Source organism: Promicromonospora sukumoe, assembly GCF_014137995.1.
GTDB lineage: Bacteria > Actinomycetota > Actinomycetes > Actinomycetales > Cellulomonadaceae > Promicromonospora > Promicromonospora sukumoe.
This window is the reverse complement of record NZ_JACGWV010000002.1, coordinates 1196734-1308134: the sequence shown is the minus strand read 5'-3', so window position 1 is coordinate 1308134 and position 111401 is coordinate 1196734. Positions and strand designations below refer to the sequence as shown.

The following is a 111401-nucleotide window of genomic DNA, read 5'->3' as shown; positions in this document are numbered from 1 at the left end:
AGGTCGCACCTACGACCCACAGGTCATCGCCGCGTGGCTGCACGGCTACGACACCGGCGAGGGCGTCGGCTGCGCCCTCGGGACCCGGGACGCTTGGAAGAAGGGCTACGACGCCGGGCACGCCGCCGGGATCGAGGATGCCCTACGGCAGATCGACGCCGAGGCCGAGGCGGCAGCCGAAGAGCACCACGAGCGCGTCGGAGCCGAGCTGCGCCGGCGCACGAACTCGCCCGCGTTCGACGAGCTGTGCGACCAGCGCGCCGCCACGGCCGACGAGCACGGCCATGCCGAGGCCGCCGCCGTCGAGCGTGCCCGGGCCGCCCGGCAGCGCTGGCTGCTGCGGGCCAACGGCGTCGTGCCCATCCACACCGCGACCGGGCACGTGTACCCCGCCAACTGGCCCGAGTCCGAGCGGTACTGCGCCCACGCCGTCACCGTCGCGACGGGCACGCCTGCACGTCCCGCTGTCACCGCTTCCCCTGCCGCCGCGGCGGCCTGACCACCGATCGAGGAGCACGCCATGACCGCTCGCACCGTCCCGCCGTCGCTGTCCGACCCGTACGAGGCCGCCGACTGGCTCCTGTCCCGGCACGACTGGCCCCGTCAGCTCGTGGCCCGTGTCGTGCTGCCGGGGGAGGACCGGCCGCACTGGCTGGACCAGCTCGCCGACGCCTACACCGACCTCGCCGCCCACACCACCGCGTGGGCACGCTACGAGGCCACCCACCGCCAGCCCGGCACCTACGCGACCGACGCCGACTGGGACGCCTGGCAGGCCGCCGGACCCACCCCGTCCGACGCCGCCCACGCCCTGGCCGTCATGTCCGGTGGGGAGCAGCGCATGTGCCGCCTGATCGCCACCCTGCACCCCACCGACCGCGCCCACGGCTGGCACCTTGCCGACCTCCAGTTCGACGAGCGCGGCGCTGCGTTCTTCCTCGACTGGACCCTCGTCGCCCTGACCGCCCTGGCCTGGGAGCCCACCGCCCGCACTGCCCTGCACACCCTGATGGAGGTCACCCGATGAGCAACCTGACCATGACCGACCTGTTCTGCGGCGCCGGCGGATCCTCCACCGGAGCTGTCACCGTCCCCGGAGTCACGGTGCGGCTGGCAGCGAACCACTGGGACAAGGCCGTCGCCACGCACAACGAGAACCACCCCACCACCGACCACCTCCAGGCCGACATCTCCAACACCGACCCCCGCTACGTCCCGACCACGGACCTGCTGTGGGCGTCCCCGGAGTGCACGAACCACTCCCGGGCCAAGGGCCGCAAGCTGCACACCCAGCCCGACCTCTTCGGCGACGTCCTGCCCGACGAGGCCACCCAGCGGTCCCGGGCGACGATGTGGGACGTCGTGCGGTTCACCGAGACCCACAACTACCGCGCCGTCATCGTCGAGAACGTCGTCGAGGTCGCCGACTGGTCCTCACCCACGGGCATCCGTGGCGGCCTGTTCGACGCCTGGCTCGCTGCCATGCACTCCATGGGCTACCGGCACCGGATCATCTCTCTGAACAGCATGCACGCCCAGGCCGGGGGACTGCCCGCCCCGCAGTCCCGCGACCGCGTCTACATCGCGTTCTGGCGGGCAGGGGAGCGCGCCCCGGACTTCGAGCACATGCTCCGCCCGGCCGCGTACTGCCCGACCTGTGACGAGGTGGTCCAGGCCCGGCAGTGGTGGAAGCGCGGCAACGGTGACCGCCCGGGCCGCTACCGGTCGCAGTACCTCTACCGCTGCCCCAACACGAGGTGCCGTAACGCCGTCGTCGAGCCCGCCTGGCTGCCCGCCGCGTCGGTCATCGACTGGACCCTCCCCGGGGTGCGGATCGGGGAGCGGGAGTCCCTGGGGCTCAAGCCGCTGGCCGACAAGACCCGGCGTCGGATCGCGGCCGGGATCGCCCGCTACTGGTCCCCGTTCCACCTGGAGGCCGGGGGCAACACGTACGACGCGGCCGACCCCAAGCACGTCTCCCACGGCGACCCGAACGCGTACTACCGCGCCTGGTCCACCGCCGACGTGCTCAAGACCCTGCACACCATCGAGTCCAAGGCCCTGGCCATCCCCGTCGAGGGCCGCGACGGCAAGCACGCCCAGACCATGGGGCAGCCGCTACGCACCCAGACCACGCGTCTCGAGACGGCCATGGTCGCCCCGTTCATCGCCGAGCTGCGCGGCGGCGGCTCCACCGCCCGGTCTGCCGGTGACCCGCTCGCGACGGTCACGGCGTCGGGCAACCACCACGGTCTGGTGACCCCGGCTGGCGGGACGTGGAACGACGACGCCCGCCCCACCACCGCGGCGCTGCGGACCTTGCACACCCGCGACGCGTACGCCCTGGTGATGCGGAACAACTCCGGGGGAGCGGAGATGACAACCCCGGCCGGGGAGCCGCTGCGGACCCTGACCGCCGCGGGGCACCAGTCGGTCATCACGCCGGGCGAGCTGGCCGCCGCCGAGGCCCGGGTGGATGACTGCACGTTCCGGATGCTGGAGCCGTCCGAGGTCAAGCAGGGCATGGCCTTCCCGGGCGACTACGTCATGGTCGGCAACCGCCGCGAACAGGTCCGCCTCGCCGGCAACGCCGTCACCCCGCCCGCCGCCCGCGACCTGATCGCCACGCTCGCCGCCGCGATCACTGGCGAGCACCACACGACCGAGCCCGTCTACGTCATGCCCACCGGCCTCGCGGCCTGACAGGAGGACACCAATGACCACCACCACGAGCCACGTACAGCCCGAGTTTCCTCACGGTGCCGCGCACGAGAGCGGGTCGGATCTGCTGGACCAGATCCGCGAGACCCTGGCCCGGTACGTGATCCTCCCCGACGAGCACGCCGCCGTGGGCGTGTCCCTCTGGATCGCTGCCACCCACGCCGCCCCGGCATGGACGTTCGCGACCCGCCTGGTCATCCGGGCCCCGGAGAAGCGCTGCGGCAAGTCCCGTCTGTTGCAGATCGTGGATGGCCTGTCGCACGCTCCCCTGAAGTCCGTGAACGCCTCGCCCTCGGCCGTGTACCGCTCGATCGGTGACCGGGCGTCTGACCCGCCCACGCTGCTGCTGGACGAGGCCGACACGATCTTTGGTGCCAAGGCGTCCGGCGACGAGGACTTGCGTGGTCTGCTCAACGCGGGGTTCGAGCGGGACAACCCCGCGCTGCGGTACAACGCCGGGCACAACAAGGTCGAGGAGCTGGGCACGTTCGCCATGGCCGCCCTCGCTGGCATCGGTGCGATGCCCGACACCATCGAGGACCGCGCCGTGGTCATCCGTATGCGTCGGCGGGCACCGGGGGAGAAGGTCGCCCCGTACCGCAAGCGGCGTGACGGTGAGCCCCTGGACAAGCTGCGTGCACGCCTCAACGGCTGGGTACGGGCCAACCTGCGAGACCTCGGCCTGGCCACCCCGTCGATGCCCGTCGAGGACCGCGCGGCGGACCTGTGGGAACCGCTCATCGCCGTGGCGGACCTCGCCGGGGGTGCCTGGCCCGAGGCTGCCCGGCAGGCTGCTGTCGTGCTCACGGGGGAGCGAGACGCGAACGTTCAGGCGTCCGCGCAGACCCGCCTGCTGGGCGACTGCCGTACCGCGTTCGGTGACGCGGACGCCCTGCCCTCGGCGGTGCTGCTGGAGCGGCTCAAGGCCATGGAGGAGTCTCCGTGGGCGACGTACGGGCCGAACGGACTAACGCCAATGCGGCTGGGTGCCCTGCTGCGCGAGTTCGACATCGCGTCGAAGAATCTCCGCCTGCCGACGGGGCAGGCCAAGGCGTACAGCCGGGCCGACTTCACCGATGCCTGGGATCGCTACTGCACCGACGACGACGGCGCCTCGGCAGGGGGTGAGCCGTCCCAGCCGTCCCAGCCGTCCCACACCATCGAAACCGCAGGTCAGAGCCCACTTTTCGGTGGGACGTCTTAGAAAAACAAGCCGTCCCAGAGCCGTCCCACTTTGGGCTGGGACGGCTCTGGGACGGCTTGGAAACCCCAAGCCGTCCCACCCAAAAACCCATCCTGACCAGCCAGAACACACCCGTGGGACGGCTGGGACGGCTGGGTCCCCTAACTGCTGCAAGCAAGGAGTGGCGATGAACGGGCTAATGACCACGGACGAGGCGGCCGACTACCTGGCTCTGAGCGCGCGGCATGTACGCCGTCTCGTAGCCGAGCGGCGGATCGCATTTCGCCGGTTTGGTACCCGCGTGCGGTTCTCCCTGGAAGACCTGAACGAGTACATCGAGGCGTCACGCGTCGTGCCGATCACGGCGTCTGGTGTCTGGCGCGACCTGCGAGAGGTGAGCTGAACATGGCGAACAAGACCGACCGCCGACGCTGGGGCACCGTGCGGAAGCTGCCCTCTGGCCGTTATCAGGCCCGTTACCCCGGGCCTGACGGACGGCTCCGCCCGGCACCGGAGACATGGGAGCGCAAGCGCGATGCAGAGCGCTATCTCACCCTCGCTGAGGCGGAGATGGTGCGGGGTGAGTGGATCGACCCTGAGCAGGTGGCAATCACGGTGCGTGACTACGCAGAGCGGTGGATTGAGGAGCGCCCCAACCTGCGGCCCCGGACACTCCAGCTCTACCGGTGGACTCTGGCCAAGCACGTCGTTCCGTACCTGGGCGACGTGACCATCGGGAAGGTGACGACGCCGATGATTCGTCGGTGGCGAGTCCAGCTCGCGAGCGACGGCGTGAGTTCGGGCATGGTCGCAAAGGCATACCGACTTCTGCGCGCGGTGTTCTGGACCGCTGTTCGGGAAGACGAGCTGCTGAGGAAGAACCCGTGCCGCATCCCGGGCGCGGATCAGGAGCACGCTGGGGAGCGCCCTCACCTCACGCTTGACCAGGTGCTCGCTCTGCGTGACCGCTTCGCTCCGCGCTACCAGATGTTGGTGCTCACGGCGGCTATGGCCTCGCTGCGGTTTGGTGAGGTGACGGCACTCCAGCGACGAGACATCGACGTGAGCGCCGGGACGATCCGAGTAGAGCGCCAGTTCCTGGAGGTCACCGGCCAGGGCCTCGTGACGGGGCCGGTCAAGAAGTCCGCTGCTGGCCCCCGAACCGTCGCCGTACCGCGTGAGTTCATTGCTCTGCTGGTCGAGCACATCGCCACGTACGTCAAGGGCGAGGAGAGTGAGGCGCTGCTGTTCACAACACCCTACGGCCGGCCGATCCGGCGCGGGGGCTTTCAGAAGCTCACCGGCTGGAAGCAGCGGGTGGAGGCAGCCGGTCACAAGGGTCTGCACTTCCACGACCTGCGGCACACTGGCAACATGCTGGCGGCCTCGTCGGGCGCGACGGTCAAGGATCTGATGGCGCGCATGGGCCATGAGTCGATGGCGGCAGCGATGATCTACCTGCACGTGAACAAGGAGGCTGACCGGAGGATTGCGGACCACCTCGGGGCAGCGATGCGGACGGCTCTGACGCCCAAGCCGGACGTCTCGACAGTCGAGACGGGCGAGGGTGGTGAGGCCCCGATCGGAGCCGCGTAACGCCATGTAGTGGCACGTCAATGGCACGGACGCCTCATTGAGGGGCAGGAAACGACTCCGCCCCAGGTCGAGAAACATCCTCTGACCTGGGGCGGAGCCTGTGGAGCGGGTGACGGGAATCGAACCCGCGCTATCAGCTTGGGAAGCTGAAGTTCTACCATTGAACTACACCCGCATCGTCCGGTTCTGACCGGGTATCTGCTGTTCCGGAATCCCGCTAGGGTTCCGCAACAGCGCCCCTGAACCTGGCGCGCGACCCGATCATACCCAAACTCGCCCGGATGCCCGAACCAGATCCGTGCGAGTGTCGCCGAGCAGCCGGAGCAGCAGTGAGCGAGCATCCCAGCGAGAAGCCGACCGAGCCGATCTACAAGGAGACGAAGCCCCTTCCTCCGCGGCCGCCGCAGCCCCCGCAGTCCGAGCGCGAGACCCGCGCCCTGCAGAAGCCCGGCGCCACGCCGAAGGCGGGCCCGGCCAACTACCAGCAGCAGTACGACTACGACCGGCCCACCCCGCCGACGGCGCACGTCCCGGGCCGCAAGTCCCGCATCACCGCGGGCCTGCTCGGCATCCTGCTGGGCGTGGTGGGCGCGCACCGGTTCTACCTGGGCTACAAGGGCCTGGGCTGGATCATGCTGCTCCTCACGGCGGTGTCCCTGGGGCAGGCGTGGTTCGTGCCGGCGATCTGGGGCGCGATCGAGGGCATCCTGTACCTCGTGATGCGCAAGGGCTACTGGTCGGTGGACGCGAAGCACCGTCCGCTGCAGTGGTGACCTCCGTCCGCTGACGGCGCGGCGCCGTCCGGCGAGGGCGGCGCCGTCCCCGAGCGGGGCGGCGCCCGCCCACGGCGGCAAGTACCGTATCCGGGTGCTCCTCTCCGACCGCGATATCCGTGCCGAGCTCGAGGCCGACCGGGTCGTCCTCGACCCGTACGACCCGTCGATGCTGCAGCCGTCGAGCATCGACGTGCGCCTCGACAAGTTCTTCCGGCTGTTCGACAACCACAAGTACCCCTTCATCGACCCCGCGACGGACCAGCCGGAGCTGACCCGTCTCGTGGAGGCCGACAACGGCGAGGCGTTCGTCCTGCACCCGGGCGAGTTCGTGCTCGGCAGCACCTTCGAGTCGGTCACGCTGCCCGACGACGTCGCGGCCCGTCTCGAGGGCAAGTCCTCCCTGGGCCGCCTCGGCCTGCTCACGCACTCGACGGCCGGCTTCATCGACCCGGGTTTCAGCGGCCACGTGACGCTGGAGCTGAGCAACGTCGCGACGCTGCCGATCAAGCTGTGGCCCGGGATGAAGATCGGCCAGCTCTGCTTCTTCCGGCTCTCGTCGGCGTCCGAGCACCCGTACGGGTCGGACCTGTACGGGTCCCGGTACCAGGGCCAGCGCGGCCCGACGGCGTCCCGCTCCTCGAAGAACTTCCACCGCACGACGGTGTGACGACGCTGTGACCACGGGGTCGCCCGGGAGCCGACGGCGACACGGGCGGGGGTCCAGCCGCAGGTAGGCTCCGGGTGCCCGGCGAGGACCGGGCACCCGGACCGAGAAGGGACCCCGATGGCCACTCCCCAGCTTCCGCTCCTGCCGCGCACGGTTGCGCAGGCGCACCAGGCACGGCACGTGCTGACCGTGCCCGGTGACGTGGAGCTGGACGAGATCGAGGTCCTCGCGCTCTCCCGGTTCTCCGCGACCCGCTGGGACGTGGTCCCCGCCGGCATCCTCCCGGGCAACGTGGCGGGCGCCCCGCAGGGCCGCCGCGCCCAGGGCCGCGAGCCGGGCGTGCTGCGGGTCTCGCGGCACGCGGTGATGAACGGGCCGTACCAGCCCGCGGGCGACGGCTTCGACCTCGGCGTCCCGCCGGGCGCGGAGATGGCCTTCGACATCGTCTGCCACCGGGAGCGCGGCGAGCCGCCGTTCCCCGCGGGTGACCGCGACGGCATCGGGCGGGCGTTCGCGGCGGGCATGCCCGAGCGCGAGGAGCGCCGCCTGGTCGAGTGGCTCGTCGCCGTCGCGCGGCGCCTGGGCGGTTCCCTCCGTCTCGACGTCGGCGGGCTGTGGGAGACCGCGGCGGACCCGGCGACGCGGCCGGGCGCCGGCGTCGTGCTCACCCCGGACGCCGGGGCGGCCATCGACATGACCGTGTACTCCGACGTCTGGCTCGACCCGCAGGCCGCGCACAGCATCCTGCAGAAGGTGCACCCGCGCGCCCGGCTGCACATGGACGGCAAGGAGTGGGGCGGGCCGCCCGAGGGCATCGCGGACAAGCCGCTGTACCGGGGCGAGAAGATGGACCCCGAGCTGCGCAAGAAGATCCACGCGGCCGCGGACGAGCACGACATCAAGGCGCTCACCGGCCCGCGGGTGCTGGACGGCTACGGCCTGGTCGTGGAGCTCGGCGTCGACGGCATCGTCTCGGTCGAGATCAGCGGCGAGGAGAAGCTGCCGCGGCTGCTGCGCGGCCTGCCCTGGGCCGAGCAGGGAGCGGTCTGCTACTGGGTGCACTGGGAGCCGCAGGACCTCGTGGAGTCGCAGCGGGAGGTCCCCAACATGGAGCTGCGGATCGCGCGCAAGCGCGCCGCCGAGCTGGTGGCCCGGCTCGCGAGCGCGCTCCACGACGCCGCCGGAGGCGAGGTCGCCGACGAGGACGGCTTTCTGGTAGACCCCGCCGACCTGTAGAAGCCCGGCGCTTTACCCGTTTTGTCGCTCTCCGGTCCGAGTCCGGGGCCCGGATCCGGAGAGCGACCCGGAGAGCGACGGCCTGGTCAGAGGTACTGGCCGGGGGTCCGGCGCTCGCCCTGCTCCTCCTCCGAGCCGCCGGGCAGCGTTGGTCCACCGGGGCCGGCCGGGCCGAATGCGCCGGTTCCGGGCGGCAGGGCGCGTCGCATCTGCGAGAGCTGCGCCTGGGCCGCCATCTGCTGCGCCACGAGCGCCGTCTGGATGCCGTGGAACAGCCCTTCCAGCCAGCCCACGAGCTGGGCCTGCGCCACGCGGAGCTCGGCGTCGGACGGCGCCGAGTCGTCCGTGAACGGCAGCGTGATGCGGTGCAGCTCGTCGACCAGGTCAGGGGAGAGGCCGTCCTCGAGCTCGTGGATCGAGCGCTCGTGGATCTCGGCGAGGCGGGACCGGGCGGCCTCGTCGAGCGGGGCGTCCCGCACCTCGTCGAGCAGCCGCTTGATCATGCCGCCGATGCGCATGACCTTGGCGGGCTCCTCGACCTGGCCCACGACGGACTCGGCCTCGTCGGCCTCGCGCTCGTCGGCGCTCTCGGGCTCGTGCTCCGGGGGTACGGCGGCGCCGTCGGGCGTCACCACCTGGGGGTGCACGGACGGCCCCTGGTCGTGGCGGTCGTCGGGCCGGTCGGCGGACTGGGGGTTGGCTCGCTCGTCGTTCATGGGTCCAGTCTTGCCCGAATCCCCGGTCACCGGCATTGCATTCTTGGATGGGGAACGAAATTGTCGGCCATGCCTATATATAGGCACGGGTTGATCAGGGGACCAGGAGCACTTTGCCGAAGACCTCTCCCGACTCGAGCAGGTCGTGTGCCGACTGTGCTTCCGAGAACGGGATTCGGGAGTGGATCACCGGGTGAACTTCACCTGAGGCGAACAGTGGCCAGAGGTGTTGTTCGGTGTCGGCGACGATGCGCGCCTTCTCCTCGGGAGGGCGCGACCGGAGCATCGTCCCGGAGATCGTGCCGAGCCGGGAGAGGAGCGCGCTGAGGTCCAGCTCGCCGCGCCGGCCCTGCTGCATCCCGATGACGACCAGGCGCCCGCCACGGGCCAGGACACGGACGTTGTCGCCCAGGGCGCCCCCGCCGAGCAGGTCGAGCACGACGTCGGCCCCGTTGCCCCCGGTCGCGTCCCGGACCTCCTCGACGAAGTCCTGCCGCCGGTGGTCGACGACGAGGTCCGCGCCGAGCCCGGCGCACCGCGCGGCGCGCTCCGGGCCGCCCGCCGTGGTGGCGACGTGTGCGCCCAGCGCCTTGGCGACCTGGATCGCGATGCTGCCGATGCCGCCGGACCCGCCGTGCACCAGGACCCACTCGCCGGGACGCAACCGGCCGACGTCCACGAGGTTGTTCCAGACCGTGCACGCGGCCTCGGGAAGGGCCGCCGCGTCGACCAGGTCCATGCCGTCGGGCACGGGCATCACCTGGGTCTCGCGGACCGCCACCTCCTCCGCGTAGCCGCCGCCCTCGAGCAGCGCGACGACGCGGTCACCGGCGCGCCAGCGCGACACGCCGTGTCCGACACGTTTCACAGTTCCTGATATCTCAAGACCTGGCCAGTCCGGGGCATTCGCCGGAGGGGGGTAGTATCCGGCCCGTTGGAGCAGGTCAGCACGGTTCACTCCGGCGGCAGCGACAGTGATCACCACGTCGCTTTGGCCAGCATTCGGGTGATTCAGGGATGAAATAGAGAGTTTCCCTGAAGGGCCCGGTCCGGATATCGTGACGGCTCGCACATCGATGAAGCCTACTTCCGTGTGGCCTCACGAGGGTCGCCACCGGAAACAGGGTGCCGGTAACTTGTACGCAGCACCGAGGGTGTTCGGCGGGCACCACGCACGCCACCCCTTCCGGATCAGTGATGGAGAGAGGTACGCATGTTCCGCAGGTTGGGAGTGCGCGGGAAAGTTCTTGCGACACTGGTCACGCCTGCCATCGTCCTGGTCATCGCGGCGGCATACATCATCGGCCTCTCCGTGGTCGACGCGATGCGCGCTCAGCAGACGAGCGATCTCGTCGCCGCGCTCGAGTACCAGGACGCGGCAGGAACGACCTTCGCGCAGGAGCGGTCGCTCAACATCGTCGCGATGATCGACGACGGCGACTACGGCACCGCTGCGCGCCGGGCCCTGCTCCAGGGCACGCCTGAGCTGGACGAAGCGGGCAAGCCGGTCATGGACGACGACGGCAACCCCGTGTGGGCCGCCCCGGCGGCCCAGGCGCAGACGATCACCGCCCTCGACCAGCGCGACGAGGCGCTCCTGGACATCGACATCTCGATGCTCGACCAGCGCGTCAAGGACGCCGTCGCGCAGACGATCGAGGACCGCGCCGCCATCACCGAGGTGCAGAAGAAGGTCGCCGCCGGCCGGCTCACCGAGCAGGTGGCCACCGAGGCCTACGGCACGTACATCGACGGCGCGCTCGAGGTGATGGACGCGATCGCCGACACCTCGGAGGACCGCGAGCTGGGTACCCGCCTCGAGGCGTACTTCCAGATGGACGAGCTGATGCTCACCAACACCTACGAGCGTCCGGTCGTCGCCATGACGCTCCGCATCGCGGCGACCCACCCGGACCCCGACGCCGCCCGCACGATGGCGCTGCGCTCCGCCGACCTGGTGAACCTGGCCGACCGCGAGTGGGACGCCACGCAGGACCTCTTCGACCGCATCCCCGGCGAGTACCAGGTGCCGGGCATGGACGGCGTCTACGGCACCGTCCGCGGCTACGTGGCGCGAGGCGACCTGAACTCCATCCAGCCGGCCCAGGCCGAGGTGTTCACGGACGAGTCCGCCGCCTGGGTCGAGGAGGGGCGCATCGTCCGCGACGCGGTCCGCATGGACTCCTCCGGGTACGCGCAGGAGCAGGCCGACATCGCGGCGAACCGCGCCTACCTCACCGGTGGCGTCGCGATCGCGGCCCTCGGCTTCTCGATCATCACCGCGCTCGTCATCGCCCGCCGTCTCGTCTCCCCGCTGCGCCGCCTCACCCAGGCCGCCGGCGTGGTCCGTGACCGCCTCCCCACGCTGGTGGAGCAGGTGTCCGTGCCGGGCCAGGGCCCGAGCATCGACCTCGACCCGATCAGCGTCGAGTCGTCGGACGAGATCGGCCAGCTGGCCGCAGCGTTCAACGACGTCAACAGAACCACGATCGACGTCGCCCGAGAACAGGCGGCCCTCCGTGGCTCGATCGCCGAGATGTTCGTCAACGTGGCCCGCCGCGACCAGGTGCTCCTGAACCGGCAGCTCGCGTTCCTCGACGACCTCGAGCGGTCCGAGGAGGACCCGTCGACGCTGTCGAACCTGTTCCGCCTCGACCACCTCGCGACCCGGATGCGCCGTAACGCCGAGTCCCTGCTCGTCCTCGCGGGCATCGACTCCGGTCGTCGCGTGCGTCAGCCGATGCCGGTCTCCGACGTCATCCGTACCGCGTCGTCCGAGATCGAGCTGTACGACCGGGTCCGCCTGAACCTCGTCGTCGACCCGATGATGCTGGGCCACAACGCGCTGAACGCCGCGCACCTGCTGGCCGAGCTCCTCGAGAACGCGACGATGTTCTCCGAGCCCCACACGCCGGTCGAGGTCACCACGGCCCGCGACGAGCAGTTCATCACCGTCGTCGTCCGCGACCACGGTCTCGGGATGAACCCCGAGGAGGTCGCGGAGGCGAACCGCAAGGTCGCCAGCCACGCCGCGTCCGACGCCGTCGGCGCCCAGCGCCTCGGCCTCTACGTGGTCGGCCGCCTGTCGGACCGCCTCGGCGCCCAGGTGGCGTTCGGCCCGGGCGAGGGTGGCACCGGCACCGAGGTGACGGTCCGCTTCCCGGCCGTGCTGTTCATGCCGGACAACGCGATGCCGCTGCCGATGCCGACGGACCCGCTGGAGGCCAACACGCAGGCGGCCGCCTCGCAGTTCAACGGCGGCGTGGCCACCGGCCCGGGCACCGGTGCGATGCGGAGCGCGGGTGCACCCACCAGCGGCTTCGGCGCACCGGCCGTGACGGCGGCCTCGCCGGCCACGACGTCCGTGCCGCAGCAGGGTGGCCTGCCGGTCCCGACCGGCACGTCGCAGATCGCCGCTGCCGCCTTCGCGGCGCAGCCGGCGCCCGTCGCCCAGCCGGTCGACCTCAACTCGCTCACGGACGGCACGACGGCGCTCGGCCTGGCCCGGCGTCGCAGCTCGACCGCCGCGCAGCCGGTGGCCGAGACGACGCCGACCGGCTCGATCGTGCTGCCGGAGATCCAGACGCCGTCGCTCCCGCAGGAGTACCAGGGTGACGACAACGCCTGGGCCCCGCCGTCGAACGTGTCCGAGGGCAGCTCGCTCCCGAGCCGTCAGCGCGCACCGCAGCCGCCCGAGCCGGTGGCCCCGGTGTTCGAGGACACCACGCCGGCCGCGGTCGACGTGGACCAGCGCAGCGCGCTGTTCTCGAGCTTCCGCTCCCTGAACACGATCGACCCCGTCGAGGGCAGCACGCAGTCGCTGCAGCTCGACCCGATCACCCAGGACCCGGCCGCACTCCCCGGCATGTCCGACACCGACGTGATGCGGTTCCCGGCGGCAGGTGGCGGCAGGCCGCCCGCTGCCCCGGCCCCGGCGCAGAGCTTCGGTACGCAGCCGGAGCAGTTCGGTGGCTACCAGGATGACAGCGCGCAGAGCCAGGGCTTCGGCTCGGAGCCCCCGGAGGGCCCCGACTCGTCGTTCGAGGCGCTGCCCGCGTTCGAGGAGCTCATGGCGGACCTTCCGAGCCGCCGTTCGACCGGCTCGGGCGCCCAGCCGAGCGGCAAGCCGGTCCAGAAGCGGGGCCTGTTCGGCCGCCGCCCGGGCCAGCCGGCCACCGGTGAGCTCCGGGCGTACCAGCCGCAGGAGCAGCGTCCGGCCTCGCGTCCGATCCAGACCGTCGCGAGCCCTGTGGCCGGTCCGCCGACCTTCGGCGCCCCGATCGTCCCCGCGCCGAACGTCGAGACGCAGGGCTTCCCCGCCCAGCCCTTCCAGGCCCAGCCCTTCCAGGCGCAGAGCCTCCCGACGCAGAACCTGCCGGTGCAGAACTTCCAGGCACCGAGCGGTCCGCCCCAGGGCAGCCCCGCCCCGCTGACGGGCGCCTTCCCGGCCCAGGCACCTGCCGCGCCCGCCGCGGACCCCACGTACGAGCGGGGTTACCAGGAGGGCTACCAGAAGGCGATCCAGGAGTCGCTGACGTCGGCGGTGCCGGCGGTCCCGAACGCCCCCGCGGGCGGCACGGTCCCCGTGCCCGTCGCACAGGTGTCGGCACCGGCCCCCGCTCCCGCCAGCAACCCGTTCGTGGACGCGGCGCCCCGTGCGGCCGCGGCACCGGCTCCGGCGGCTCCCGCCCCGGCTCCGGCCCGTGAGCGCGTACCCACCTCGTTCGCCTCGGCACCGGCCACCCAGGCCGTGCCCGTGGCGGACGTGCAGCAGGCCTTCGAGCCGCCCGTCCGCGAGTTCAGCGAGCCGTACCCGACGGGTGCCGTGTACGACCCGTCGTACGCCTCGCCGGCCCCGCTCGCCAAGCGAGCCGCCGGGACCGACGGCGACGGGAAGGACCCACTAGACCCCGAGTACGTGCGTGACTCGGTGGAGGCACGGTCGGAATGGACCGCCTCGGCAGTGCTCTACGAGGAGATGACGAGCCTTCTCCGTCGGGGGGCTTATCAGGAAGACGATGTGAAAGAGAACGACTCGTACCGTCCGGCAGCCGTCAGTACCGAGGTTGCCAATGGTGGGCTGACCCGCCGTACCCGTGGTGCCTCCGGCACCGGTGCGGACCCGGCCGTCGAGCGTCTCTCGGCTCGCATCGACCGTGATCCCGAGCAGCTTCGCTCGCGTCTCTCGGCGTTCCAGTCGGCCACCGCGCGTGGCCGGTCGGAGTCCGTGGACGAGGGCAATTCGGAGCACGAGAACGGCAAGAACGGCGGTGGGGACTCGACGTGGGCACCCTCGACCGTGAATCATGTCCCTGACTCAGCGCCGCAGTCGCGGTGACAAGCGCGTCTGTGGATTCTGACTAGGAGGAACAGAGTGACCCTCAGCACCGAAGCAACCAATTTCGGTTGGCTGCTCGACAACTTCGTGCGTACCGTTCCCGGCAGTCGGCACACGCTCGTCGTGTCGGCAGACGGCCTGCTCATGGCGATGTCCGACCAGCTCGACCGCACGAGCGGCGACCAGCTGGCGGCGATCGTCTCCGGTATGTCAAGCCTCACGCGTGGAGCTTCCCGGCAGCTCAACGGCGGTAACGTCCGTCAGGCGATCATCGAGATGGACAACGGCTTCCTCTTCCTGATGAACGTCTCGAACGGGTCCGTTCTCGGCGTCGTCGCGGAGGCCACGTGCGACATCGGCCTCATCGGCTACGAGATGGCCCTCCTGGTGTCCCGCACGGAGGCCACCCTCACGCCGCAGCTGATCTCGGAGATGCGGGGCAGCCTCCCGGTCGATGGGCAGACCCGAGCCGCCAGCGTGGGATGAGGACTCGACCATGACGTACGCACCTTTCGGTTCCCAGGGGCAGGGGGACGTCCGTGAGACGTCCACCGTGCGCCCCTACGCGGTCACCGGAGGCCGGGTGCGGTCGGAGCTGTCCGACCTGCCGCTCGAGGCCCTCGTGGAGGTTCTTCCCGGGGCAGTCAGCAGTTTCGGGCTGCCTCCGGAGAAGCGCGCGATCCTCCAGCACGCCGCGCACACGTACGTGTCGATCGCCGAGCTCTCGGCCCTTCTGCGGCTGCCCCTGGGTGTCGTCCGGATTCTTGTGGCGGACATGCAGGAGGAAGGGCACGTCACCGTGCACACCTCGACACCGGTTAACGTCCACACAGGCCACGGCAGCTCGAACTCGGGCCTGTCGCTGAGCGTCTTGGAGAGTGTTCTGAATGGCATTTCCGCCCTCTGACGGCGGGGCCCGCAGCGGTCCCAACTGGGCCCCGGTGTCGGGTAACGCCGGCACTGCGACCGCTTCCTCGAACGCGCCCGCGCGCCAGAGTGTGCTGGGTGGTGGCGGCGGTGCCTCGTCGCCCACCGCCCAGGCGTCCCGTCCGGCGCAGGCTCAGCCCGCGCCGCCGGTGATGCAGCAGGCTCCTGCGAGCAACGCCGGGGCGCAGTCCGCCCCGGGCGCGCAGCCCGCGGGCGAGCGCACCGCGCCGACCGTCGTCAAGATCGTCGTGGCCGGTGGCTTCGCGGTGGGCAAGACGACGTTCATCGGCTCGATCTCCGACGTCGAGCCGCTCAACACCGAGGCTGCCATGACGGAGCACTCGGTCGGCGTGGACGACGCCGGTGGCGTCACCGACCGCAAGACCACCACCACGGTGGCCATGGACTTCGGCCGCGTGGAGCTGCCGGGCAACCTGTGGCTGTACCTGTTCGGTACCCCGGGCCAGGACCGCTTCCTCTTCATGTGGGACGACCTGGTGCGCGGTGCGATCGGTGCCGTCGTGCTGGTCGACACGGACCGCTTGGAGCAGTGCTTCCCGGCGATCGACTACTTCGAGTCGCGCAACATCCCGTTCGTCGTGGGCGTCAACTGCTTCGACGGCGTGGCCAAGCACCGGCTCGAGGACGTGCGCGAGGCACTGCAGATCCCCTCGCACGTGCCGATGCTCTACACCGACGCACGCTCGCGTGCGGCGACCAAGCAGACGCTGATCGCGCTGGTCCAGCTCGCGATGCGCCAGCTTCGCTCCGGCGCGCAGGCGCAGGGCTGAGCCGCTCTCCAGCATCTCGCGGACGGCGGGCCACCCTGAGGGCGGCCCGCCGTCGCTGTTCCGCCGGACGCTAGACTGTGTGGCCGCGTCGTCGTGCCGCGCAGGGGCGTCGGGCGCGAGGAGGGCTGACAGAGCGGCCTAATGTGACGGTCTTGAAAACCGTTGTGCGGCAACGCACCGGGGGTTCGAATCCCTCGCCCTCCGCCGACGGACGACGGCCGGGACCCCCACGTGGGGTCCCGGCCGTCGCTCTGTTCCCGAGACGGGTGAGAACTAGCTGATCCCCACGATGGGCAGGCGGAGCGCCGCCGGGGCCGCCTCGGGCACGACCGGTGCCACGGGGCGTACGGCCCCGACCCGCCGGTAGGCCGACCCGAGCGCGGGCCGGGCGTCCTGCTCGCCGGCGTTGGGCCACAGCGCGCACGCCCGCTCGGCCTGCGCCGTGATGGTCAGCGACGGGTTCACCCCGAGGTTCGCGGTCACGGCGGAGCCGTCCATCACGTGCAGGCCCTCGTGCCCGTACATCCGCAGGTAGGGGTCGACGACGCCGTTCCCGGCGTCGGACCCGATGGCACAGCCCCCGAGGATGTGCGCGGTCAGCGGGATGTTGAAGGGGTCGCCGATGGTGCCCCCGGCGATCCCCTCGACGCCGTCGTCGCCCATCGTGTCGGCCATGCGGCGTACCGCCTCGTGGCCCTCGGGGATCCAGCTCGGGTTGGGCGCCCCGGTGCCCTGCCGGGACGTCATGTACCGGCCGAACGGCGAACGCCTCGTCAGCGTCGTCAGCGAGTTGTCGTGCGCCTGCATGACCAGGGCGATGACCGTCCGCTCGGACCAGCGGCGCCAGTCCATCAGCACCGGCAGCCACCTGAGGTTCTTGCGCATCTCGCCGAACCAGCGCAGGAACCGGCGCGGCCCGCCGTCGACGAGGATGTGCTGGAGCGCCGCCATGACGTTGGAGCCGTGGCCGTACCTCACCGGCTCGATGTGGGTGCTCTCATTCGGGTAGAACGACGACGTGATCGCGAGCCCGCGCGAGTAGTCCGTCGAGCCCACCTTGTGCGTCATCGCGCCGAGCAGCGCCTCGGAGTTGGTGCGGGTGAGGTGGCCGAGCCGGCCCGACAGCCCCGGCAGCGTTCCGGCGTCCTTCATCGCGTGCAGCAGGCGCTGCGTGCCGAGCGTGCCGGCCGCGAACACCACCTGCCGGGCCGTGAACGTGCGCCGGCCGGCCCACCTCCTGCCGGTGCGGTGTGCGCGGATCTCGTAGCCGCCGCCGCGCGCGTCGGGCAGCGGCCGCACGACGTCGGCCGTGGTGAGCGGGTGCACCACGGCACCCGCGCGCTCCGCGAGGTAGAGGTAGTTCTTGACCAGGGTGTTCTTGGCGCCGTGCCGGCAGCCGGTCATGCACTCGCCGCATTCGACGCAGCCCGTCCGCTCCGGCCCCGCCCCGCCGAAGAAGGGGTCCGCATCCGTCCGGCCCGGCGTCGGCGCCTCCGCGCCGCCCGGCCCGAAGTACACGCCCACCCGGGTGGGACGGAACGTGTCGCCGACGCCCATGTCGTCCGCGACGGACCGGATGACGTCGTCCGCGGGGGAGCGGCCGTGGTACCGGACGACGCCGAGCATGCGTTCCGCCTGGTCGTAGTACGGCGCCAGTTCGGACTTCCAGTCGGCGATGTGCGACCAGGCGGGGTCGGCGTAGAACGGGTCCAGGGGTCGGTAGAGGGTGTTCGCGTACACCAGCGAGCCGCCGCCGACGCCCGCGCCTGTCAGGCACAGGACGTTGCGCAGCAAGCGCACCCGCTGGATCCCGTAGCACCCCAGCGCCGGCGCCCAGAGGAACTGCCTCAGGTGCCACGAGTTCTTGGCGAACTCGTCGTCGGCGAACCGGCGGCCCGCCTCGAGGACGCCCACCCTGTAGCCCTTCTCCGTGAGCCGGAGGGCGGCCACGCTGCCGCCGAAGCCTGAGCCGATCACCAAGACGTCGTAGTCCATGGTCGCGAATGTACCTCTTATTGACGCTGTGTGAAATACGCTGCCCGGATGCCGCCGGCGGTGGCCGCGGGTGTCCCGGCCGGCTCCACGACCGTCCCTGGTGAGGGCGGAAAAACGGCGGAAAGACGGGGCTGGCGAGCGGTCCGGAGGCCCCGCTTTGCTCAGTTCGCCCTGGGCCAGGTAGCCTGGGCCGCGCGGCATCGCCCTGCCTGGGTAGAGCCTGTCGCGAGGAGACGTCGCATAGTCAGGTCTAGTGCGCCACCCTGCTAAGGTGGTAACGGGGCAACCCGTTCGAGGGTTCAAATCCCTCCGTCTCCGCCAGGAAGGTCCCGGCCGCGCGTGACGCCCGGGGCCTTTTCTGTGAGAGGCTTCGGCACACGGGTTCAGCGCGGGATCGAACCTTCGGCAGGGCTGTGACGGAGTTCTCTCCGGGAAGCGCGGATTTGAGTTTGGGCCCGCGCCGAACAGGCGGTAATGTTCTCGTCGGTCGGCCGTGTGAACGGCAGACGGACAACAGGTTGTACGGCAGGCGCCCGTAGCTCAACGGATAGAGCATCTGACTACGGATCAGAAGGTTGGGGGTTCGAATCCCTTCGGGCGCACAGCAGGAACGAGGCCCCGGTCAGCGGAAACGCTGACCGGGGCCTCGTCGTTTCCGGCGTTCGTCGCGTGCCGGAGCACATCGCGATCCGGTCACGGTTGAGACCGGTGCCACCGAACCATTGACCCGGCCTCCGGCACGTCGCTACCTTCACTCGCGGCACACCCGTTCGGAGAACGACCAGGGCCGCGGGCGCCGGGGCTCAACGGAGCGCTCCGTCGTCGGACCAGGGAAGGCCCGGGCGGGCGTGCTGCCAAAGGTGCGGCTTGCGGTCGCTGGGGTGGGTGCTGGTGCTGGTGCGGTCGACCGGATGCTCCGCCAGGATGCGACAGGGACGCGCTGACGGCACGAAGGGAACCCCGATGAGCGAGACCGTGCAGGACGCCGGCACCCGGTCGGGTGAGTTCGTGCAGTCCCTGGAGCGAGGGCTGGCGGTGATCCGGGCGTTCGGCCCGGACCGGGCCCGGATGGCCCTGAGCGAGGTCGCGCGCGAGGCCGGGCTGAGCCGCGCGTCGGCCCGACGCTTCCTGCACACCCTGGTCGAGCTCGGCTACGTCGTGACTGACGGACGCGTGTTCGCGCTGCGTCCCCAGGTGCTCGAGCTCGGGTATGCCTACCTGTCCAGCCTCTCGCTGCCGGAGGTGGCGCAGCCCCACCTGGAGCGGCTCGCCGAGGACGTCGGCGAGTCGTCGTCCGTCGCGGTGCTCGACGGCGCCGAGATCGTCTACGTGGCCCGGGTCGCGACGCACCGGATCATGTCGGCGGCGATCCAGGTGGGCACGCGGTTCCCGGCGTGGGCCACCTCGATGGGCCGCGCCGTCCTGGCCCACCTGCCCCACGGGGACCGCGACGACTTCCTGGGCGCCGTGGCCCTGGAGCCGCTCACCCCGCACACCATCGTCGACCGCGACCTGCTCCGTGCGGAGCTGGTCCGGGTGCAGGGCCAGGGCTGGGCGCTCGTCGACCAGGAGCTGGAGGAGGGCCTCCGTTCCCTCGCGGCACCCCTGCGCGACCGGACGGGTCGCGTCGTGGGCGCGGTCAACGTCTCCGCTCCGGTGCGCCGCGGGGCGGTCGACGACCTGGTGGCCGAGTTCCTCCCTGCGCTGCTGCGCGCGGCCGGCGACATCGAGGCGGACCTGGCCCGTACCCGCGCCTGAGCCCGGCTGTTACCGTGAGCGTACGCATACGGAACTTGTGTGCGCACTGCGAACGGGCAGAGGTGTGGATCGATGGGACAGGCATTCGTCTACGACGCCGTGCGAACACCGTTCGGACGCTACGGCGGCGCGCTCGCCGGGGTGCGGCCGGACGACCTGGCGGCCTTCGTCGTCGGTGAGCAGGTGCGTCGAGCGCCCGCGCTGGACCCGGCCCGGGTCGACGACGTGATCCTCGGCAACGCGAACGGCGCCGGCGAGGAGAACCGGAACGTGGCCCGGATGGCGGTGCTGCTGGCCGGCCTGCCGCTCTCCGTCCCGGGGGTGACGGTGAACCGGTTGTGCGGGTCGTCGCTGGACGCCGTCGTGCAGGCGGCCCGGGCGGTGGAGACCGGCGACGCCGACGTCGTCGTCGCGGGCGGCGTCGAGTCCATGAGCCGTGCGCCGTGGGTGCTGCCCAAGCCCGAGCGCGCCTACCCCGCGGGTGGCGCCGAGCTGGTCTCCACCACCCTGGGCTGGCGCCTGGTGAACAAGCGGATGCGGCCGGACTGGACGGTCTCCCTCGGCGAGGCGACCGAGCGGTTGCGCGAGAAGTACGGCGTCACGCGCGAACGCCAGGACGAGTTCGCGCTGCGCAGCCACCGGCTCGCCCACGAAGCGTGGGAGGCCGGCCGCTACGACGACCTGGTCACCGCGTACCCGGACGCCGACCTGTTCCGCGACGAGCCCGTGCGCCCCGACGGCACGCTGGACAAGCTGGCCGCGCTGAAGCCCTCGTTCCGGACGGACGGCGGCACCATCACCGCGGGCAACGCCTCCCCGCTGACGGACGGCGCCAGCGCCGCGCTGATCGGGTCGGAGTCCGCGGCGGACTTCACCGGCCTGGAGCCCCTCGCCCGGATCGCGGGCCGCGCGTCGGTCGCGAACGAGCCGCAGTACTTCGGCTACGCACCGGTCGAGGCCGTCGAGCGCGCGCTGGCGAAGAGCGGCATCGGCTGGTCCGACGTCGGCGCCGTCGAGCTCAACGAGGCGTTCGCGGCGCAGTCGCTCGTCTGTGTCGACGCGTGGGACGTCGACCCGGAGATCGTGAATGCGTGGGGCGGCGCGACGGCGCTCGGGCACCCGCTCGGCGCCTCGGGCACGCGCATCCTCGGCACGCTCGCCCGCCGGCTGGTCGCCGAGCGGCAGCGCTGGGGGGTGGCCGCGATCTGCATCGGCGTCGGTCAGGGTGTGGCCGTCGTCCTGGAGAACGTGCGGGCTGCCGCATGAGCGTCCAGGTCGCGCGGACCGCGCGGGAGGCGGTGGGCGACATCGCCGACGGCGCCACGGTGATGATCGGCGGCTTCGGTCCGGCGGGTCAGCCCGTCGAACTGATCGAGGCGCTCCTGGAGCAGGGCGCCGGCGACCTCGTCGTCGTCTCCAACAACGCGGGCAACGGCGAGGACGCGCTCGCCCGGCTGATCCTCGAACGCCGCGTACGGAAGATCGTGTGCTCGTTCCCCCGTCAGGTGGACTCGTGGCACTTCGACGCCGCGTACCGCGCGGGCGAGATCGAGCTCGAGCTGGTGCCGCAGGGCAACCTGGCCGAGCGCATCCGTGCCGCCGGGGCCGGCCTGGGCGGCTTCTTCACACCGACCGGCTTCGGCACACCCCTCGCCGAGGGCAAGGAGACCCGCGTGGTCGACGGCGTCCCGATGGTCCTGGAGTCGCCGCTGCGCGCCGACGTCGCCCTGGTCAAGGCCTTCCGGGCCGACGGCGCCGGCAACCTCGTCTATCGCAGGACTGCCCGGAACTTCGGCCCCGTGATGGCCACGGCGGCGCGCCGGACGGTGGCGCAGGTAAGTGAGGTCGTGCCGACCGGGTCGATCGATCCCGAGACCGTGGTCACCCCCGGTATATATGTCGACGCCGTCGTGGCGCTCGACAGCGTGACCACGTTGGCCGGAGCGCCGTCCGGAGCCCGGGGTGCGGACGCATGAGCGCCGAGACGATCCCGTCCGGGCCGCGGAGCGGGTCCCCCCTGTCCAAGGCGGAGCTCGCGGCGCGCGTTGCCGCCGACATCGAGCCGGGCTCCTACGTGAACCTGGGCATAGGTCTGCCGACGCTCGTGGCCGACCACCTGCCCGGTGACTCGGGCATCACGCTGCACACGGAGAACGGGCTGCTCGGGATGGGCCCGTCGCCCGAGCCGGCCGACGCCGACCCCGAGCTCATCAACGCGGGCAAGATCCCGGTGACCGAGCTGCCCGGTGCGTCGTACTTCCACCAGGCCGACTCGTTCGCCATGATGCGCGGCGGTCACATCGACGTCTGCGTGCTGGGGGCGTTCCAGGTGTCGACGGCGGGGGACCTGGCCAACTGGTCCACCGGCCGACCCGGAGCGGTGCCCGCGGTGGGCGGGGCGATGGACCTGGCGGTGGGCGCGCGGCGCAGCGTCGTCATGATGACGCTCCTGACCAAGGACGGCCGGCCCAAGCTGGTGCCCGAGTGCACACTGCCGCTCACCGGGGTGGGCTGCGTGTCCCGGATCTACAGCGACGTCGCGGTGATCGACGTCGGGCCCGGAGTGCCGGGCGGCGGGGACGCACGGGTCGTCGAGACGTACGGGATCACGCACGGGGAGCTCGAGGAACTGCTCGGGCTCCGCCTGGGCTAGGGGCCGGCGCCCGCGGATTCCCGCGGCGCGGCTCGGCCGCGCCGGGCGCCCCGCATCCTCCCGTGGGTGGATGGCGAAATCTGAACCAAAGATTACGTAGACATGGCTGACCGGGAGGGTTCTTGGTCTACGCCCGGGCTACGAGCCCCGGACGGGGGCCGCTGAGCCTGTCTGACATGGCTCCGGCGCGTGCGGACCTGATGCCCTCTTGGAAAAACACCCGGTGAACAGCGCTTCTGTGTCGGCCGTCACTCGCCGTGGCTTTGACGGGTCCTGCAGGCTGACGTAATGTTCTCGTTGTTCGCCCGACAGGGAGACACGGACAGGAAGCGCTTAGGGCGTGACTGGCCGGTCCCGGGGCGGAAACCACTCCAGATCTTGTAGGTGGCTTCGTGCGCTTCGGATCTGGGTGGGGCTTGCCGGACAGGCGCCCCGTTGCTTCGGTTCTGATCGTTTCTGACCAGGATGCTTGCGCCGGGGAGCGTGGTAGGGTAAGTTACAGAGGTTGCCTCCGAACGAGGATGACGCGGTTCGCACTGCGGTCCACTTCGGATGGTTCCCTTCCTCTGCAGATCATCAAGGTTTCTGACTTTGAATGGTCGGCGAAAAATGGGATCAGAATTCCTTCGGTTGCTCGAAGAATTCTCTCGGCCACTGCGGCCGGCGGGGATTTGGAAAAGTCCGAAAGGGCCTGGTAAGTTTAAGTCACTGCCCCGGACAGGGAAGCGAAACAGTAGGAATCGTGACTCTGACGGTGTGCGTCGGTTGTTTGAGAACTCAACAGTGTGCTTGATAGTCAATGCCAATCATTTGACTCTCAGCGTTTCAGGTCGCATCACCATTCGGTGATGGGCGGGGATGGTGGGGGTCGTTTTTTGGATCGGATTGAAACCAGTTTGGTTTTGGTCTGGCCAGTATCATTGTTCGCACCCACCTGGTGGGTGTGGATGTTTCTCTTTTACGGAGAGTTTGATCCTGGCTCAGGACGAACGCTGGTGGCGTGCTTAACACATGCAAGTCGAACGGTGAAGCCCAGCTTGCTGGGTGGATCAGTGGCGAACGGGTGAGTAACACGTGAGCAACCTGCCCTCCACTTCGGGATAAGCCTTGGAAACGAGGTCTAATACCGGATACGAGCACTTACCGCATGGTGGGTGTTGGAAAGTTTTTCGGTGGGGGATGGGCTCGCGGCCTATCAGCTTGTTGGTGGGGTAATGGCCTACCAAGGCGTCGACGGGTAGCCGGCCTGAGAGGGCGACCGGCCACACTGGGACTGAGACACGGCCCAGACTCCTACGGGAGGCAGCAGTGGGGAATATTGCACAATGGGCGAAAGCCTGATGCAGCGACGCCACGTGAGGGATGACGGCCTTCGGGTTGTAAACCTCTTTCAGCAGGGAAGAAGCGAGAGTGACGGTACCTGCAGAAGAAGCGCCGGCTAACTACGTGCCAGCAGCCGCGGTAATACGTAGGGCGCAAGCGTTGTCCGGAATTATTGGGCGTAAAGAGCTCGTAGGCGGTCTGTCGCGTCTGGTGTGAAATCCCATGGCTCAACCATGGGCTTGCATCGGGTACGGGCAGACTAGAGTGCTGTAGGGGAGACTGGAATTCCTGGTGTAGCGGTGGAATGCGCAGATATCAGGAGGAACACCGATGGCGAAGGCAGGTCTCTGGGCAGTTACTGACGCTGAGGAGCGAAAGCATGGGGAGCGAACAGGATTAGATACCCTGGTAGTCCATGCCGTAAACGTTGGGCACTAGGTGTGGGGCGGGTTCCACTCGTTCTGTGCCGCAGCTAACGCATTAAGTGCCCCGCCTGGGGAGTACGGCCGCAAGGCTAAAACTCAAAGGAATTGACGGGGGCCCGCACAAGCGGCGGAGCATGCGGATTAATTCGATGCAACGCGAAGAACCTTACCAAGGCTTGACATGTACGAGAAAGCCCCAGAGATGGGGTTCTCTTTGGACACTCGTACACAGGTGGTGCATGGTTGTCGTCAGCTCGTGTCGTGAGATGTTGGGTTAAGTCCCGCAACGAGCGCAACCCTTATCCTATGTTGCCAGCGGGTTATGCCGGGGACTCATGGGAGACTGCCGGGGTCAACTCGGAGGAAGGTGGGGATGACGTCAAATCATCATGCCCCTTATGTCTTGGGCTTCACGCATGCTACAATGGCCGGTACAGAGGGCTGCGATACCGTGAGGTGGAGCGAATCCCAAAAAGCCGGTCTCAGTTCGGATCGGGGTCTGCAACTCGACCCCGTGAAGTCGGAGTCGCTAGTAATCGCAGATCAGCAACGCTGCGGTGAATACGTTCCCGGGCCTTGTACACACCGCCCGTCAAGTCACGAAAGTTGGTAACACCCGAAGCTCACGGCCCAACCCCTTGTGGGAGGGAGTGGTCGAAGGTGGGACTGGCGATTGGGACTAAGTCGTAACAAGGTAGCCGTACCGGAAGGTGCGGCTGGATCACCTCCTTTCTAAGGAGCTCATCTCCACCAGGCCCCGGACACCGGGGACGCCTTGCCGCCCCTTGTGGGTGGTGGTGCTGGTGGCAGAGGCCATGCCCAGGCCGTACGCGTCTGGGGTGGTTGCTCATGGGTGGAACATTGACGAAGAGTCACCTGACTGGTGGCCGCTGCTAGTACGCCCTTCGGGGTTGGAACGTGGTGGTACGGGTCATGGGGGCTTGCCAAGCACACTGTTGGGTCCTGAGGCAACCGGCCGCCTCACACACTGTCTCCTTCGAGAGCGAGTGGGTGGGGGGTTGAGTGTTTCTGGAGGACACGGGTCACTGAGTGGCATACCAGACCAGCCGGCTAGCCGGTGTTGGTGGTTGCGGATTGCTCTGGTGGGTTCGTCCGTTGCTTGAGAACTGCATAGTGGACGCGAGCATCTTTGAATTTTTCCAAGACTGCTCCGCGATGATCGCCGGCCTGCGGGGTTTTGCCTCGTTGGGTGTGGCTGATGATCGGGAGCATGTGGTCTTGGTTTCTGTGATTGTAGGTTTGCTGAAGTTTTTAAGGGCACATTGGTGGATGCCTTGGCACTAGGAGCCGAAGAAGGACGTTGTAGCCTGCGATAATCCTCGGGGAGTTGGCAGACGAGCTGTGATCCGAGGGTCTCCGAATGGGGGAACCCAGCCGAAGTCATGTTCGGTTACCCGCGCCTGAATGTATAGGGCGTGTGGAGGGAACGTCGGGAAGTGAAACATCTCAGTACCGACAGGAAGAGATATTCCGTGAGTAGTGGCGAGCGAAAGCGGATGAGGCCAAACCGTATGCGTGTCAAGCTGTCAGGCGTTGCGTGTGCGGGGTTGTGGGACCTTCCGGGAGAATCTGACAGTTTTCCGGCCAGTAAGAAAGTCGTGTCATAGTCGAACCGGGTTGAATACCGGACCGTAGTGGGTGGGAGTCCCGTAGACGAAATGGTGCGGCCTGGTGGAGGGGATCCCAAGTAGCACGGGGCCCGTGAAATCTCGTGTGAATCTGGCAAGACCACTTGCTAAGCCTAAATACTACCTAGTGACCGATAGCGGACAAGTACCGTGAGGGAAAGGTGAAAAGTACCCCGGGAGGGGAGTGAAATAGTACCTGAAACCGTGTGCCTACAATCCGTCGGAGCCTCCTTGGTAGGGGTGACGGCGTGCCTTTTGAAGAATGAGCCTGCGAGTTAGTGCTCGGTGGCGAGGTTAACCCGTGTGGGGTATCCGTAGCGAAAGCGAGTCCGAATAGGGCGTCCATAGTCGCCGGGTCTAGACCCGAAGCGAAGTGATCTAGCCATGGGCAGGTTGAAGCGCCGGTAAGACGGCGTGGAGGACCGAACCCACCAGGGTTGAAAACCTGGGGGATGACCTGTGGTTAGGGGTGAAAGGCCAATCAAACTTCGTGATAGCTGGTTCTCCCCGAAATGCATTTAGGTGCAGCGTCGCGTGTTTCTTGCCGGAGGTAGAGCTACTGGATGGCTAATGGGCCTCACCAGGTTACTGACGTCAGCCAAACTCCGAATGCCGGTAAGTGCAAGCGCGGCAGTGAGACTGCGGGGGATAAGCTCCGTGGTCGAGAGGGAAACAGCCCAGATCACCGGCTAAGGCCCCTAAGCGTGTGCTCAGTGGGAAAGGATGTGGAGTTGCACAGACAACCAGGAGGTTGGCTTAGAAGCAGCCACCCTTGAAAGAGTGCGTAATAGCTCACTGGTCAAGTGATTCCGCGCCGACAATGTAGCGGGGCTCAAGCACACCGCCGAAGCCGTGGCACTCACATTGCGTTTGATCGCAAGCCCAGCATGCGCCCTTGTGGTGTGTGTTCAGGTGTGTGGGTGGGTAGGGGAGCGTCGTGTGGGCAGTGAAGTCGCAGGGTGACCTAGCGGTGGAGCCTACACGAGTGAGAATGCAGGCATGAGTAGCGAATGACGGGTGTGAATCCCGTCCGCCGAATGACCAAGGGTTCCAGGGCCAGGTTCATCCGCCCTGGGTAAGTCGGGACCTAAGGCGAGGCCGACAGGCGTAGTCGATGGACAAGGAGTTGATATTCTCCTACCGGCGAAGTACCGCCCATACCGAGCCCGGTGATACTAACCATCCCGAGCCCACACCGTCCTCTTCGGAGGGCATCGTGGGGGAGGCGTGGGACCTGATCCGGTAGTAGGTAAGCGTGTTAACAGGGGTGACGCAGGAAGGTAGCCAGGCGTGGCGATGGTTGTCCACGTCCAAGGTTGTAGCCCGACACCTAGGCAAATCCGGGTGTCATATGAGGGTGAGAGCTGATAGTGACCGTGTATGCGGGAATCTGGTGATCCTATGCTGCCTAGAAAAGCCTCGACGCGAGGGACTAGCCGCCCGTACCCTAAACCGACTCAGGTGGTCAGGTAGAGAATACTAAGGCGATCGAGAGAATCGTGGTTAAGGAACTCGGCAAAATGCCCCCGTAACTTCGGGAGAAGGGGGGCCTGAACCGTTAACCCACTTGCTGGGGGACGCGGGGAGGGCCGCAGAGACCAGGGAGAAGCGACTGTTTACTAAAAACACAGGTCCGTGCGAAGTCGCAAGACGATGTATACGGACTGACGCCTGCCCGGTGCTGGAAGGTTAAGAGGACGGGTTAGCTTCGGCGAAGCCCAGAATTTAAGCCCCAGTAAACGGCGGTGGTAACTATAACCATCCTAAGGTAGCGAAATTCCTTGTCGGGTAAGTTCCGACCTGCACGAATGGCGTAACGACTTCTCCGCTGTCTCAACCGCGAACTCGGCGAAATTGCACTACGAGTAAAGATGCTCGTTACGCGCAGCAGGACGGAAAGACCCCGGGACCTTTACTATAGCTTGGTATTGGTGTTCGGTGCGGTTTGTGTAGGATAGGTGGGAGACTGTGAAGCTCGGCCGCCAGGTCGGGTGGAGTCATTGTTGAAATACCACTCTGATCGCTTCGGATGTCTAACCTCGGTCCGTAATCCGGATCAGGGACAGTGCCTGGTGGGTAGTTTAACTGGGGCGGTTGCCTCCTAAAATGTAACGGAGGCGCTCAAAGGTTCCCTCAGCCTGGTTGGTAATCAGGTGTCGAGTGCAAGTGCACAAGGGAGCTTGACTGTGAGACCGACAGGTCGAGCAGGGACGAAAGTCGGAACTAGTGATCCGGCGGTGGCTTGTGGAAGCGCCGTCGCTCAACGGATAAAAGGTACCCCGGGGATAACAGGCTGATCTTGCCCAAGAGTCCATATCGACGGCATGGTTTGGCACCTCGATGTCGGCTCGTCGCATCCTGGGGCTGGAGTAGGTCCCAAGGGTTGGGCTGTTCGCCCATTAAAGCGGTACGCGAGCTGGGTTTAGAACGTCGTGAGACAGTTCGGTCCCTATCCGCTGCGCGCGCAGGAAACTTGAGAAGGGCTGTCCCTAGTACGAGAGGACCGGGACGGACGAACCTCTGGTGTGCCAGTTGTTCCGCCAGGAGCATGGCTGGTTGGCTACGTTCGGAAGGGATAACCGCTGAAAGCATCTAAGCGGGAAGCCTGCTTCGAGATGAGGTTTCCATACACCTTGTGTGTGAGAGGCACCCAGCAGACCACTGGGTTGATAGGCCGGATGTGGAAGCAGGGACTGAAGACCTGTGGAGCTGACCGGTACTAACCTGCCGATAACTTCATCACCACACTCACACGAGCTAAAAATTAAGTTCATTGCGTGTCGCGTCCACTATGCGGTTCCCGAGTCACGGGCACCAACCCCCTCAACCACTACTGGCTTCATCGCCGGCGGGTGGCTTGAGGCAGGGGTTGCCTGGTTCTCGATAGAGTTACGGTGGTCATAGCGTGGGGGAAACGCCCGGTCCCATTCCGAACCCGGAAGCTTAGCCCTACAGCGCCGATGGTACTGCCCTGGTGACGGGGTGGGAGAGTAGGACGCCGCCGGACAACCATTCCCAGCAGGGGGTGGGGTGCCCGACCAGAAATGGTCGGAGACACCCCACCCCCTTCTGCATACCCAAGAACGCTCTGCACGCCTGAAGACCCTGCATGCCCGAAAGCCCTGCGCCGCCCCGCCGGGTTCGCGGCCGCGACGTACCCCGTCCGGCCCTCAGGCAAGTTGCCGGCCGCACAGCGCCCGCGGCTATCGTGGCGGTGTGAACGCAGACACCACCCGCACTGCCGCGGGCTCCACCAGCACCCAGCCCGCAAGCAGCGCCGACGCGGCATGGCGTCGCGAACATTTCGTGTCGCTGCTGCGTTTCGCCGAGGCCTCGATTCGTACCGACGGCGCCGCCCAGTGGCTCGACGACGAGGGCCACCCGGACACCTCGCACCCGGTGGAGACCTGGATCACGGCGCGGATGGCGCACACCTTCGCCGTCGGGCACCTGCTCGGGGTGAGCGGAGCCGGGGAGTACGCCGAGCGCGCGATCACGGGGCTCCGCGAGGTGCTGGCCGACGCGGAGTTCGGCGGCTGGCTGGCCGCCCGGGGTGAGGGCGACGAGCTGGTGGGGACCAAGGAGGCTTACGCGCACGCGTTCGTGGTGCTCGCGAGCTCGACCGGCAAGGTGGCCGGGATCGCCGGCGCGGCCGAGCTGCTCACGGAGGCGCTCGACGTGCTCGACGCGCGTTTCTGGGAGCCGGAGCGGAACCTGCACCTCGACGAGCGGTCGCGCGACTGGTCGTCGACGTCGGACTACCGGGGCGTGAACGCGAACATGCACTCCGTCGAGGCACTGCTCGCCGCACACGCCGCGACCGGGGACCCGAAGTGGCTGGAGCGCGCCTCGGCGATCGGCGACCAGGTCGTGGCATGGGCCGAAGCCAACGAGTGGCGGATTCCCGAGCACTTCGACGCGAGCTGGGAGCCGCAGCTCGAGTACAACGCGGACCGCCCGCGCGACCAGTTCAAGCCGTACGGCGCCACGCCCGGCCACGGGCTGGAGTGGGCCCGGCTGCTGCTGCAGATCGACGCCGAGGCGGGTACGCCAGGTCAGCGGACCGCGGCTGCCGCCGCGCTCTTCGACAGCGCTGTCGCCGACGGCTGGGACACCGACGGCGGTGGCTTCGTCTACACGACGGACTGGTCCGGCACGCCGGTCGAACCCCGCCGGTTCCACTGGGTCGCCGCCGAGGGCGTGGCCACGGCCAACGTGCTGGCCCGTGCCACCGGGGACCTCCGCTACGTCGAGCTCGAGCGCGAGTGGTGGGCCTGGATCCGCGAGAACCTGGTCGACACCGAGCACGGCTCGTGGCACCACGAGCTCGACACCGAGAACCGCCCGTCCGGGGTCACCTGGGTCGGCAAGCCCGACGTCTACCACGCGGCACAGGCCGTGATCCTGCCGGAGCTCCCGCTCACGGGCTCGTTCGCGGCGTCGGCCCGGCACGTGGGGCAGATCCTGGCCTGACGGTGGGCCCGGCCCGCCGCCGCCACGAGGATCACGCCGGGTACAGGTCGACCTCGGTCGCCTTGACGGTGAACCACACCGGGTCACCCGGCGTGATCGCGAGGTCGGCGGCGGCCTGGGGCGTGATGTCCGCGCTCAGGCGGCCGGCCCGCACCCGGACGAGGTCGCCCTGGGGTTCGAGCGCCGTGACCGTCACCGGCCACGAGTTGCGCGGGGAGCCCGTGGCGCGCGCGGGGAACACCGAGACCGCCGACGGCCGGAACGCGGCGACCATCGGGGTCCCGGTCGTGGGCACCACGCGGTCGGCGCCCCCGCCGTCGTCGTGCAGGCGGCCGTGGACCAGGTCGCCTGCGGTGGTGCGGACGGCGTCGTCGTCGGCGGACCAGGTGCCCGACGCGATGTTCAGGCCCGCGATCCTGGCCGCGAAGGCGCTCCTGGGCCGGGACAGCACCTCGCGCGTCGGGCCCTGCTCGACGACGCGGCCGCCGTCGAGCACGACGACGCGGTCGGCGAGCAGGAGCGCGTCCAGCACGTCGTGCGTGGCGATGACGACGGTCCGCTCGGCGAGGACCTCGCGCAGCAGGTGCCGCAGGGCGGGCGTGACGTCGACGTCGAGCGCGGCCATGGGCTCGTCGAGCAGCAGCAGTCGCGGCTCCGCGGCGAGCGCGCGGGCGACCGCGACCCGCTGGGCCTGCCCGCCCGAGACGGCCGCGGGGCGACGCCCGCCGAGGTCGGGCAGGCCGATCCGGTCGAGCCAGCGGTCCGCCTCCGCGGCCGCCGTCCGCTGCGGGACGCCGCGGGAGCGAGGGCCGAACGCGATGTTGTGCCGCACCGAGAGGTGCGGGAAGAGCAGCGGGTCCTGCGCGAGCAGGGCCACCTGCCGGGCGTGCGGCGGCACCCAGGTCCGGGTCCTGCCCGCCTCGACGTGGGTGAGCGTGCGGTCGTCGAGGGTCACCCGGCCGTCGCGCGGGCGCAGCAGGCCCGCCGCGACGGCCAGCAGCGTGGACTTCCCGGCGCCGTTCGGGCCGAGCAGGGCGACCGTCTCGCCGTCGGCGACCTCCAGGTCGATCCGGACGTCGCGCTCGGGCAGGTGCGCGGAGAGGGAGAGGCTCACAGGGCGCTCCGGCTGCGTCGCGTCAGGCCGATCACGAGCACCGCCACCGCGACCAGCACGAACGACAGCGCGACGGCGGCGTCGGGGTCGGTCTCGCGCTGCAGGTAGATCTCCAGCGGCAGCGTGCGCGTGACGCCCTGCAGGCTCCCCGCGAACGTGATGGTCGCGCCGAACTCGCCCAGGCACCGGGCGAAGGACAGGACGGTGCCGGACAGCAGGCCCGGCCAGACCAGCGGCAGGGTCACCCGGAACAGGACCGTGGTGGGCCGGGCGCCGAGCGTCGCCGCGACAACGTCGTACCGGGTACCGGCCGTGCGGACGGCGCCCTCCAGGCTGATCACGAGGAACGGCAGGGCCACGAAGGTCTGCGCCAGCACGACGGCGGTGGTGGAGAAGGCGATCTGGATGCCGGCCACCTCGAGCGACTCGCCGAGGAGCCCGCGCCGGCCGAACGTGTACAGCAGCGCGATGCCGCCGACGACGGGCGGCAGGACCAGGGGGATCAGGACCAGCGACCGCAGCAGGTCGCGCCCCACGAAGCGGGCGCGCGCCAGCACGAGCGCCAGCGGCACGCCCAGCACCAGGCACAGCAGGGTGCTCACCGTGGAGGTCCGCAGGCTCAGGAGCAGGGCCGCGACCGACGACTCGCTCGTGATCAGGGTCCAGAAGTTGGCCCAGTCCACGCGGGCCGCCATCGCCGCGAGGGGGAGCACCACCAGGAGTGCGCCCACCGCCGCGACGACGGCGACCCAGCGGGGGATCACGGGGCCGCGAAGCCCGCGTCGGCCAGCACGGCCTGCCCGTCCGCGCCGAGCACGGCGTCGACGAACTCCTGCGCGAGCTCGGGGTGCTCGCTCTCGCCGAGGGAGGCGATGGGATACACGTTGACGGCGTCCTGCGACTCGGGGAACTCGATGCCCTCGACGTCGTCACCCGCACCGCGGACGTCGGTGACGTAGACCAGGCCCGCGTCCGCCTCGCCGGTGATCACCTTGTTCAGCACGTCGGTGACGCTCTGCTCCTCGCTCACGGGGGAGAAGCTGAGGTCGGCGGCCGTCTCGACGCGCTCGGTCGCCGCCCCGCACGGCACCTCGGGCGCGCAGACCACCAGGTTCAGGTCGCCGGCCAGGTCGGCGAGCGAGGCGACGCCCGCCGGGTTGCCCGGCGGGACCGCGATCATCAGGGTGTTCGACGCGAAGTCGGTCGGGGCGCCCGCGAGCAGGTCGTCCGTGACGAGCTTGTCCATGTTCGCCGTGTCGGCCGAGGCGAACACGTCCGCCGGGGCGCCCTGCTGGATCTGGGCGACCAGGTCGGAGGACCCGGCGAACGACAGTTCCACCTCGACCCCCTCGTGCGCCGCCTCGAAGTCCTCGGCGATCTGCTCGAACGTGCTGGTCAGCGACGCGGCGGCGAAGACGGTGAGCGTCTCCGGCGCGGCGTCCCCGTCCCCGGTCGCCTCCGACCCGGCCCCGGCCGAACCTCCGCACGCCGTCAGCGTGCCTGCCACGAGCAGCCCTGCGGCCACGGCCGGCACGAGAGTCCTCAGCCCTGTCTTCCTGTTCATGCGGAACCCCTCTGGTCCTCGGTCTCGATCACGACGTTCGTCGACTTGATCACTGCCACCGCCACCGACCCTGGCTCCAGCCCGAGGTCGCGCACGGCCTCGCTGCTCATCAGCGACACCACCCGGAACGGGCCGCACTGCAGCTCCACCTGCGACATCACGGCGTCGGACCGGATCTCGGTGACGAGGCCGACGAAGCGGTTGCGCGCCGAGCTGCGCAGCCCCGGCGGTAGCCGCGGCGGGGACGCGTGGTCCCGTGCCACCATCGCGACCTCGTAGCCGTCGACGACCTTGCGCCCGGACTCGTCCGTGCGGGCGCCGAGCAGCCCGCGGTCGATCCAGCGACGCACCGTGTCGTCGCTGACGCCGAGATAGGCGGCAGCGTCGCGAATCCTCATGTGCGGCACGGATGGGACGGTAGCACCGCTTTCACGACTTGATAAAGGCACATGACCCGAATCTGCGGAATCTTGGTGTCCGCATACGGCGCCCGGGAGAGAATGGACCCATGAGGATCTCCGCACGAGCCGACTACGCCGTCCGGGCAGCCGCCGAGCTGGCGGCTGCCGACCACGACGGACCTGTCCGCGCCGAGGCCCTGGCCCGGGCGCAGGACATCCCGCACCGCTTTCTCGAGGGCATCCTGAGCGACCTGCGTCGCGACGGCCTCGTCACCAGCCACCGCGGCGCCGGCGGCGGGTACCGCCTGGCGCGGCCCGCCGACTCGATCACCATCGCCGACGTGGTGCGCGCCGTGGACGGGCCGCTCGTCTTCGTGCGGGGCAACCGTCCGTCGGACCTGGAGTTCCAGGGTGTGGCCGCGCCCCTGCTGCACGTGTGGGTGGCGCTGCGCGCGAACGTGCGCGCGGTGCTGGAGGCGGTCTCCCTCGCCGACCTCGTGAGCGGGACGCTGCCGGACGAGGTGCGCGAGCTGACCGAAGGCGAGTCGGCCTGGTCCAACTCCTGATTTCACAGTGTGGTCGGGGAGCGGCCTAACTCCGAGCGGACCAAGGGCTTTCACCCCGCTTTCTCGTGCGTACTTATCCGACCTCTGAGATGATAGTTGTTTCCGACCGGGTTAGGTGGTTACCTTGACGCGGGCCTGATTTTGCATGGCCTCGCGTCGTATCCCCCCGGACCTGGAAGGTCACGACCATGAGAACCCTGATCCTGCTGGCGCTCGTAGGCCTCGGCGCCCAGCTGGTGGACGGAAGTCTGGGCATGGCCTATGGCGTCACCTCCACCACGCTGCTGCTGGCCATCGGCACCAACCCGGCCGCCGCGTCGGCCACCGTGCACCTCGCCGAGATCGGCACCACCCTCGCCTCCGGCGCCTCCCACTGGCGCTTCGGCAACGTCGACTGGAAGGTCGTCGCCAAGATCGGCATCCCGGGTGCCATCGGCGCCTTCGCCGGCGCCACGTTCCTCTCGTCGCTGTCGACGGAGATCGCGGGACCGGTCATGTCGATCATCCTGCTCGTGCTCGGCCTCTACGTGCTGCTGCGCTTCACGGTGCAGGGCCTGCCCACTCGCTCGGACAAGCCGCTGCGCAAGCGGTTCCTCGCCCCGCTCGGCCTCGTGGCCGGCTTCTTCGACGCCACCGGTGGCGGCGGCTGGGGCCCGGTCGGCACGCCCGCGATCCTCGCGAGCGGCCGCCTGGAGCCGCGCAAGGTGATCGGCTCGATCGACACCAGCGAGTTCCTGGTGGCCGTCGCCGCCAGCATCGGCTTCTTCGTCGGCCTGTCCGGCGAGGGCATCGACTACACCTGGGTGCTCGCCCTGCTCATCGGTGGTCTGATCGCGGCGCCGATCGCGGCCTGGCTGGTTCGCCTGGTGCCTCCGCGCATCCTGGGCTCGCTCGTGGGTGGCGTCATCGTGCTCACCAACTCGCGCACGCTGCTCAACAGCGACTGGATCGCGGCCTCCGACGCCGTGAAGACGCCGATCTACGTGTTCATCTGGCTCGCGTGGGCTGGCGCCGTCTTCTGGTCCGTGCGGGCGCACCGCAAGGCCAAGGCCGAGGAGGACGCCGTGAGCGAGAAGCCGGAGGCCGATAGCGTGTCGGCATGACGTCCGACCAGGTAGCGGTGATCACCGTCTCCGACCGCTGTGCCCGTGGCGAGGCCGAGGACCGGTCCGGTCCCACGGCGGCGCGGATCCTCCGGCAGGCGGGGTTCACCGACCTGGTCACCCATCTGGTACCCGACGGCGTCGAGCCGGTCCGTGACGTGCTGCGGACCGCGCTCGACGCCGGCGCTCGTCTGGTGCTCACCACGGGCGGCACGGGCATCACGCCCCGGGACCTGACGCCCGAGGGCACGCGCGAGGTGCTGGACTACGAGGTCCCGGGCGTCGCCGACGCCGTTCGCCAGCGCGGCACCGCCGCGGGGATCCCGACCGCCGCGCTCTCGCGCGGGCTGGTGGGCGTGGCCCGCGGCGCCGACGGGACACGCGCGCTCGTGGTGAACCTGCCCGGCTCGTCCGGGGGCGTGAAGGACGGACTCGACGTCGTGCTCGGCCTCTGGCCGCACGTCCGGTCGCAGCTCGACGGCGGCGACCACCCCGCCCCGGCGCCGGCTTAGCCCGGCGCCGGCCTGGCCCGGCCGGACGCGTCAGCCGCGCGGGTCAGCCCTGCGGGTCAGCCGCCCGCGAAGGGCGGGAGCACGTCGACCGTGACGCCGTCCGGGACGGGCGTCTCGTCCGCCGTCGTGCGGGCGCCCGCGACGAGCAGGGCGCACTTCGGCAGCACCGCTTCCAGGGCCGGGTGGGCCGCGGTGAGGGCACCGCGGAGGGCGCCGACCGACGTCGGGCCGTCGAGCTGTTCGGTGGCGCGGCCTGCCGCCTCCCGGGCGCCCGCGAAGTAGCGGACCGTGATCACTCGGCACGCACCCAGTCGCCCGACTTGCCGCCGGTCTTGCGCTCCAGGCGCACGTCCGCGAGCGAGACGGACTTGTCGAGCCCCTTGACCATGTCGATGACGGCGAGGCCGGCGACCGCGACGGCCGTCAGCGCCTCCATCTCGACGCCCGTGCGGTCGGCGGTGCGGACGGTCGCGGTGACGGCGACGCCGTCGTCGGTCACCTCGAGGTCCACCGCCGCGCCGTGCACGCCGATCACGTGCGCCAGCGGCAGGAGGTCCGGCGTCTTCTTGGCGCCTGCGATGCCCGCGATGCGCGCCACGGCGAGCACGTCCCCCTTGGGGACGGCGCCGTCGCGCAGCGCCCGGACGACGTCGGGGCCGCACCGGACCAGGCCGGAGGCCGTCGCGGAGCGGATGGTCGGCTGCTTGGCGGTGACGTCGACCATCCGGGCCTGGCCGCGGTCATCGAGGTGCGTGAAGCTCACGGCACCAGGGTGTCACGTCCGGTCACCGGGCAGCACGAGCACAGGGCAGCACGAGCACCGGGCGGCACGGCCGCCCGGTAGGTTCTCGTCTCAGACAGCGGTGCGGCGCGCGGCGATCCGCAGGGCCGCACGGTGCGCACCCTTTGCGGCGATCCGCTTGGCGAACACCGCGGTTCCGGCCGCGACGGCCGCGAACACGGTCGCCTGCAGCAGGTCCAGCTCCGGGTCGTCCGGCTTGTTGGGCGCGTCGTTTCCGGTCACGCCCTTCCAGATCATGCTGACAGCCTTCTGGGCGACCCAGCCGGCCGCGATCGTCAGAGCGAGGGTGCCGACCTTCTCGCCGAGTGTCTGTTCCGTCTCAATCTGGGCCATCTCCACACCGTAGTCCTCGACGGCCGACTAGGCTGCATGGAAACGACAGGGGAGCGCCCCGACGGCGCTGAGAGTGCGGATCACCGCAGACCCTTGAACCTGATCCGGTTGACACCGGCGGAGGAAGTCGGAGGCACGATGTTGCGTCTTTCCGGTGCCCACGGGGGCACCATCCCTACTGCTGCGGCCGCGCTGTCCGTGGCCCTGCTGCTCGCCGGGTGCTCCGGCGGGTCCGGCTCGGGCGACGACTCGTCCGCCGCGGGCGACACCGTCACCCTGGTGACCCACGACTCCTGGGCGCTCGACGAGAAGCTGATCGACCAGTTCGAGCAGGAGTCCGGCACCACGGTCGAGGTCAGCGCCGCCGGCGACGCCGGGACCCTGGTGAACCAGCTCGTGCTGACCAAGGACGCCCCGCTCGGCGACGCCGTCTTCGGCATCGACAACACCTTCGCGTCCCGGGCGCTGGAGGCCGGCGTGGTCGAGGAGTACACCCCCGCCGACCTGCCCGAGGGCGCTGAGCAGCTCGGCGGCGCGCTCACGCCCGTCGACCAGGGCGACGTCTGCGTCAACGCCGACGAGGCGTGGTTCGAGGAGTCCGGCCTGGAGGTGCCGACGACCCTGGAGGACCTCGCCGACCCGCAGTACAAGGACCTGCTCGTGGTGTCCAACCCGGCGACGTCGTCCCCGGGGCTCGCGTTCCTGCTGGCGACGATCGGGGCGTTCGGCGAGGACGGGTTCGAGGACTACTGGACTTCGCTCGTGGACAACGGCGTCAAGGTCGCGGACTCCTGGGAGGACGCCTACTACGTGGACTTCTCGGGTGCGGGCGAGGGCGGCGAGCGTCCGCTCGCGCTGTCGTACGCGACGTCGCCGGCGTTCACGGTGACGGAGGACGGGTCGGCGTCGACCACGAGCGCGCTGCTGGAGACCTGCTTCCGGCAGGTCGAGTACGCGGGCGTGCTCGCCGGGTCCGACAACCCCGAGGGCGCCAAGGCGCTGGTCGACTTCCTGCTCACGAACGACGTGCAGGCCGCGCTGCCCGAGTCGATGTACATGTACCCGGCCGACCCGGCCGTGGAGCTGCCCGCCGACTGGCAGCAGTTCGCGCCGCAGGCGGAGGCCCCGTTCCAGGTGGACCCCGCGGACGTGAGCGAGCACCGCGACGAGTGGATCGAACGGTGGACCGAGACGGTCGTGGGCTGAGCCGGAGGCGTAGCGCAGGGTGGGGGCCGAGGAACGAGGCACCCGCCCGGAGCGGAGCCGCAGGCTCAGCCCACCAAAGGCAGAGCTTGAGCCTTCTGAGGCACGGGCTGCGGCCGGCGCCCCTCCTGTGGGGGGTGGCGGTCGCGGTCCCGCTCGGCTTCCTCGCCGTCTTCTTCGCGTGGCCGGTGGCCGCGCTCGTGGTCCGCGGCTTCGTGCCCGACGGCGCGCTCGACCTCACCGGCTTCGCCGAGGTGCTGTCGCGTCCGCGCACGTGGCGCCTCGTAGGCCTCACGCTCACGCAGGCCGTGCTCGGCACCGCGTTCTCGGTGCTGCTCGGCCTGCCGCTCGCGTACCTGCTGTACCGGCGGTCGTTCCCCGGGCGCAGCCTGGCGCGCGGGCTCGTGACCGTGCCGTTCGTCCTGCCCGCCGTGGTGGTGGGCGTCGCGTTCCGGGCCCTCTTCGCGCCGGGCGGCACGCTCGGGTTCCTCGGGCTGGAGGAGTCGCTCGCCGGGATCGTCGTCGCGCTCGTGTTCTTCAACGTGTCCGTGGTGGTGCGTACCGTCGGCGGGCTGTGGGAACGGCTCGACCCCCGCGCGGAGGAGGCCGCGGCCTCGCTGGGCGCGGCGCCGGCCCGGGTGTTCCGGACCGTCACGCTGCCGTCGCTCGCGCCCGCGATCACCTCGGCGGCGTCCGTTGTCTTCCTGTTCTGCGCCACGGCGTTCGGGGTGGTGCTCGTGCTCGGCGGCGTGCGCTACGGGACCATCGAGACCGAGATCTGGACCCGCACCACCCAGTTCCTGGACCTGCGCTCGGCCTCCGTGCTGTCGATCCTGCAGCTCGTCGTCATCTCCGCGGCCCTGGCGGTGTCCGCGCGGGCCCGACGGCGGCGCGAGGCCGCGCTGCACCTCGTCTCCGCGCGCCGCACCGCGCGGCCCCTGTCCTGGCGCTCGCCCGCCGACGTCGCCGCGTCGCTCGCGGGCGTCGCGATCGTCGCCGGGCTCATCGTGCTGCCGCTGGCCGGGCTGGTCGCCCGCTCGTTCCGTGAGCCGGACGGGTCCTGGGGCCCGGGCAACTACGTCGCGCTGGGGACCACCGGCGAGCGGAACGCGCTGGTCGTCACGGTCTGGGAGGCGACGGCGACCTCGCTGCGGATCGCGCTCGCCGCCACGCTGATCTCGCTGGTCGTGGGCGGCCTCGTCGCGCTCGTCGTGTCCCGGCGTCCCCGGTCCGCGGGCACCCGCCGCGCCATCGGGACGCTCGACGGCCTGTTCATGCTGCCGCTGGGCGTGTCCGCGGTGACCGTCGGCTTCGGGTTCCTCATCACCATGGACCAGCCCGTGCTCGGCCTGGACCTGCGCACCTCGGGGCTGCTCGTGCCCGTGGCCCAGGCCGTCGTCGCCGTGCCGCTCGTCGTGCGCACCGTGCTGCCGGTGCTCCGGGCGATCGACCCCCGCCTGCGGGAGGTCGCCGCGGTGCTCGGCTCCGGCCCGGGGCGCGTGCTGCGTACCGTGGACCTGCCGATCGCCCTGCGGTCGCTCGGCCTGGCCACCGGCTTCGCGTTCGCGGTGTCGCTCGGCGAGTTCGGCGCCACGTCGTTCCTCGCGCGGCCCGACGGCGCCACCCTGCCGGTCGTGATCTACCGCCTCATCGGGCGGCCCGGGGCGGAGAACTACGGGATGGCGCTCGCGGCGTCGGTGGTGCTCGCCGCGCTGACCGCGACGGTGATGATGGTGGCGGAGCTACTGCGCGACGACCGCGCCGGAGGGGAGTTCTGATGGCAGGACTGGAGGTCCGGGACGTCTCGGTCCGGTACGGGGCCGGTGTGGCCGGCGTGACGGCGGTGGACGACGTGTCGCTGACGGTCGCGCCCGGAGAGGTCCTGGCGCTGCTCGGGCCGAGCGGGTGCGGCAAGTCCTCCCTGCTGCGCGCCGTGGCCGGTCTGGAGCCCCTGGCGGGCGGGCAGGTGCGGTACGACGGCGCCGACCTCGCCGGGCTGCCCGTGCACAAGCGCCGGTTCGGGCTGATGTTCCAGGACGGCCAGCTCTTCCCGCACCGCGACGTCCGGCGCAACGTGGCCTACGGCCTGGAGACCCTGCCGCTCACCCGCCAGGAGCGCGACGAGCGGGTCGCGGGCCTGCTCGACCTCGTGGGGCTCGCCGGGTACGAGCAGCGGGCCGTGCCCACGCTGTCGGGCGGCGAGCAGCAGCGGGTCGCCCTCGCACGCGCCCTGGCCCCGCGGCCCCGTCTGCTGCTGCTCGACGAGCCGCTGTCCGCGCTCGACCGGCAGCTCCGCGAACGGCTCGCGGGCGAGGTGCGGGCCGCGCTCGTCGAGACCGGCACCACCACCGTGTTCGTGACGCACGACCACGCCGAGGCGTCCGCCGTGGCCGACCGGGTCGGCGTCATGGACCGGGGGCGGCTGCTCCAGGTGGCCGCGCCGGAGGAGCTGCGCACGGCGCCGGCGTCGGACCGGGTGGCTGAGTTCCTGGGGCTGCGCGCCTAGTCCGCGCCCGCCTGCTGCACCAGCAGCGCCACCTGGGTGCGGTTCTCCACGCCGAGCTTCACCAGCACGCTGGAGACGTGCGCCTTCACGGTCGGGACGCTCAGGTACAGGCGCCGTCCGATCTCCGCGTTGGACGAGCCGCGCCCGATCTCCAGCGCGACGTCGCGCTCGCGGCCCGTGAGCCGGCCGAGGGCGGCCCGGGCCTCCCGCACCTCGCCGCCCCCGGCGGCGACCGTGTCCATCAGGCGGCGCGCGATGTCGGGCGCGAGCACCGGCTCGCCGCTCGCGGCGGCGCGGACCGCCGCGGCGATCCGCGCCGGCGGCATGTCCTTGAGCAGGTAGCCGGCGGCCCCGGACCGCAGGGCGCCCACCACCTCGGCGTCGGTGTCGAAGGTCGTCAGCACGACGACGGCGGGCGGCGACGGCCGCGCCCGGACCCGGCGGGTGGCCTCGATGCCGTCGACGCCGGGCATGCGCAGGTCCATCAGCACGACGTCGGCGGGGTGGGCGTCGAGCACGCCCGCCACCTCCCCGCCGTCGGCGGCCTCGCCGACCACGCGGATGCCCTCGGCACCGTCGAGCATGAGGCGCAGGCCCGCGCGGACCAGGGCGTCGTCGTCGACGATCACGAGGCGGGTCTCCATCAGGCCCACGGTATCCGTGCCTCCAGCGTGAAACCGGCAGGTGAGCGGCCTGCGTCGAGCGTGCCGTCCAGCAGCTCCACCCGCTCGCGCAGGCCGACCAGGCCGGTGCCGGGCTCGCCGTCGGCGGACCGCGCGGGGCCGTCGTCGGCCACGACCACCCGGACCTCGTCGGGGCTCGTCGTCACCGTGACCCGCACCGAGGCGCCCGGCGCGTGCCGGCGGGCGTTGGTGAGGCCCTCCTGCACCACGCGGTATGCGGCGGCCGCGACCGGAGGTGAGGGCTCGGGGTCGTGGTCGCCGGTCCGGTCGAGCGTCACGGGGGTGCCCACGGACCGGGCCGCGTCCACCAGCCCGGGGATGTCGCGGAGCGTGGGCGGCGGCGCGAGCCGGTCCGACCCGCCGCGCAGGAGCCGCACGAGCTGGCGCAGGTCCTCCAGGGCCTCCGCCGCGCCGGTGCGCACCCGCCCGGCCGCGACGGCGAGCTGATCCGGGGGCGCGTCCGGCCGGTACTCGACGGCGCCCGCCGTGGCGGCCAGCAGGGACAGGCGGTGCCCCAGCGCGTCGTGCATCTCGGCCGCGATCCGGTTGCGCTCCCCGGACCGGGCGGCCTCCAGGGCCTGCTCGCGGTCGGCCTCGGCCCGGCGGGCGCGGGCCCGCAGGTCGGCAAGGAGCTGGGCGCGGGCCTGCAGGTAGGCGCCCCAGCCGAGGAGCGCGGCGTGCACGGCGACGTCGCACAGGAGCCACCAGCCCAGGGGGAACGACGGCGGGCGCCACAGCCCCTGCACCGCGTGCGCGGCCGTGCTCGCGGCCGCCACGAGTACCGCCGTGCGCAGCGGCGACCACCGGGCGATCTGCAGCACCGCCGACGTCGCGGCGGGCGTCGCCCCCGGTGAGACCGCGGCCAGCGCCGCCAGCACGAGGGCCAGGGGGACCGACCGGCGGGCCCACATCAGGGGCAGCAGCGCCAGCGAGACCACCGCGGCCGCCAGGTCCACGAGCTCCAGGGGCAGTGCCGCGGACCCGCTCGCCTGGCGGCTCAGCACCGTCGAGAGCGTCAGGACCCCGAGCAGCACCATGGCCACCACGATCGCGCGGCGCCGGGGGCGTACGGCCTGGTCGGGCGGGCAGTCCCGCGGTTCGTCGGAGGTCATGCCGGTGACTCTAGGCACGCCGTCCGGGGCGGCGACACCGACCAAGGTCGGGGGTTGCCGCTACCGAAGGGTGACACGGCGCGGTACCACGGGCGGATGTCGCGCCTGCCGCGCTCCAGGAGGCTGTGACCAGGCACGACGGACGTGCCGAGGAGTGAGGAGACGTCATGGCACAGAACCTGGTGACCCGTAGCCCCTGGCCCGCGTGGACGGTGCCGTTCGCCGCCGCAGCGGCCGCCGTCGTCGTGTGGCTGATCGGCACGGCGCTCGGCGTCGACCCGGAGGCCCGGACCGGCGCCGCCACCCAGCCCGTGACCGTCGTCGCGGCGGCGGTCGCCGCCCTCGTGGCCGGCCTCGCCGGCTGGGGCGCGCGGGCCGTGCTCGCCCGCCTCGCGAAGGGCGGCGGCGAGGTGGCGTGGCGCGTGCTCTGCGGCGTGGCCCTGCTGGTCTCGCTGCTGGGCGCGGCCTCCGGCACGACGCCGGCGTCGGTCGCCCTCCTGGTGGCCGAGCACGTCGTGGTGGGCGCCGTCATCGCCGTGGGCCTGCGCCGCGCCGGGCGGAGGGCGACGGCGCCGGCCGTGCCCGCCGTGCCTGCCTAGTGGTCGTCCTCGCGGTCCAGGACGTCCAGGTGCCGGGAGCCCCACTCGGCCAGCGGCCGCAGCGCGGCGACGAGCTCGGCGCCGGCCTGGGTGGGGGTGTACAGGATCTGCACCGGCATGGTCGGCACCACCTCGCGCGCGATGAACCCCTGCCGCTCCAGGTCGCGCAGGCGCTGGGTCAGCACCCGGTCGGAGATGCCGCGGACGTACCGGCGGTACTCGACGAAGCGCCGGGCGCCGGCGACCCCGGCGTAGAGGATCGCGCCGGACCAGCGGCGTCCCGCCTGTTCGAGGGTGCGCTGGAACACCCCGCACTCGTCCGGGGACGGCGGCTGGGACGGCGGCGCTGACGCCGCGGGGGTGGGGTTCGTCGTCGGCTCGGAGGTCACTTACAAAAAGTAAGTTGCTAACCCGGCACTTGGCAACCCGCGCCGCGGGGCGCACGATGCTCCGGGCGCCCGTACGGGCGCCGCCCTTGCCGGGCCTGCCCGGTCGTCGTCCCTGGAGGACCCGTGTTCGTCGCCGCTGTCATCGTCTCCGCCCTGCTCGCCCTGGCCACCGCGTTCAGCGGGTACGGCAAGCTGACGGGAAACCCGCAGGTCGTCGAGCCGCTCACCACCAAGCTTGGGGTGCCCCGGCGGTTCATCCCCGTGCTCGGCGCCCTCCTGCTCGCGGGCGCCGTCGGCACCGTGGCCGGGATCTGGTGGGCGCCGATCGGCATCGCGGCCACGGGCTGCTTCGTCGTCTACTTCCTGGGCGCCGTCATCACGCACGTCCGGGCGAAGGACTGGGCGGGCGTTGTCCCGACCGGCCTGCTCATGGTGTTCTCGGCGGCGGCCCTGACGCTGCGGCTGCTCTCGCTCTGACCGGTCGGGCCGCGCCGGCCCGTCCGGGGCGGGCGCGGCCGGGCGGTTACCGTGCACGCATGCCCTTCCACGAGACTCCCGCCCTGCCGGACACGAACGCGCTGATCGAGGACCTGCGGACGCTGGTCGAGTGCGAGTCGCCGTCGGAGGACCCGGCCGCGCTGGCCCGGTCCGCCGACCTGGTGGCCCGGCTCGGCACGGCGCACCTGGGCATCGAGCCCGAGCGGCTCGGCACGCACCTGCGGTGGCGGCTCGGGGGCCCGACGCGCGTGCTGGTGCTCGCGCACCACGACACGGTGTGGCCGCTCGGCTCGCTGCGCACGCACCCGTTCGGCATCACCGACGGCGTGCTGCGGGGGCCCGGCTGCTTTGACATGAAGACCGGCCTCGCGATGGCGTTGCACGTGCTCGGGTCCCTGGCCGACCGCACCGGGGTGACCCTCCTGGTGACGGGCGACGAGGAGCTCGGCTCGCCGTCGTCCCAGGCACTGATCGAGGACGAGGCGCGCGGGGCGCGCGCCGCGCTGGTCCTGGAGGCCTCCGCCGACGACGGCGCGCTCAAGCTGGAGCGCAAGGGCACGTCGATCTACCGGGTGCTGGTCAAGGGGCGCGCCGCGCACGCGGGCCTGGAGCCCGAGAAGGGCGTCAACGCGTCGGTCGAGCTGGCGCACCAGGTGCTCGCGATCCAGGCCCTGGGCGACCCGGCGCTCGGCACCACCGTGGTGCCGACGGTCGCCGCCGCGGGCACCACGCGTAACACCGTCCCGGCCGAGGCGTCGGTCGCCGTGGACGTCCGCGCGCGCTCGGTCGCCGAGCAGGAGCGGGTCGACGTCGCCCTGCGGGCGCTGGCGCCCGTGCTGCCCGGCGCGGCGCTCGAGATCGAGGGCGGCATCAACCGGCCGCCGCTGGAGCGCGCGCTGTCCGCCGACCTGTTCGAGCGCGCCACGCGTCTCGCCGCGGAGGCCGGGCTGCCCGCGCTGACCGGCGTGGCCGTGGGCGGGGCGTCCGACGGCAACTTCACCGCGGGCGTCGGCACCCCCACGCTCGACGGCCTCGGCGCGGTGGGCGGCGGCGCGCACGCGGACCACGAGCACGTGCTGGTGGACCGGATCGCGGACCGGACGGCGCTGCTCCGCGCGCTGGTCGTGGACCTGGCGCACGCCTGACCCCCGTGTCAGACCTCCAGGTCACCCGAGGGACCTGTACGTCTGACACGTCGCCGCCTTCAGCGTCTGGGGGGTGGGCTGAAGCCTGTGGCGCCCCAGGGGGACGTCGGGGGGTGCGGGAGGCGGGCGACGAACAGGGCCCGCGCCTGCTGCATGACCCACACCAGGTACTGCCGCTGCTGCTCCAGGCCGTGCGGGTCGAGGTCACGCTGGGCGCCGGCCCGCTGGTGCAGCAGCGCGAGCTCGGTGGCGGCCTGCTGGTAGTCGGTCATGGCGCGCTCGGCCTGCCGGCCGCCCGCCGACCGGGCCCAGCGCCGGGCCGCCCGCCGGGCGGGCAGGCTGGACAGCATGCGCAGGTCGTCGTGGGTGACGATGCCGACCGGCCCGTACAGCGGCAGGTAGTGCTCGATGAGCTGGACGATCCGGCGCCGGTCGCGGGCCAGGACGACGATCATGACGACCAGCACCACGAAGCCCACCAGGTAGGCGCCCGCGAGGCCGACCAGGCCGAACTTCGTGGAGCCGTTCCACAGGCTGTGGAGGGCGATCGCGCCGAGCAGCCCGTACAGGGGCGCCGTCCGCCGCACCCGGCCCGGCCCCGCCAGGGCCGCGACCGCGACGCCGATCCCCGTCATGGCCGTGCACAGCGGGTGCAGCAGCGGCGAGACGATCGCGCGCAGCACGAACACGTAGCCGAGCTGGTCCGTCGCCAGGGCGTCGACGAAGTACTGAACGTTCTCCGTCGCGGCGAAGCCGAGCCCCACCATCGCGGCGTAGATGACGCCGTCCGTGGGCCCGTTCAGCTCCTGCCGGCGCCACCACAGCATGCTGAAGAGCACGGCGGCCTTCAGCACCTCCTCGACCACGGGCGCGCCGAACGTCGCGACGAGGTACCAGCCCTCCTCCTCGCCCGTGAGCTCGGTCTCGGTGAGCAGCGACAGCCCGAGCGTGTTCAGGATGCTGGCGAACAGCGCCGCCACGCCCGCGCCCCACAGGAACGCGAAGATCAGGGCGTTCGGCGGCTCGGGCTCCAGGCGGTCCAGCGCGAGCACCAGGGGCAGCCACACTGCGACGGGGAGCAGCGCCAGCAGCAGCCCGACGACGAAGGATGCGCCGCCCGTCACCGCGTCGAACGCGAGGATGACCAGCAGGCAGACGGACGCGAAGACGATCCCGACGATCACTCCGACAGGGGCACGCCCGGGGGCGCGACCCTGGAGGATCGCACTGGGATCGATGGCCATGCCATGGGACCCTACCGACTCGGTACCCGTCACGGCGGGCGAACGGCCGCGCCGCGCCCGGCTACGCTTCGCACGTGCCCCCACGTGTCGCTCTCGAGCTCGCTGTCCAGGACCCGGCCGGGGCGGTGATCGCTGCCGACGTCGGTGCCCGGCGCGTCGAGCTCTGCTCCGCGCTCGGCGCCACCGGCGGCATCACGCCCAGCGCCGCGCTGATCGAGGCGGTGATTGACGCCGCGGCGGTGGTCCCGACGTCGGACAGCGCGCCGATCCTCGAGGTCCACGTGCTGATCCGCCCCCGGCCCGGCGGGTTCGTGTACTCGCCGGCCGAGCACGACCTGATGCTCCGCGAGGTGATCCTGTCGGTCGACGCCGGCGCGGACGGCGTCGTCGTGGGCGCACTGACGCCGTCGGGCACCGTGGACGTCGCGCGCACGCGCGCCCTGGTCGACGCCGCCGACGACGCCGAGGTGACGTTCCACCGGGCGCTCGACGTGGTCGCGGACCCGGTCGCGGCGCTCGACGCGCTGGCCGAGCTGGGCGTGGCGCGCGTGCTGACCTCGGGCGGCGCGGCCCGCGCGGCCGAGGGCCTGGACCGCCTCGGCGCCCTCGTGGAGCGCAGCGCGGAGCTCGGCATCGAGATCATGGCGGGCGGCGGCGTGACCGCCGCGGACATCCCCGCGCTGCTCGCCGTGGGCGTCGACGCCGTGCACCTGTCGGCCAAGCGGACCGTGAAGGACGCGGGCGGCCCCGGGGGCGGCGGCGACGCCGGCTACGAGGTGACGGATCAGACACTGGCCGAGGCTGCGGCCAGGGCTCTCCGCACTACGGTTGAGTCATGACCTCAGAGCCGGCACGTGTGCCTGTCGACGCCACCACCACCCACGCCTGGGGCTCGCTCACCGAGCTCTCCAAGAACCTCCGGCCCGACCTGCGCGGCTGGTTCGCCGAGGACCCGGCCCGCGCCGGCCGCCTCAGCCACCAGGCCGCCGACCTGCACGTCGACCTGTCGAAGAACCTGGTCACGGACGACGTGCTCGCGGCGCTCCTCGCCCTGGCCGACGAGGTGGGCCTCGCGGAGCGCCGTGACGCGATGTTCGCCGGCGAGCACATCAACGTCACCGAGGACCGCGCCGTGCTGCACACCGCGCTGCGCCGCCCGTCGGACGAGCCCCTGACCGTCGACGGCCAGGACGTCACCGCCGACGTGGCCGACGAGATCGCCAAGGTCTACGCGTTCGCCGAGAAGGTCCGCTCCGGCGAGTGGACGGGCGTCACCGACGAGCCCGTGCGAACCATCGTGAACATCGGGATCGGCGGCTCCGACCTGGGCCCCGTCATGGCGTACGAGGCCCTGGAGCCCTACGTGCAGGACGGCCTGGAGGTCCGGTTCGTCTCCAACATCGACCCGACCGACGTCGCGCAGAAGACCGCCGACCTGGACCCGACGACCACCCTGTTCATCGTCGCCTCCAAGACCTTCGGCACGCTGGAGACCCTCACCAACGCGCGGCTCGCCCGCGACTGGCTGTGGCGCTCGCTGGTCGCCGCCGGCGCCATCGAGGACTCCGAGGAGGGCCGCGCCGACGCCGTCGCCAAGCACTTCGTCGCCGTGTCCACCGCCCTGGACAAGGTCGAGGCCTTCGGCATCGACCCCGCCAACGCGTTCGGGTTCTGGGACTGGGTGGGCGGCCGCTACTCCGTCGACTCGGCCATCGGCACCTCGCTCGCCGTCGCCATCGGCCCCGACGCGTTCGCCGACTTCCTCGGCGGCTTCCACGCGATGGACGAGCACTTCCGCACCGAGCCGTTCGAGCGCAACGTGCCCGCGCTGATGGGCCTGCTCAACGTCTGGTACGTGAACTTCCGCGACGCGCACACGCACGCCGTGCTCCCGTACGCGCAGCAGCTCCACCGGTTCCCGGCGTACCTGCAGCAGCTCACGATGGAGTCCAACGGCAAGTCGGTGCGCTGGGACGGCACGCCCGTCACGACCGAGACCGGCGAGGTCTTCTGGGGCGAGCCCGGCACCAACGGCCAGCACGCGTTCTACCAGCTCATCCACCAGGGCACGCGGCTGATCCCGGCCGACTTCATCGCCGTGGCCAACCCCGCCTACCCGCTGGCGGACGCAGTGGGCGACGGCGGAGCGGTCGAGGCCGGCGCCGACGTGCACGGCCTGTTCCTCGCGAACTTCTTCGCGCAGACCAAGGCGCTCGCGTTCGGCAAGACGGCCGACGAGGTGCGGGCCGAGGGCGTCGCCGAGGACCTGGTCTCGGCCAAGGTGTTCAGCGGCAACCGGCCGACGACGTCGATCCTCGCCCCCGCGCTGACCCCCGCCGTGCTGGGGCAGCTCGTGGCGCTGTACGAGCACATCACGTTCGTCCAGGGCGTCGTGTGGGGCATCGACTCGTTCGACCAGTGGGGCGTCGAGCTCGGCAAGAAGCTCGCGCTGGAGATCGCCCCCGCGGTCGCGGGCGACGAGGCCGCCCTGGCCGCGCAGGACCCGTCGACGGCGGCGCTGATCGCGAGGTACCGCGAGCTGCGCGCCTGACGCAGACCTCGGCCCGGGCGCCGCGAGGCGCCCGGGTTAGAGGATTCTCATCCGGATCGGGGCGCTTCTGCCCCGCCCGGCTGCGAGGATGGCACGGTGAACACCCACCTCGATCTGCTGACCGGCGAGTCCGCCGCGGGGCTCCTCGACGCCGCCGTGGCGACGGCGGGTGGTGAGCTCGTCGACTGGCGGGTGCGCCAGGTGGACCACCGGCCGGGCTCGACGACCACGGTGTCCTACCGCGCGACGGTGCGGTGGAACGGCGTCGAACGCTCCGAGACGCTCGGCGCGAGCGTCGGCCGGGCGCGCGACGGCCGCAAGCCCGGCGTGGTCACGCTGTCCGACGGCGACGCCACGGTCGCCGTGTGGCGCTTCCCCGGCGACCCGGCGCTGCCCGCCCTGCCGCGCGCCTTCGACCCCGCCGCGGTCGAGGAGCTGCTGGCGGGGCTCGGCGTCGGCCCGCGCGAGCGTGCGCACCCCGAGCTGAAGGTCCGCGCCTACCGGCCCACGCGGCGTGCGGTGCTGGAGGCGACGGCGGCGTCGGCCCGGGTGTTCCTCAAGGTGCTGCGCCCGCGCAAGGTCGCGGACCTGCACCAGCGGCACGCGCTGCTGTCCCGGGCCGGGCTGCCCGTGCCGCGCCCCCTCGGCTGGTCCGACGACGGCCTGCTGGTCCTGTCGCCGCTGCACGGCACCGAGATGCGGACCGCCGTCCGCGACGGGGCCCGCATCCCGTCCCCGCCCGAGATCCTGGACCTGCTCGACCGGCTGCCCGCCGAGGTGCGCGACCTGCCGCGCCGCCCGGCCTGGAGCGAGTCGGCGCAGCACTACGCGGGCGTGATCGGGGCGGCGCTGCCCGCGGAGGCCGCCCGGGCGGACGACCTGGCCGCGGCCGTCGCCGCGCGGCTCGCGGAGCGCGGCACCGGGACCGACCCGACGCACGGCGACCTGTACGAGGCCCAGATCATGCTCACCGACGGGCGGGTCACCGGTCTGCTCGACGTGGACTCCGCGGGGCCGGGGCACCGCGCCGACGACCTCGCGTGCCTGGTCGCGCACCTGGACGTGCTGTCCCTCGTGGGCGGGTCCGACGCCGGGCACGTGGCCCGCGCGAACCGGATGCGCCGGCTCGCGGCGGACTACGCGACCGGGTTCGTGACCGAGCCCGGCGGCCGCGGCGTCGACCCGCGCGACCTCGCGGCCCGGGTCGCGGGCGTGCTGCTCTCCCTGGCCACGGGCCCGCACCGGGTCCAGGAGCGCAACTGGCAGGCGGCGACGTCGCGCCGCCTCGACGTCGTGGCGGCCTGGCTCGACGGGTCGCGCCTCGCGACCGCCGGCGCGGGCGCCCGTTGAGCCTGCGTCGGCCCTCGGTCCGGGCCAAGGTCGTGACCGTCGTCGTGGCGGTGACCGCCATCGGGCTGCTCGGGGCGGGCCTGCTGACGCACGCCATCCAGTCCCAGCAGATCATGGACGACATCTCCGAGGACTTCGACCAGGAGATGGGCGAGCTGCAGCGGCTCGCGATCGACGGTGTGGACCCGGAGACCGGCGAGGACTTCCACGGCGCCGGGCGGCTCATGAGCGTCGCCATGGAGCGCAACGTCCCGGGCACCAACGAGATGTTCGTGAGCTACCTGGACGGCGTGCACCAGCAGTCCAACCCGCCCGCGCTGAGCCGGGTGATCGCGGACGACCCGGTGGTCCAGGAGGTCGTCGCCGGCCTGACGCCGCAGTCCGACACGACCGTCCAGCGCGAGATCGAGACCGAGATCGGCCGGGTGTGGTTCGTCGTCGTGCCGGTGACCGTGCCGGACCGGCAGGAGGTGGGCGCGTACGTCATGGCGTCCGCGCTGGACCAGTCGCTCGCGGCCGAGTACGACGTCATGCGCACGTACGCGATCGTCTGCTGCGTGGCCCTGGTGCTGCTCGGGTTCTTCGCCTGGCTCGTGGTGAGCCGCCTGCTGCGCCCGCTCCGCCAGCTCAGCGCCACCGCGACGCGCGTCACCGAGACCGACCTGTCCCAGCGGGTGCCTGTCGCGACCGACGACGACCTCGGCGAGCTCGCCGGCGCCTTCAACACCATGCTCGACCGGCTGTCCACGGCCATCGAGACGCAGCGCCGGTTCCTGGACGACGCCGGGCACGAGCTGCGCACGCCCCTGACGGTGCTGCGCGGCCACCTGGAGGTGCTCGACCCGGACGACCCGGCGGACGTCCGGGAGACCCGGGACCTGCTGCTGGACGAGACCTCCCGGATGGGGCAGATCGTGGAGGAGCTCGTGCTGCTCGCCAAGGCGGAGCGGTCCGACTTCGTGACCCTCGCCCCGGTGGACCTCGGCCGGTTCACGGACGACGTGCACGACAAGGCGGGGGCGCTGGGCGCGCGCCGCTGGGTGGTGGACGCGCGGGCCGACGTCGAGGTGGCCGCCGACGCGCACCGGCTCACCCAGGCGGTGCTCCAGCTCGCGGACAACGCCGTGAAGTTCACCGGCGCCGACGACCAGGTGGGCATCGGCACGCAGGTGTTCGACGGCCCGTCGGGCCGCACGGTCCGCCTCTGGGTGCGGGACACCGGGCCGGGCGTGCCGCCCGAGGAGGCGGACCGCATCTTCGACCGGTTCGCCCGGGGCAGCACGACGGGCGGCGTGCCCGGCTCCGGCCTGGGCCTCGCGATCGTCCGCGCCATCGCGCAGGGCCACGGCGGCGACGTCGTGGTCGAGCGGTCCGACGGCGGCGGGGCGCGCTTCGTGATGACGTGGCCCGTCGGCGGCGGCTCGGCCGGAGGCGCCGGCTCCGCCGGACAGCACGGAGGCCCCGCCGACACCCGGGGCGCGACGACCGCGGCGGAGGAGGCGGCGTGAACCAGATCCTGATCGCGGAGGACGAGGAGCGCATCGCGCAGTTCGTCCGCAAGGGCCTCAAGGCGCACGGCTTCCAGCCCACCGTCGTGTCCGACGGCGCGGCGGCCCTCGGCCACGCCATGTCGGGCGGCTACGACCTGATGGTGCTGGACATCGGCCTGCCCGTCCTGGACGGGTTCACGGTGCTCCAGCGGCTGCGCGACGTCGGCTCCACGCTGCCCGTCGTGATCCTCACCGCGCGCGACTCCCTCTCGGACCGCGTGGCCGGCCTGGAGGGCGGCGCGGACGACTACATGTCCAAGCCTTTCGGGTTCGACGAGCTGCTCGCGCGGATCAAGCTGCGGCTGCGCCGCGCGACGGGGGAGGCCGCGCCGTCGGACCGGCTGGAGCACGGCGGCGTCGGGCTGGACCTGCGCACCCGCACCGCGACCGCGGGGGGCCGCGAGGTGGAGCTGTCCGCGCGGGAGTTCGCGCTCGCGGAGGTGTTCCTCCAGCACCCGGGGCAGGTCATGTCCCGGGAGCAGCTCCTGTCGCGCGTGTGGGGGTACGACTTCGACCCCGGCTCGAACGTGGTGGACGTCTACGTGCGCTACCTGCGCAAGAAGCTCGGCGCCGACAGCATCGAGACCGTGCGCGGCGCGGGCTACCGGTTCCGGGGATGAGGCGCGTGCGCAACATGAGAGCCGTCTCATCGCCGTCTCCTCGTCGCCTCATCGTGGCGCAGCAGACTCATACCCAGCAGGCACCCGACCGGGGTGCCGGGAGACCCGGGAGGTCACTCGCATGAACCCCTCGACCATGAAGAAGCGCTGGGCCATCGTCGGGACGGCCGCGATCATCGGCATCGCCGGTGCGAGCACCGCCGCCGCGCTCAACGACCCCGCCCCGCGGACCGAGTCGTCCGCCGCCGTCGCGCTCTCCGGCGGCACCGGGACGGACGGCGAGAAGACCGCCGCGGCCACCGACGACTCCCCGGAGTCGGCGGACTCGCCGAACGAGTCGGCGGTCGACACCCCGGGCTCCGCGCAGTCGGCCGACTCGCCGGGCGACGCGAACTACGACCCCTCGCCGGAGTCGGCGGACTCGCCGAACGAGTCGGCGGTCGACACCCCGGGCTCGGCCCAGTCGGCCGACTCGCCCGACGACGCCAACTACGACTCCGCGGCGGACGACACCCCGAACGACAACACCCCGGACGACAAGGACGACGACGGCGACGACGACTGACGTCGTCCCTTCCTCGCCCGCGCCGGGCGCGGGCCCCGCGCCGGGCCCGCGCCCGGCTCCATGTCGAGAACCTCAGGTCACTCCGGTGGCCTGGGGTTCTGACATGTCCTGACATCATGCGCCGAGTCGTAACCCGTCCCGCCTACACTGCGCGCGTGACCCGTACCCACCGTCGACCGCGGATCGCGATCTGTGGCATGGCCATCGAGTCCAGCACGTTCTCCCCGCACCGCTCGGGCTGGGATGCGTTCACCCTGCTGCGCGGCAACGAGCTCGTCCGGAGATACCCGTTCCTGCGGGACGGCACGGCGCTGCGCCGGGAGGCCGAGTGGGTGGGCATCCTGCGCGCCGGGGCGCTGCCCGGGGGCGCCGTCCCCGCGGACGTCTACGAGACGGTCCGCACCGAGATCGGCCTGGCGCTGGAGGCGCAGGGCCCGTTCGACGGCGTGCTGCTGGAGATCCACGGCGCGATGTCCGTGCTCGGGTACACCGACGCGGAGGCGGACCTCGCGCGGGCGGTGCGTGCCGCCGTCGGCCCGGACTGCCTGGTCTCGGCGTCGATGGACCTGCACGGCAACGTGTCGCGGGAGCTCGCCGCGACCGTCGACCTCATCGCCTGCCACCGCACGTCCCCGCACGAGGACGAGGACTTGTCGCGCGAGCGCGCGGCCACCGGCCTGCTGGGGCGGATCGACGGGGCGGGCCGGCCCCGCAAGGCCTGGGTGCAGGTCCCGGTGCTGCTGCCGGGGGAGCGGGCGAGCACCCGGCAGGAGCCGGCGAAGGGCATCTACGAGGACGTCGCCCGCGTCGGGGCGCTGGACGGCGTGCTCGACGCCTCGGTCTGGGTCGGCTACGCGTGGGCGGACGAGCCCCGGTGCCGGGCCGCCGTCGTCGTCATGGGCGACGACGACGCCGTCATCTCGCGCGAGGCCGAGCGCCTGGCCCGCCGGTACTGGGACGCGCGCGACGAGTTCGGGTTCGTCGCGCCCGCCGGGACCTATGAGGAGTGCCTGAAGGCGGTGCTGGCGAGCGACGCGCGGCCGTTCGTCCTGTCCGACTCGGGCGACAACCCCCTGGCCGGCGGCGCGGGCGACGTCACCTGGACCCTGGCGCGGCTCCTGGCGGAGCCCGCCTTCACGATCGAGCCTGCCCTGGGCGGCCGCACCGCGATCTACGCGGCCCTGCCCGACGCCGCGGCCGCCCGCGCCGTGGCCGACGCCGGGGTGGGCGCCACCGTCGAGGTCGAGGCCGGGGCCCGGGTCGACGCCGGTCCGCACGGACCGGTCACGCTGCGGGGCGTCGTCGAGCACGTGCGGCCGGACGACCCGCTCGCCGGGATCGTCTGCGTCGTGGCCGTGGGCGGGCTCCGTGTGGTGCTCACCGAGCGCCGTCGGCCGTACCACCTGGAGTCCGACTTCACGGCGATCGGCCTGGACCCGCGCGGCACCGACGTCGTGGTGGTCAAGATCGGCAACCTCGAGACCGAGCTCCACGACATGGCCGAGGACTGGATGCTCATGCTCACCCCGGGCGGCGTGGACCTGGACCTGCCCCGGCTGCGCCACGCCCACCTGGGCGGCCCGGTGCACCCGTTCGACGACGACGCCGCGTTCGGCGACGGGCCCGACCTCACGCCGGAGCTGCTCTGATCTGGCCGGCGCCGGCCCCGGCCCCGGGCCCGGCCAGAACCGGGGCCGGGCCCGGACCGGCTAGAGCGGACCCTGGAAGTCCGCGCTGCCGCCCGCCGGGACGAACCCGAGCGCGATGTTGATTGCGAGCATGTGCGGGTTCTCCTCGTTGTTCCAGGTGTAGATGCGCTGGGCGGCGGGGCGCAGCCGGGCGTGCTCGCGCAGGTTCACGGCCTTGACGAGCATCCCCAGCCGGTGGCCCCGGTGCGTCTTGAGCACCACGGTCGCCTGCTGGTCGGTGTGCTCGGGCTTGAGGTCGTTCCACTGCAGCATCGTCATCGCGACGAGCTTGCCGGTCGCCACGTGCTCGGCCGCCGTCACCACGTACTGGTCGCCCTTCGCGGCGGTCGCGGCCTCCTCGCCGCGGATCCGCTCCACGTCCCAGACGTCCGACTCGACCTCGAGCCCGCCGCGGGGCTCGTCGTCGGACAGCGCCTGCTCCAGGGCGGCGTACTGCTCGATCCACTCCTCCGGCATCGGGGCCGTCCAGGTGTGGACGCGGTACGCGTCGCCCGCGACGGCCCGGGACTCGGCCTCGAAGCGCGAGACCGCCTCGGGCAGGACGGGCAGGTCGACCCGGGACCGGCGCTCGACGAGCTGGAGCGTCAGGCCCAGCTTCTGCGCGAGCCGGACGCCCGGCAGGTTCGCGGGCACCTCGCCGCTGCCCGACGCCGGGACCAGCGTCTCGACGTCGTGCCGGCCCTCCCGCAGGGGGCCGAAGTCGACCGGGGCCAGGAGCGTCGTCCGGCCCTCCGAGCGGGCCGCCTCCTGCGTCCACCGCGCCAGGGCCGAGCCGATGCCCTGCCGCCGGTGCTCCGGATGGACCGCGACGAACGCGATCGCCAGCTCCGGGTTGGACCGCACGTGCAGGAACATGAAGGCGCTGCCCACGACCCGCGGCCCGTCGGGCGTGTCCACCACGGCGACCTGCCGCAGCTTGCGCAGGTAGGCCTGGTTGTTCATCCCCACGAGGATGCCGATCGGCGTCGGGGCGCCGTCCGCGTTGCCGACGTCCACGACCGCCGCCGCGGCGTGCACGTCCGCGATGCCCTGGTAGGCCCAGGCCTCAGGGTCGTCGAGCGTCGCCGGGTGCGGCGGGGTCACGAGCCGCCACGCCGACGTCGCCGGGGCGGGTGCTGCCGAGGATGTGCTCATGGGACCAGCGTGCTCCGGGCGGTCCGCGGGTGCACGGCTTTTTCGGCGGGGCGAGCTTCGGCGCCGCGGGCGGTCTTGTCCCTCGCCGCCGCGGGCGGTGTCGCTGCCGCTAGCGTGACCGCATGACGAAGCAGTCGCGTGCCAGGTCCGGAGCGACCGGTGCGGCGCCGGCGGATCCCGCGGCGGTCGTCCGGCGGCTCACCCTGGAGCAGAAGGCCCGGCTCCTGTCCGGGGCCTCGTTCTGGTCCACCGCCGAGGCCCCCGGCGTCCCGTCGGTCTACCTCGCCGACGGCCCGCACGGCGTGCGCCGGCTCGCCCCCGACGTCGGCGACATCGAGGGTGCCCTCCCGGCCACCTGCTTCCCGCCCGCGGTCGCGCTGGGCAGCACCTTCGACGTCGGCCTGGTGGCCCGGGTCGGCGCGGCCGTCGCCGCGGAGGCCCGGGAGCGCGGCGTCGACGTCGTGCTCGGGCCGGGCGTCAACATCAAGCGCAGCCCGCTGTGCGGCCGCAACTTCGAGTACGTCGCGGAGGACCCGCTGCTCGCCGGGGAGATCGGCGCCGCGCTCGTCACCGGACTCCAGGGCGGGGGCGTGGCGGCGAGCGTCAAGCACTTCGCCGCGAACAACCAGGAGACCGAGCGCATGCGCGTCTCCGCCGACATCGACGAGCGCACCCTGCGCGAGATCTACCTGCGCGCCTTCCAGCGCGTCGTGACCCGGGCGCGGCCTGCCACGCTCATGACCTCGTACAACCGGGTCAACGGCACCCACACCGGCGAGGACCGCCGCCTCGCCACCCACGTGCTGCGTGGCGAGTGGGGGTTCGAGGGCCTGGTCATGTCCGACTGGGGCGCCGTCCACGACCGGCTTGCCGGCATCCGCGCGGGGCTCGACCTGGAGATGCCCGGGGCCAGCGAGCTCCGGGTCCGGGAGATCGTCGCGGCCGTCCGGTCCGGCGATCTGGATGTGGCCGACGTCGACCGCTCGGCCGCGCGGGTGGTCGCGCTGGCGCTCGCAGCGCGGGAGCGGCGGGCTGAGGGGGCGTCGTCGTCGGCGTCCGGGGCGGGTGCGGTGCTCGGGTCGGGGCCGTCGACGTCGGAGGCCTCGCTCGCGGAGCGGGGCGACGATCCCGAGGCCTGGCACGACGCCGCGCACCACGCGCTGGCCCGCGAGGTCGCGAGCCGCGCGATCGTGCTGCTCAAGAACGACGGCGGTCTGCTGCCGCTGGCCCCGCGGACCCGGCTGGCGGTGATCGGCGAGCTGGCCCGCACGCCGCGGTACCAGGGTTCGGGCTCCTCCCAGATCGTGCCCACGCGGCTCGACGACGCGCTGGCGGCGATCCGCGACTCGGCGACCGACGTGGTGTTCGCGGCGGGGTACGGGCTGGGGTCGGGCGGGCGGCGGGACGCGGCGGGCGCGGCGCGCCGAACGGGCGCGACCGGGCGGCGGAGCGCGCTGAGCGTGCTGAGCGTGCTGGGCGCGGTGGGTCGGAAAGGCGTGGGCCGAACGGGCTCGGTCGGCGCCGTCGGGGCGCTCGCCGACGAGGCCGTCGCCGCCGCCCGGGACGCGGGCGTCGTCCTGTTCTTCGCGGGCCTACCGCAGTCGGCCGAGGCCGAGGGCCGCGACCGCGAGCACATCGACCTCCCGGATGACCAGCTCGACCTGCTGGACCGGGTGCTCGCGGTCAACCCGCGCGTCGTCGTGGTGCTCTCCAACGGCTCGGTGGTACGGCTGTCCGGCTTCGCTGACAGGGTGCCCGCGATCGTCGAGGGCTGGCTGCTGGGCCAGGCGGGCGGCGGGGCGATGGCCGATGTGCTCTTCGGGCGGGTCAACCCGTCGGGCCGGCTGGCCGAGACCGTTCCGCTGCGACTCCAGGACACCCCCGCGTGGACCAGCTTTCCCGGGACGGGGCTGCGCGTCACCTACGGCGAGGGCATCTTCGTGGGCTACCGCTGGTACGACGCGCGGGACATGGACGTGCAGTACCCGTTCGGGCACGGGCTCTCGTACACGACGTTCGGGTACTCGGGGCTGGTGGTCTCGACAGGCTCGACCCGCGGGGTGGGCGGGGCGGGCCCGGGCGCCGTCGGCGGGCTGGCCGTGCAGGTGACCGTCACCAACACCGGCGGCGCCGCCGGGCGCGAGGTGGTGCAGTGCTACGTCTCCCTGCCGGGCTCCACCGTCCCGCGGGCGCCCCGCGCGCTGGCGGCGTTCGCCGTCGTCGACCTGGCGCCGGGGGAGTCGCGGGAGGTCGAGCTGGTCGTGGACCGCGACGACCTCGCGTACTGGGACGTCCGCGCCGGTCGCTGGCACGTGGAGGGCGGCGCGTACCGGGTCGAGGTGGGTGCGTCGAGCCGCGACCTCCGGGTCACCGCCGAGGTCGAGGTGGCGGGCGACGTCGTCACCGCGCCGCTCACCCCGGAGTCGTCGGTGGGCGAGGCGATGGCGCACCCCGTCGTCGGCCCGGTGGTCACGGCGCTGCTCAAGGCGACCGGCCTGTCGGACGACGTCATGATCATGACCAGGGCGATGCCCCTGGAGCGCCTCCCGTACCAGCCGGGCTCGGGCGTGACCCACAGGCGGCTCCGCCGCCTGCTCGACGTCGCGAACGGCACGGGCGGCCCGCTCTCCCGTGCGGCGGGAAGACTACTGACCTTGCCGCCCCGGCTCCGTCCACCCCGCAAGCGTTGAGCGCTGCTCCCGCTATCGAGTGCGCTGCGCTCGCTGACGAGGTGCATGAGGTGTAGCGTCCAGGCTGCAAGATCTGAAGCGTAGATCATGTACTAAATGGAGCGTAGAAAGTGCGAAATCTGTAGCCTAGGGGGATGGTGGCCTACTCGACGCGCGTTGTGGACCGTTTGCTCGACCGCTACCTCGAAGGGCTGCCCGCCGTCGCACTGCAGGGTCCGAAGGGCGTGGGCAAGACGGCGACGGCGCAGCAGCGCGTGCAGCGCACGATCGATCTGTCGGATCAGTTCGCCCGTGAGGCGTTCCGCGCTGCACAAGATCCGTTGGCGGGCTTGGACGGGGCGACGCTGATCGACGAGTGGCAGCGAGAGCCGGGCTCGTGGGACCAGGTCAAGCGTGCCGTTGATCGTGGTGCTGCTCCGGGCTCGTTCCTGATCGCCGGGAGCTCCACACCGCCTGGTGCGACCGTTCATTCCGGAGCTGGTCGGATCTTGACGCTACGGATGCGTCCGTTGTCCTTGTACGAACGAGGGGTGGCGGTCGACGGCGTCAGCCTTGCCGACCTCCTGGACGGCGGGAAGCCTGCGGCCGCTGGAGCGACCGGTGTGGACCTGCGTACCTACACCCAAGAGATCCTCGCGTCGGGATTCCCCGGTATCCGGCGCATACCCGCGGACTTGCGACAGGACCAGATCGACGCCTACCTCGATGCCACGGTGAGCCAGGAGTTCGCGGAGCAGGGTGTCTCCGTGCGCCGCCCGGCGACTTTGCGTGCCTGGATGGCTGCCTACGCGGCGGCCACCGCGACGACGTCGACGTACACGACGATCCTTGACGCGGCCACGCCCGGCCTTCCCGACAAGCCTGCTCGTTCGACGACTCTCGTATACCGAGACGTGCTGACCCGGGCCTTTCTCCTCGATCCCCTCGAACCGTGGATGCCGTCCCGGAACCACCTGAAGAGGTTGGGGCAGACACCGAAGCACTACCTGGCGGACCCCGCGCTGGCCGCGCGGCTGCTCGGTGCCAGTGAGAAGGGGTTGCTCGCGGGGCGTGCCACTGGTCCCGACGTGCCGCGAGACGGCACCCTTCTCGGCGCGCTGTTCGAGCATCTCGTCGCGTCATCGGTCCAGGTCTACGCGCAGGCTGCTCGGGCGAGAACGGGCCACCTGCGGACGCAGGACGGCAGGCACGAGGTCGACCTGATCGTCGAGCGTGACGGCGCAGTCCTCGCTCTTGAGGTCAAGCTTGCGGCCACCGTGACGGATGACGACGTCAAGCACCTCGTCTGGCTTCGCGAACAGATCGGCGAAGACCTGGTAGATGCCGCGGTGATCTCCACAGGACCGGATGCCTACCGCCGTCGGGATGGCATCGCCGTGATCCCCGCGGCCCTGCTCGTCCCCTGAGCGAGCCCCACACGCGTCGTTGAGTGCTGGGTTTTCGTCCTCTCGAAACGCTTCGAGAGGACGAAAACCCAGCACTCAACGAGCGGGCAGGGGCGGGTGGGTCAGAGGCGCTTCTGGAGGGCGGCCTCCGCGCCCGAGGGGCGGAAGCCCAGGGCCACGTTGATGCCCAGCATGTGCGCGTTCTCCTCGGCGTTGAACGTGTGGACGCGCTCCGTCCGCGGGTACCGGGCGGCGAGCTCGCGCAGGTTCACGGCCTTGACCAGCATGCCGAGGCGGTGCCCGCGGTGCTCCTTGAGCGCGATCGTCTCCTCCTGGAAGACGTACGCCGGCTTGCCGTCCTGCAGCAGGAACGACGTGCCGCCCGCGACCTCGCCCGACGGGACGTGCACCACCAGGGTGGTCAGCAGGCGCTCGCCGCTGTCGGCCCGGGACGCGAGGTACGTGCGCACGCGCGCGGCGTCCCAGGTCTCCTCGCCGAAGTCGAGCTCGCCCTGCGGCACGTCCGTCGACATCCGCGTCATGAGCCGGGCGTATCCCTCGTGCCACTCCTCGGGGATGCCCTCCCAGGTGTGGGTCACGTAGTCGGCGCCGGCCTTCGCGCGGGCCTCCGCCTCGAACGTGGCCAGCGCGTCGGCGTCCACCGGCAGGTCGAGCCGCGACATGCGCTCCACCTGCTCCAGCGTGTACCCGCGGCCGAGCGCGAACCGCGCCCCGCCCGCGTCGGCGGGCAGTCGTCCGGCGCCGGTGGCCGGCACCAGGGCCTCCTCGTCCTGGGCGGCCTCGCGGGGCGAGAGCGACCAGCCGAAGAAGGTGGTCCGGCCGGCGTCGGCCGCCGCCCGCTCCGCCTGCTCGGCCAGGGCGCTGCCGATGCCCCGACGTCGGTGGTCGGGGTGGACGCCCACGTAGACGTCGGCGGTGTGGGTGTTGTCGTCCCGCGGCAGCGCGAGGAACCCGTAGCCGACGACGTCGTCGGCGGTCGGCGCCTCGCCGTCCGCCCGGTCCAGGACCGCGACGAACCGCCGCTTGTCCGCGTACTCCTGGTGCAGCATCCCGCTGACGAGCGTCTGCACGGTGCGCGCGAGGTCGTCGTACCCCAGGGTCGCGGTCTCGACGGCGCGGTCGACGGCGGCGATGCCGTGGTACGCCCAGGCGTCGGGATGGTCGGTCGCGGGCACTGCCGCGACCTCGAGGATGCGCCACGTCGTCGGCTCTGGCGCGTAGCCCGTCGGGGAGGTCATACGACCAGGGTGCCCCGCACGCCGTCGGGCGGCGAGAGATTTTCGCGGCGTGCGGGGCTCCGGTCAGGCGGCGACGGAGATGGCCTGCCCGACGGCGGACCGGTCGGCCAGGGCGTCCCGCATCGCGAGGGCGAGGTCCGGGCGGGCGATCGTGTAGCCCCAGCGCACGTTGCCGTCCCGCCGGGCCTGGTAGCGGCCGGTGCCCGGGCGGTCCTGGAGGCGCGGCGGGCGCATGATCGTCCAGTCCACGTGGCTGGCCCGGATCACCTGCTCCATGGCCTCCAGGTCGGCGTTCACCGCGGCGAGCGCCCGTCGGAGGATCGGCTTGGCGACGTAGCGGGAGAGCGGGTCGTCGCCGTCGACCAGCCAGCCGCTCGCGCTGATCGCGACCAGCCGGCGCACGCCGGCCCGTTCCATGGCGGCGATGACCCCCGTGATGCCGTCCCGCAGGACGTGCGGCGACTCGCCGGGCACCGGGCCCAGGCAGCTCGCGACGGCGTCGACCCCCTCGAAGGCGGCGGCGAGGGCCGCGACGTCGGTGGCCTCGGCGACCCTGACCTCGCCGGGCTCCCCGGGCGTGCCGGCCGGCCCGGCCAGCCGGGACGGGTCGCGGACGACGGCGACGACGTCGTGGCCCGCCGCCGCGAGAACCCGGACGAGTTCGCGGCCGGTACGGCCGCTCGCTCCGACGACTGCGATCTGCATGACATCTCCTCGGTCTGGGGTGGTGCTCGACAAGGTGTGAGTGAATACTCACTAACACCGTGGCACGGGGTGGGACCGCAGGTCAAGGGAGCGGGGGCGAGAATGTCTGTCATGAGCACACGGGAGCGGATCCTCGACGCGGCGGCGCTCGTCATGCGCGAGCAGGGTGTGGCGCACGCGACGACCAAGGAGATCGCGCGCGCGGCCGGCTGTTCGGAGGCGCTCCTGTACCGCCACTTCGACGACAAGCAGGGCCTGTTCATGGCCGTGCTGCAGGAGCGCCTGCCCCGGTTCGTCCTGCCCGACGACGCCGTCGGCAGCGCGACCGTGGCGGCCAACCTCGAGCGGTTCGTCTCGGGCCTGCTCGACTTCTACGTGGGCAGCTTCCCGATCTCGGCCTCGATCTTCTCCAGCAGCACGCTCCTGGCGCGCCACCGAGAGTCGATCGCGGCCAAGGGGGCGGGACCGCAGAAGCCGCAGCTCCTGCTGGAGGCCTACCTGGAGGCGGAACGTGACAAGGGCCGCGTGCGCGAGGACGCCGACGTCGAGGCCGTGGCGCGCCTGCTGGTGGGTGCGGCCCTGTACCAGGCGTTCCTGGCGACGTTCTGGGGCGACGGACGCGTGGACGAGCCCGGGCTGGGGGAGCGCCTGGTGGCCCCGGTGCTGCCGGCGCTGCTGCCCACCTGACCGCCCGACGTGTCAGACGCACAGGTCACCCGGGGGACCTGTGCGTCTGACACGTGGGGGTTACGACGGCGGCGGCGCCGTGCTCGAACGTTGCACCAGCCGCGTCGGCAGGCGGGTGTGGTGGCCGGCCGAAGGCCCGGACTCCAGCATCGCGATGACCATGCGGAGCGCCTCGGCGCCCATCTCGTGCAGCGACTGCGCGACCGTCGTCAGGGGCGGCGTGCACCCCGCGGCCTCGGGGACATCGTCGAACCCGATGACGGACAGGTCCTCCGGGACGCGCAGGCCTAGCTCCTGGGCCACCTGGATGACGTGGATCGCGGACAGGTCGTTCGCGGCGAAGACCGCGGTGGGCCGGTCGGGGCGTTCGAGCAGGTCGTGCGTGGGGCGGTCGGACCGGTCGGGGCGGTAGCCGCCCTCCAGCACCAGGCTGGGGTCCGGCGTCAGACCGGCGGCCGCCATCGCCTCCTTGAAGCCGAGCTCGCGCAGGCGGGCCGACTCCAGGTCGGCGCGTCCGCCCAGGTAGCCGATGCGCGTGTGGCCCAGGCCGATGAGGTGCTCGGTGGCGGTGCGGGCGCCGCCCAGGTTGTCGGAGTCCACGGTCGCGGGACCCGTGGGCCCGGTGTGGGGGTCGATGGCGACGATCGGGACGCCGTCGTGCTGCGGGAGGGCGAGCGTCGGCGTCACGATGACCACGCCGTCGATCAGCGTGCCGGCGAGGCGCGACAGGGAGCGCCGCTCCCAGCCCACGTGGTCCGAGCGGCCGGCGTCGCCGCAGTAGGCGAGCAGCTCGTAGCCCGTGCCCGCGATCGCGGCGGAGATCCCCTTGAGGAGCTCGGTGCTGAACGGCTCGAACTCGGCCACGAGCACGCCGATCACGTTGGTCTGCCGGCGGCGCAGGCTGCGTGCGACCAGGGACGACTCGTACCCGAGGTCGGCCACGACGCCGAGCACGCGCTCGGCCGTGGCGGCGGCCACGCCGTACCGGCCGTTGACGACCTTCGACACGGTGGCGACCGATACTCCGGCGACGCGCGCGACGTCGGTGATGGTGGCGCGGCCGGTCGCGCGCTCGTCGGCGGCCGGTTCCGGGAACCCCGGAGCGCCCGTCGTGTCGCCACCCGGTCCGGCGGTGGACCCGGGTGAGTCTGTCCCACTGTGCACGGAAGAGACAGTACATCCGGGCAAGGCAGTCCGTCCGACGGGCCGATCCGTTTCGAAATCGATATCGAAACCGTTTGACGAAACCATGACCCGACTGTCAGTCTCCTGCTTGACGGACCTGTCGTCCGTCAACCGGCAGCCCCCTGCCGCCTGTCGATGACGACTCACGAGGGATTCCACAATGATGAGGAAAACGCGCAGCGCGGCGCTGGTCGCGCTCGGCGGCTCCGTCGCCCTGATCCTGTCCGGCTGCATCGGCGCCGGCTCCGGCTCGGGCGGTGAGGAGACCAGCCAGAACGCAAACGCCCAGGAGATCAGCTGGTGGCACAACTCCAACCAGGGCGAGGGCCAGGCCTACTACGAGCAGGTCGCCAAGGACTTCGAGGCGGACACGGGCGTCAAGGTCGACGTCCAGGCCATGCAGCACGAGGACATGCTGACCAAGCTGCAGGCGGCCTTCCAGTCCGGGGACGACGCACAGATCCCCGACGTCTACATGAGCCGCGGCGGTGGCGAGCTCGCCGCAGAGGTCGACGCCGGCCTGGTCCGGGACCTCACCGCGGACTCCGCCGACACCATCAGCAACATCTCGAACTTCACCGACCAGTACACCGTGGACGACAAGGTCTACGCCCTGCCCTACTCCATCGGCCTGGTCGGCTTCTGGTACAACAAGGACCTCTTCGAGGCCGCGGGCATCAGCGACGTGTCGCCCAGCCCGACGATCGAGGAGTTCGAGGGCTACCTCGACAAGCTCAAGGACGCGGACACCACGCCGCTGTCCGTGGGTGCCGGCGACAAGTGGCCGGCCGCGCACTACTGGTACTACAGCGTGGTCCGCGAGTGCCCGTTCGACGTGGTCGAGGCCGCGATCGAGAGCGCCGACTACTCCGACCCGTGCTTCATCAAGGCGGGCGAGCACACCGAGGAGATCATCGGCCAGGAGCCCTTCAACCGCGGCTTCCTCACCACCCCGGCGCAGTCGGGTCCGACGTCGGCCTCCGGCCTGCTGGCCACCGGCAAGGTCGCGATGGAGCTCGCGGGTCACTGGGAGCCCGGCGTGGCCGGCGGCCTGACCGAGGACGGCGAGGTGCCGAGCTTCCTCGGCTGGTTCGCCTTCCCGACGTTCGACGGTCAGGGCGGCGACCCCGCCGACCAGATGGGCGGCGGTGACGCGTGGTCCGTCTCGGCCTCCGCGCCCGACGCCGCGGTCGACTTCGCCAACTACCTGCTCTCCGACGAGGTCCAGCAGGGCTTCGCGGAGCGCGACATGGGTCTGCCGACCAACCCGACGGCGACCGGTTCGCTCGCCAACGAGACGCTCGCGCAGCTCATCCCGGTGCGCGACGGCGGCGGCGTGACCCAGCTCTACCTCGACACGCGCCTCGGCCAGTCGGTCGGCGGGGCCATGAACGACGAGATCGCCCTGATGTTCGCCGGCGAGGCGGGCCCGCAGGACGTCGTCGACGCCATCCAGACCGCGGCCGAAGCGGAGCAGTGAGCACGTGACGGCACCAGCCCGGGGCGGGCGCGGCAGAGTGAGCTCTGCGTGGCGCAAGCGCCTCGAGATCGCATTCTTCGTCACGCCCGCCCTGGCGCTGTTCGCACTGTTCGTCGTCTGGCCGATCGTCACCGCGGTCCAGCTCTCGGTGTTCCGCTGGAAGGGCTTCGGGCCGCTGACCGACTTCGTCGGCCTGCGCAACTACGTGACCGTCCTCGGCGACGACGTCTTCGTCGACTCCGTCGTCCACAACCTGATCATCGTCGGCGGGTCCATCGCGCTCCAGCTCCCGCTGGGCCTGGCCCTCGCCCTGCTGCTGAACCGCAGGATGTGGGGCCAGGGGCTGCTGCGCACGATCATCTTCGTGCCGTACGTGCTCGCCGAGGTCATCGCGGGCGTCGTCTGGTTCCAGCTCCTGCAGCCGGAGTACGGCGTGCTCGACGGGCTGCTCGGCGCCGTCGGGCTCCAGGCGCCGGAGCAGGGCTGGCTGGGTGACCCGGACCTCGCCCTGCTGACCGTGCTCGTGGTGCTGACGTGGAAGTACCTCGGCCTGGCCGTGATCCTCTTCCTCGCGGGGCTGCAGGGCGTGCCCGAGGAGCTGTACGAGGCGGCGCAGCTCGACGGCGCCTCGTGGTGGCAGACGCAGCGCAAGATCAGCGTCCCCCTGCTCGGCCCGACGATGCGCACCTGGGCGTTCCTGTCGATGATCGGCTCGCTCCAGCTCTTCGACATGGTGTGGATCCTGACCGGCGGCGGGCCCGCCAACTCCACGACCACCATGGCGACCTACCTGATCAACCAGGGCACCCGCAGCCAGAACTTCGGCATCGCCGGGGCGGCCTCGGTGATCCTGTTCGTCATCGCGCTCGTCATGGCGGTGCTCTACCAGCAGCTCGTCCTGAGCCGGGACACGCGTCCCGACGTCGTGACGGTCAGGCGGAGCAGGAAGAAGGTGACCCGGTGAGCGCACCGACCACGAACGTGCTCATGAGTGCCCCGACCGCCCGGGACGCCGGCCGCGAGCCGGTCCGGCGACGGCGGAGGGCCGGGGGCGGCCAGCCGCTGGTCTACGCCATCGCGCTGGTCGTCGTGGCCCTGACCCTCGGGCCCGTGCTGTACGGCGTGCTGGGCGGGTTCCGGACCAACGCCCAGATCGCCCAGGACCCGTCGGGCCTGCCGAGCCCGTGGGTGCTCGACAACTACACGGGCGTGCTGACCAGCGCCAGCTTCTGGCAGTACGCGCTCAACTCGGCCGTCATCGCCGGGCTGACCACCGCGGTCACCGTGGTGTTCGGCGTGATGGCCGCCTACCCCCTGGCCCGGTACCGGTTCAAGGGGCGTGAGGCGCTGTTCATGGTGTTCGTCGTCGGCCTGCTGTTCCCGGCCACCGTGGCGATCGTGCCCCTGTTCATCCTCATCACGCAGAACCTGCAGCTCGGGAACACGTGGCTCGGCGTCGCGCTGCCCCAGGCCGCGTTCGCGCTGCCGGTGACCGTGGTGATCCTGCGGCCGTTCCTCGCCGCGATCCCGCAGGAGCTCGAGGAGGCGGCCCAGCTCGACGGCACGTCCCGCATCGGGTTCTTCTGGCGCATCCTGCTGCCGCTGTCCGGGCCGGGCATGGTCACGGTCGGCGTGCTCGCGTTCGTGGGCTCCTGGAACGCCTACCTGCTGCCGCTGCTCCTGCTGCAGTCGGACATGAAGACGCTGCCGCTCGGCGTGGCCGACTTCTCCTCCGAGCACTCCGCCGACACGGCCGGCGTCTTCGCCTTCACCACGCTCGCCATGATTCCCGCCCTGGTGTTCTTCCTCGCCATGCAGAAGCGCATCGTGAACGGGCTGCAGGGGGCGGTCAAGGGCTAGGTCCCCGCCGGGGACCTGGCCGCTGACCTGCCTGACGACGAAAGGAAACGATTGATGACGGAGCTCCCTGTGGCACTGCGGGCGATGCCCGAGGTGTCGGAGCGCGTGCGCTACCTGCACGCCCGCATGACCCTGGAGGAGAAGCTCGCCCAGCTCGTCGGGTACTGGCTGGACCAGGGCGGCAACGTCGTGGCCCCGATGCAGGGCGAGATGGCGGGCGGCCAGGGCGGTACCGCGCTCCCCGACATCACCCGGCACGGCCTGGGGCACTACACCCGCGTGTACGGCACGCGGCCGGTGGACCCGGCCGAGCGCGCGGCGTGGCTCTGGGCCGAGCAGCGGCGGCTGAAGCGCGAGACGCGCCTCGGCATCCCCGCGCTGGTCCACGAGGAGTGCCTCACCGGCCTGGCGGCCTGGAAGGCGGCGACCTTCCCGACGCCGCTCGCGTGGGGCGCGTCGTTCGACCCAGAGCTCGTCGAGGAGATGGGTCGGCTCATCGGCAGGTCCATGCGGGAGCTCGGCATCCACCAGGGCCTGGCGCCGGTGCTCGACGTCGTCCGCGACCCCCGCTGGGGCCGCGTCGACGAGTGCATCGGCGAGGACCCGTACCTCGTCGGCACGGTCGGTACGTCGTACGTCCGCGGCATGCAGGACGCGGGCGTCCACGCCACGCTCAAGCACTTCGTGGCCTACTCCGGCTCCAAGGCGGGGCGCAACCACGCCCCGGTGAGCGCCGGCCCGCGCGAGATCGCCGACGTCTTCCTCCCGCCGTTCGAGATGGCGGTGCTCGACGGCAAGGTGCGGTCCGTCATGGCGTCGTACAACGATGTCGACGGCGTGCCGATGCACTCCTCGGGCGAGTACCTCACCGGTCTGCTGCGCGAGCAGTGGGGGTTCGACGGCGTCGTGGTCGCCGACTACTTCGGCGTCGCCTTCCTGAGCGTCATGCACGCGATCGCCGCCGACCGGGGCGCGGCCGCCGCCGCGGCCCTGGAGGCCGGCGTCGACATCGAGCTGCCGTCCGGTGACGCCTACCTCGAACCGCTCGCGGAGTTCGTCAAGAACGGCGAGGTGCCCGTCGAGGTCGTCGACCGGGCGGTGCTGCGGGCGCTCAAGCAGAAGGAGGAGCTCGGGCTCCTGGAGCCCGGCGCCTTCGAGGACGAGCCGCCCGCCGTGGTGGACCTGGACTCGCCCGCGCACCGCGACGTGGCCCGGCGCCTCGCCGAGGAGTCGGTGGTCCTGCTCGCGAACGACGGCGTGCTGCCGCTCGGCTCGTGGCACGACAAGCCCGCCCGTGTGGCCGTCATCGGCCCCAACGCCGACCGGCCCGAGGCCCTCATGGGCTGCTACTCGTTCGCCAACCACGTGCTGGCGCACCACCCCGGCGTGCCCAACGGGTTCGAGATCCCGTCCGTGGCCGAGGCCCTGGGCGTGGAGTTCGAGCGCGCCGGTCTGCCGACGCCGGAGCTCGCGTTCGCCCGCGGCTGCGACGTCGAGGGCGACGACACCTCCGGCTTCGCGGAGGCGGTCGCCGCCGCCGAGGCCGCCGACGTCGCGGTCGTCGTGGTGGGCGACCAGGCCGGGCTGTTCGGCCGTGGCACCGTCGGCGAGGGCAACGACAGCGAGTCGCTCGACCTGCCCGGCGTGCAGCGCGAGCTCGTCGAGGCGGTGCTCGCCACCGGCAAGCCCGTCGTCATGGTGCTGCTCACCGGCCGCCCGTACGCGATCGGGTGGGCGCTGGACGGTTCCTCCTCCTCCGACGGCGATGGTGGCGGCGACGTCGGCCGCACCCCGGGCGCCGTGCTCCAGGCGTTCTTCCCGGGCGAGGAGGGCGGCTCGGCGCTCGCGGGCGTGCTCTCGGGCCGGGTGAACCCGTCCGGGCGCCTGCCCGTGTCGCTGCCGCGGTCGGCGGGCGCGCAGCCCTACTCGTACCTGCACCCGATCCTGGGCGGGGCGTCCGAGGTGACGTCGACGGACTCGACGCCGGTGCGCTCCTTCGGGTTCGGCCTGTCGTACTCGACGTTCGAGCGCGAGCTCGTGTCGGTGGACCGGTCGGTCGAGGCCGGCGGCACGTTCCGCGCCGTCGTCGCGGTGACGAACACGGGCGGGGTGGCCGGCTCCGACGTCGTGCAGCTGTACGGGCACGACGTGGTGAGCTCGGTCGCGCGGCCCACGACGCAGCTGCTCGGCTACCACCGGGTGCACCTGGCGCCGGGGGAGTCGACGACGATCGCGTTCGACGTGCCGACCACGCGGTTCGCGTTCAGCGACCGCACGATGGTGCGCGTCGTCGAACCCGGCGACGTCGAGGTGTGGGTCGGCGCGCACGCGGCTGACAACGTTGTCAGGGTGGTCGCCGAGGGCATCGCCGACCTGGACGAGCCGAACGACGCCGCGCCGGTGCTGCCGCCGTCGGCCCGCCGAATCGTGACGATCACGGGCGACGTGCACGAGGTGACGACGTCGGACCCCCGCTGGGTCCGTACCCAAACCGACTGACACCTCCGTTGAGTGCTGGGTATTCGTCCTTCCGGGAGCCCGGAAAGGACGAATACCCAGCACTCAACGAGGACGGCGGGGTGGGAGGATGGGCCGATGCGCATCGACGTCTGGCTGTGGGCGGTGCGGCTGACCAAGAGCCGGTCGGTCGCCGCCGAGCTGTGCCGCAGCGGCAGGGTCCGGATCAACGACAAGGTCGCCAAGCCGTCGGCGTCCGTCGCCGTGGGTGACCGCGTGACGTGGCGCGACCCGCTCCGGGACCGCGACATCGAGGTCGTCGAGCTGCTGCTCAAGCGGGTCGGGGCGCCGCTGGCGGTCAAGGCGTACGTGGACCACAGCCCGGCCCTGCCCACGCGTGTCGAGCGCGAGGCGGTCGGGCTGCGCGACCGCGGGACCGGACGCCCCACCAAGCGTGAGCGGCGCGACATCGACCGGCTGCGGGGGCGGCGCGAAGCCTGAGAATCACCCGGGTGAGATCTGGGTTTTTCCCGACTTTTGCTGCTCCAAAAACGGTACCTTCGCGACACATCCCTGCCCCGCGCAGGTCCAGTGCGCCTCGGTACCCCGGGCGCCTCAGCCTGGAGAGCACATGCATCCTCGCACCCGAGCACGTACCAGGACCCTGGCCTCGGCCACCGTGCTGGCGCTGCTGGCAGTACCCGGACCGGCGTTCGCCGCTCCTGCCCCCGATCCGGAGGGTTCCGGCACCGCCGCCGCCAAGCCCCTCCCGGTGCCCGCCGAGCGCGCCGCCAGGATGACCCCGGCCGCCGACCCCGCGCAGAAGATCACGCCCGCCGCCAGGAAGGCGTTTGCCGCACCCGGCGACACGAGCTTCTGGCTGCGGTTCGCCGACTCCGCGGACCTGTCCGCGGCCGGCGGCATCACGAGCTGGTCCGAGCGCGGCGAGTACGTCTACGAGACGCTCCGCGCGACGGCCGAGGCCGCCCAGAAGGACGCCGTCGCGGAGCTGGAGAAGTCCGGCACCGAGTACACGTCGTACTGGGCCACGAACGCGATCCTCGTCGAGGACGGCTCGCTCGGCCTGGCCACGGACCTGGCCGCCGACAACCAGGTACTGGAGATCCGGCCGACGGCGCACTACGCGGCGCCGGAGCCGGTCGAGGCGGCTGACCCGGCGGATGCTGCTGCTCTGGCAGTCGGCGCTCCGACCTGGGGCATCTCCGCGATCAACGCGGATGACATGTGGAACCAGGGGTTCACGGGCGAAGGCGTCGTGGTGGCCAACATCGACTCAGGTGTCGAGGGTGACCACCCCGCGCTGGCGGCGCAGTACCGTGGCTACGGCACGGTCGACCCGAACGCCTACAACTACTTCTCGGCGGACGGCCTGCCCTACCCCCACGACGGGGACGGGCACGGCACGCACACGATGGGCACGATGGTCGGTGACACGATCCGGATCTCCGGGGTGGACCAGCCGATCGGTGTGGCGCCCGGCGCCCAGTGGATCGCAGCCGCGGGCGGCAGCGACGGGTGGGCGGACGAGGACCTGATCGCTTCCGGTGAGTGGATCCTGGCCCCCTATGACCAGGGGTCGAGTGGCTCGCAGCCTGACCCCGCGAAGCGGCCCGACGTGGTGAACAACTCCTGGGGCAGCACGGTGCCCGCGACGGACCCGTTCATGGAGGACATCATCACGGCGTGGGAGGCGGCGGGAATCTTCGCGACCTTCTCCAACGGCAACTCCGGCGAACGGGGTTGCCAGTCGTCGGGCAGTCCTGGTTCGCTGCGGGTGTCGTACTCGGTGGGCGCCTTCATGCAGAGCGGCGGGATCGCATCCTTCTCCGCGCGGGGCTCGGGGCAGGGCGGCTCGGTGAAGCCGGACATCGCCGCCCCAGGCGTCGGCGTTCTTTCCGCCTTCAAGTCCGGCGACTGGCGCTACCTCGACGGCACGTCCATGGCCGCCCCGCACGTCGCGGGCTCCGTGGCGCTGCTGTGGGACGCCGTTCCCGAGCTGGTCGGCAACGTGGCGGCGACGCGCGCGATCCTGGACGGCTCCGCCCGGGACGTGAACAACACGACCTGCGGCGGCACCGCCGACGACAACAACGTCTGGGGCGAGGGCAAGCTCGACGTCCTGGCCGCCTACGAGCTGGCGCAGGACGAGGCGTTCGAGGCGACCACCGTGCCGGTCGTCTCGGGCGCCGAGTACAAGGTGGGCAAGCCGCTGACCGTCACGGTCGACGCCTGGAGCCCGGCCGCGACGTTCGCCCTCCAGTGGCGCCGGGACGGCAAGATGATCTCCGGGGCGACGAAGTCCACGTACACGCCGACCGGTGCGGACGCGGGCAAGACCCTGACGGTCAGCGTCCTCGGCTCGGCCGACGGCCGCATCCCCACCTCCACGGAGAGCGCCGAGACCTCCGTGATCGCCGTCGGCGACCCCACGGCGTCGACCCCGAAGATCAGCGGGACGCCGCGGGTGGGTGTGCCCCTGCGGGCGCTCGCTGGCTCCTGGACCTCGGGCACCCGGTTCGCGTACCAGTGGTACGCGAACGGGACCGCGATCAGCGGCGCCACCGGCTTCTCGTTCACGCCGACGGCGTCCCAGCGGGGCAAGAAGCTCACGGTCCGACTCGTCGGCTCGCGCACTGGCTTCGCCAACGCCAGCCGTACCAGCGCCGCCTCGGCGACGGTCGCCACGGGCGTCTTCTCGCAGTCGGCGCCGGTGATCATCGGCCTGGCGACGCCGGGCGCCAAGCTCACGCTCTCGCGCCCGCAGTCCGCGCCGACGCCGAGCACCGTCACGTACCGGTGGAAGCTCAGCGGGCAGTCCATCTCGGGCGCGACGGGCAGCAGCCTCACCGTGAAGTCGGCGTGGCAGGGCCGCACCATCACCGTCAGCGCGACGGTGAAGAAGAGCGGCTACACCACCAAGACGGTCACCTCGGACGGGGCCAAGGTCGGGTCGAAGTACTCGCGCTCGGCCAACCCGTCGATCTCGGGGAGCACACGCGTCGGCTCGACGCTCAAGGCCTCCACCGGCACCTGGTCGCCCAAGCCGTCGTTCTCGTACCGCTGGTACGCCGACGGCAAGCCGATCTCCGGGGCGACCAAGTCGTCCTACGCCCTCAAGGGAACGGACTACGGCAAGAAGATCACCGTGTCCGTGCGTACCTCGCGCTCGGGCTACGGCACCGCGCTGCGCCGCAGCTCGGCGACCGGCAAGGTGCTGACCTCGGCCGTGCGGTTCCAGGGCGACGAGGAATGGGCCTTGTTTGTCGGGAGCGGCGGCGTGCAGGCTGGTACCTACATCGCCCAGGCAGGCGCCGACAACTGCTCCTGGCAGCGGCAGTCGCCCACCGAAGTCCTCGCCATGGATGGCGGCTCGGGCCAGCGACTCCTGAAGGTGCAGTCCACCGACGACTCCATCTGGTCGAGCACGAGCTGCGGCACCTGGACCAAGTACTACTCCGGGATGTCCACGACGCGTGCCTCGACCTCTGCGAACGGGGTCTACGCGATCGGTGACCACCTGGAGCGCGGCGTGTACTCGACGACGGGTCCGGCCGTTCCGGGTGACTCGTGCATCTACATCTTCTACAAGGGCTACTACGGCTCCGATGCCATCGTCAGCCAGGGCAGCACGTCCGAGGCCCGCACCATCACGATGCCGTCGTCCGCGATCGGCTTCGAGACGGTCGGCTGCAGCTGGCGGCGCATCGGCTGACCCTTCCCCGGACGGGCCGGGCCCGACGGCGTCCGACGGCGCCCGACGTGTCAGACGTGCAGGTCACCCCGGTGATCTGCACGTCTGACACGTTTCCCGGTACTGGGTACTCTGGCGTCCGGCGATCTGGAGGCACCGTGTCCGACGAGTGGCACCCCGGCATGAGGCGTGAGCTGCTCGCCGGCCCGTGCGAGGCCGTGCTGTCGAGCCGGTCCCTCGGCTGGACGGTAAGCGGGATCGGGGCCGCCGTCGTCGTCCTCGCCCTGCTGCTCGTGGACCCGTCGCTCTGGGTCTGGGGGCTGGGGCCCTCCGCGGTCTCCGTCGCCGGGATCGCCGTGGGCGGCATGCTCGACAGCGCGGCCGTGTCCCAGCAGCGCAGGGAGGCCCAGGCCGGGTACACGACCATCGCGACCGACCAGACCGATCTCGAGTACGTCGACCCCCGGACGTCCCGGGTCGTGCGCCGCGCGGGAGAGGTGCTCACCACCCACGAGCTCGACGTCCGGCTCAGGAGGGTGCGGGCGGCGAGGTAGCGTCGCCCGCATGACGACCGCAGAACGACTTGCCGCGCTCCTCGAGAAGCACCCCGTCTGGGACGGGCACAACGACCTCCCGTGGGAGCTGCGTGAGCAGTCGTCCTACGACCTCGACGCGGTCGACATCGCGCAGCGGCTCACCACCACCCACACCGACCTGCCGCGCCTGCGCGACGGCGGCGTCGGCGCCCAGTTCTGGTCCGTCTACGTGCCCTCCCAGCTCCAGGGCGGTGCCGCCGTGACCGCGACGCTCGAACAGATCGACTGCGTGCACCGCATGGTCGAGAAGTACCCGGAGAGCCTCCGCCTGGCCCGGACCGCCGCCGACGTCGAGCAGGCGTGGAGCGAAGGCCGCATCGCGAGCCTGATGGGCGCCGAGGGGGGCCACTCGATCGACGGGTCCCTGGGCGTGCTGCGCATGCTCCACGCGCTCGGCGTGCGCTACATGACCCTCACGCACAACGACAACGTGCCGTGGGCGGACTCGGCCACCGACGAGGAGGTGCTCGGCGGCCTCTCGCCGTTCGGCGAGGACGTGGTCCGCGAGATGAACCGCATCGGCATGCTCGTGGACCTCTCGCACACGTCCGCGGGCACCATGCGGCACGCGCTGCGGGTCACGTCGGCCCCGGTGATCTTCAGCCACTCCAGCGCCCGCGCCGTCTGCGACGTCCCGCGCAACGTGCCCGACGACGTGCTCGGCACCCTCGCGGCCAACGGCGGCGTCTGCATGGTCACCTTCGTGCCGCAGTTCGTCTCGCCCGCCGTCGCGGAGTGGCGGGCCGAGGGCGCTCGCGCCGCGGCGGAGGAGGGCATCCGGAACACGGACCTCGGCGCGTTCGAGCCGTTCATGGCGCGCTGGCGGGCCGAGCACCCGCAGCCGCGCAGCACCCTGGCCGACGTCGTCGCGCACGTCGAGCACGTCCGCGAGGCCGCCGGCGTCGACCACGTGGGCCTGGGCGGCGACTACGACGGCACGCCGAACCTGCCCGAGGGCCTGGAGGACGTGACGGGATACCCCCGGCTGCTCGCGGCGCTCGCCGACAACGGCTGGTCCGACGCCGACCTCGGCAAGCTGACCAGCGGCAACGCGCTGCGGGTGCTCCGGGACGCCGAGGCGGTGGCGGCCCGGACCGTGGTGGGCTGACTCAGCTCGGGAGCTGGACGACCTTGCGCTGGAAGCCCAGGGCCACCTTCTGCAGCGACTCCAGCGGCTCCTGCTCGTTGTGGTAGCTGATCTGCCGCAGCATCGACCCGGACGACGCGAGCAGCGCGACGATCACGTCGCGTGCGTCCTCGCGCGTCTCGAGCGCCTCCTGCAGCAGGTCCTGGACGTGAGGTGATCTGAGGCCGTCTTCTTCGGGATCGAGCAGCGCTGTCAGGAGCGCGATCGACAACGAGCTCCCGTGGATGCTTGCCATGGTGGTCTCCCCCGGTCGGGGCCCGGGGTTCCCGGGCATCAGACCCTCGCGGGCTGGCCCGCGAGGTACTCGTCCGACGCCCCACCCCCTGTGGCCCCGGCCGTGCACCCTTGTGTACCGCAGGTCAGGGCGTCGCGCCTGTTGACGGGGGCGAAAAGGGCCCGACGGCGGCGTGTCGTGCGGGTTCGGCCGGGCGGCCTAGCCGTGCAGGATGAGCTGGTAGACGACGTGGTCCTGCCACTCGCCGGCGATCTTGAGGTAGCTGGGCGCGAACCCGATCCGCTCGAACCCGACGTGCGTCAGCACCGCCTGCGACGCCGTGTTGTGCGGCAGCGTCGCCGCCTGCAGGCGGTGCAGGCCCAGCTCGTCCCGGGAGTGCGCCACCATCGCCTCGACGGCCCTGGTCATGAGGCCGCGGCCGGTGAACCCGGCGTCGATCCAGTAGCCGAGGTGCCCGTTCTCGAAGGCCCCGTGCACGACGTCGGTCAGGTTCAGCCGGCCCACGATCCGGCCGTCCGACTCCAGCACGGTGTACAGCGCGCGGCCCGCCGAGTTCTCCAGGACCTGCGTCCACAGGCGCTCGCGGTGCCACTCGGCGGTGTAGAACTCCTCGGGCCGCTCGGGCTCCCAGGGGGCGAGGTGCTCGCGGTTGCGGACGTAGGCGTCGGCGAGCGCGTCGGCGTCGTCCTTGCTGAGCTCGCGCAGGGTGACGTCGCCCGTCAGGGCGGTCTGGAAGGACATGAGGCTCACGGTAGTCCTGCGGGGAACTTTTCAGCCCCGGCCGTAGTTGAGTGAAGTGGACTCAACTTTGCGAGGGTCGGCTTGCTTCCTCGCGAGCACCGGCTTAAGTTGAGTGCAGCAGACTCAATCTGTCGAAGGAAGGCAGCAGACATGGCACGCGCAGTAGGTATCGACCTCGGAACGACGAACTCGGTGGTGGCGGTCCTCGAGGGTGGGGAGCCCACCGTCATCGCCAACGCGGAGGGCTCGCGGACCACCCCCTCGGTGGTCGCGTTCTCCAAGACGGGCGAGGTCCTGGTCGGTGAGGTCGCCAAGCGGCAGGCCGTCACCAACGTGGACCGCACCATCTCCTCGGTCAAGCGCCACATGGGCACGGACTGGACCGTCGACATCGACGACAAGAAGTACACCGCGCAGGAGATCTCGGCCCGCATCCTGGGCAAGCTCAAGCGCGACGCCGAGGAGTACCTGGGCGAGCCCGTCACCGAGGCCGTCATCACGGTCCCGGCGTACTTCAACGACGCCGAGCGCCAGGCGACCAAGGACGCCGGCCAGATCGCCGGCCTGGACGTCAAGCGCATCGTCAACGAGCCCACCGCGGCCGCGCTCGCCTACGGCCTGGAGAAGGGCAAGGAGGACGAGCTCATCCTGGTCTTCGACCTCGGTGGCGGCACGTTCGACGTCTCCCTCCTCGAGGTGGGCAAGGACGAGGACGACTTCTCGACCATCCAGGTGCGCGCCACCTCCGGCGACAACCGCCTCGGTGGTGACGACTGGGACCAGCGCGTCGTGGAGCACCTCATCAAGCAGGTGAAGAACTCCTCGGGCGTCGACCTGTCGAAGGACAAGATCGCCCTGCAGCGCCTCCGTGAGGCGTCCGAGCAGGCCAAGAAGGAGCTCTCGTCCGCGACGAGCACCAACATCTCGATGCAGTACCTCTCGATGAGCGAGAACGGCCCCATCCACCTGGACGAGAAGCTCACGCGGGCTCAGTTCCAGCAGATGACGCAGGACCTCATCGACCGCACCAAGGCGCCGTTCCACGCCGTGATCCGCGACGCCGGCATCTCCGTGTCGGACATCGACCACGTGGTGCTCGTGGGTGGCTCCACCCGCATGCCCGCCGTGACCGAGGTCGTCAAGGAGCTCACCGGTGGTCGCGAGCCCAACAAGGGCGTGAACCCGGACGAGGTCGTCGCCGTCGGCGCCGTGCTGCAGGCCGGTGTCATCTCCGGTGACCGCAAGGACGTCCTGCTGATCGACGTCACCCCGCTGTCCCTGGGCATCGAGACCAAGGGTGGCGTGATGACCAAGCTCATCGAGCGCAACACCGCGATCCCGACCAAGCGCAGCGAGGTCTTCTCCACGGCCGACGACAACCAGCCGTCCGTGGCGATCCAGGTGTTCCAGGGCGAGCGCGAGTTCACCCGCGACAACAAGCCGCTGGGCGTCTTCGAGCTCACCGGCATCGCCCCGGCCCCGCGCGGAGTGCCGCAGATCGAGGTCACCTTCGACATCGACGCGAACGGCATCGTGCACGTGTCCGCCAAGGACCGTGGCACGGGCATGGAGCAGTCGATGAAGATCACGGGCGGCTCCGCGCTCCCCAAGGACGACATCGACCGCATGGTCAAGGACGCCGAGCTGCACGCCGAGGAGGACAAGAAGCGTCGCGAGGAGGCGGACACCCGCAACCAGGCCGAGGCCTTCGCGTACTCCATGGAGAAGCAGATCGCGGACAACCGCGACAAGCTCCCGGCCGAGGTCGTCACCGAGGTCGAGGCCGACATCGCCGCCGTGAAGGCCGCGCTCGAGGCCGAGGACGCCGACGCCGTGAAGAGCTCGTACGAGAAGCTCGGCGCGTCGTCGCAGAAGATCGGCGAGGCCCTGTACGCCGCCGAGCAGCCCGCGGCCCAGGGTGCCGAGGGCAACCCGCAGACGGCGAACGCCCAGTCCGCGAAGGACGAGGACGTCGTCGACGCCGAGATCGTGGACGACGAGGACGAGCGCAAGTGACGGACGAGCACCAGCAGGGAACCCCCGAGCCCGAGGGCTCGGGGGAGCACCCCTTCCAGTTCACGGACAAGCGCAAGGTCAACGCCTCCGGTGACCAGGCCCAGCCGGTCGAGCCCGCCCCGGCGGACGAGACGGCCGAGCCCGAGGCCGCCGAGGCGCCCGCGCAGGACGCGTCTGTCGACCCGCTGGCCGGGCTCGACTTCGAGCCCTCCGGTGACGCCGCCGAGGCGTCCGCGGTCCTCAAGGCCCAGGCCCAGGCCGCGGAGCACCTGGACGCGCTGCAGCGCGAGCGGGCCAGCTTCACGAACTACCGCAACCGGGCGCTGCGCGACCAGGACGCCGCGCGCGACCGGGGCGTGCAGGACGTGCTGGCGGCCCTGCTGCCGGTGCTCGACGACGTCGAGCGCGCCAAGCAGCACGGCGAGCTGAGCGGTCCCATGGCGGCGATCGCGGAGAAGCTCGACCAGAGCCTGCAGAAGTTCGGCGTCGAGCGGTTCGGCAAGGTGGGGGAGGAGTTCGACCCCAACCTGCACGAGGCGCTCATGCACTCGACCGACGCGGACGCGACGGCAGCCACGGTGAACCTCGTGGTGGAGCCCGGGTACAAGATCGGCGACAAGGTGGTCCGGGCGGCGCGCGTGGGCGTCGTCGGACCGGAGTGATCCACCGGTGGTCGGGCTGGTCGGGACCCAGGTCTCGACGAGCCCGACCACCGGTATCGACGCGTAAGGAGGTGCCATGACCGGTCAGGACTGGATGGAGAAGGACTTCTACGCCGTGCTGGGCGTGTCCAAGGACGCCGACGACGCGGCCGTCAAGAAGGCCTACCGCAAGCTCGCGCGCCAGTACCACCCCGACCAGAACCAGGGCGACGCGGCAGCGGAGTCCAAGTTCAAGGAGATCGGCGAGGCCTACGCGGTCCTCTCCGACCCGGAGCAGCGCCGCCAGTACGACGCCGTGCGCGCCATGGCGGGCGGTGCCCGCTTCTCCGCGGGTGCCGGTGGTGCCGGTGCCGGCGGGTTCGAGGACATCATGGGCGCCATGTTCGGCGGCGCCCAGGGCCCCGGCGGCCGGGGCGGGCCGCGCGTCCGCTACTCGCAGGGCGGGAACGGCGGCGCGGGCTTCGAGGACATCCTCGGCTCGATGTTCGGCGGAGGCCGGACGGCCTACGGCTCGGGCACGACCGGCTACACCACGCCGACGGCGGGGGCGGACGTCGTCGCCCAGGTCACGCTGCCGTTCCGCGCGGCCGTGCAGGGTACGACGGCGGACCTCGAGGTCAACGGCCGCACCATCACCGCCCGCATCCCCGCGGGGATCAACGACGGCAAGAAGATCCGGCTGCGCGGCAAGGGCCGCCCGGGGGTCGCCGGCGGGCAGGCGGGCGACCTCGTCGTCACGGTGCACGTCACGCCGCACCCGGTGTGGACGCTGGACGGCCTCGACCTGCGCATGACCGTGCCCGTCACGTTCGCGGAGGCGGCGCTCGGCACCACCCTGGAGGTGCCGACCCTGGACGGCGCCACCGTGCGCCTCAAGGTGCCCGCGGGGACGCTGTCGGGCCGTGCGCTGCGGGTCAAGGGCCGCGGCGTGCAGACGGCGAAGGCGAACGGTGACCTGCTCGTCACGGTGCAGGTCGTCGTGCCGCAGAAGCTCAGCAGGAAGGCCAAGCAGGCGCTCGAGACGTTCGCCGCCGAGAACGACGGCGAGGACGTACGCGCAGGGCTGGCCGCACGCGCGGCAGAATGACGGCCGGTGCGGTAGGGCGCCTGCCCTGCCGCACCGGGTTCGGCTAACCTGCCCGCACGTATTCGTGCACAGGACACAGGGAGGAGCGCATGGTCGACGACGACACACCCGTGCTCACCGTGTCCAAGGCCGCCGAGCTCGCGGGGATGCACCCGCAGACGCTGCGGCAGTACGACCGCCTCGGTCTCGTCGTGCCCCGGCGCACGCGCGGGCGCGGCCGCCGGTACTCGCGGCGCGACGTCGCACGCCTGCTCCAGGTGCAGCGCCTGGCCCAGGGCGAGGGCATCAACCTCGCCGGGATCAAGCGCATCCTCGACCTGGAGGCGCACGTCTCCGTGCTGGAGGAGCGCCTCGGCGACCTGCTCATGCGGGTCCAGGAGGAGGGGCGCGTCTTCGCCGCCGGACCGGCCGCGGGCGACGTCGTGGTGGTCCAGCGGGGCCAGCGTGTGCGGAGCGCGGCGATGCGCGTGGACCTGGAGCACCGCGCCGGCGGCGGGGGCGCCGTGGTGCTCTGGCGGCCCGCCCCGCGACGCGAGGAGTAGCCGTTCCCCGGATCTCGCCCAGCATTTCGGCAATGCAATTCTTTCGTTAATCCTGAACGTTGCCGGAATGTAGGTAAGGCATTCCTCAATCCTGTGCGATCTGTCATTCAGGAATACGATCGACGCATTCCGCAGGAGCGATGCACCGAGCGAGGAGAGATGCCATGAGCACGCTGATGGAGATGCCCGAGGTCGTCGAGTGCTCGATCGACGGCTGCGGCTACAACCACGACCACGGCTGCCACGCCGGCGCCGTCACCATCGCCGGGCACGCGGGCGACGCGTCCTGTGCCACGTTCATCCCGCTCAGCACCAAGGGCGGCCTGGAGAAGGTGATCGCCCACGTGGGCGCCTGCCAGCGTGAGGAGTGCACCCACAACGACAACCTGGAGTGCAACGCGCCGTCGATCCGCGTGGGCGCCGGCCCCGAGGACCCGGGCCACGCCGACTGCCTCACGTTCGAGCAGAACGGTGCGACCCAGCAGGTCTGAGCCCGTCCGGCAGGGCAGAGGGGCCGCGCGCTCGCCGTCGAGCGCGCGGCCCCTCAGGGTTCAAGGCCCCAGGGAGCCAGGATCTTCAGCGCGCCAGGTGGTCCAGCAGGAGCAGGGCGTCGCCGTGCGTCCCGGGCAGCCGTTCGACCCACACCCGGGTCGGACGGCGCACCTCTGTCGTCAGGCCGAGCACCTCGGCGTTGCGCTCCACGACGCGGCGCAGCGACTGTCCCAGCTCGGCCGTCGTCGGGCCTCGCTCGCACAGGACCACGAACGTGCCGTCGCCCACGGCGGCCATCGGGTGTCCCTCGCCGAACACCTGGTGCAGCGTGCGGCCGATCGCGGCCGAGCGCGCGAGCCGCTGCCAGGTGTCGAGGTTCTCGAGGCCGACGTCGAGCACCAGCAGGCAGTGGGACTCGCCCGCGCTGGTCCCCGTGCGCTGCGCGACGCCGTAGGTCTCGCGCAGCCGCTCGCCCAGGTACTCGCCGGTGGGCAGTCCGGTCGACGGATCGTGCGTCGCGATCTGGTAGGGCACGCGCTCGCGCTCCCCGACCCAGCCGATCGCCGCCGCGCGCAGCGCGCCGACGTCCGTGGGGCGCCCGAAGGCGGCGTAGAGGCAGGCGACGTCGTCCAGTGCCTCGGTGATGCCGGCGCCGACCCCGGCGCGTGCGGCACCCAGCCGTTCGGCGGGCGCGATCACGCCCCGGCCCTCGGCCAGTGCCTCTGCTAGCGCTTCAGCGGCGGGGTGCTCCCAGTCGTTCGGCCGGATCCAAACCGACGCCAGACTCGTAGCGCGCCACCGCTCGCGCAGGTCGTGCACACGCACCCGCGCCTCCTGCTGTGCCTCGCTCATGATGATGGGACCCTCACGGGGATACATCATGACGCACCTTCAGGTGTGAGATGGCGGACTTCACCCGTGCGTCACCCCAAAATGTGGAATTCCACCCCCTAAATCGTCCGCCTGGCTCTATAGTCTTGCCTGGACGGCGACAGTCATCGGCAGCGCGACCACCGCGAGAGCATGGGTAGACGTGAGGCAAGTCGAGAGCAGCACGGGGGAGACCCCTAGCGACGCGGAACTGATTCTGCAGGTCAGAGCAGGTGACCGCGACGCTTTTGGCGTGCTCTACGAGCGCCACTCGGCGGCCGCCAGGGCCCTCGCCCGGCAGTACGTCACGCCCGCGGACGCGGAGGACGTCGTCGCCGACGCCTTCAGCAAGCTGTTCGAGATGCTGCGCCGCGGGGTGGGCCCCGACGCCGGGTTCCGCCCCTACCTGTACACGATGGTGCGCCACCGGTCGTTCGACCTGACCCGCAGCGCCCAGCGCACGCGTCCGAGCACCGACGACGAGATCGAGTCGGTCCTCGGCCGGGTGGCCTCGAAGGACGACCCCGCGCTCGACGGCTTCGAGCGCAGCGTCATCGCCAAGGCCTACGTCGACCTGCCGGAGCGGTGGCGCGAGGTCCTCTGGTACGTGCTCGTCGACGAGCTCAAGCCGGCACAGGTCGCGCCCGTGCTCGGTCTCAGCCCCAACGGCGTCTCCGCGCTGCTCTACCGCGCCAAGGAGGCGCTGCGGGCGGGCTACCTGCAGCAGCACCTGACGCACTCGCCGTCGGACATGTGCCGCACCGTCAACCCGCTGCTCGGCGGGTACGTGCGCGCGAGCCTGTCCAAGCGCGAGACCACCAAGATCGACGAGCACCTCTCCACCTGTGCCACCTGCAGCGCCCTCGTGCTGGAGCTGCACGACGTCGCGCACGGAATGAAGACCGTGATCGCCCCGCTCGTGCTCGGCGCGGGCGGCCTCGCCCTGGTCGGCGCCGGCGCCCCGATCGGCGGGCTGGTCGTCGCCGCGAAGGCCGGGGCGACCGCGGCCGCCGGCAGCGCGCACTCCGCCTCCGCGGTGAGCGCCGCGTCGAGCGGCTCGTTCTCCGGCGCGGTCTCGTCCGCGGCCTCCAGCACCGCGGGGGCGTTTGCCTCCGCAGCCGCTGCCGCCACGGGTGGGAGCGTGGCCGCGGGCGCGCTCGCCGTCGCCGCCGTCGGGCTGGTCGCGGCCTTGCAGATCGCGGCGCCGCCCGAGGGCGACCCCCTGATCGACACGGTGATCGCCACCAACGACGCGCGCGAGCTGCCGGGCGGCAGCGCCGCGGAAGAGGTCAAGGACGGCGGCGACGTGCTGCCGACCGACGTGCTGCCCAACGAGAACACCGCGTACATCTCAGTCGGCTACGCGGACGGCGGGCAGCCGCTCGCCGCGCGCCAGAGCCAGAACCTGTCGTTCTCGGTCGAGAACACGGGCAGCGCCGACGCGACCGGTGCGCAGATGCAGGTCACGCTTCCGGAGGGCCTGACGGCCACGAAGCCGGACGGTTCCTTCGGCACGGGCGTCGGCACCGGCCGCCTGATGTCGGCGACGAGCGCGACGCCGACCCCCGAGGCCACGCCCACCCCCACCGCGACCAGCGGGACCACGCCCGAGACCAAGGTGGAGGCCGACGCCCCCGCCGGTGCCACCGACACCGACACCACGGCGTCGCCGAGCGCGTCGCCCAGCGTGTCCCCCTCGGAGCCCGCCGCCCCGGTGGAGGCGCCGGTGATCTGCGCGCCGACCGAGAAGTCGAACGTGCTGCTCTGCTCCGTCGGTGAGCTCGCGCAGGGCGCCGCGCGCACCGTCGTCGTGCCGGTGCAGGCCAACACCGGGGGCGCCTACCCCGTGAGCGCCACGGTCTGGGCCGACGGTCTCGAGCCGGTCGCCGCCAACCTGCCGAGTCGCACGGTCGCGGCGTTCGGCCCGGAGCTGTCGGCGCAGACCAGGGACGTCTCGCTCGCCAGCCCCGGCATCGCCTCGCTGCCGATCAGCCTGACCAGCACCGGCGACACCACGGTCGCCCCGGGGTGGGGCGTCGTCGTCTCGCTGCCCGACGGCGTGAAGCCCGCCGCCGCGCAGACCCAGCTCCAGTGCAACCCGGCCGACCTGCCGGGCTCCTGGCTGTGCCAGCCGCTCCCGGGGGCCTACACCGGTCTGCAGATCGAGCCCGGCAGCGGCGTCGACCTGCTGCTGAACATCATCACCACCGCCGACCAGCCCAAGACGCAGCCCACCGAGCTCGGTGTGGCGAACGTCCGCCCGGCGCTCGGCGAGGGCCACGCCCGCGCCTCGTCGGCCACGCTGGTCGCGACGTCGGCCTGGGCCAACGCCGCCGCGGGCGCGGGCACCATCAGCACCTCCTGCCTCGCCGAGGGCGGCATCGACAAGGCCGACGCCGCGGTGATCGGCAGCTACAAGAACACGACCGACCGGGTCGTCCGCGTCGCCCTTGAGGCGGCCGGAAGCCGGGATTCCACGGGCAAGGACGTCGCGCCCGGCGACTCCGCCCGGGTCGTGGTGCACGACGGGCTGCGCGCGCCGGCCGGCCCGGCGGTCTTCGTGCTGACCACGGCCGTGGACGGCAGCACCTACGAGACCCGTGTCGAAGCGGGCAGCCACAGTGCGATCGACTGCTACAAGCCCGCGTGGGACGCCGACACGACCGCCGAGACCATCAACATGGCCGGCACGGTGGGCGTGCGCGGCACGGTCACCAACCGGACGAACGAGTCGATGAACGCGCTCATGTCGGTGCCGGTGGGCGACGGCACGGCGAAGACCGTGAAGCTGCCGGTGGCGGCGGGTGGCAACGTGGAGCTCACGGTGAACACCAACCGCACGCACATGCCGGAGGGTGACGTCACGTTCCACCTCTCGCGCGACGTGGCGGACAAGGACGGCGACCTGCCCGCCAACCCGATCGTCCCCACCACCAACCCGACGCAGCGCTTCGACGCCGCGCAGATCTCCCCGGCGCTGGGCGAGCGGACCCTGACGTCGGTGGGCGCCTGCACCTTCGACGTCGCGAAGGACCGCTCGGTGCAGACGTTCCAGGTCACCGCGGACAACACGGCTTCGACGCTCGACGTGAAGTTCCACGTCGGCGACGTCACCCGCACGGTCGCCGCCGGGGCCACCGACGTCATCGAGTTCCCGGTCGCCTGGGGTACCGACACCGTGACCGTGACGGCGGCCGGCCAGCAGTTCGGCCCGCTCGACGTCCGGTTCAAGCCCTGCCCCGAGGTCAGCTGGCCTTCAGCGGCGCAGCTCACGGTGACGACCGACGCGGTGTGCGTCGAGCAGAACGCGCAGATCACGGCGACCGTGGGCAACTGGACCGGCAAGGACTGGCGCGGCGTGCTGGTGCACGACGGCACCGGTGAGCACAGCGCGGAGCAGACGGTCCCCGCGGGGTCGCAGACCACGTTCGAGCTCGCGCAGCAGCCCCTGTTCAGCCTGGACGGCAACGTCACCGTGCGGCTGACCCGTGAGGTGGAGGGCTATCCCCTGTCCGTGGACAAGTCGTTCTCCGTCGAGGGCGAGTCGTGCGTGGTGCCCGAGCCCACCTGCGAGCCGGGCCCCGGGCCCACGCCGGACGACGGGGCGACGGCCGGCACGGAGCAGTCCTCGGCCACCGGACGGGCCGACGCCAACGGCGCCGAGCAGGCCGCCTACCTGTCGCCGGCCCCGGTCAAGGCGCCGACGGCCAGCAACTGGCTGCGGTGGATGAAGTACGGCGTCTGCGGACCGGCGTCGAACCAGGAGCAGCCGGACCAGGCCTAGCGCCCGGCCCCGGCGCTCCGGCGCCCGGCCGGCCCTGCCCTGGCGTCCTGCCGCGGCAGGACGCCGTCCGGCTCAGACGATGCCGTACAGCCGGTCCCCGGCGTCGCCCAGGCCGGGCACGATGTAGGCCTTCTCGTTGAGGCGCTCGTCCACGGCCGCGACCACGACCGACAGGTTCGCGCGGTCGCCCACGTGCTCCTCCAGCAGGGCGATGCCCTCGGGGGCGGCCAGCAGGCAGACCGCCGTCACCTCGCGGGCGCCCCGCTCCAGCACGTAGTCGATGGCCGCGACCAGCGTGCCGCCGGTGGCCAGCATCGGGTCGATGAGGAACACGTGCCGGCCGGTGAGGTCGTCGGGCAGGCGGTTCGCGTACGTGACGGCCTTGAACGTCTCCTCGTCGCGCACGAGACCCAGGAAGCCGACCTCCGCCGTCGGGAGCAGGCGGCTCATGCCGTCCAGCATGCCCAGGCCGGCGCGCAGGATCGGCACCACGAGCGGCGGCGGGGACGCGAGGCGCGTGCCCGTCATCGTCGTGACCGGCGTCTTCACCTCGTGCGGCTCGGTGGCGATCTCGCGCGTGGCCTCGTAGGCCAGGAGCGTGACGAGCTCGTCGACCAGCAGGCGGAAGGTGGGGGAGTCCGTGGTCTCGTCCCGCAGGACGGTCAGCTTGTGGGCGACCAGGGGGTGATCGACGACGTGAAGGCGCATGGGTGCAACGCTACCGGGCGGCCGTGCGCGCCGACGGTGCGCGGGCCCGGAAAGTCGCCAGTCCCACACTCCGCCCCCTCACCGCGTTGTCAGACACACAGGTCACTAGGGTGACCTGTGTGTCTGACACCTCAAGCCTGAGCGCCGCCGAGCGCCGCGCGCACTGGGAGCGGTGGATGGGCGTCGCGCTCGACGAGGCCCGGCGTGCGCTCGACACCGGCGACGTGCCGGTCGGCGCCCTGGTGCTCGACGAGGCCGGCCGGGTGATCGGCGTCGGGCACAACGAGCGGGAGGCGACGGGAGACCCGACCGCGCACGCCGAGGTGCTCGCGATGCGGGCTGCCGCTGATGCGCGCGGCGAGTGGCGGCTGTCGGGCTGCACGCTCGTGGTGACGCTGGAGCCGTGCCCGATGTGCGCGGGCGCGCTCGTGCAGTCGCGGGTGCGGCGGCTGGTCCTCGGTGCGTGGGACCCGAAGGCCGGCGCGACCGGTTCCGTGTGGGACCTGGTGCGCGACCAGCGGGCGCTGCACGAGGTCGAGGTGCTCGGCGGGTTCCGCGAGGACGAGTGCGGGGCGCTGCTCCGCGAGTTCTTCGAGGCGCGGCGGGGCTGAGCGCGGGGCTGAGCGTTCCGGGCTCGCGTTCCGGCGGGCCGACCGGCGGAACTGAGCGGCTCGCGGGTGCGAAATGGGACACACCACGGGTGCGTCCGGGCGTGGGCGGCATACCCTCGTAGGCGTGTTCCCTCAAGCTCGCCCCACCACGTGGCAGCCCGAGCCCGTCGAGGTCGCCCGCACCACCGTGGACGACGCCGTCGAGGTGCTCTCGGGCCTCCGGATCACCGCACTCACGGGCGCCGGGATCTCGACCGACTCCGGCATCCCCGACTACCGCGGCCCCGACTCCCCGCCGCGCAGCCCCATGACCTACCAGCAGTTCGTGGGCGACGAGGAGTTCCGCCGCCACTACTGGGCGCGCAACCACGTGGGCTGGCAGCACGTGGACCGCACCGCGCCGAACGCCGGGCACCGCGCGCTCGTCCGGCTGGAGGAGCAGGACATCCTCGCCGGGATCATCACGCAGAATGTGGACCTGCTGCACGAGGACGCGGGCTCCCGGACCGTCATCGACCTGCACGGACGCTACGACCGCGTGATCTGCCTGAACTGCGGCCGGGTCATCTCCCGGACGCACCTCGCGGAGCGGCTCACCGCGCTCAACCCGGGCTTCCTGGAGTCCGTGGGCGACGTCGCCGACATCGAGATCGCGCCCGATGCCGACGCCGTCATCGAGTCGACCGCGCACTTCAAGCCGGCGCCCTGCGAGTTCTGCGGGGGCGTGCTCAAGCCGGAGATCGTCTACTTCGGCGAGAACGTGCCGCGCGAGCGGGTCGAGCGGGCGTTCGCGCTGGTCGACTCCGCCGGAGCGCTGCTCGTCGCCGGCTCCTCGCTGACCGTGATGAGCGGGCTGCGGTTCGTGCGGCACGCGGCCGAGACGGGCAAGCCCGTGGTGATCGTGAACCGCGGCATCACGCGCGGCGACAAGTACGCGACGGTCAAGATCGACGCGGGCACGAGCGACGTGCTGGAGGAGCTGGTCCGCCGGCTCCCGCCGCCCGCCTAGCGCCCGCCTGGCGCCCCCCGTGTCAGACGTACAGGTCCCCCGGGGGACCTGTACGTCTGACACGTAGGGCTAGTGCTCCGCGAGGTCCGTGATCCCGGAGTGGCCGGTGGGCGAGAGCGTCAGCACGCGCTCGCCCGGGCGCAGCCGCGAGTCCCCGCGGTAGAGCTCGGCGAGCTGGTCGGCCGCCTCGTCGTCCCCGGCGTCGGCGGCGACCAGCAGGTACGCGAGCTCGTCGGCGACGGCGTCGAACTCGGCGTCGGACATGTCCGCGCCCGCCAGCCCCGCGTCCCGGACCCAGGTCGCCGCCTGCCCGCCCTCGGCCTCGCGGACGTACGAGGTGCCGAGCTCCGGGCCCCACAGGTCCCAGAGCAGCAGCTCGTCCCGGTGCCGGTGCGCCACCTCGTACAGCACGTAGTAGCGCACGAAGTCCTTGCCGTGCAGGAACGGCACGTCCGCAGTCACGCCGAACGTCGCGGCGTCGGCCGTCCCGGCGCGGATCGTCAGCCATGCCTCCGCCGCCGTCACGAACGGTGACTCGGGCCCGGTGGGCATGTCGTGCACGTCGAAGTCGAAGTCCTTCTGGTCGAGCTCGGGGTCGAACCGCACCCAGCGCTTCCCGTCCCAGCGCTCGCCCACCACGTGGTCGGCGTTCCAGCCGGGCGCGAAGTACGTGGCGAAGCCGATCCGGGACCGCGCCGGCACGTCGTGCGTGCGCAGCACCCCGAGGGCCAGGAGCGTGTGGTCGCGGCAGCACCCGGCGACTTGCTGCGCGTGCGTGCGCGGCCCGTCGAGGGGCGCGCGCAGCGCGGCGGCGTCCAGGATCGAGGTGAGCCAGCGCCGGTCGGGGTCGCCCTTCTGCTCGTCGGTCAGGGTCGCGCCTTCGGCCCGGTAGTGCACGACGGCGGTGCAGACGAACCGGTGCAGCTCCTCCGGGTCGGTGCTCAGCTCGGTGAAGTACCCGGTGTGGTGTCCGGGGTTCGAGTACGGACTGTGGTCCGAGTAGTCGAAGAGTGTGGGCGCGGGCATCGGTGACCTCCCTCGGCGGTGTCCGGAACACTACCTCGCGACCCCCGCGAAATCCCACCCCTATCCGGCCTCGCCCGCGGTCACCGAGGTGACCTCCGCGCCGTCCGCCTGGACCGTGTAGGTGTCGCCCGTGGTCAGGTCCGCCGAGGCCAGGACCACGGACTGGGTGTCCTTGGTCAGCGTCACCTCGGCCACCACGTTCCCGTTCGAGTCGACCACCGTGAGCTCCGTGCCCGCGACCAGCGTGTCGAAGGTCGCCGCGACCCACCCCTCCGAGCCGTCGCCCGGCGTCTGCAGCATGCTCGACGTGCCGACGGCGAGCAGCGTGCCGCCGTCCACCGTCAGCGCGCCGGCGCTGTCGAGGGTGCCGTTGCCGCCGTCCGTCGGGCCGAACACCGTGACGTCGCCGCCCGAGACCGTGAGGGTTCCGTTCGAGTCGAGACCGTCGCCGCCGGCGTCGACCGTGACGTCGCCGCCCGTGATGACCAGCGAGAAGTCGCCCGCGGCCTCGCCCGGCATGCCGCCGCCGCCACCTGCGCCACCACCACCGTCGCCGCCCTGCGGCGGCTGCCCGTCCGGCATCGTGCCCGACGTCGGAGGCTCGCCTCCCGTAGGTGCCTCGCCGTCCGCCGGGGGCTGGGCGGCCGAGTCCTGGCCGGTGCCGGTGTCAGCCGCGGTGTCATCTCCTGCCGTGTCGTCGGTCGTCGTGGTGCCGTCCGTCGTCGTGCTCGTGCCGCCCGCGGCGTTGAAGCCGTCGTCGGAGGAGGTGACGTCCACCGTGCCGCTCGCGACGAGGATGTGCGCGCCCTCCAGGCCCTCGACGGACTCGGAGACGGTGACGGTCGCGCCGTCGATCACGAGGTCGCTCTCGGCGTGCACGCCGTCGTCGCCGGACGCGACGGTCACGGTGCCGCCCAGGAGCGCGGCGTAGCCGACGGTCTCGCCGTCGTCGTTGGTGCCGTCCTCGTTGTCCGCCTTGAGACCGTCGTCCTCGGCGTCGACGTCGAGGGTGCCGCCGGTGACGACCAGGAAGTCCTTGCCGCGCACGCCGTCGTCCACCGCCGTGACGGTGATGTCGCCGCCCGCGATGACCAGGCCGTCCTTGGAGGCGATCCCGTCGTTGGCGTTGCCGGTGACGTCCAGGGAGCCGGTGCCGGAGATGACCATCGAGTCCGCGGAGAAGAGGGCGGCGTTCGGCGCGTCCTCGCTGGTGTCCTCGTACGTCGCGGCGTCGGTCAAGCTGTTGGACGAGCCGTCCGCGAGGACCACGGACACGTCGTCGGCCTGCGTGACCGCGATCGCGGAACTGGTCGAGCTGGTGATGTCGGCGCCGTCGAGCACGAGCCGCACCAGGCCGTCGGCCTCGGAGCTGACCACGACCTGGCCGTCGTCGAGGGTGCCGCTGATCCGGTACGTGCCGGGGGCCGAGATGGTGACGGTCGAGCCGTCGGCGGTCGCGCCGTCGCCCGAGACGGTGGCGCTGTCGCCGTCGAGCGAGACGGTGGTCTCGTCCGCGGTGTCCCAGGTCTCGTCGGCGAGGGCCGCGAGATCGGTGTAGTCCTCGTTGTCGGCGAGGGCGTCGTCGGTGGTGGTCGCTACCTCGGAGATGGTGGTGGTCGTCGTGCCGGTGCTGCTCGTGCCGCTCGTGGTCTCGGCGGCGGCCGTGCTGCACCCGGCGAGGGCGCCGAGCACCAGGGCGCCGGAGATCGTGGCGGTCAGGAAGGGACGGGGTCGGCGGAGCTTCATGAGTGAGTCCTCTCGCAGGTCAGGCGGGTTGTGTCGGTGCTTGTGGGTAGGGCGGGCGCGGGCAGGCCCGCGGTGAGCCGACGGCGGACGAGCCGCCGCCAGGGCATGTCGGGCAGCTCGGGCTCCAGCACGGCCAGCCCGGTGGCGTACTTGGAGATGCGGTCGGGACGGTGGCCGGCCCGCCAGAGCAGGCGGTCCACCGACGACGGTCCCGAACCCGCGGCCGTCTTGGTCTCGACGACCACGAGGTCGCCGATCGCGGCGCTGCGCCGGACGACCGGCGCGGCGTGCGCCCCGGGGTCGACGGGCCCGAGCAGGTCCCAGACGAGGCCGGTGTCGAGGGTGACGCGGGCGTCGTCGAGCAGCAGGGTCGTGCGCTGGTAGCGGGAGCGCAGGGTCGGGGTGAGCACGGGCGCCGACGGCGCCCCGGCGTCGGCCAGCCGGTCCGAGACGAAGGTGCGGGCCAGGCCGAGGTGCCCGGCGTCGTCGTGCGGCTGCCGTTCCTTGACCGTGGTGCCGCGGCCCGCGCGGGTCTTCACCTCGACGAAGCACGACCCGGTGTCCACGTAGGTCCGCGTGCGGACCTTGAACCGCCGACGACGGCGCGTCGCCGCGAGGCGGTACGCGTCCAGCTCCGGGGTGTCGAAGTAGGTGGAGTCGTAGGCGAACGAGCGGGAGCCGTCGATCTCCAGCACCCGCGCCGGGGGCAGGGCCGTGAGCAGGTCGTCGAGCTCGTCCGGGGTCAGCACGTACTTGCGGTCGCGGCGCGTCTGGAGAGCCGCGGTGTCGTTCAGCTCGTCGAGCGTCACGGGAGCGAGGTCGGCGATCATCGGGCCGACGCCAGCTCGGGGCGGCCGCTGTTGTTCGTCCCCTGGTGCAGCGTGGTGGGGGCGCCGGTGCCGTCGTCGGTCACGATCGGCAGGCGGCGCGCTTCGGAGTAGCGGACGTCCACCCAGGTGGAGTCGTTCACGAGGTCGAGGCGCTGCACCGACAGGGCGTGCACGCGGGCGCCGAGCAGTGCTTCCAGGTGGGCTATCAGCTCCGTCTGGTCGGGGATCGCGCGGTCGAGGATGACGAGCTCGCTGTGGTGTCGGGCGAACAGGCGCGGGTGGTCCGCGAGGGCCATGACCAGGAGGATCAGGCCGCTGCCGGCGAGGCCGAGCCAGCCGGCGCTCGTCCCCAGCCCGCCCAGCAGGCCGAGCGCGAGCGACGCGAAGTAGTAGGCGACCTCGTGCTGCGACAGCTCTGTGGAGCGCAGCCTGATGATCGACAGCACGCCGAACAGGCCGAGGCCGAGGCCCGCGGCGACGGAGCTCGCGGACAGCGTCGCGGACACCGCGAGCACCCCCACGTTCACGCCGAGGTAGGCGACGACGAGGTCGCGTCGGCGGTGTCGCGGGAAGTAGAGCGCGAACGTCAGGATGGTGACGGCGACGAGGTCGACCGCGTAGAGCATGAGCTGGTTCATCGGATCTCCGGAGTTATCGGGGTGATGAACACGAGGTAAACGCATGGACCCAGGCGGTTCCTGGGGCGTGGCTGGGCTCAGGCTGTGGGCTGTTGAGCGGGTGCGTGGGCGCTGGTGTGCGGGCGCCTTGTCGGGGGTTCCGAGGGCTCGTCGGGCGCCGTCGCGGAACCGATTCGTGGAACCAGGCTCCGACCAGGTATCCTCCTACGGTCTGCTACTGAGGTAGCGGGCGAAGGTAGCGTGTCCGAGCGGCCTAAGGAGCACGCCTCGAAAGCGTGTGTGGGTGAAAGTCCACCGTGGGTTCAAATCCCACCGCTACCGCACCCAGAGTGACAAACGAGCCCCTGACCCATGTGGTCAGGGGCTCGTTCGTTGTTGTGGGCAGCCAGGTCGGCAGGTTGCGTCGAGGTCGGCACCGGCCTGGACCGACCTCGACGCCGACTGTCGACGTCGCAACGCTCGGCGGCTTAGATCTCCCGTGAGAACTCAGTTGCAAGGACGCCGGCCAGGAACCTGTAGTCCTCCATGAGTTGGCCCACGAGGTGCGGCTGCACTTCAAAGTGATCTCGCAGTCCCTTGGCGAGGTCCTCCGTCCTTGCGCCGAGATCGCCCGAGCGCTTAGCACTACGTCGCTCGAATGATCGCCAGCGTCGCGCGGCGATGGCGATCATTTCGTTGACGTTCTCTTCGCTGACGATCGGCGAGCCGCTCTGGTGAAGCTCGAGCGGAGCGGTCCGAGTGGCCTCCTGGAGGACCTGATCCATCCATGCAGGATCGCACGGGCTCGGCGCTCCACCGGCAGCCGCGGTTTCGGGGTCACATGAGCCTTGTTCGCTGCCGTCGTGCCTCGGTGTCCGACGTCGGTGACGTCGCTCTCCTGGATCCAGCTGAGCATACTCAGTCCGTTGACTCTTCCTCTTTCTTTTCCTCGAGGAACAGCTCGGGAAGCCCACCAATGGTTACAAGAAGTGTCACGAATAGGAGAACAAGACCGGCGAGAACCCAAAGAGTCCACTGGAGCCATGTCCACGGAGAAATGACGCCGAGCTGCCATATTCCCCAGGTGATGCCGCCACCCGCCACGGAGATGAAGATCATCGTGACGAGGCTGGCGCGATCGATCTTCCGGCGGCGTCGCGGCGTGCGAATCTCCGGGTTGATCTGCTGCGCGACCTGCACGGCCAGGCCGTGGGCAGCCGCTTCCAGTGCCGCCCTGCCTCGCCCGTCGGGCATGGTCGAGTGAAGGTGCAGAAGGCGCCGCAGCCGCCTCTCACGGCCACGCGTGAATTCGAAGAACGAGCCAAGAGCCGTCCGTAAACCAACGAGCACGGCGGGGATTGCCGCAAGGATTCCCAGCCCATCCGATATTTCCACGGGGTGAGGGTACCGACTGCCCGGGCCTCGTCAGAACATCCTTTGTCTTCTTGGCTCCAGGGGGCCGTCAGAACCAGTCAGAAACCGCCCGTCCGATGCTGCGAAAGAGCCGTGCGAAACTGCGGATGATGCCGATGAAGGCGGGCGGCTGCCTAGCGCTTGCGCAGCACGAGGCCGACGACGGCCACCGCTGCCGCCAGCACCGTCACGACCAGCGCGACGGCCAGGACCGTCGCGTCCTCCGGGAGCATCGGGCAGGCGGCGGGGGAGGTGTCGTCCGGGCAGGTGCGCCAGGGCTGCAGGAGGTAGACGAACGACACGACCACTCCCAGCACGGCGACTGCCGCACCGCCGATGATCAGCGTGAACGCGGTTCGTGTCGTCATCCGGCGAGGGTAGCGTCCTCCTCATGTCGCGCGTCGCACAGCCCCGACCTGCAGTCTCACTCCTCCGGAGGCTGGAGCCCGGCGACGTCGTCGCGCTCGTCTCGCCCGCGAGCTGGAGCGACGAGTCCTGGGTGGACGAGAGCATTGCGACGGTCGAGTCCTGGGGGTTCAAGGCGCGGCTGGGCAAGCACGCCGACGACCGGTTCGGCTACATGGCCGGCGGCGACGCCGAGCGCGCAGCGGACCTCAACGACGCGATCCGGGACCCTGAGGTGCGCGCCATCCTGACCCTGCGCGGGGGCTGCGGGAGCCTGCGCCTGCTGGCCGACGTCGACACTGACGCGCTCCGGGCGGACCCCAAACCGATCATCGGGTTCAGCGACATCACCGCCCTGCACCAGGTCTGGCACCGGGCGGGCGTCCCGTCGGTCCACGGCGCGGTGGCCGGGACGCGGGCCGCGACCGTGCTGGACCTCCTGCGAGGCGAGCCCGGCGAGCCCGTCCGGAGCGACACCGACCAGTACGGCGCCTACCTCACGACGACGGGCACGGCTTCGGGGCCGCTGTTCGGCGGAAACTTGGAGATGCTGGCCCGCAGCGTCGGTATCGTCGACAACGACCTCGACGGCCACGTCCTGCTGCTGGAGATCAACCGGACCGTCGGGCTCGGGATGGTCGACCGCGCCCTGACGCAGCTAATCCTGTCCGGCGCCCTGGCGGGCATCACGGGTGTCGCCGTCGGGACGCTCGAAGGTTTCGACGGCTATGAGGACCGCGGCTGGAACGTGCTCGACGTGCTCCGCGACCGGCTGGGCTTGCTCGGCGTGCCGATCCTCGCCGGGCTGCCCCTCGGCCACATGGAAAGCCCGGTCTCCGTTCCGCTCGGGGTCGAGTCCGTGCTCGACGCCGACGCCGGCACCCTGACGGTCGCCGCACTGAGCGCCTGAACCCGCAGCCCGGGCCCGGCGGAGGCTAGGCCGCCCGGCGACCCGACACCTTGTTCGCCACCCAGCGTCCGACCTTGCGCAGGTCGGCGGCGAGGTAGCGGAAGTGCCCGAGCTGCGTCACGAACACATCGACCTGACGGCTCGCCCAGTTCACTCGGGGTGTGTCCCCGATACGGCTGAGCTCTTTTCCTTCAAACTTCGCGTCGTCCGCTGGCATGGGTGGATCGTACTGGGATGCCCGATGTGTCGGACCTCATCGTCCGTCCCGGCGAGACACTCGACTACCGGGAGGGCTTCGCGGCCTCCCAGGAGAAGCGCCGGCCCAGGTTCACGGGCCGCTGAGCTGGACGTTCGTTCAGCAGGCTGGGGGCGGCCGTCAAACCCTGGGTGACGGTCGCCCAGAGCCTGCTGAACGCAGCTCAGTACGGTGTCGTAGGCGGGCGATCGCCGGAGCGGCCTTGAGTAGTTCGGCGGCCAGCTCGCGCCATCCCCGGATCTCGGAGCGCAGAAGGTCATCGAGGCGGCTCTCCGGCGTGCCCTCCGGCGGGTCTCCCCAGCGACGGATGTGCCGCGCCTCGCGGGGTTCGTCGTCGGCGGGCATGTGCGGATCCTACGGGCGGCTCGACGGGCCCCCGCCGGCCAGAAACCCCTCCACAGCCCGCCGCGTCCGCAGCCGGTGGAACGTCAGGTGCGCGTTCGCGGGAGTGGTCATCGCGTCCCCGTAGCGCCGCGGGTGCTGCCTGCGCTGCCGCACCGACCACCGGATGATCGAGTCCCGCGACCACGGCGCCAGCACGTCGGTCCAGGGCTGCCGGTTGCCCGTCCCCGGCCAGAGCTCGGTCCGGTCCATCGCAGTCCGCACCGTGCGCCGGTACACCCGCGCGAGCACGAGCGGCGTCGGCGGGTCGAGCCAGACGACGGTGTCCGCGCGCGCCCAGATCATGGGCTGCAGGGCGGAGTAGTTGCCGTCGACCACCCAGGCGTCCTCGGCGACGGCGCGCTCGGCGTCGTGCCGGAAGTCTTCCGGCGGGCGCGGCGTCCATCCCGGGCCCCAGTAGTGCGCGTCCAGCTCCACGTGCCCGACGCCGAGGCGTGCGGCCAGCCGCCGGGCAAACGTGGACTTACCCGACCCTGACGCTCCGACCACTGACACCCTCCGCACGCCGACGAAGTTAGCACCCGGCTTCGTGTACGCTCGGGAAGATTTTCACAAAAAGCAAGGTTGACCTGGGCATATATCACCCCCGAGGTCTTGCGTCGTTGGCCTTTCATGAGTTCGACTTGGGGTCGCGCCCACCGGCGCTCGCCCTTGTGGCACCGCACGAGCCCACGACACCCCTGCAGGCAGCCCCGAAGGAGCAAAACGATGTCCGAGAACGAGACGTTGCGCGCGGAGCGGTTCGCATCCGGCAAGGCAGCCCTCGACGCCATCCACGACCACGCCGGCCATCAGGTCATCGAGTCGCTGGCCGACATCGCTCCAGAGCTCGGGCACCAGATCGTCGCGTGGGGCTACGGCGACATCTACGCCCGCCCCGAGCTGGCCCCGCAGCAGCGCCAGCTCGTGACGCTCGGTATCCTCACCGCCATCGGCGGCAGCGAGGCCCAGCTCGAGGTGCACATCGGCGCCTCGCTCAACGTCGGGCTCACCCCGCAGCAGATCATCGAGGTGTTCCTGCACAGCTCGGTCTACTGCGGGTTCCCGCGCGCCCTGAACGCCGTCGCCGCGGCGAAGCGCGTGTTCGCCGAGCGCGGCCTGATGCCCCTGGCCGGCGAGACCCCCGAAGCCTGAGTCCCCCAAAGCGCTAGAGGTACGCCACCCCGGTCAGCCCCTGCGCCGCGTCCCACAGCCGCCGCCCGACGACGAGGTCGGTCGCCTCGGCGGACGCCCGCACCTCCGCGACCCGGCCCCGCGTCTCGCGGAACCTGCCGGGGCCGAAGAACTGCCCGCCGCGCACCCCGGGTGCCGTGGCGGCGTGGAGCTGCGGCAGTGCACCCTGCTCGACGGGCTGGGTCGCGAGCAGCCCCAGCCGCGCCGTCCACCCGCCGATCCGGCCCCGGTGCTCCCAGGCGCGCGGCGTGAGGTTGGTGCTGGACAGGCCGGGGTGGGCGAGCGTGCTGAGCACCGGCGACCCGATGGCGCGCAGGCGCCGGTCGAGCTCGATCCCGAACACCGTGGTGGCGAGCTTCGACGCCCCGTAGGCGGGCGCGGCGCGGTAGTCGCGCTCCGACATGAGGTCGTCGAACGCGAGGTGCGCGGTCTTGTGCGTGATCGAGCTGAGCGAGACGACGCGCGGAGCGTCGCCCCGGGCCAGCAGCGGGAGCAGCCGCCCGGTGAGCGCGAAGTGGCCCAGCATGTTGGTGCCGAGGTGCAGCTCGAAGCCGTCGGACGTGGTGCGGCGCGGCCCCAGGAGCACCAGTCCGGCGTTGTTCACCAGCAGGTCGATCTGCCCGAGCTCCTCCGCGACGGCGTCGGCGAACGTCGCCACGGACGCGAGCGACGCGAGGTCGAGCCGCCGTACCCGGAGCTTCGCTCCCGGCACGGCCTCCGCGATGGTGCGCGCGGCGGCGTCGCCCGCGGTGGTGTTCCGGACGGCGAGGACGACGTCGGCGCCGTGCCGCGCGAGCTCGGTCGCGGTGACGAGCCCGAGGCCCGAGTTGGCCCCGGTCACGACGGCGAGCCGGCCGGTCTGGTCAGGGATGTCTGCTGCGTTCCAGGTCATGGCCGGTGACGCTAGGCCGCTCCAGTCGGCCCTCACGCGTCCTCGCCTCCCTCGGTCTGCCAGGACCACCCTGGGCCCGCTCGCCAGGCGCACACTGGAGGGCATGACGGCGGAGCAGACCTACGCGCGCGAGCTCGGCGACTTCCTGCGGGCCCGCCGGCAGCGCACCACGCCCGAGGACCTGGGGCTGGAGCCCGGCCCGCGGCGCAAGGTCGACGGCCTGCGCCGCGAGGAGGTCGCGATGCTCGCCGGGCTCAGCGCCGACTACTACCAGCGCCTGGAGCAGGGCCGGAACGTGCGCCCGTCGGACGCCGTGCTCGACTCGCTCGCCGACGCCCTGGAGCTCGACGAGATCGAGCGGCGGCACATGCTCATGCTCGCGCGGGCGACCCGGCAGCTCGCGGCGCCGCCCGTCCGCCGTCGGCCCGAGCGGGTGCCCGCGAGCACGGCGCGCCTGCTGGCCCACATGGGGGTGCCCGCCGTCGTGCTCGGCCGCCACCTCGACCTGCTCGCGTGGAACGACCTCGCCGCCGCACTGCTCGGCGACCCGGAGGCCTACCCGCCCGAACGTCGCAACTTCCTGACCGCCCTGTTCGACGAGGAGGGGATGCGGCTGCACTGCGCGGACTGGGAGACGACCGCCCTCGACTACATCGGGATGCTGCGCACCGCCGTCGCGGCCGACCCCGACCACCCGCGGGCCGTCGCCCTCGTGGGTGGGCTCAGCATCCGCAGCGCGGAGTTCCGCCGGCTGTGGGCGCGGCACGACGTCCGCGAGAGCGTGCACGGCGCCAAGGTGATCCACCATGCGCGGGTCGGCGACATCGCGATGGAGTGGGACGCGTACCCGCTGCCCGGCAGCCCGGGCCCGGTCATGATCGTGTTCACCCCGCAGCCCGGGGCGGCCGACGACCAGCTCCGCCTGCTCGGCTCGCTCGGCGACCTCGACGCCGGCTAGGGCCGGGGGAGCGCGGCGGCGTCGCGGTGCTCCACCAGCTCGGACCGCTCCCGCCGCAGCCTGTCCACGCCCCAGTCGCCCAGCGGCGCGAGCGCCGCGTTGAGCGTCCGGCCGTGCTCCGTCAGCGAGTACTCGACGCGCGGCGGCACCTCGGCGTGCACCCGCCGGGTCACCAGCCCGTCGGCCTCCATCTCCCGCAGGTGCTGGGTCAGCATCTTCTCGCTCACGCCCGGCAGCCCGCGCCGCAGCTCCGCGAACCGGCGCACGCCGTGCTCGTCCAGCTCCCAGAGGATCAGGCCCTTCCACTTGCCGCTCACGACGTCGAGGGCGGCGTCGATGCCGCAGATGTACGGGCCGTTGCGGGGTGCCTTCGCCATCGAGCGCTCCTTGTCGCGAAAGGGTACTTACCAAGAGGTAAGTACCCCAGTAATTAGTGGGTACTTCCACGATAGTACGTCCCCCGGTGAGCATGGTCAGGTCCCCACCGACCGGAGGAGAACCACCATGACCACCCCCGAGAGCACCGGCGTCACGGTGCTCGGGCTGGGCGCGATGGGCAGCGCGCTCGCCGCCGCGCTGCTCGACGCCGGCCACGCCACGACCGTCTGGAACCGCGCCCCCGCCCGAGCCACCGCGCTGAGCGCGCGGGGAGCCGCCGCGCCGTCGGGCATCGCCGACGCCGTGACGGCCCACCCGCTGGTCGTCGCCTGCCTGCTCGACCACGCCTCGATGCACGAGACGCTCGATCCCGTGCTCGGCAGGATGCGGGGGAGCACGCTGGTGAACCTCACGACCACCACCCCGAACGAGGCCCGGGAGCTCGCCGCCTGGGCGGACCGGCATGGCGTCCGCTACCTGGACGGCGCGATCATGGCGACCCCGCCCATGATCGGCACCAGCGACGCGTCGATCCTGTACAGCGGCCCGCGCGAGGTGTTCGACGACGTCCGCCCCGTGCTCGACCGCTGGGCCACCAGCACGTACGACGGCGCCGACCCCGGCCTGGCCTCGCTGTTCGACCTGGCGATGCTCTCGGGCATGTACACGATGTTCGCCGGGTTCCTGCACGGCGCCGCGATGGCCGGCTCCGCCGGGATGACCGCCACCGAGTTCGCGGCCCGCGCCACCCCGTTCCTCAGCGCCATGACGGCCGGCTTCGCCCACGACGCCGCGGTGGTCGACGGCGGCGACTACACCGTCGCCGGCCAGCAGAGCCTGGACTTCTCCGACCTGAGCCACATCGTGCGCGCCAGCGAGGAGCAGGGCGTCGACCCCGCACCCGTCGCCGCCGTGCAGGCGCTGATCAGCGCGCAGATCGCCCAGGGGCACGGCGCCGAGGCCTTCGCCCGGATCTACGAGAGCCTGCGGGCCAGGGCGGAGGTCACCCGATGAGCACGCCCGTCACCGTCCTCGGCCTCGGCCCGATGGGCCAGGCCATGGTCCGCACCCTGCTCGCCGCGGGCCACCCCGTCACCGTCTGGAACCGGACGCCCAGCCGCGCCGGCGAGGTGGTCGCGGCCGGGGCGCGGCTCGCGGACACGCCCGCCGACGCCGTCGCCGCGAGCGACCTGGTGATCCTGAGCCTCACCGACTACCAGGCGATGTACGACATCCTCGGGGAGACGACGGCGGGGGCGGCGCCCGGGGAGGCGGCGGCGCTCGCGGGCCGCACCCTCGTGAACCTCAGCTCGGACACGCCCGACCGCACCCGCGAGGGCGCCGCGTGGGCGGCCCGGCACGGCGCGCGCTTCCTGACCGGCGGCGTGATGAACCCCGCGCCGATGGTCGGCACCGACGCGGCTTACGTCTACTACAGCGGCCCGGCCGAACTGCTGGAGGCTCACCGCGACGCGCTGGCCACGATCGGCGCGCCCCGCTACCTCGGCGAGGACCCGGGGCTGGCGCAGCTCATGTACCAGGCCAACCTCGACGTGTTCCTCACCTCGCTCGCGGCCCTGATGCACGCCACGGCCCTCCTGGAGACGGCGGGCGTCACGGCGACGGCGTCCATGCCCGAGCTGCTCCAGACCCTGAACGGCACGGCCGAGATGCTGGAGGTGGGCGAGAACCCGGCCGCCCAGCTCGAGGCCGGCGAGCACCCGGGGCACCTGAGCACGGTCACGATGATGGGCGCGACCGCCGACCACATCGTCGCGGCCAGCGAGGCGGCCGGCGTCGACAGCGGACTGCCCGGGGCGGTCCGGGCGTACTACACCTGGGCGCGCGAGCGCGGCCACGGCGCCGACAACTGGACCCGGATCATCGACGCGATGCGGCCGGTCAGCCCCGGCCGATCCGCCGTCGGGGATCGAGACCCGAGTCCGCGAGGCTCGTCACCATCCCGCCGGGGGTGAACGCGCGCTCCGCCCGCAGGTCGTGCACCACGGAGCGGAGCAGCCCGGGCAGGAAGTCCCGGCCCCGGCGCACGCACCACGGCAGCCCGGCCCGCAGCAGCCACACCAGGCGCTGCCGGGCCGACGGCGGGTCGGGCGCCGCGGGCAGCAGGGCGGCGTCGGCGGTCGCGTACGCGGGGTCGAGGTCCGCCAGCGCGTCCGCGACGCCGGCCGCCAGCCGTCGGTGCCCGGCGGGCGAGGGGTGCACCCGGTCGATGTGCCAGGCCTTCTCCCCGGCGGGCGCGATGGCCGCCACGGCGTCAACCACCACCACTCTGCCAGGGGTCGAAGATGAGCTCGGTCCGTTGCCCTGAGACCGGTCGGTCGTTGGACCGGTCTCAGGGCAACCGACCGAGCTCGCACCCGACCCGACCACAGGGCCCAGCACCGCCCCCGCCACCTCGTCGACGGCCGCGTTGATCGCCGCGACCCGCCGCCGCATCACGTGCCGGACCAGCCGGGGCGCGAGCTCGAACAGGCCGATCACCGGCAGGCGCACGAGCACGACGTCGGCCCCGGCCTGGCGCAGCGCACCGACGCAGCGGTGCAGGTCGGCGAGCGTGAACCGGGCGTCGAAGTCGCTGCGCAGCACGTCGTTGCCGCCCACGAGCACGGTCGCGAGCCGGGGCCGGAGGGCGAGCGCGGCGTCGAGCTGGGTGTCCGCGACGTCGCGGGAGCGGGCGCCGTTGGTGGCGAGGTTCGTGAACTCGTCCACGCCGAGGAGGGCGGCGAGGTGCGCGGCCCAGCCGGGGCCGTGCACGGCGTCCGGGCCGACGGTGTCGCCCACGCCCGCGGTGATCGAGTCACCGAGGGCGACCAGCCGGAAGCAGCTCTCGCGTACCCCCGGCGTCGTCATCTCACCGTCGCCCCGCAGCGCCGGAGTCGGCCAGGTCGTAGGCCTTGCGGGAGTGCAGTGCGAGCATCGCCTCGCCCGTGGCGCTCCACGGGAACAGCTCCGCGCGGGCGCGGGCGGCCTTGCGCCGCTCCTCCACCTCGCGGTCCAGCACCTCGTGCAGGGCGAGCGCGAGGGCCGACGCCTCGGGCGGGGCGGCGGCGCCCGCGGTGCCGACCACCTCCGGGAGCGCGCTGGACGAGCTGCACACGACGGGCGTCCCGGAGGCCAGGGCCTCCAGCGCCGCGAGGCCGAACGTCTCGATGGGGCCGGGGGCGATCACGACGTCGGCGCAGGTCAGCAGGGTCGCGAGCCGGTCGCGGTCGGGGATGAACGAGAGGAACCGGTGCGGCAGCCCGGCGGCCTCGGCCCGGCGCCGCATCTTCGGCAGCAGCGGCCCGGAGCCCGCCACGACGAGCCGCACGGGCCGTCCGTCGCGCACGAGCTGGGCGGCGGCGTCGATCGCGAGGTCGGGCCGCTTCTCCGTGGACTGCCGGCTCGCCAGCACGATCAGCGCGGTGCCCGGGGGCGCGTACTCGGCGCGCGCCTCGTCGGAGTACCGGTCGGGCCGGAACCGTTCCAGGTCCACGCCGAGCGGCACCCGATACAGCGGCGGGATCGTGGTGGCCCGCACGCGGTCGGCGAGGCGCTCCACCTCGCCCGCGGCGAAGTGCGTCGTGGCCACGAGCCGGTCGAACCGGGTGACCGTGGCGAGGTTGTAGCGGTCGGCCAGCGCCGGGGTCGCCGCGGCGCCGAACGCCGACGCGTAGCCGCCCTCGGCGCCGCCGGGCAGCCAGGACCGCAGCACGCCGTCGACCCGCTCGTGCAGCATCATCAGCGACGGGATGCCGGCCTCCCGGGCCCAGTCGCCCAGGCCGGCGAGGGTGGTCCGGTCGCTCACCTCAAGGCGGTCGGGCGCGAGCGTCTCCAGCAGGCCACGCATCTTGCCGGGCCGGACGACGGCGCGGTACCCGCCGGAGAACGGCACGCGCGGAGCCGCCAGGCTCACGACGCGCACCCCGTCCACGAACGCGACCCCGTCCCGCTTGTCCGGCACGACGAGCACGGGTTCGTGCCCCCGCGACAGGTACTGCCCGGCCATGGCGTGCATCGCAGTTCGGATGCCCCCGGAACGGGGGCTGTAGAAGTTCGCGACGTGGACGATTCGCAAGTTATACCTCCGCTGAGCCGGCTCTCGCGTGCACCCGGATCGCGTCGTCGTAGTGCCCCATGAGCTCGGAGCAGATGTCGTGCCACGTGCGGCCCTCGGCGCGCTCGCGCGCCGCGGTCCCGAAGGCCCGCCGCTTGCGCTCGTCGCCCACCAGGTCGACGACGCGGGCCCGGAGCGCCTCGTGGTCACCTGGAGGGTACAGCCAGCCGTCGTGGGAGTGCCGGACGATGTCCAGCGGGCCGCCCGCGGCGGGCGCGACCACGGGGACGCCGCTCGCGTGCGCCTCCTGGAGCGTCTGCCCGAAGGTCTCCAGCTCGCCCGGGTGGACGAACACGTCGAGGCTCGCCATCGCCCGCGACAGCTCGGCGCCGCGCAGCAGCCCGGTGAAGTGGGCGGCGGGCAGGACGTGCCGCAGCTCGTCCCGCTCGGGCCCGTCGCCGACGATCACGAGGCGCACGTTCGGCAGGTCCTGCACCACACGCAGCGCCTCGACCTGCTTCTCCGCGGCCAGCCGGCCCACGTAGCCCACCAGGATCTCGCGCCCGGCGCCGACCTTCCGCCGCCAGGCCTCGTCCCGGAACCCCGGGTGGAACGACTGCGTGTCCACGCCCCGGCCCCACAGGCGCAGGTTGGGGATGCCGTGGTCCTCGAGCTGCCGCATGGTCGCGGTCGACGGCGCGAGCGTCATCGTCGCGCGCTCGTGGATGTCCTTGACCCGCTTCCACAGCAGGGGCTCGAAGTGGCCGAGCCCGTACCGCGCCGCGTATCCCGGCACCTCGGTCTGGTAGACGGCGACGCTCGGCAGGCGCAGCCGCTCGGCGGCGAGGATGCCCCGCCAGCCGAGGATGAAGGGGGAGGCCAGGTGGACGACGTCGGGCGCGAAGGTGGCGAGCGTGCGCTCGGTGCGCCACTTCTTGCCCACGACCAGTCGGACGTCCGGGTACCCCGGGAAGCCGATGGAGCCGAGCTCGACCACGGGCGCGCCGCTCACGAAGGGCGGCACGTGGCCGATCGACGCGTCGGCGTCGGGCGCGAGGACCATGGCCTGGTCCCCCCGCTCGTGGAGGTGCTCGAGGACCCGCAGGACGGAGTTGGTGACTCCGTTCACCTGCGGGAGGAAACTCTCCGCAACGATGGCTACTCGCACGCTACGAACCTGCCGGTCGTCGATGTCCGGACCACGACTTCCGTGCGGCGAGTCGGGGAACGGGTGGCGTCGAGACGGTAACCGCTACACACGAAGTCACGATCATGACCGTAGCGGAGCCACGGCACCCCTGACATCGGGAACACCCCCGAAGTGACCCTCAACTCGCTCTGGTCGGGGCCTTGCGGGCAAAGGCGAGCTGCGCCAGACGGATCACCGCGCCGACGAGCAGCGCCACGAGGAGCGCGTTGCGCAGGGCGCCGACGCTCGTCGCGAAGGTCCAGCCGCCCAGGAACTCCCCGTACCGCAGCGGGTAGATCTCCATGGTCAGCCGCGCGACGATCAGGGTGCCGACGGCGGGCACGAACCATGTGCGCCGCGTGCCCTGCGTGCGGCTGCCGAGCGCGATCGCCGCGGCGACCGGCGGGCCGATCCAGGCGATGAACTGCGGGGAGCCCACCTTGTTGAACACGATCAGCGCGAGCAGCTCGGCGGCGGCGCCGACCAGCAGGATGTCGCCGACGCGCTCGGGCCGGCGCCGGGCCGCCCACCAGATCAGCGCGGCGATCAGGAGCGCGGCGACCGGAAGGGCCACGTCGAGCGCCTGCGCCACGGCATCGGCCTGGCTGCCGAGCACCTCGTAGGTGTAGATGACGTCGTCGTACTCGACCTGGATCGAGGAGTCCCAGAGCCGGGCCACCGTGAACGGCGTGGCGGCGACGGCCTCGACCTGGAGCTGGCGGTCGCCCTGCTCGCCGAAGACGTCCAGCACGTTGTCCTGCCCGCCGCCCGCGAAGGCGATACCGACGACGACGGCGGACACCGCCGCGCCCGGCAGCACCACGTTCCGCAGGAACGACTTGAGGTCGGACGCCGTCGCGGCCAGCGCCAGGGCCACCGCGCCCGGGGCGATCTTGATCCAGGCGCCCACGGTGGCCAGGGTCATCGCGATCGCCGGGCGCTTCACGGCGATCAGGAGCGCCACGAGGATGATCGGCGCGAGCAGGCCATCGAGGCGGCCGATCCAGATGGGCCCCAGCATGACGAGGAAGAACAGCCAGAACCAGACGGCGGCGCGGCCGTGCGGCTTGGCCCGGCCGAGCAGTGCCACGGCGCCGGCGTTGGCAGCGGTCACCATGCCCATCCACACCCAGTCGTAGGCGGGCGTGGTCTCGGTGAGCAGCGCGGGAATCGTCATCGGCCCCAGGGCGCCGAGCGGGTAGACCCAGGCGTAGGTGAAGACCGGCCACGACCCGGTGTTCATGCCGTTGCGGACCCACCACTCGTACAGGTTCACGTCGCCGAGGATCTGCCCCCCGAAGACCCAGGCCTGAAAGATGATCCAGGCGTGGGCCAGCGCGAACGCGATCCACAGGGTCCACCAGGACGAGAACACGCGGATGGCGGACCGGAGAAGGTCTCGGCTCACGGCCTTGGGCGATGTCGACAGGTCTGACGGGCTCGGCACGGGCCACATCTTTGCACTGATCGGCGATCGCGTCGGTGATCCACCGATACGGGTGCAAGTTCGGGCATTCGCGAGTTAGAGTTCGGATACCCGAACTTTTTGGAGCCCAGATGACTCGCACCGCCGCGCAGCCACGCACCGGCCGCGTCCGCCTCTTCATGCTGCTCGGACCCGCTTTCGTGGCGGCGATCGCGTACGTGGACCCCGGCAACGTCGCGGCGAACCTCACCGCGGGCGCGCGGTTCGGTTACATGCTCGTGTGGGTGCTGGTGGCGGCCAACGCGATGGCGGTGCTGGTGCAGTACCTGTCGGCCAAGCTCGGCGTGGTGACGGGCCAGTCGCTGCCCGAGGTGCTGGGGGAGCGGCTGCCCCGCCCGGCCCGGCTCGCCTACTGGGCGCAGGCCGAGGTCGTCGCCGCGGCGACGGACCTGGCCGAGGTGATCGGTGGCGCCATCGCGCTCAACCTGCTGTTCGGCGTGCCGCTCGTGCTGGGCGGCGTCATCACCGGGGTGGTGTCCCTGCTGGTGCTGGCGGTGCAGCAGAAGCGCGGCCAGCGGGCGTTCGAGGGCGTGGTCACCTCGATGCTCGCCGTGCTCACGGTCGGCTTCTGCGCCGGGCTGTTCTTCTCCCCGCCGGACCCGGCCGCCATGCTGGCCGGTCTGGTGCCGCGCCTGCAGGGCGCGGACTCCGTGCTCCTGGCCGCCTCGATGCTCGGCGCCACCGTGATGCCGCACGCCATCTACCTGCACTCCTCGCTGGCGCGGGACCACCTGCATGCGCCGTCGACGTCGGTGCCGCGCATCCTGCGGGCGACCCGCATCGACGTGGTCCTGGCGCTGATCCTGGCCGGGAGCGTGAACATCGCGATGCTGCTGCTCGCCGCCGCCAACCTCGCCGGCCGCGAGGGGACCGACACCATCGAGGGCGCGCACGCCGCCATCGCGGGGACCCTCGGGCCGGTCGTGGGCGTGCTGTTCGCCGTCGGGCTGCTGGCCTCGGGGCTGGCGTCCACGTCGGTCGGGGCCTACGCGGGCGCGGAGATCATGTCGGGCCTGCTCAAGGTGCGCGTGTCGCTGCTGACCCGGCGCCTGGTCACGCTGCTGCCGGCGATCCTGCTGCTCATGACGGGGATCTCGCCCACCTGGCTGCTCGTCGTGAGCCAGGTGGTGCTGAGCTTCGGCATCCCGTTCGCGATGATCCCGCTCGTGCGGCTCACCCGGGACCGCGAGCTGCTCGGCGAGCACCGGAACGCCCTGACCACCCAGGTGGTGGCCTGGGTGGTCGCGGGCGTGATCGTGGCGCTGAACGTGACCCTGCTCTGGCTCACGTTCACCGGCTGAGCGGCCTACGGGGCGAGGTAGGCGACGGTCCCGTTCGAGCTGCGGATCTCGACCGTGCGCTCGGCGTCCGGGTCGGTGGGCCCCTCGATGATCTCGTCGCCGTTCGACGTCTGGATCGTCAGGGCCACCGGCTCGTCGTCGCTGTGCACGGTGACCCGGCCGTTGCTGGTCTTGCCGTAGACGTTCCCGGCCACGCCCGAGATCTCCACCGACCCGTTGCTGGTCGACGCCGAGGCGTCGCCCGTCACCGTGTCGATCGTGATCCGGCCGTTGCTGGTGTCGCTGGTGACCGTGCCGTCGACGTCCTCCACGGAGATCTCGCCGTTGGAGGTCGAAGCCTCGACGTCGGCGCCGGAGTTCACGACGGTGACGGCGCCGTTGCTGGACCGGGCGGACAGGGGGCCCTCGATGTCGCTGGCCTCGACCCTGCCGTTGCTCGTGCGCAGGGACACGTCGCCGGCCACGCCGCTCGCGACCACGTCGCCGTTCTCGGTGCGTACCACCACCTCGGTACCCGCGGGCAGCGTCACGTCGAGCTCGCCGGAGCAGCGGGCGAAGATGATGGACCACCCGCAGCGGTGGGTGACCTGGAGCCGGTCCGCCGACTCGTCGGCGGCGTACCGGGGCTGGCGCATGCCGCTGTGCGCGACGGCGTCGACCTCGACGTCGCCCTCGGCGACACCGACGGTGACGTCGCCGTCGGCCACCAGCTCCACCGTCCCCGCGGCGTCGTAGGAACGCTGGGTCGTGGTGGTCTCCGACATCATCAGGTCCACGAGGAACAGCCCGCCGAAGCCGACGACGACGGCGCCGAGCACCACGCCGAGCGTGGTCAGGACGCGGGCGGTCGCGCCGCGCTGCGGGGGCTCCGGCTGGTAGCCGGCGTCCTGGACGTAGTTCCCGGAGGATGGCTGGGTCATCAGCGTGATCCGTTCTGGTCGAGCCAGCGCAGCACGGCGAGCACCCGGCGGTGGTCGTCGGCGGCCGGCGGGAGGCCGAGCTTGGTCAGGATGTTGGTGACGTGCTTCTCCACGGCGGCCAGCCCCACGACGAGGCGGTCCGCGATGGCGGCGTTGGAGCGGCCCTCGGCCATCAGCGCGAGCACCTCGCGCTCGCGCCGCGTCAGGACGTCGAGGTCGGAGCCGGGGCGGCGGGCGATGATCTGCGTGACGACCTCGGGGTCCACGACGGTGCCGCCGCCGGACACGCGGGCGACCGCGTCGAGGAACTCGTCGACGTCGGCCACCCGGTCCTTGAGCACGTAGCCCAGGCCGCGCGCGCCGCGGGCGAACAGCTCGCGCGCGTAGCTCTGCTCCACGTACTGCGACAGGACCAGGACCGGGAGGTCGGGGTGCAGGCTGCGCAGGTGCACGGCGGCGCGCAGCCCCTCGTCGGTGTGCGACGGCGGCATCCGGACGTCGGTGACCAGCAGGTCGGGCAGCTCGGCCCCCGCCGCCGACAGCGCCAGCACGAGGCGGTCCGCGGTGCCGTACCCGGTCACCTCGTGCCCCTCCGCCGCGAGCAGGCGGGTGAGGCCGTCCAGGAGGAGGACGGAGTCCTCCGCGATCACGATGCGCACGGGACCTCCACGGTCAGGCGGGTGCCCGCGCCGGGCGGGCTGTCGAGCTCGAAGGTGCCGTCCAGGGCCGCGACCCGGCCGCGCAGGCCGGCGAGCCCGCTGCCGGGGGACAGCTCGGCGCCGCCGCGGCCGTCGTCGGACACCGCGACGCGCAGGCGGGCCGGCCGGTCGTCGGGGACCAGGCTCGCGTGCACCCGGATCATCTCCGCCCCGGCGTGCTTGGCCACGTTGGTCAGGGCCTCGGCGACCACGAAGTACGCCGCGGCCTGCGCCGCGGCGCTCGCGGGCGTCAGGTCGCCCGTGACCTCGACGCGGACCGGGACCGGACTGCGGCCGGCGAGCGCGGACAGCGCCGCGTCGAGCCCGCGGTCGGACAGCACGGCGGGGTGGATGCCGCGGACCAGGTCGCGCAGCTCGGCGAGGGTCTCCTTGATCTCGCGGTGCGCGAGCTCCAGGGCGGCGACGGCGTGCTCGGGGTCCTTGTCGGCCAGGCGGCGGGCCACGCCGAGCTCGACGCCGAGGGCGACGAGCCGCTGCTGGGCGCCGTCGTGCAGGTCGCGCTCGATGCGGCGGCGCTCGGTGTCGGCGGCGGAGACGGCCGCCGTGCGGGACTCGGTGAGCACCGCCGCGCGTTCGCGGGCCGTGTGCGCGGCGGCCTCGGCGACGCGGGTCTCCTGCTCGGCCGCGGCGGCGCGGGCGTCGGCCACCTCGGCCGCCGACGGGCCGAGCAGCACCGTCGCGAGGCGCACCACGAGGTAGGACCCGTACTGCGCGAGGGCGGCGGCCGCCCACACGAGCACGACGGCCGCGGCCAGCGCGCCGACGACGACGGCCGCCCACGGCAGGCCGGACCACTGTGCGAGCGAGCTGTCCCGGCCCACGAGCGTGAAGGCCACGCCGGCGACCGCCCCGGCCGCGAGGGCGGTGGCGCCCGAGAAGAACACGCACGTGGTGAGCATCCCGAGGAAGGCGTAGAGCGTGGCCGACCAGGCCCGGTCGTCGCGCACGGGTGCCCACAGCCGGGACCACGGGGTGGGCCGGGCGGGCGCCGGCCTGCGCCGCGGGGCGGGCACCCGCACCCCGGTCTGGCGGGCGATGCGGGCCCGCTCGGCGGTGCCGAAGCGCCGGGCGAGCAGCAGGCAGAAGGCGAGCATCGGCACGCCGACGCCGAGCGCCGGGACCAGGCCGGCCGAGACCAGGACGAGGGCCCAGAGGACCAGGCCGGCCGTCAGGTGCCAGATCCAGCCGACGGCCAGCGCGGCGACCGCGCGCCGGGTCGCGGGGTGGTACGGGGCCCGGAAGAACCCCGTGCCCGAGGTCAGCGCGGGCGCGACATGGTCCGCGAGGGTGCGGGGCGGGGGCGCCGGCGTCGGGCCGTCATCGCTGGTCATGGTCATGACCCTAGGCGGACCGGCGCCCCCGGAACACTGAGCGAACCCACCCGGTCCGGGTGGGGTTTTCCCTACCTCGGAACCGCCTAGGCGAAGGCGCTGGTGCCCGTGATCTCGCGGCCGATGATCAGGGCCTGCATGCTCTCGGTGCCCTCGTAGGTGTGCAGGGCCTCGATGTCGGCGAAGTGCCGGGCCACGCGGTTCTCCAGCAGGATGCCGTTGCCGCCGAGCAGGTCGCGGGCGATGGCGGCGATCTCGCGGGCGCCTCGGGTGCACGTGTACTTGGCGAGCGAGGCCTGCGGGCCGGTGAGCTGCTCGGCCTCGTCGAGCCGCGTCATCTGCTTCACGAGGAGCTGCATCTGCGTGAGGATCGACAGCATCTTCGTCAGGCGCTCCTGCACCATCTGGCTCGCCGCGAGCGGGCGGCCGAACTGCACGCGCTGCTGGGAGTAGGCCACGGCGGTCTCGTAGCAGGCGATGGCCTGCCCGACGGCGCCCCAGGCCACGCCGAGCCGCGTGGCGAACAGGACGCGGCCGGTGTCCTTGAACGACCGCGACTTCGGCAGCAGGCAGTCCGCCGGGACGAACACGTCGTCCAGCACGATGTGCGCCTGGTGGATGGCGCGCAGCGAGAGCTTGCCCTCGATGGTCGTGGCCCGGTAGCCAGGGGTGTCCTGCGGGACGATGTAGCCGTGCACCTGGCCGTCCTCGCCGCGCGCCCAGACCACCGAGATGTCGCCGATCGAGCCGAAGCCGATCCACTTCTTCTCGCCGTTGATGACGTACCCCTCGACGCCGTCCCGCGTCTCCTTGACCGCTGAGGTCTCCAGGCCCACGGAGTCCGAGCCGTGCGTGGGCTCGGTGAGCGCGAAGGCGCCCAGGATCTCGCCGCGCGCCATCGGGCCCGCGTACTTCTCGATCTGCTCGTCCGAGCCGAGCATCGTGATGGAGCGCAGCGCGAGGCCGCCCTGCACGCCGCAGATGGTGGTCACGGACCCGTCGCCGCGCGACATCTCCATCGCGGACAGGCCCTCCGCCATCTTGGAGATCTTCCGGAAGCCGGGCACGTCCACGCCGTCGCGCAGGAAGTCCAGCTCGGCCATGCGCTTGACCAGGTCCATCGGGACCTCGTACCGCTCCCAGTACCCGTCGATGACGGGGAGGACCTCGTCCTGCACGAACTGGCGGACGGCGAGCTGCTGTGCCCGCTCCTCCTCCGTGATGTCGGCGAAGGCGCCGGCGAAGTCGATGTCGAGCGGCTGCGTGAGGTCGTAGTCGGGCGCCGTCACCCCGGGGGTCTGAGTCATGCTTCCCATGGTGCGCCGGTACCCAATCTCAGGTCAAGCGATACTACGTCTCACGACGTCTCCGCCCCGGCGTGGCGGCAGACTCGCCCGTGCGCCCACGGCTGCGGCCGGGTCCGCACCCGCTCGCCCGACGCCGCGGCCCGCCGCACCTCGAGCTGGAGGTACTGGTCCTGGGCCGCCTCGGCCACGGAGTACGGCGGCGTCGACCCGTGCAGCACGTGGTCGGCCATGTCGGCGACGATGCGCGCGATCGACAGCTCGTCGTCGGGCAGGCGGGCCGGGCGGAACGCGTTGTGGTGCAGCCACTCGCCGTCGAGCGCGTAGCCGCGCAGGAACAGGCCCTCGTGGCTGCCGGCCCCGCCCGCCGCCACCCGCTCCAGCGTGGCGCGCCGGGGCTGCCCGTCGGTGCCGACCGTGCGGACGACGTCGTCGCGCAGCTCGCCCCGCTCGCCGCGCACCAGCAGCGCGGGGGAGCGCACCCAGGAGCGGTACTGGACGTCGTCGAACTCGTAGGTGCCGAGGCGGTCGCCGTAGTCCAGCCAGGCCGTCGCGTGCACGGTGTCCACGAGGGCGAGGTCGTCCGGGTCGCCCGCGCGGCTGGGGCTCGGCAGCACCCGGCGGACGTCGCGCCGGGCGGTGATCTCGGTGTCCTCGAACCCGGCGCCGAGGGCCCGGCGCAGCACGC

The 111401-nt window shown here is 71.8% G+C and carries 102 protein-coding genes, 5 tRNA genes, 3 rRNA genes and 1 riboswitch (2 of these 111 only partly in view); of the genes, 66 read left to right on the top strand and 44 right to left on the bottom strand.

Translation table 11 applies throughout. From position 1 onward, the window contains the following. The 6 genes from FHX71_RS23000 to FHX71_RS22975 form a co-directional block, all read left to right on the top strand. Positions 1-499, top strand: partial view of a hypothetical protein gene (locus FHX71_RS23000; protein ID WP_182619709.1) — the 3' portion only. The gene continues 23 nt to the left of window position 1, outside the view; the window shows 499 of its 522 coding nt (coding positions 24-522); its start codon lies off the left edge, out of view; its stop codon occupies positions 497-499. Positions 500-520: 21 nt separating this feature from the next. Then, positions 521-1027: a hypothetical protein gene (locus FHX71_RS22995; protein ID WP_182619708.1), complete on the top strand. Its 507-nt coding sequence runs from the start codon at positions 521-523 to the stop codon at positions 1025-1027. Continuing rightward, positions 1024-2703 (top strand): DNA cytosine methyltransferase, encoded by a 1680-nt coding sequence (locus tag FHX71_RS22990; protein WP_182619707.1) that lies wholly within the window; start codon positions 1024-1026, stop codon positions 2701-2703. Before FHX71_RS22995 ends, FHX71_RS22990 begins: the two co-directional genes overlap by 4 nt. A gap of 13 nt (positions 2704-2716) precedes the next feature. After that, entirely contained in the window at positions 2717-3925 is a 1209-nt protein-coding gene (locus tag FHX71_RS22985) for a DUF3631 domain-containing protein (protein WP_182619706.1), read from the top strand. Between the two features lie 166 nt (positions 3926-4091). After that, positions 4092-4307 carry an excisionase family DNA-binding protein gene (locus tag FHX71_RS22980; RefSeq protein ID WP_182619705.1) on the top strand — a complete coding sequence of 72 codons (216 nt, stop codon included), beginning with the start codon at positions 4092-4094 and terminating at the stop codon, positions 4305-4307. A 2-nt stretch (positions 4308-4309) separates the two neighbouring features. After that, positions 4310-5500 (top strand): tyrosine-type recombinase/integrase, encoded by a 1191-nt coding sequence (locus FHX71_RS22975; RefSeq protein ID WP_182619704.1) that lies wholly within the window; start codon positions 4310-4312, stop codon positions 5498-5500. A 101-nt stretch (positions 5501-5601) separates the two neighbouring features. Here FHX71_RS22975 and FHX71_RS22970 read toward each other — a convergent pair. Beyond that, positions 5602-5675, bottom strand: a tRNA-Gly gene (locus FHX71_RS22970). A gap of 154 nt (positions 5676-5829) precedes the next feature. Here FHX71_RS22970 and FHX71_RS22965 point away from each other — a divergent pair. The 3 genes from FHX71_RS22965 to FHX71_RS22955 all read left to right on the top strand — a co-directional run bounded on the left by FHX71_RS22965 (position 5830) and on the right by FHX71_RS22955 (position 8179). Continuing rightward, complete coding sequence (locus tag FHX71_RS22965) at positions 5830-6273, top strand: TM2 domain-containing protein (protein ID WP_312877182.1); 444 nt, start codon at positions 5830-5832, stop codon at positions 6271-6273. A 94-nt stretch (positions 6274-6367) separates the two neighbouring features. Next, a complete protein-coding gene (gene dcd / locus FHX71_RS22960; protein ID WP_182619702.1) occupies positions 6368-6943 on the top strand; it encodes a dCTP deaminase in 576 nt (191 codons plus the stop codon). A gap of 117 nt (positions 6944-7060) precedes the next feature. Next, positions 7061-8179: a hypothetical protein gene (locus FHX71_RS22955; protein WP_182619701.1), complete on the top strand. Its 1119-nt coding sequence runs from the start codon at positions 7061-7063 to the stop codon at positions 8177-8179. 86 nt (positions 8180-8265) lie between these two features. Here FHX71_RS22955 and FHX71_RS22950 read toward each other — a convergent pair whose 3' ends face one another. Together FHX71_RS22950 and FHX71_RS22945 are read right to left on the bottom strand one after the other, a co-directional pair. Continuing rightward, positions 8266-8895, bottom strand: a complete 630-nt coding sequence (locus FHX71_RS22950) for a bacterial proteasome activator family protein (protein ID WP_182619700.1) — start codon at positions 8893-8895, stop codon at positions 8266-8268. A gap of 94 nt (positions 8896-8989) precedes the next feature. After that, positions 8990-9967, bottom strand: coding sequence for an NAD(P)H-quinone oxidoreductase (locus FHX71_RS22945; RefSeq protein ID WP_182619699.1), 978 nt, complete (start codon positions 9965-9967; stop codon positions 8990-8992). Positions 9968-10108: 141 nt separating this feature from the next. On the opposite strand from FHX71_RS22945, the gene FHX71_RS22940 reads away from it, so the two are divergent. The 5 genes from FHX71_RS22940 (at position 10109) to FHX71_RS22920 (ending at position 16155) form a co-directional block, all read left to right on the top strand. Further along, positions 10109-14233, top strand: coding sequence for a HAMP domain-containing sensor histidine kinase (locus FHX71_RS22940; RefSeq protein ID WP_182619698.1), 4125 nt, complete (start codon positions 10109-10111; stop codon positions 14231-14233). A gap of 36 nt (positions 14234-14269) precedes the next feature. Further along, on the top strand, positions 14270-14719 hold the full coding sequence (locus FHX71_RS22935; protein ID WP_020017525.1) for a roadblock/LC7 domain-containing protein: 450 nt from the start codon (positions 14270-14272) through the stop codon (positions 14717-14719). A 10-nt stretch (positions 14720-14729) separates the two neighbouring features. Beyond that, positions 14730-15140, top strand: coding sequence for a DUF742 domain-containing protein (locus tag FHX71_RS22930; RefSeq protein ID WP_020017526.1), 411 nt, complete (start codon positions 14730-14732; stop codon positions 15138-15140). A gap of 172 nt (positions 15141-15312) precedes the next feature. Beyond that, the gene (locus FHX71_RS22925) at positions 15313-15951 is read left to right on the top strand and encodes a GTP-binding protein (RefSeq protein ID WP_246403516.1); all 639 of its coding nucleotides are present in this window, start codon (positions 15313-15315) and stop codon (positions 15949-15951) included. Positions 15952-16070: 119 nt separating this feature from the next. Then, a tRNA-Ser gene (locus tag FHX71_RS22920) sits at positions 16071-16155 on the top strand. A 69-nt stretch (positions 16156-16224) separates the two neighbouring features. Here FHX71_RS22920 and FHX71_RS22915 read toward each other — a convergent pair. Continuing rightward, complete coding sequence (locus FHX71_RS22915) at positions 16225-17946, bottom strand: GMC oxidoreductase (protein ID WP_182619696.1); 1722 nt, start codon at positions 17944-17946, stop codon at positions 16225-16227. A gap of 229 nt (positions 17947-18175) precedes the next feature. Between FHX71_RS22915 and FHX71_RS22910 the strand changes: the two genes are divergently transcribed. The 10 genes from FHX71_RS22910 to FHX71_RS22865 all read left to right on the top strand — a co-directional run bounded on the left by FHX71_RS22910 (position 18176) and on the right by FHX71_RS22865 (position 30227). Next, positions 18176-18267, top strand: a tRNA-Ser gene (locus tag FHX71_RS22910). A gap of 208 nt (positions 18268-18475) precedes the next feature. Continuing rightward, positions 18476-18548, top strand: a tRNA-Arg gene (locus tag FHX71_RS22905). Between the two features lie 361 nt (positions 18549-18909). Next, the gene (locus FHX71_RS22900; protein WP_182619695.1) at positions 18910-19704 is read left to right on the top strand and encodes an IclR family transcriptional regulator domain-containing protein; all 795 of its coding nucleotides are present in this window, start codon (positions 18910-18912) and stop codon (positions 19702-19704) included. Positions 19705-19776: 72 nt separating this feature from the next. Continuing rightward, positions 19777-20970: a thiolase family protein gene (locus FHX71_RS22895; protein WP_182619694.1), complete on the top strand. Its 1194-nt coding sequence runs from the start codon at positions 19777-19779 to the stop codon at positions 20968-20970. Beyond that, complete coding sequence (locus FHX71_RS22890; protein ID WP_182619693.1) at positions 20967-21680, top strand: 3-oxoacid CoA-transferase subunit A; 714 nt, start codon at positions 20967-20969, stop codon at positions 21678-21680. Before FHX71_RS22895 ends, FHX71_RS22890 begins: the two co-directional genes overlap by 4 nt. Continuing rightward, positions 21677-22357, top strand: coding sequence for a 3-oxoacid CoA-transferase subunit B (locus FHX71_RS22885; protein ID WP_182619692.1), 681 nt, complete (start codon positions 21677-21679; stop codon positions 22355-22357). The genes FHX71_RS22890 and FHX71_RS22885 overlap by 4 nt, the downstream gene beginning before the upstream one ends. Before the next feature lie 957 nt (positions 22358-23314). Continuing rightward, positions 23315-24837: ribosomal RNA gene (locus FHX71_RS22880) — 16S ribosomal RNA — on the top strand. Positions 24838-25367: 530 nt separating this feature from the next. After that, positions 25368-28497, top strand: a 23S ribosomal RNA gene (locus FHX71_RS22875). A gap of 147 nt (positions 28498-28644) precedes the next feature. Continuing rightward, positions 28645-28761 (top strand): 5S ribosomal RNA (gene rrf / locus FHX71_RS22870). The 16S, 23S and 5S rRNA genes sit together here, the layout of an rRNA operon. Positions 28762-28970: 209 nt before the next feature. Next, entirely contained in the window at positions 28971-30227 is a 1257-nt protein-coding gene (locus FHX71_RS22865) for an AGE family epimerase/isomerase (protein WP_182619691.1), read from the top strand. Positions 30228-30258: 31 nt separating this feature from the next. Here the strand turns inward: FHX71_RS22865 and FHX71_RS22860 are convergent, their stop codons facing one another. The 4 genes from FHX71_RS22860 to FHX71_RS22845 are packed head-to-tail and all read right to left on the bottom strand — an operon-like array spanning position 30259 to position 33312. Next, complete coding sequence (locus FHX71_RS22860; RefSeq protein WP_182619690.1) at positions 30259-31341, bottom strand: sulfate/molybdate ABC transporter ATP-binding protein; 1083 nt, start codon at positions 31339-31341, stop codon at positions 30259-30261. Further along, entirely contained in the window at positions 31338-32105 is a 768-nt protein-coding gene (locus FHX71_RS22855; protein ID WP_182619689.1) for an ABC transporter permease, read from the bottom strand. The genes FHX71_RS22860 and FHX71_RS22855 overlap by 4 nt, the downstream gene beginning before the upstream one ends. Continuing rightward, positions 32102-32905, bottom strand: coding sequence for a molybdate ABC transporter substrate-binding protein (gene modA, locus FHX71_RS22850; RefSeq protein WP_182619688.1), 804 nt, complete (start codon positions 32903-32905; stop codon positions 32102-32104). The genes FHX71_RS22855 and modA overlap by 4 nt, the downstream gene beginning before the upstream one ends. Next, positions 32902-33312: a TOBE domain-containing protein gene (locus FHX71_RS22845; RefSeq protein ID WP_182619687.1), complete on the bottom strand. Its 411-nt coding sequence runs from the start codon at positions 33310-33312 to the stop codon at positions 32902-32904. The genes modA and FHX71_RS22845 overlap by 4 nt, the downstream gene beginning before the upstream one ends. A gap of 101 nt (positions 33313-33413) precedes the next feature. Here FHX71_RS22845 and FHX71_RS22840 point away from each other — a divergent pair, with 101 nt between their 5' ends. From FHX71_RS22840 to FHX71_RS22830, 3 genes are all read left to right on the top strand, one after another. Continuing rightward, a complete protein-coding gene (locus FHX71_RS22840; protein WP_182619686.1) occupies positions 33414-33872 on the top strand; it encodes an RrF2 family transcriptional regulator in 459 nt (152 codons plus the stop codon). Between the two features lie 188 nt (positions 33873-34060). After that, positions 34061-34975 (top strand): sulfite exporter TauE/SafE family protein, encoded by a 915-nt coding sequence (locus FHX71_RS22835; protein WP_182619685.1) that lies wholly within the window; start codon positions 34061-34063, stop codon positions 34973-34975. Next, positions 34972-35487 carry a MogA/MoaB family molybdenum cofactor biosynthesis protein gene (locus tag FHX71_RS22830; RefSeq protein ID WP_182619684.1) on the top strand — a complete coding sequence of 172 codons (516 nt, stop codon included), beginning with the start codon at positions 34972-34974 and terminating at the stop codon, positions 35485-35487. The genes FHX71_RS22835 and FHX71_RS22830 overlap by 4 nt, the downstream gene beginning before the upstream one ends. A 56-nt stretch (positions 35488-35543) precedes the next feature. On the opposite strand, the gene FHX71_RS22825 is transcribed toward FHX71_RS22830, so the two are convergent. The 3 genes from FHX71_RS22825 to FHX71_RS22815 form a co-directional block, all read right to left on the bottom strand. Beyond that, a complete protein-coding gene (locus tag FHX71_RS22825; protein WP_182619683.1) occupies positions 35544-35783 on the bottom strand; it encodes a MoaD/ThiS family protein in 240 nt (79 codons plus the stop codon). Further along, on the bottom strand, positions 35780-36250 hold the full coding sequence (moaC, locus tag FHX71_RS22820) for a cyclic pyranopterin monophosphate synthase MoaC (protein ID WP_182619682.1): 471 nt from the start codon (positions 36248-36250) through the stop codon (positions 35780-35782). The genes FHX71_RS22825 and moaC overlap by 4 nt, the downstream gene beginning before the upstream one ends. Before the next feature lie 90 nt (positions 36251-36340). Further along, the gene (locus tag FHX71_RS22815) at positions 36341-36622 is read right to left on the bottom strand and encodes a DUF4235 domain-containing protein (RefSeq protein ID WP_182620061.1); all 282 of its coding nucleotides are present in this window, start codon (positions 36620-36622) and stop codon (positions 36341-36343) included. A gap of 37 nt (positions 36623-36659) precedes the next feature. Then, positions 36660-36765, top strand: a riboswitch (TPP riboswitch). Here FHX71_RS22815 and FHX71_RS22810 point away from each other — a divergent pair. From FHX71_RS22810 to FHX71_RS22800, 3 genes are all read left to right on the top strand, one after another. Beyond that, a complete protein-coding gene (locus FHX71_RS22810; RefSeq protein WP_182619681.1) occupies positions 36761-37828 on the top strand; it encodes a thiamine ABC transporter substrate-binding protein in 1068 nt (355 codons plus the stop codon). (Overlaps the previous riboswitch by 5 nt.) 95 nt (positions 37829-37923) lie before the next feature. Then, positions 37924-39603: an ABC transporter permease gene (locus FHX71_RS22805; protein ID WP_182620059.1), complete on the top strand. Its 1680-nt coding sequence runs from the start codon at positions 37924-37926 to the stop codon at positions 39601-39603. Continuing rightward, entirely contained in the window at positions 39603-40331 is a 729-nt protein-coding gene (locus FHX71_RS22800; RefSeq protein WP_182619680.1) for an ABC transporter ATP-binding protein, read from the top strand. The genes FHX71_RS22805 and FHX71_RS22800 overlap by 1 nt, the downstream gene beginning before the upstream one ends. Here FHX71_RS22800 and FHX71_RS22795 read toward each other — a convergent pair. After that, positions 40328-40975 (bottom strand): response regulator, encoded by a 648-nt coding sequence (locus FHX71_RS22795; protein ID WP_182619679.1) that lies wholly within the window; start codon positions 40973-40975, stop codon positions 40328-40330. The genes FHX71_RS22800 and FHX71_RS22795 overlap by 4 nt on opposite strands. Beyond that, positions 40975-42126 (bottom strand): sensor histidine kinase, encoded by a 1152-nt coding sequence (locus tag FHX71_RS22790; protein WP_220490240.1) that lies wholly within the window; start codon positions 42124-42126, stop codon positions 40975-40977. Before FHX71_RS22790 ends, FHX71_RS22795 begins: the two co-directional genes overlap by 1 nt. A 167-nt stretch (positions 42127-42293) precedes the next feature. On the opposite strand from FHX71_RS22790, the gene FHX71_RS22785 reads away from it, so the two are divergent. Next, positions 42294-42725, top strand: coding sequence for a DUF6069 family protein (locus FHX71_RS22785; protein ID WP_182619678.1), 432 nt, complete (start codon positions 42294-42296; stop codon positions 42723-42725). Here the strand turns inward: FHX71_RS22785 and FHX71_RS22780 are convergent. Then, the gene (locus FHX71_RS22780; RefSeq protein ID WP_312877181.1) at positions 42722-43114 is read right to left on the bottom strand and encodes a winged helix-turn-helix transcriptional regulator; all 393 of its coding nucleotides are present in this window, start codon (positions 43112-43114) and stop codon (positions 42722-42724) included. The two genes, FHX71_RS22785 and FHX71_RS22780, sit on opposite strands and share 4 nt — an antisense overlap. Positions 43115-43237: 123 nt before the next feature. Between FHX71_RS22780 and FHX71_RS22775 the strand changes: the two genes are divergently transcribed. Together FHX71_RS22775 and FHX71_RS22770 are read left to right on the top strand one after the other, a co-directional pair. Next, on the top strand, positions 43238-43591 hold the full coding sequence (locus FHX71_RS22775; RefSeq protein WP_182619677.1) for a DoxX family protein: 354 nt from the start codon (positions 43238-43240) through the stop codon (positions 43589-43591). A 59-nt stretch (positions 43592-43650) separates the two neighbouring features. Continuing rightward, positions 43651-44757, top strand: coding sequence for a M20 family metallopeptidase (locus FHX71_RS22770; protein WP_182619676.1), 1107 nt, complete (start codon positions 43651-43653; stop codon positions 44755-44757). 59 nt (positions 44758-44816) lie between these two features. Here FHX71_RS22770 and FHX71_RS22765 read toward each other — a convergent pair whose 3' ends face one another. Further along, entirely contained in the window at positions 44817-46001 is a 1185-nt protein-coding gene (locus tag FHX71_RS22765) for a PrsW family intramembrane metalloprotease (RefSeq protein ID WP_220490239.1), read from the bottom strand. 74 nt (positions 46002-46075) lie between these two features. On the opposite strand from FHX71_RS22765, the gene FHX71_RS22760 reads away from it, so the two are divergent. The 7 genes from FHX71_RS22760 to FHX71_RS22730 all read left to right on the top strand — a co-directional run bounded on the left by FHX71_RS22760 (position 46076) and on the right by FHX71_RS22730 (position 54286). Then, positions 46076-46840: a copper homeostasis protein CutC gene (locus tag FHX71_RS22760; protein ID WP_182619675.1), complete on the top strand. Its 765-nt coding sequence runs from the start codon at positions 46076-46078 to the stop codon at positions 46838-46840. Next, positions 46837-48552 carry a glucose-6-phosphate isomerase gene (gene pgi, locus FHX71_RS22755; protein ID WP_182619674.1) on the top strand — a complete coding sequence of 572 codons (1716 nt, stop codon included), beginning with the start codon at positions 46837-46839 and terminating at the stop codon, positions 48550-48552. Before FHX71_RS22760 ends, pgi begins: the two co-directional genes overlap by 4 nt. A gap of 96 nt (positions 48553-48648) precedes the next feature. Then, entirely contained in the window at positions 48649-49902 is a 1254-nt protein-coding gene (locus FHX71_RS22750; protein ID WP_182619673.1) for a phosphotransferase, read from the top strand. Next, on the top strand, positions 49899-51410 hold the full coding sequence (locus FHX71_RS22745) for a sensor histidine kinase (RefSeq protein ID WP_182619672.1): 1512 nt from the start codon (positions 49899-49901) through the stop codon (positions 51408-51410). Before FHX71_RS22750 ends, FHX71_RS22745 begins: the two co-directional genes overlap by 4 nt. Further along, positions 51407-52072 carry a response regulator transcription factor gene (locus FHX71_RS22740; RefSeq protein WP_182619671.1) on the top strand — a complete coding sequence of 222 codons (666 nt, stop codon included), beginning with the start codon at positions 51407-51409 and terminating at the stop codon, positions 52070-52072. Before FHX71_RS22745 ends, FHX71_RS22740 begins: the two co-directional genes overlap by 4 nt. A gap of 121 nt (positions 52073-52193) precedes the next feature. Next, positions 52194-52637 (top strand): hypothetical protein, encoded by a 444-nt coding sequence (locus FHX71_RS22735; protein ID WP_182619670.1) that lies wholly within the window; start codon positions 52194-52196, stop codon positions 52635-52637. Between the two features lie 155 nt (positions 52638-52792). Then, entirely contained in the window at positions 52793-54286 is a 1494-nt protein-coding gene (locus tag FHX71_RS22730) for a M81 family metallopeptidase (RefSeq protein WP_312877180.1), read from the top strand. Positions 54287-54346: 60 nt separating this feature from the next. Here FHX71_RS22730 and FHX71_RS22725 read toward each other — a convergent pair whose 3' ends face one another. Further along, positions 54347-55480, bottom strand: a complete 1134-nt coding sequence (locus FHX71_RS22725; RefSeq protein WP_182619668.1) for a GNAT family N-acetyltransferase — start codon at positions 55478-55480, stop codon at positions 54347-54349. 122 nt (positions 55481-55602) lie between these two features. Here FHX71_RS22725 and FHX71_RS22720 point away from each other — a divergent pair, with 122 nt between their 5' ends. Both FHX71_RS22720 and FHX71_RS22715 read left to right on the top strand, forming a co-directional pair. Next, positions 55603-58170 carry a glycoside hydrolase family 3 C-terminal domain-containing protein gene (locus FHX71_RS22720; RefSeq protein WP_182619667.1) on the top strand — a complete coding sequence of 856 codons (2568 nt, stop codon included), beginning with the start codon at positions 55603-55605 and terminating at the stop codon, positions 58168-58170. Positions 58171-58304: 134 nt separating this feature from the next. Next, positions 58305-59576, top strand: a complete 1272-nt coding sequence (locus FHX71_RS22715; protein ID WP_182619666.1) for an ATP-binding protein — start codon at positions 58305-58307, stop codon at positions 59574-59576. A gap of 101 nt (positions 59577-59677) precedes the next feature. On the opposite strand, the gene FHX71_RS22710 is transcribed toward FHX71_RS22715, so the two are convergent. Next, positions 59678-60814, bottom strand: coding sequence for a GNAT family N-acetyltransferase (locus FHX71_RS22710; protein WP_182619665.1), 1137 nt, complete (start codon positions 60812-60814; stop codon positions 59678-59680). A gap of 63 nt (positions 60815-60877) precedes the next feature. Then, positions 60878-61519, bottom strand: coding sequence for an NAD(P)-dependent oxidoreductase (locus FHX71_RS22705; RefSeq protein ID WP_182619664.1), 642 nt, complete (start codon positions 61517-61519; stop codon positions 60878-60880). 111 nt (positions 61520-61630) lie between these two features. Here FHX71_RS22705 and FHX71_RS22700 point away from each other — a divergent pair, with 111 nt between their 5' ends. Continuing rightward, complete coding sequence (locus FHX71_RS22700; protein ID WP_182619663.1) at positions 61631-62206, top strand: TetR/AcrR family transcriptional regulator; 576 nt, start codon at positions 61631-61633, stop codon at positions 62204-62206. Positions 62207-62266: 60 nt separating this feature from the next. Here FHX71_RS22700 and FHX71_RS22695 read toward each other — a convergent pair whose 3' ends face one another. Then, positions 62267-63370 (bottom strand): LacI family DNA-binding transcriptional regulator, encoded by a 1104-nt coding sequence (locus FHX71_RS22695; protein ID WP_312877179.1) that lies wholly within the window; start codon positions 63368-63370, stop codon positions 62267-62269. 181 nt (positions 63371-63551) lie between these two features. Here FHX71_RS22695 and FHX71_RS22690 point away from each other — a divergent pair, with 181 nt between their 5' ends. The 8 genes from FHX71_RS22690 to FHX71_RS22655 all read left to right on the top strand — a co-directional run bounded on the left by FHX71_RS22690 (position 63552) and on the right by FHX71_RS22655 (position 74604). Beyond that, positions 63552-64871 carry an ABC transporter substrate-binding protein gene (locus FHX71_RS22690; protein WP_182619662.1) on the top strand — a complete coding sequence of 440 codons (1320 nt, stop codon included), beginning with the start codon at positions 63552-63554 and terminating at the stop codon, positions 64869-64871. Positions 64872-64875: 4 nt separating this feature from the next. Then, positions 64876-65835 carry a carbohydrate ABC transporter permease gene (locus FHX71_RS22685; protein WP_182619661.1) on the top strand — a complete coding sequence of 320 codons (960 nt, stop codon included), beginning with the start codon at positions 64876-64878 and terminating at the stop codon, positions 65833-65835. A gap of 23 nt (positions 65836-65858) precedes the next feature. Next, positions 65859-66731, top strand: coding sequence for a carbohydrate ABC transporter permease (locus FHX71_RS22680; protein ID WP_182620055.1), 873 nt, complete (start codon positions 65859-65861; stop codon positions 66729-66731). A 54-nt stretch (positions 66732-66785) separates the two neighbouring features. Then, on the top strand, positions 66786-69230 hold the full coding sequence (locus FHX71_RS22675) for a beta-xylosidase/alpha-l-arabinosidase (protein WP_182619660.1): 2445 nt from the start codon (positions 66786-66788) through the stop codon (positions 69228-69230). Positions 69231-69326: 96 nt separating this feature from the next. Continuing rightward, entirely contained in the window at positions 69327-69689 is a 363-nt protein-coding gene (locus FHX71_RS22670; RefSeq protein WP_182619659.1) for an Hsp15 family ribosome-associated heat shock protein, read from the top strand. Positions 69690-69819: 130 nt separating this feature from the next. Then, on the top strand, positions 69820-72921 hold the full coding sequence (locus FHX71_RS22665) for a S8 family serine peptidase (RefSeq protein WP_182619658.1): 3102 nt from the start codon (positions 69820-69822) through the stop codon (positions 72919-72921). A gap of 137 nt (positions 72922-73058) precedes the next feature. Then, positions 73059-73454, top strand: coding sequence for a hypothetical protein (locus FHX71_RS22660; protein WP_182619657.1), 396 nt, complete (start codon positions 73059-73061; stop codon positions 73452-73454). A gap of 10 nt (positions 73455-73464) precedes the next feature. Next, the gene (locus tag FHX71_RS22655) at positions 73465-74604 is read left to right on the top strand and encodes a dipeptidase (protein WP_182619656.1); all 1140 of its coding nucleotides are present in this window, start codon (positions 73465-73467) and stop codon (positions 74602-74604) included. Between the two features lies 1 nt (position 74605). On the opposite strand, the gene FHX71_RS22650 is transcribed toward FHX71_RS22655, so the two are convergent. Both FHX71_RS22650 and FHX71_RS22645 read right to left on the bottom strand, forming a co-directional pair. Next, complete coding sequence (locus tag FHX71_RS22650; RefSeq protein WP_026366117.1) at positions 74606-74878, bottom strand: hypothetical protein; 273 nt, start codon at positions 74876-74878, stop codon at positions 74606-74608. Positions 74879-75076: 198 nt separating this feature from the next. Next, the gene (locus FHX71_RS22645; RefSeq protein WP_182619655.1) at positions 75077-75619 is read right to left on the bottom strand and encodes a GNAT family N-acetyltransferase; all 543 of its coding nucleotides are present in this window, start codon (positions 75617-75619) and stop codon (positions 75077-75079) included. A gap of 150 nt (positions 75620-75769) precedes the next feature. Here FHX71_RS22645 and dnaK point away from each other — a divergent pair, with 150 nt between their 5' ends. The 5 genes from dnaK to FHX71_RS22620 all read left to right on the top strand — a co-directional run bounded on the left by dnaK (position 75770) and on the right by FHX71_RS22620 (position 80417). Continuing rightward, positions 75770-77635 carry a molecular chaperone DnaK gene (gene dnaK / locus FHX71_RS22640; RefSeq protein ID WP_182619654.1) on the top strand — a complete coding sequence of 622 codons (1866 nt, stop codon included), beginning with the start codon at positions 75770-75772 and terminating at the stop codon, positions 77633-77635. Next, entirely contained in the window at positions 77632-78297 is a 666-nt protein-coding gene (grpE, locus tag FHX71_RS22635; RefSeq protein WP_182619653.1) for a nucleotide exchange factor GrpE, read from the top strand. The genes dnaK and grpE overlap by 4 nt, the downstream gene beginning before the upstream one ends. A 76-nt stretch (positions 78298-78373) precedes the next feature. Further along, complete coding sequence (locus FHX71_RS22630; protein ID WP_182619652.1) at positions 78374-79384, top strand: DnaJ C-terminal domain-containing protein; 1011 nt, start codon at positions 78374-78376, stop codon at positions 79382-79384. Positions 79385-79473: 89 nt separating this feature from the next. After that, the gene (locus FHX71_RS22625) at positions 79474-79926 is read left to right on the top strand and encodes a heat shock protein transcriptional repressor HspR (protein ID WP_020017794.1); all 453 of its coding nucleotides are present in this window, start codon (positions 79474-79476) and stop codon (positions 79924-79926) included. 164 nt (positions 79927-80090) lie between these two features. After that, on the top strand, positions 80091-80417 hold the full coding sequence (locus tag FHX71_RS22620; RefSeq protein ID WP_182619651.1) for a DUF1540 domain-containing protein: 327 nt from the start codon (positions 80091-80093) through the stop codon (positions 80415-80417). 85 nt (positions 80418-80502) lie between these two features. On the opposite strand, the gene FHX71_RS22615 is transcribed toward FHX71_RS22620, so the two are convergent. After that, entirely contained in the window at positions 80503-81270 is a 768-nt protein-coding gene (locus FHX71_RS22615; RefSeq protein ID WP_182619650.1) for a nucleotidyl cyclase domain-containing protein, read from the bottom strand. Positions 81271-81541: 271 nt separating this feature from the next. Here FHX71_RS22615 and FHX71_RS22610 point away from each other — a divergent pair, with 271 nt between their 5' ends. Beyond that, entirely contained in the window at positions 81542-85072 is a 3531-nt protein-coding gene (locus tag FHX71_RS22610) for a sigma-70 family RNA polymerase sigma factor (RefSeq protein ID WP_182619649.1), read from the top strand. Between the two features lie 72 nt (positions 85073-85144). Here the strand turns inward: FHX71_RS22610 and upp are convergent, their stop codons facing one another. Continuing rightward, positions 85145-85780: a uracil phosphoribosyltransferase gene (gene upp, locus FHX71_RS22605; RefSeq protein ID WP_182619648.1), complete on the bottom strand. Its 636-nt coding sequence runs from the start codon at positions 85778-85780 to the stop codon at positions 85145-85147. Positions 85781-85956: 176 nt separating this feature from the next. Between upp and FHX71_RS22600 the strand changes: the two genes are divergently transcribed. Together FHX71_RS22600 and FHX71_RS22595 are read left to right on the top strand one after the other, a co-directional pair. Beyond that, positions 85957-86391, top strand: coding sequence for a nucleoside deaminase (locus tag FHX71_RS22600; RefSeq protein ID WP_182620054.1), 435 nt, complete (start codon positions 85957-85959; stop codon positions 86389-86391). Positions 86392-86515: 124 nt separating this feature from the next. Further along, positions 86516-87400 (top strand): Sir2 family NAD-dependent protein deacetylase, encoded by an 885-nt coding sequence (locus FHX71_RS22595; protein ID WP_376770156.1) that lies wholly within the window; start codon positions 86516-86518, stop codon positions 87398-87400. A gap of 69 nt (positions 87401-87469) precedes the next feature. Here the strand turns inward: FHX71_RS22595 and FHX71_RS22590 are convergent, their stop codons facing one another. The 4 genes from FHX71_RS22590 to FHX71_RS22575 are packed head-to-tail and all read right to left on the bottom strand — an operon-like array spanning position 87470 to position 91640. Next, positions 87470-88426, bottom strand: a complete 957-nt coding sequence (locus FHX71_RS22590; protein WP_182619647.1) for a transglutaminase domain-containing protein — start codon at positions 88424-88426, stop codon at positions 87470-87472. Between the two features lie 60 nt (positions 88427-88486). Beyond that, entirely contained in the window at positions 88487-90172 is a 1686-nt protein-coding gene (locus FHX71_RS22585; protein WP_182619646.1) for a carbohydrate-binding domain-containing protein, read from the bottom strand. Next, on the bottom strand, positions 90169-91002 hold the full coding sequence (locus FHX71_RS22580; RefSeq protein WP_182619645.1) for a polyphosphate polymerase domain-containing protein: 834 nt from the start codon (positions 91000-91002) through the stop codon (positions 90169-90171). The genes FHX71_RS22585 and FHX71_RS22580 overlap by 4 nt, the downstream gene beginning before the upstream one ends. Continuing rightward, positions 90999-91640 (bottom strand): DUF4956 domain-containing protein, encoded by a 642-nt coding sequence (locus FHX71_RS22575; protein ID WP_182619644.1) that lies wholly within the window; start codon positions 91638-91640, stop codon positions 90999-91001. The genes FHX71_RS22580 and FHX71_RS22575 overlap by 4 nt, the downstream gene beginning before the upstream one ends. Before the next feature lie 234 nt (positions 91641-91874). On the opposite strand from FHX71_RS22575, the gene FHX71_RS22570 reads away from it, so the two are divergent. Next, positions 91875-91961 (top strand) — tRNA-Ser (locus FHX71_RS22570). A 146-nt stretch (positions 91962-92107) separates the two neighbouring features. On the opposite strand, the gene FHX71_RS22565 is transcribed toward FHX71_RS22570, so the two are convergent. The 3 genes from FHX71_RS22565 to FHX71_RS22555 all read right to left on the bottom strand — a co-directional run bounded on the left by FHX71_RS22565 (position 92108) and on the right by FHX71_RS22555 (position 93400). Further along, positions 92108-92404 (bottom strand): hypothetical protein, encoded by a 297-nt coding sequence (locus FHX71_RS22565; protein ID WP_182619643.1) that lies wholly within the window; start codon positions 92402-92404, stop codon positions 92108-92110. A gap of 133 nt (positions 92405-92537) precedes the next feature. Further along, entirely contained in the window at positions 92538-93014 is a 477-nt protein-coding gene (locus FHX71_RS22560) for a hypothetical protein (RefSeq protein ID WP_182619642.1), read from the bottom strand. Positions 93015-93166: 152 nt separating this feature from the next. Beyond that, positions 93167-93400, bottom strand: coding sequence for a hypothetical protein (locus FHX71_RS22555; protein WP_182619641.1), 234 nt, complete (start codon positions 93398-93400; stop codon positions 93167-93169). 23 nt (positions 93401-93423) lie between these two features. Here FHX71_RS22555 and FHX71_RS22550 point away from each other — a divergent pair, with 23 nt between their 5' ends. Further along, positions 93424-94347, top strand: coding sequence for a S66 peptidase family protein (locus FHX71_RS22550; RefSeq protein WP_182619640.1), 924 nt, complete (start codon positions 93424-93426; stop codon positions 94345-94347). A 25-nt stretch (positions 94348-94372) separates the two neighbouring features. On the opposite strand, the gene FHX71_RS22545 is transcribed toward FHX71_RS22550, so the two are convergent. The 3 genes from FHX71_RS22545 to FHX71_RS22535 form a co-directional block, all read right to left on the bottom strand. Then, entirely contained in the window at positions 94373-94564 is a 192-nt protein-coding gene (locus FHX71_RS22545; protein ID WP_182619639.1) for a hypothetical protein, read from the bottom strand. Between the two features lie 159 nt (positions 94565-94723). Continuing rightward, positions 94724-94948 (bottom strand): hypothetical protein, encoded by a 225-nt coding sequence (locus tag FHX71_RS22540; protein WP_182619638.1) that lies wholly within the window; start codon positions 94946-94948, stop codon positions 94724-94726. Positions 94949-94957: 9 nt separating this feature from the next. Next, positions 94958-95494, bottom strand: coding sequence for a P-loop NTPase family protein (locus FHX71_RS22535; RefSeq protein WP_312877176.1), 537 nt, complete (start codon positions 95492-95494; stop codon positions 94958-94960). A gap of 219 nt (positions 95495-95713) precedes the next feature. On the opposite strand from FHX71_RS22535, the gene FHX71_RS22530 reads away from it, so the two are divergent. Then, complete coding sequence (locus FHX71_RS22530; protein ID WP_182619636.1) at positions 95714-96139, top strand: carboxymuconolactone decarboxylase family protein; 426 nt, start codon at positions 95714-95716, stop codon at positions 96137-96139. Between the two features lie 13 nt (positions 96140-96152). Here FHX71_RS22530 and FHX71_RS22525 read toward each other — a convergent pair whose 3' ends face one another. After that, positions 96153-97070, bottom strand: a complete 918-nt coding sequence (locus tag FHX71_RS22525; protein WP_182619635.1) for an oxidoreductase — start codon at positions 97068-97070, stop codon at positions 96153-96155. Between the two features lie 103 nt (positions 97071-97173). Here FHX71_RS22525 and FHX71_RS22520 point away from each other — a divergent pair, with 103 nt between their 5' ends. Next, complete coding sequence (locus tag FHX71_RS22520) at positions 97174-98028, top strand: helix-turn-helix transcriptional regulator (protein ID WP_182619634.1); 855 nt, start codon at positions 97174-97176, stop codon at positions 98026-98028. On the opposite strand, the gene FHX71_RS22515 is transcribed toward FHX71_RS22520, so the two are convergent. Next, complete coding sequence (locus tag FHX71_RS22515; protein WP_182619633.1) at positions 98025-98405, bottom strand: winged helix-turn-helix transcriptional regulator; 381 nt, start codon at positions 98403-98405, stop codon at positions 98025-98027. The genes FHX71_RS22520 and FHX71_RS22515 overlap by 4 nt on opposite strands. Before the next feature lie 127 nt (positions 98406-98532). Between FHX71_RS22515 and FHX71_RS22510 the strand changes: the two genes are divergently transcribed. Both FHX71_RS22510 and FHX71_RS22505 read left to right on the top strand, forming a co-directional pair. Next, on the top strand, positions 98533-99420 hold the full coding sequence (locus tag FHX71_RS22510) for an NAD(P)-dependent oxidoreductase (protein ID WP_182619632.1): 888 nt from the start codon (positions 98533-98535) through the stop codon (positions 99418-99420). Continuing rightward, the gene (locus tag FHX71_RS22505; RefSeq protein ID WP_182619631.1) at positions 99417-100382 is read left to right on the top strand and encodes an NAD(P)-dependent oxidoreductase; all 966 of its coding nucleotides are present in this window, start codon (positions 99417-99419) and stop codon (positions 100380-100382) included. Before FHX71_RS22510 ends, FHX71_RS22505 begins: the two co-directional genes overlap by 4 nt. On the opposite strand, the gene FHX71_RS22500 is transcribed toward FHX71_RS22505, so the two are convergent. The 4 genes from FHX71_RS22500 to FHX71_RS22485 all read right to left on the bottom strand — a co-directional run bounded on the left by FHX71_RS22500 (position 100309) and on the right by FHX71_RS22485 (position 105060). Continuing rightward, positions 100309-101277, bottom strand: a complete 969-nt coding sequence (locus FHX71_RS22500; RefSeq protein WP_182619630.1) for an SGNH/GDSL hydrolase family protein — start codon at positions 101275-101277, stop codon at positions 100309-100311. The two genes, FHX71_RS22505 and FHX71_RS22500, sit on opposite strands and share 74 nt — an antisense overlap. Before the next feature lies 1 nt (position 101278). Continuing rightward, a complete protein-coding gene (locus FHX71_RS22495; protein WP_182619629.1) occupies positions 101279-102484 on the bottom strand; it encodes a glycosyltransferase in 1206 nt (401 codons plus the stop codon). Position 102485: 1 nt separating this feature from the next. Further along, positions 102486-103592 carry a glycosyltransferase family 4 protein gene (locus tag FHX71_RS22490; protein WP_312877175.1) on the bottom strand — a complete coding sequence of 369 codons (1107 nt, stop codon included), beginning with the start codon at positions 103590-103592 and terminating at the stop codon, positions 102486-102488. Between the two features lie 199 nt (positions 103593-103791). Beyond that, the gene (locus tag FHX71_RS22485) at positions 103792-105060 is read right to left on the bottom strand and encodes a glycosyltransferase 87 family protein (RefSeq protein WP_312877174.1); all 1269 of its coding nucleotides are present in this window, start codon (positions 105058-105060) and stop codon (positions 103792-103794) included. Between the two features lie 149 nt (positions 105061-105209). Between FHX71_RS22485 and FHX71_RS22480 the strand changes: the two genes are divergently transcribed. Continuing rightward, positions 105210-106439 carry an Nramp family divalent metal transporter gene (locus tag FHX71_RS22480; RefSeq protein ID WP_182619626.1) on the top strand — a complete coding sequence of 410 codons (1230 nt, stop codon included), beginning with the start codon at positions 105210-105212 and terminating at the stop codon, positions 106437-106439. A 5-nt stretch (positions 106440-106444) separates the two neighbouring features. On the opposite strand, the gene FHX71_RS22475 is transcribed toward FHX71_RS22480, so the two are convergent. From FHX71_RS22475 to FHX71_RS22455, 5 genes are all read right to left on the bottom strand, one after another. Then, positions 106445-107359: a DUF4097 family beta strand repeat-containing protein gene (locus FHX71_RS22475; protein ID WP_182619625.1), complete on the bottom strand. Its 915-nt coding sequence runs from the start codon at positions 107357-107359 to the stop codon at positions 106445-106447. Beyond that, positions 107359-108018, bottom strand: a complete 660-nt coding sequence (locus tag FHX71_RS22470) for a response regulator transcription factor (protein WP_182619624.1) — start codon at positions 108016-108018, stop codon at positions 107359-107361. The genes FHX71_RS22475 and FHX71_RS22470 overlap by 1 nt, the downstream gene beginning before the upstream one ends. Continuing rightward, a complete protein-coding gene (locus FHX71_RS22465; RefSeq protein WP_182619623.1) occupies positions 108006-109409 on the bottom strand; it encodes a sensor histidine kinase in 1404 nt (467 codons plus the stop codon). The genes FHX71_RS22470 and FHX71_RS22465 overlap by 13 nt, the downstream gene beginning before the upstream one ends. Before the next feature lie 86 nt (positions 109410-109495). Next, complete coding sequence (locus FHX71_RS22460; RefSeq protein WP_182619622.1) at positions 109496-110716, bottom strand: acyl-CoA dehydrogenase family protein; 1221 nt, start codon at positions 110714-110716, stop codon at positions 109496-109498. 50 nt (positions 110717-110766) lie between these two features. Next, positions 110767-111401 carry the 3' portion of a Gfo/Idh/MocA family protein gene (locus tag FHX71_RS22455; protein WP_182619621.1) on the bottom strand. The gene runs 517 nt beyond the window's last position, so 635 of the gene's 1152 nt are visible here — the last part of the coding sequence; the start codon falls outside the window, past its right edge — the gene reads right to left on this strand; its stop codon occupies positions 110767-110769.

What these genes read in the sequence shown, in the direction of transcription:
- FHX71_RS22545 (WP_182619639.1), bottom strand. Translation starts at nt 94,564, where the DNA reads ATGCCAGCGGACGACGCGAAGTTTGAAGGAAAAGAGCTCAGCCGTATC.
- FHX71_RS22540 (WP_182619638.1), bottom strand. Translation starts at nt 94,948, where the DNA reads ATGCCCGCCGACGACGAACCCCGCGAGGCGCGGCACATCCGTCGCTGG.
- FHX71_RS22680 (WP_182620055.1), top strand. Translation starts at nt 65,859, where the DNA reads ATGAGTGCCCCGACCGCCCGGGACGCCGGCCGCGAGCCGGTCCGGCGA.
- FHX71_RS22580 (WP_182619645.1), bottom strand. Translation starts at nt 91,002, where the DNA reads ATGATCGCCGACCTCGCTCCCGTGACGCTCGACGAGCTGAACGACACC.
- FHX71_RS22980 (WP_182619705.1), top strand. Translation starts at nt 4,092, where the DNA reads ATGAACGGGCTAATGACCACGGACGAGGCGGCCGACTACCTGGCTCTG.
- FHX71_RS22665 (WP_182619658.1), top strand. Translation starts at nt 69,820, where the DNA reads ATGCATCCTCGCACCCGAGCACGTACCAGGACCCTGGCCTCGGCCACC.
- FHX71_RS22585 (WP_182619646.1), bottom strand. Translation starts at nt 90,172, where the DNA reads ATGAAGCTCCGCCGACCCCGTCCCTTCCTGACCGCCACGATCTCCGGC.
- FHX71_RS22465 (WP_182619623.1), bottom strand. Translation starts at nt 109,409, where the DNA reads ATGACCAGCGATGACGGCCCGACGCCGGCGCCCCCGCCCCGCACCCTC.
- FHX71_RS22630 (WP_182619652.1), top strand. Translation starts at nt 78,374, where the DNA reads ATGACCGGTCAGGACTGGATGGAGAAGGACTTCTACGCCGTGCTGGGC.
- FHX71_RS22720 (WP_182619667.1), top strand. Translation starts at nt 55,603, where the DNA reads ATGACGAAGCAGTCGCGTGCCAGGTCCGGAGCGACCGGTGCGGCGCCG.
- FHX71_RS22795 (WP_182619679.1), bottom strand. Translation starts at nt 40,975, where the DNA reads ATGGAGACCCGCCTCGTGATCGTCGACGACGACGCCCTGGTCCGCGCG.
- FHX71_RS22915 (WP_182619696.1), bottom strand. Translation starts at nt 17,946, where the DNA reads ATGGACTACGACGTCTTGGTGATCGGCTCAGGCTTCGGCGGCAGCGTG.
- FHX71_RS22885 (WP_182619692.1), top strand. Translation starts at nt 21,677, where the DNA reads ATGAGCGCCGAGACGATCCCGTCCGGGCCGCGGAGCGGGTCCCCCCTG.
- FHX71_RS22815 (WP_182620061.1), bottom strand. Translation starts at nt 36,622, where the DNA reads ATGGCCCAGATTGAGACGGAACAGACACTCGGCGAGAAGGTCGGCACC.
- FHX71_RS22840 (WP_182619686.1), top strand. Translation starts at nt 33,414, where the DNA reads ATGAGGATCTCCGCACGAGCCGACTACGCCGTCCGGGCAGCCGCCGAG.
- FHX71_RS22475 (WP_182619625.1), bottom strand. Translation starts at nt 107,359, where the DNA reads ATGACCCAGCCATCCTCCGGGAACTACGTCCAGGACGCCGGCTACCAG.
- FHX71_RS22600 (WP_182620054.1), top strand. Translation starts at nt 85,957, where the DNA reads ATGGGCGTCGCGCTCGACGAGGCCCGGCGTGCGCTCGACACCGGCGAC.
- FHX71_RS22940 (WP_182619698.1), top strand. Translation starts at nt 10,109, where the DNA reads ATGTTCCGCAGGTTGGGAGTGCGCGGGAAAGTTCTTGCGACACTGGTC.
- FHX71_RS22705 (WP_182619664.1), bottom strand. Translation starts at nt 61,519, where the DNA reads ATGCAGATCGCAGTCGTCGGAGCGAGCGGCCGTACCGGCCGCGAACTC.
- FHX71_RS22810 (WP_182619681.1), top strand. Translation starts at nt 36,761, where the DNA reads ATGTTGCGTCTTTCCGGTGCCCACGGGGGCACCATCCCTACTGCTGCG.
- FHX71_RS22790 (WP_220490240.1), bottom strand. Translation starts at nt 42,126, where the DNA reads ATGACCTCCGACGAACCGCGGGACTGCCCGCCCGACCAGGCCGTACGC.
- FHX71_RS22525 (WP_182619635.1), bottom strand. Translation starts at nt 97,070, where the DNA reads ATGACCTGGAACGCAGCAGACATCCCTGACCAGACCGGCCGGCTCGCC.
- FHX71_RS22565 (WP_182619643.1), bottom strand. Translation starts at nt 92,404, where the DNA reads ATGGATCAGGTCCTCCAGGAGGCCACTCGGACCGCTCCGCTCGAGCTT.
- FHX71_RS22700 (WP_182619663.1), top strand. Translation starts at nt 61,631, where the DNA reads ATGAGCACACGGGAGCGGATCCTCGACGCGGCGGCGCTCGTCATGCGC.
- FHX71_RS22460 (WP_182619622.1), bottom strand. Translation starts at nt 110,716, where the DNA reads ATGACTCAGACCCCCGGGGTGACGGCGCCCGACTACGACCTCACGCAG.
- modA (WP_182619688.1), bottom strand. Translation starts at nt 32,905, where the DNA reads ATGAACAGGAAGACAGGGCTGAGGACTCTCGTGCCGGCCGTGGCCGCA.
- FHX71_RS22995 (WP_182619708.1), top strand. Translation starts at nt 521, where the DNA reads ATGACCGCTCGCACCGTCCCGCCGTCGCTGTCCGACCCGTACGAGGCC.
- FHX71_RS22590 (WP_182619647.1), bottom strand. Translation starts at nt 88,426, where the DNA reads ATGCCCGCGCCCACACTCTTCGACTACTCGGACCACAGTCCGTACTCG.
- FHX71_RS22930 (WP_020017526.1), top strand. Translation starts at nt 14,730, where the DNA reads ATGACGTACGCACCTTTCGGTTCCCAGGGGCAGGGGGACGTCCGTGAG.
- FHX71_RS22975 (WP_182619704.1), top strand. Translation starts at nt 4,310, where the DNA reads ATGGCGAACAAGACCGACCGCCGACGCTGGGGCACCGTGCGGAAGCTG.
- FHX71_RS22555 (WP_182619641.1), bottom strand. Translation starts at nt 93,400, where the DNA reads ATGACGACACGAACCGCGTTCACGCTGATCATCGGCGGTGCGGCAGTC.
- FHX71_RS22925 (WP_246403516.1), top strand. Translation starts at nt 15,313, where the DNA reads ATGCAGCAGGCTCCTGCGAGCAACGCCGGGGCGCAGTCCGCCCCGGGC.
- FHX71_RS22515 (WP_182619633.1), bottom strand. Translation starts at nt 98,405, where the DNA reads ATGGCGAAGGCACCCCGCAACGGCCCGTACATCTGCGGCATCGACGCC.
- FHX71_RS22950 (WP_182619700.1), bottom strand. Translation starts at nt 8,895, where the DNA reads ATGAACGACGAGCGAGCCAACCCCCAGTCCGCCGACCGGCCCGACGAC.
- FHX71_RS22890 (WP_182619693.1), top strand. Translation starts at nt 20,967, where the DNA reads ATGAGCGTCCAGGTCGCGCGGACCGCGCGGGAGGCGGTGGGCGACATC.
- FHX71_RS22510 (WP_182619632.1), top strand. Translation starts at nt 98,533, where the DNA reads ATGACCACCCCCGAGAGCACCGGCGTCACGGTGCTCGGGCTGGGCGCG.
- dnaK (WP_182619654.1), top strand. Translation starts at nt 75,770, where the DNA reads ATGGCACGCGCAGTAGGTATCGACCTCGGAACGACGAACTCGGTGGTG.
- FHX71_RS22480 (WP_182619626.1), top strand. Translation starts at nt 105,210, where the DNA reads ATGACTCGCACCGCCGCGCAGCCACGCACCGGCCGCGTCCGCCTCTTC.
- FHX71_RS22830 (WP_182619684.1), top strand. Translation starts at nt 34,972, where the DNA reads ATGACGTCCGACCAGGTAGCGGTGATCACCGTCTCCGACCGCTGTGCC.
- FHX71_RS22835 (WP_182619685.1), top strand. Translation starts at nt 34,061, where the DNA reads ATGAGAACCCTGATCCTGCTGGCGCTCGTAGGCCTCGGCGCCCAGCTG.
- FHX71_RS22530 (WP_182619636.1), top strand. Translation starts at nt 95,714, where the DNA reads ATGTCCGAGAACGAGACGTTGCGCGCGGAGCGGTTCGCATCCGGCAAG.
- FHX71_RS22505 (WP_182619631.1), top strand. Translation starts at nt 99,417, where the DNA reads ATGAGCACGCCCGTCACCGTCCTCGGCCTCGGCCCGATGGGCCAGGCC.
- FHX71_RS22690 (WP_182619662.1), top strand. Translation starts at nt 63,552, where the DNA reads ATGATGAGGAAAACGCGCAGCGCGGCGCTGGTCGCGCTCGGCGGCTCC.
- FHX71_RS22800 (WP_182619680.1), top strand. Translation starts at nt 39,603, where the DNA reads ATGGCAGGACTGGAGGTCCGGGACGTCTCGGTCCGGTACGGGGCCGGT.
- FHX71_RS22765 (WP_220490239.1), bottom strand. Translation starts at nt 46,001, where the DNA reads ATGGCCATCGATCCCAGTGCGATCCTCCAGGGTCGCGCCCCCGGGCGT.
- FHX71_RS22710 (WP_182619665.1), bottom strand. Translation starts at nt 60,814, where the DNA reads ATGACCTCCCCGACGGGCTACGCGCCAGAGCCGACGACGTGGCGCATC.
- FHX71_RS22900 (WP_182619695.1), top strand. Translation starts at nt 18,910, where the DNA reads ATGAGCGAGACCGTGCAGGACGCCGGCACCCGGTCGGGTGAGTTCGTG.
- FHX71_RS22670 (WP_182619659.1), top strand. Translation starts at nt 69,327, where the DNA reads ATGCGCATCGACGTCTGGCTGTGGGCGGTGCGGCTGACCAAGAGCCGG.
- FHX71_RS22785 (WP_182619678.1), top strand. Translation starts at nt 42,294, where the DNA reads ATGGCACAGAACCTGGTGACCCGTAGCCCCTGGCCCGCGTGGACGGTG.
- FHX71_RS22895 (WP_182619694.1), top strand. Translation starts at nt 19,777, where the DNA reads ATGGGACAGGCATTCGTCTACGACGCCGTGCGAACACCGTTCGGACGC.
- FHX71_RS22620 (WP_182619651.1), top strand. Translation starts at nt 80,091, where the DNA reads ATGAGCACGCTGATGGAGATGCCCGAGGTCGTCGAGTGCTCGATCGAC.
- FHX71_RS22645 (WP_182619655.1), bottom strand. Translation starts at nt 75,619, where the DNA reads ATGTCCTTCCAGACCGCCCTGACGGGCGACGTCACCCTGCGCGAGCTC.
- FHX71_RS22955 (WP_182619701.1), top strand. Translation starts at nt 7,061, where the DNA reads ATGGCCACTCCCCAGCTTCCGCTCCTGCCGCGCACGGTTGCGCAGGCG.
- FHX71_RS22725 (WP_182619668.1), bottom strand. Translation starts at nt 55,480, where the DNA reads ATGAGCACATCCTCGGCAGCACCCGCCCCGGCGACGTCGGCGTGGCGG.
- FHX71_RS22625 (WP_020017794.1), top strand. Translation starts at nt 79,474, where the DNA reads ATGGTCGACGACGACACACCCGTGCTCACCGTGTCCAAGGCCGCCGAG.
- FHX71_RS22655 (WP_182619656.1), top strand. Translation starts at nt 73,465, where the DNA reads ATGACGACCGCAGAACGACTTGCCGCGCTCCTCGAGAAGCACCCCGTC.
- FHX71_RS22615 (WP_182619650.1), bottom strand. Translation starts at nt 81,270, where the DNA reads ATGAGCGAGGCACAGCAGGAGGCGCGGGTGCGTGTGCACGACCTGCGC.
- FHX71_RS22500 (WP_182619630.1), bottom strand. Translation starts at nt 101,277, where the DNA reads ATGACGACGCCGGGGGTACGCGAGAGCTGCTTCCGGCTGGTCGCCCTC.
- upp (WP_182619648.1), bottom strand. Translation starts at nt 85,780, where the DNA reads ATGCGCCTTCACGTCGTCGATCACCCCCTGGTCGCCCACAAGCTGACC.
- FHX71_RS22650 (WP_026366117.1), bottom strand. Translation starts at nt 74,878, where the DNA reads ATGGCAAGCATCCACGGGAGCTCGTTGTCGATCGCGCTCCTGACAGCG.
- FHX71_RS22550 (WP_182619640.1), top strand. Translation starts at nt 93,424, where the DNA reads ATGTCGCGCGTCGCACAGCCCCGACCTGCAGTCTCACTCCTCCGGAGG.
- FHX71_RS22990 (WP_182619707.1), top strand. Translation starts at nt 1,024, where the DNA reads ATGAGCAACCTGACCATGACCGACCTGTTCTGCGGCGCCGGCGGATCC.
- FHX71_RS22520 (WP_182619634.1), top strand. Translation starts at nt 97,174, where the DNA reads ATGACGGCGGAGCAGACCTACGCGCGCGAGCTCGGCGACTTCCTGCGG.
- FHX71_RS22715 (WP_182619666.1), top strand. Translation starts at nt 58,305, where the DNA reads ATGGTGGCCTACTCGACGCGCGTTGTGGACCGTTTGCTCGACCGCTAC.
- pgi (WP_182619674.1), top strand. Translation starts at nt 46,837, where the DNA reads ATGACCTCAGAGCCGGCACGTGTGCCTGTCGACGCCACCACCACCCAC.
- FHX71_RS22985 (WP_182619706.1), top strand. Translation starts at nt 2,717, where the DNA reads ATGACCACCACCACGAGCCACGTACAGCCCGAGTTTCCTCACGGTGCC.
- FHX71_RS22575 (WP_182619644.1), bottom strand. Translation starts at nt 91,640, where the DNA reads ATGAACCAGCTCATGCTCTACGCGGTCGACCTCGTCGCCGTCACCATC.
- FHX71_RS22770 (WP_182619676.1), top strand. Translation starts at nt 43,651, where the DNA reads ATGCCCTTCCACGAGACTCCCGCCCTGCCGGACACGAACGCGCTGATC.
- FHX71_RS22735 (WP_182619670.1), top strand. Translation starts at nt 52,194, where the DNA reads ATGAACCCCTCGACCATGAAGAAGCGCTGGGCCATCGTCGGGACGGCC.
- FHX71_RS22675 (WP_182619660.1), top strand. Translation starts at nt 66,786, where the DNA reads ATGACGGAGCTCCCTGTGGCACTGCGGGCGATGCCCGAGGTGTCGGAG.